The 115343-nt window shown below is 70.4% G+C and carries 56 protein-coding genes and 5 pseudogenes; 33 read left to right on the plus strand and 28 right to left on the minus strand.

The features are described 5' to 3' along the window. Positions 1-227 precede the first annotated feature (227 nt). Positions 228-698, minus strand: a complete 471-nt coding sequence (locus tag N4G70_RS12205; protein WP_261712608.1) for a hypothetical protein — start codon at positions 696-698, stop codon at positions 228-230. Between the two features lie 625 nt (positions 699-1323). Here N4G70_RS12205 and N4G70_RS12210 point away from each other — a divergent pair. The 3 genes from N4G70_RS12210 (at position 1324) to N4G70_RS12220 (ending at position 4083) form a co-directional block, all read left to right on the plus strand. After that, positions 1324-1452 carry a hypothetical protein gene (locus tag N4G70_RS12210; protein WP_261712609.1) on the plus strand — a complete coding sequence of 43 codons (129 nt, stop codon included), beginning with the start codon at positions 1324-1326 and terminating at the stop codon, positions 1450-1452. Positions 1453-1795: 343 nt separating this feature from the next. Further along, the gene (locus tag N4G70_RS12215) at positions 1796-2533 is read left to right on the plus strand and encodes a hypothetical protein (protein WP_261712610.1); all 738 of its coding nucleotides are present in this window, start codon (positions 1796-1798) and stop codon (positions 2531-2533) included. A gap of 857 nt (positions 2534-3390) precedes the next feature. Further along, complete coding sequence (locus tag N4G70_RS12220; protein ID WP_261712611.1) at positions 3391-4083, plus strand: hypothetical protein; 693 nt, start codon at positions 3391-3393, stop codon at positions 4081-4083. Positions 4084-4820: 737 nt separating this feature from the next. On the opposite strand, the gene N4G70_RS12225 is transcribed toward N4G70_RS12220, so the two are convergent. The 3 genes from N4G70_RS12225 to N4G70_RS12235 form a co-directional block, all read right to left on the minus strand. Continuing rightward, positions 4821-5150, minus strand: a complete 330-nt coding sequence (locus tag N4G70_RS12225) for a hypothetical protein (protein WP_261712612.1) — start codon at positions 5148-5150, stop codon at positions 4821-4823. A 744-nt stretch (positions 5151-5894) separates the two neighbouring features. Continuing rightward, positions 5895-6362, minus strand: a complete 468-nt coding sequence (locus N4G70_RS12230; RefSeq protein WP_261712918.1) for a DUF2199 domain-containing protein — start codon at positions 6360-6362, stop codon at positions 5895-5897. A gap of 252 nt (positions 6363-6614) precedes the next feature. Then, entirely contained in the window at positions 6615-7226 is a 612-nt protein-coding gene (locus tag N4G70_RS12235) for a helix-turn-helix domain-containing protein (protein WP_261712613.1), read from the minus strand. A gap of 153 nt (positions 7227-7379) precedes the next feature. Here N4G70_RS12235 and N4G70_RS12240 point away from each other — a divergent pair, with 153 nt between their 5' ends. After that, positions 7380-8366 (plus strand): alpha/beta fold hydrolase, encoded by a 987-nt coding sequence (locus tag N4G70_RS12240; RefSeq protein WP_261712614.1) that lies wholly within the window; start codon positions 7380-7382, stop codon positions 8364-8366. Positions 8367-8574: 208 nt separating this feature from the next. On the opposite strand, the gene N4G70_RS12245 is transcribed toward N4G70_RS12240, so the two are convergent. Beyond that, a complete protein-coding gene (locus N4G70_RS12245; RefSeq protein ID WP_261712615.1) occupies positions 8575-9441 on the minus strand; it encodes an alpha/beta fold hydrolase in 867 nt (288 codons plus the stop codon). A gap of 106 nt (positions 9442-9547) precedes the next feature. Between N4G70_RS12245 and N4G70_RS12250 the strand changes: the two genes are divergently transcribed. From N4G70_RS12250 to N4G70_RS12275, 6 genes are all read left to right on the plus strand, one after another. After that, positions 9548-10027, plus strand: a complete 480-nt coding sequence (locus tag N4G70_RS12250) for a CGNR zinc finger domain-containing protein (protein ID WP_261712616.1) — start codon at positions 9548-9550, stop codon at positions 10025-10027. Positions 10028-10908: 881 nt separating this feature from the next. Beyond that, positions 10909-12594 (plus strand): aspartate-alanine antiporter, encoded by a 1686-nt coding sequence (gene aspT / locus N4G70_RS12255; RefSeq protein ID WP_261712617.1) that lies wholly within the window; start codon positions 10909-10911, stop codon positions 12592-12594. A 2-nt stretch (positions 12595-12596) separates the two neighbouring features. Next, on the plus strand, positions 12597-12791 hold the full coding sequence (locus tag N4G70_RS12260) for a hypothetical protein (RefSeq protein WP_261712618.1): 195 nt from the start codon (positions 12597-12599) through the stop codon (positions 12789-12791). Beyond that, positions 12766-14415 carry a bifunctional aspartate transaminase/aspartate 4-decarboxylase gene (locus N4G70_RS12265; RefSeq protein ID WP_261712619.1) on the plus strand — a complete coding sequence of 550 codons (1650 nt, stop codon included), beginning with the start codon at positions 12766-12768 and terminating at the stop codon, positions 14413-14415. Before N4G70_RS12260 ends, N4G70_RS12265 begins: the two co-directional genes overlap by 26 nt. 323 nt (positions 14416-14738) lie before the next feature. Beyond that, positions 14739-15548 (plus strand): alpha/beta fold hydrolase, encoded by an 810-nt coding sequence (locus N4G70_RS12270; protein ID WP_261712620.1) that lies wholly within the window; start codon positions 14739-14741, stop codon positions 15546-15548. A 220-nt stretch (positions 15549-15768) separates the two neighbouring features. Continuing rightward, on the plus strand, positions 15769-16971 hold the full coding sequence (locus N4G70_RS12275; RefSeq protein WP_261712621.1) for a G1 family glutamic endopeptidase: 1203 nt from the start codon (positions 15769-15771) through the stop codon (positions 16969-16971). Positions 16972-17267: 296 nt separating this feature from the next. Here N4G70_RS12275 and N4G70_RS12280 read toward each other — a convergent pair. From N4G70_RS12280 to N4G70_RS12305, 6 genes and pseudogenes are all read right to left on the minus strand, one after another. Then, positions 17268-18547: pseudogene (locus N4G70_RS12280) on the minus strand (IS701 family transposase). A gap of 813 nt (positions 18548-19360) precedes the next feature. Further along, positions 19361-20002 carry a hypothetical protein gene (locus N4G70_RS12285; protein WP_261712622.1) on the minus strand — a complete coding sequence of 214 codons (642 nt, stop codon included), beginning with the start codon at positions 20000-20002 and terminating at the stop codon, positions 19361-19363. A gap of 378 nt (positions 20003-20380) precedes the next feature. Beyond that, on the minus strand, positions 20381-21598 hold the full coding sequence (locus tag N4G70_RS12290; protein WP_261712623.1) for a hypothetical protein: 1218 nt from the start codon (positions 21596-21598) through the stop codon (positions 20381-20383). A 173-nt stretch (positions 21599-21771) separates the two neighbouring features. Then, on the minus strand, positions 21772-21978 hold the full coding sequence (locus N4G70_RS12295; RefSeq protein ID WP_261712624.1) for a hypothetical protein: 207 nt from the start codon (positions 21976-21978) through the stop codon (positions 21772-21774). 208 nt (positions 21979-22186) lie between these two features. After that, positions 22187-22675 (minus strand): annotated as a pseudogene (locus N4G70_RS12300) (maleylpyruvate isomerase N-terminal domain-containing protein); the annotation flags it as partial. Between the two features lie 32 nt (positions 22676-22707). Beyond that, positions 22708-26661 (minus strand): AAA family ATPase, encoded by a 3954-nt coding sequence (locus N4G70_RS12305; protein WP_261712625.1) that lies wholly within the window; start codon positions 26659-26661, stop codon positions 22708-22710. A 354-nt stretch (positions 26662-27015) separates the two neighbouring features. Here N4G70_RS12305 and N4G70_RS12315 point away from each other — a divergent pair, with 354 nt between their 5' ends. After that, positions 27016-27495, plus strand: a complete 480-nt coding sequence (locus N4G70_RS12315; protein ID WP_261712939.1) for a hypothetical protein — start codon at positions 27016-27018, stop codon at positions 27493-27495. Between the two features lie 1499 nt (positions 27496-28994). On the opposite strand, the gene N4G70_RS12320 is transcribed toward N4G70_RS12315, so the two are convergent. From N4G70_RS12320 to N4G70_RS12330, 3 genes are all read right to left on the minus strand, one after another. Continuing rightward, the gene (locus N4G70_RS12320; RefSeq protein ID WP_261712626.1) at positions 28995-36617 is read right to left on the minus strand and encodes a non-ribosomal peptide synthetase; all 7623 of its coding nucleotides are present in this window, start codon (positions 36615-36617) and stop codon (positions 28995-28997) included. Continuing rightward, positions 36614-51073 (minus strand): non-ribosomal peptide synthetase, encoded by a 14460-nt coding sequence (locus N4G70_RS12325; RefSeq protein WP_261712627.1) that lies wholly within the window; start codon positions 51071-51073, stop codon positions 36614-36616. The genes N4G70_RS12320 and N4G70_RS12325 overlap by 4 nt, the downstream gene beginning before the upstream one ends. Before the next feature lie 402 nt (positions 51074-51475). Further along, positions 51476-51694 carry an MbtH family protein gene (locus N4G70_RS12330; RefSeq protein WP_261712628.1) on the minus strand — a complete coding sequence of 73 codons (219 nt, stop codon included), beginning with the start codon at positions 51692-51694 and terminating at the stop codon, positions 51476-51478. Between the two features lie 981 nt (positions 51695-52675). On the opposite strand from N4G70_RS12330, the gene N4G70_RS12335 reads away from it, so the two are divergent. Beyond that, complete coding sequence (locus N4G70_RS12335) at positions 52676-53029, plus strand: hypothetical protein (RefSeq protein ID WP_261712629.1); 354 nt, start codon at positions 52676-52678, stop codon at positions 53027-53029. Positions 53030-53254: 225 nt separating this feature from the next. On the opposite strand, the gene N4G70_RS12340 is transcribed toward N4G70_RS12335, so the two are convergent. The 3 genes from N4G70_RS12340 to N4G70_RS12350 all read right to left on the minus strand — a co-directional run bounded on the left by N4G70_RS12340 (position 53255) and on the right by N4G70_RS12350 (position 55939). Further along, on the minus strand, positions 53255-53986 hold the full coding sequence (locus N4G70_RS12340; protein WP_261712630.1) for a DUF2071 domain-containing protein: 732 nt from the start codon (positions 53984-53986) through the stop codon (positions 53255-53257). Beyond that, positions 53983-54315 carry a metalloregulator ArsR/SmtB family transcription factor gene (locus N4G70_RS12345; protein WP_261712631.1) on the minus strand — a complete coding sequence of 111 codons (333 nt, stop codon included), beginning with the start codon at positions 54313-54315 and terminating at the stop codon, positions 53983-53985. Before N4G70_RS12345 ends, N4G70_RS12340 begins: the two co-directional genes overlap by 4 nt. Positions 54316-54814: 499 nt before the next feature. Then, positions 54815-55939: an FAD-binding oxidoreductase gene (locus N4G70_RS12350; RefSeq protein ID WP_261712632.1), complete on the minus strand. Its 1125-nt coding sequence runs from the start codon at positions 55937-55939 to the stop codon at positions 54815-54817. A 1084-nt stretch (positions 55940-57023) separates the two neighbouring features. Here N4G70_RS12350 and N4G70_RS12355 point away from each other — a divergent pair. Genes N4G70_RS12355 through N4G70_RS12375 form a run of 5 tightly spaced genes read left to right on the plus strand, consistent with a single transcriptional unit; the run spans position 57024 to position 72956 of the window. Then, complete coding sequence (locus N4G70_RS12355; RefSeq protein WP_261712633.1) at positions 57024-61013, plus strand: amino acid adenylation domain-containing protein; 3990 nt, start codon at positions 57024-57026, stop codon at positions 61011-61013. Further along, the gene (locus tag N4G70_RS12360) at positions 61013-70288 is read left to right on the plus strand and encodes a hybrid non-ribosomal peptide synthetase/type I polyketide synthase (RefSeq protein ID WP_261712634.1); all 9276 of its coding nucleotides are present in this window, start codon (positions 61013-61015) and stop codon (positions 70286-70288) included. The genes N4G70_RS12355 and N4G70_RS12360 overlap by 1 nt, the downstream gene beginning before the upstream one ends. Positions 70289-70297: 9 nt before the next feature. Further along, positions 70298-71344, plus strand: a complete 1047-nt coding sequence (locus N4G70_RS12365) for a GSCFA domain-containing protein (protein WP_261712635.1) — start codon at positions 70298-70300, stop codon at positions 71342-71344. Then, positions 71310-72026, plus strand: a complete 717-nt coding sequence (locus N4G70_RS12370) for a hypothetical protein (RefSeq protein ID WP_261712636.1) — start codon at positions 71310-71312, stop codon at positions 72024-72026. Before N4G70_RS12365 ends, N4G70_RS12370 begins: the two co-directional genes overlap by 35 nt. 57 nt (positions 72027-72083) lie before the next feature. Continuing rightward, the gene (locus tag N4G70_RS12375; protein ID WP_261712637.1) at positions 72084-72956 is read left to right on the plus strand and encodes a TauD/TfdA family dioxygenase; all 873 of its coding nucleotides are present in this window, start codon (positions 72084-72086) and stop codon (positions 72954-72956) included. Between the two features lie 60 nt (positions 72957-73016). Here the strand turns inward: N4G70_RS12375 and N4G70_RS12380 are convergent, their stop codons facing one another. Both N4G70_RS12380 and N4G70_RS12385 read right to left on the minus strand, forming a co-directional pair. Beyond that, positions 73017-73811 (minus strand): SpcZ, encoded by a 795-nt coding sequence (locus tag N4G70_RS12380; RefSeq protein ID WP_261712638.1) that lies wholly within the window; start codon positions 73809-73811, stop codon positions 73017-73019. A gap of 451 nt (positions 73812-74262) precedes the next feature. After that, a complete protein-coding gene (locus N4G70_RS12385) occupies positions 74263-74625 on the minus strand; it encodes a DUF805 domain-containing protein (RefSeq protein ID WP_261712639.1) in 363 nt (120 codons plus the stop codon). 264 nt (positions 74626-74889) lie between these two features. Between N4G70_RS12385 and N4G70_RS12390 the strand changes: the two genes are divergently transcribed. Further along, positions 74890-75531 (plus strand): hypothetical protein, encoded by a 642-nt coding sequence (locus N4G70_RS12390; protein ID WP_261712919.1) that lies wholly within the window; start codon positions 74890-74892, stop codon positions 75529-75531. A 46-nt stretch (positions 75532-75577) separates the two neighbouring features. Here N4G70_RS12390 and N4G70_RS12395 read toward each other — a convergent pair. The 3 genes and pseudogenes from N4G70_RS12395 to N4G70_RS12405 form a co-directional block, all read right to left on the minus strand. After that, positions 75578-76319 (minus strand): annotated as a pseudogene (locus N4G70_RS12395) (transposase); the annotation flags it as partial. Positions 76320-76701: 382 nt separating this feature from the next. After that, positions 76702-76911: a hypothetical protein gene (locus tag N4G70_RS12400; protein ID WP_261712640.1), complete on the minus strand. Its 210-nt coding sequence runs from the start codon at positions 76909-76911 to the stop codon at positions 76702-76704. Positions 76912-76995: 84 nt separating this feature from the next. Further along, a complete protein-coding gene (locus N4G70_RS12405) occupies positions 76996-83463 on the minus strand; it encodes an RHS repeat domain-containing protein (RefSeq protein ID WP_261712641.1) in 6468 nt (2155 codons plus the stop codon). A 354-nt stretch (positions 83464-83817) separates the two neighbouring features. On the opposite strand from N4G70_RS12405, the gene N4G70_RS12410 reads away from it, so the two are divergent. Beyond that, entirely contained in the window at positions 83818-87831 is a 4014-nt protein-coding gene (locus N4G70_RS12410) for a LamG-like jellyroll fold domain-containing protein (protein WP_261712642.1), read from the plus strand. A gap of 206 nt (positions 87832-88037) precedes the next feature. On the opposite strand, the gene N4G70_RS12415 is transcribed toward N4G70_RS12410, so the two are convergent. Further along, on the minus strand, positions 88038-90341 hold the full coding sequence (locus N4G70_RS12415; RefSeq protein WP_261712643.1) for a DUF4157 domain-containing protein: 2304 nt from the start codon (positions 90339-90341) through the stop codon (positions 88038-88040). Positions 90342-90645: 304 nt separating this feature from the next. Between N4G70_RS12415 and N4G70_RS12420 the strand changes: the two genes are divergently transcribed. The 11 genes and pseudogenes from N4G70_RS12420 to N4G70_RS12470 all read left to right on the plus strand — a co-directional run bounded on the left by N4G70_RS12420 (position 90646) and on the right by N4G70_RS12470 (position 105075). Next, positions 90646-90993 (plus strand): VOC family protein, encoded by a 348-nt coding sequence (locus tag N4G70_RS12420; RefSeq protein WP_261712644.1) that lies wholly within the window; start codon positions 90646-90648, stop codon positions 90991-90993. A gap of 199 nt (positions 90994-91192) precedes the next feature. Continuing rightward, positions 91193-92170 (plus strand): hypothetical protein, encoded by a 978-nt coding sequence (locus tag N4G70_RS12425; protein WP_261712645.1) that lies wholly within the window; start codon positions 91193-91195, stop codon positions 92168-92170. 252 nt (positions 92171-92422) lie between these two features. Next, the gene (locus tag N4G70_RS12430) at positions 92423-94294 is read left to right on the plus strand and encodes an HSP90 family protein (RefSeq protein WP_399035174.1); all 1872 of its coding nucleotides are present in this window, start codon (positions 92423-92425) and stop codon (positions 94292-94294) included. Beyond that, positions 94295-97291, plus strand: coding sequence for a hypothetical protein (locus tag N4G70_RS12435; RefSeq protein ID WP_261712647.1), 2997 nt, complete (start codon positions 94295-94297; stop codon positions 97289-97291). It abuts the gene before it with no gap. A gap of 83 nt (positions 97292-97374) precedes the next feature. Further along, entirely contained in the window at positions 97375-97920 is a 546-nt protein-coding gene (locus N4G70_RS12440; protein WP_261712648.1) for a hypothetical protein, read from the plus strand. A gap of 462 nt (positions 97921-98382) precedes the next feature. Beyond that, positions 98383-98718 carry a lysine transporter LysE gene (locus N4G70_RS12445; RefSeq protein ID WP_261712649.1) on the plus strand — a complete coding sequence of 112 codons (336 nt, stop codon included), beginning with the start codon at positions 98383-98385 and terminating at the stop codon, positions 98716-98718. A gap of 261 nt (positions 98719-98979) precedes the next feature. Next, on the plus strand, positions 98980-100257 hold the full coding sequence (locus tag N4G70_RS12450) for an alpha/beta hydrolase (protein WP_261712650.1): 1278 nt from the start codon (positions 98980-98982) through the stop codon (positions 100255-100257). Between the two features lie 127 nt (positions 100258-100384). Next, positions 100385-102007, plus strand: coding sequence for an alpha/beta fold hydrolase (locus N4G70_RS12455; RefSeq protein ID WP_261712651.1), 1623 nt, complete (start codon positions 100385-100387; stop codon positions 102005-102007). Positions 102008-102053: 46 nt separating this feature from the next. After that, positions 102054-102324, plus strand: a pseudogene (locus N4G70_RS12460) (alpha/beta hydrolase); the annotation flags it as partial. A gap of 550 nt (positions 102325-102874) precedes the next feature. After that, complete coding sequence (locus tag N4G70_RS12465; protein ID WP_261712652.1) at positions 102875-104935, plus strand: alpha-L-fucosidase; 2061 nt, start codon at positions 102875-102877, stop codon at positions 104933-104935. Continuing rightward, the gene (locus N4G70_RS12470) at positions 104911-105075 is read left to right on the plus strand and encodes a hypothetical protein (RefSeq protein ID WP_261712653.1); all 165 of its coding nucleotides are present in this window, start codon (positions 104911-104913) and stop codon (positions 105073-105075) included. The genes N4G70_RS12465 and N4G70_RS12470 overlap by 25 nt, the downstream gene beginning before the upstream one ends. 47 nt (positions 105076-105122) lie before the next feature. Here N4G70_RS12470 and N4G70_RS12475 read toward each other — a convergent pair whose 3' ends face one another. The 4 genes from N4G70_RS12475 to N4G70_RS12490 are packed head-to-tail and all read right to left on the minus strand — an operon-like array spanning position 105123 to position 110519. Next, on the minus strand, positions 105123-107519 hold the full coding sequence (locus N4G70_RS12475) for a beta-glucosidase (RefSeq protein ID WP_261712654.1): 2397 nt from the start codon (positions 107517-107519) through the stop codon (positions 105123-105125). Further along, the gene (locus N4G70_RS12480; RefSeq protein WP_261712655.1) at positions 107516-108334 is read right to left on the minus strand and encodes a carbohydrate ABC transporter permease; all 819 of its coding nucleotides are present in this window, start codon (positions 108332-108334) and stop codon (positions 107516-107518) included. Before N4G70_RS12480 ends, N4G70_RS12475 begins: the two co-directional genes overlap by 4 nt. Beyond that, on the minus strand, positions 108334-109230 hold the full coding sequence (locus tag N4G70_RS12485; RefSeq protein ID WP_261712656.1) for a carbohydrate ABC transporter permease: 897 nt from the start codon (positions 109228-109230) through the stop codon (positions 108334-108336). The genes N4G70_RS12480 and N4G70_RS12485 overlap by 1 nt, the downstream gene beginning before the upstream one ends. Next, positions 109227-110519, minus strand: coding sequence for an ABC transporter substrate-binding protein (locus N4G70_RS12490; protein WP_261712657.1), 1293 nt, complete (start codon positions 110517-110519; stop codon positions 109227-109229). The genes N4G70_RS12485 and N4G70_RS12490 overlap by 4 nt, the downstream gene beginning before the upstream one ends. Positions 110520-110699: 180 nt before the next feature. Here N4G70_RS12490 and N4G70_RS12495 point away from each other — a divergent pair, with 180 nt between their 5' ends. Together N4G70_RS12495 and N4G70_RS12500 are read left to right on the plus strand one after the other, a co-directional pair. Next, positions 110700-111737, plus strand: coding sequence for a LacI family DNA-binding transcriptional regulator (locus N4G70_RS12495; RefSeq protein ID WP_261712658.1), 1038 nt, complete (start codon positions 110700-110702; stop codon positions 111735-111737). 115 nt (positions 111738-111852) lie between these two features. Continuing rightward, on the plus strand, positions 111853-113262 hold the full coding sequence (locus N4G70_RS12500; RefSeq protein ID WP_261712659.1) for an endo-1,4-beta-xylanase: 1410 nt from the start codon (positions 111853-111855) through the stop codon (positions 113260-113262). Positions 113263-113290: 28 nt separating this feature from the next. On the opposite strand, the pseudogene N4G70_RS12505 reads toward N4G70_RS12500, so the two are convergent. Then, positions 113291-113530, minus strand: a pseudogene (locus tag N4G70_RS12505) (RICIN domain-containing protein); the annotation flags it as partial. A gap of 193 nt (positions 113531-113723) precedes the next feature. On the opposite strand from N4G70_RS12505, the gene N4G70_RS12510 reads away from it, so the two are divergent. Next, complete coding sequence (locus tag N4G70_RS12510; protein WP_261712660.1) at positions 113724-115277, plus strand: sigma-70 family RNA polymerase sigma factor; 1554 nt, start codon at positions 113724-113726, stop codon at positions 115275-115277. The last annotated feature ends 66 nt before the right edge of the window (positions 115278-115343 follow it).

The following is a 115343-nucleotide window of genomic DNA, read 5'->3' on the forward strand; positions in this document are numbered from 1 at the left end:
CTAGACGAGTCATTGCGAAGTGATGGTGATCAGCTTCTAGATGGACCAAGGGGCCATTCGATGGCCTGCTGCTGGCCCGTGGACATACACGCCTCCTGCGCCAAGGCGGGCTTTGCGTCCCTCGAGAAGCCGGTGAACTAGATGATGCTCGCCGCACAATGGCGGCCGGAGCTGGTGCTGCTTGCCCCGGGCCGCTCACGGCAGCTACCGAATCCCTCCCCAGGGTTTCAACTCAACTGGTCGCGCACGAGATCAAGGAATACCTGCCGGCTCGGACGTATGTGCGCCCAGACCTTCTCATCCTGCGGCTCTCCCGGGTCTTCGGGGCCCTTCCCGATCACCTCCTGTACTGCCCACGCGAGGCTACGTGCCGCTTCGCTGACCTCAGACGTGCACAGCACGTGAATCGTCTTCTGCGTCACCCACACCCTGTCAAGGACCTGCCTTGCCCTGGCCTGCCATTGCTCGTCAGCCATGTTGTGGTGATGCCGATCCACCGCGACTCGTTCAGCTTCCTGCACCGCAGACAGAAATTCGATGAGGTGAGTAAGACGCTCGTTGCGGCGCGCCTCGGCAAGTTCACGAACACTGCGGCGCGCCTCGCCGCGTTCCAAGGCACGTCCTGCCGAGCGCTGGGCCAGCATCGACATGAAGCCGCCGAGCAGGACGCCGATGAGCGGCGCAAGCGTTGTCCACACAACGTCCGATTATGACACCAATGGCATGAGCATGGCGCGGGGTTCAGCCACGGACCGGGACACGCACACGGCCAGGTCGTCGCAGCCTTCGACAACCGGCACGTCCTCGCGCTGGCCGCAGCAATCTGGCACAACCACAAGACCGGACAGCCAATCACACGGTCCCTGATCGCCTACGACCACTGGTCACTTCGGAATGGCTCATCTAGTCCCACCGCCGCCGACGGGTGATCAAGGAGTCCGTCGCTACCGAGTTCCGGGCCACTGGCCACCAGTTTTGGATGCGGATGCCTGGTGGGCTGCGCGGTCCTGTTGGGATGGGCGCTCGCAGCACCTCCGCCGAGGCCACGGCAGGTGTCATCCCGCTACTCGCTACTGGGCCCGGCAGGCTGAGAAGTTAGCGCAGGGCGGCGAGGGTGGGGGCTGCGCTTGCGCATCGGCGCACTCCCGTCACCGCACTATTTCGAGCGAACCGGCAGCCTCCGTCGTGCCTGAGTAATCACCTGTTCAGCCGGTGCCGGTTCGCGCGCCGGATGCGGTTCCGCCGGGGCCGATACCAGGCCGAGCAGGCGCAACAGCCCGAGGACGACCGGCAGAAGCTGTTCGCTGAGGCATGCTGCACGGGTTGAAGGCGAAGCTTTGTGACGACGTCGACTCGCTGGACGGCTACCTGCCGTCGCAGTTGGCGCAGTTGGCGGAGTTGGCGCGCAGGGTGGCCGAAGCTCGCGAAGTGCCGGAGCCGGCGACGACGTAACGTCGGGGCCGCGGCCGTCGTTGGACCGCGCGACTTCATAACGCCGGGCCCGGGGGTGCCGTGGCTGATCCCCCGTGGTCCGTGGCGTGTGCGGCTCGGGTCAGCTTGATTCACTCAGCTCGGCAGGCGATCCAGCCGTTCTTTCGGATCATCGCGCTGACCGGATGAAGATGGCGGCGATGTGGAGTCCTGCCAGATAGATGGCGGCAGTCTTGTCGTAGCGGGGAGCGAAGCTCCTCCAGGAGGTACCGGCTCGCTGTGGTTTACCAACTCCTTCGGAGAGTGGACCTCGTGGGGCGGGGAATCCGCTGGTGACAGCCGCGCCGCGTATGGGAGACGTTTCATGGACTCAGGCAGAAAGACGCCCGACCACCGGGTGAAGGCACGCGAACGCCTCCCGCGCCACGAACGCCGCGGCGAGGCCCGGCTGCCCGCGGTACTCGCCACGCTGACCGCGATCCTGCTCTACCTCGCCCTGCCGGAACAGCTCCTGTTCGTCCCGCGCTTCATCCTGCCGGCGCTGGAGGTGCTGCTGCTGATCCCGCTGATCGCGGTCAACCCGCGCCGCATGACCCGGCAGAACCGCTTTTCCCGGCTCGTGTCGCTGATCCTGGTGGCCCTGATCGGCATCAGCAACCTCGTCTCGCTCGGCCTGCTGGTGCACGCCCTGGTCAGCGACAAGGCTCAAGAGGGCGGCCCCCTGCTGATCGCCGCCCTCCAGGTGTGGGCCACCGGCATCATCGTCTTCGGCCTGGCGTTCTGGGAGCTCGACCGCGGCGGCCCAGTGGTGCGCACCCAGGCGGAGCGCTCCGAACTGCCGCTGGCGGACTTCCGGTTCTCCCAGGACGAGAACGACGACGCTGTCGAGGAGGTCGCCGACGGCGCGTCCCGCAGCAGCGACTGGGTCCCCACCCTGATGGACTACCTGTACGTCTCGGTGACCAACTCCACCGCCTTCAGCCCCACCGACACCATGCCGCTCTCCACCCGGGCCAAGGCCCTGATGGCCGTTGAGAGCATCGCCGCCCTCATCACCTCTCTGCTCGTCATCGCCCACGCGGTGGGCGTCCTCGACAAGTAGCACGGCGACGGGTCCAAGCCGCGGTGAGAGGACGGTGTTGCTCGGAGTCGTGACCCCAAGCAGCTATGAACATCCCGTTCTCCCACGCCCGAGCCCCCGCGGACCGCAACCGACCCGGACGCCATGCCCGGTGATCAACAAGCGGACCCATATGGCGGCAGATCGTCATGGGGCGGCGAAAGCCACCTCTTGGCGCCTGTGTCGGCACCTGGCAGACGTGGTGCGTTCTGCGCCAAAAGTGCGCACCAAGCTGATGTACCCCGGATCCGCCTCGGCCACCGAAGAGGCATCGCCGGCCCTCTCGGCAGGTCGCGATCAGAACCGCCGGGAACCGGCCCCGTAGTTGATCAGGCGGGGGTGCCATCCGTCATCCAGCTCCGCAGCGACGAGGCGGCGGCCTCTTCTTTGGCCCCCAAATTGATGACACACAGGGCAGAGAGGCCATGCAGCCTGGCCCGGTGCAACCACACGGCATCAGGTGCAGCAGACCGATCCGCCAGCTCTCGACATCATCACCGCACCGCGCAGGTGGCTCGACCACGTCCTGGCGGACAAGGCCTACACCTCCCGGTGAAAGTCCCTGAGAAACCGCAACTACCTGCGGCGACACGGCATCCCGCACACGATCCCCGAGCGTCTTGCCCAGCTGAGGCACCGCACCCAGAGAACCGGGGCCGTCGACGCTGCACGGCACAGGCCCCGGCGATCGGCTTTCGGGGTAGCGCCCTCGGGTGGGTGCTTGCCTGCCAGACCGTGACGCGTTACTGGCAAACGTGTGTGCATCGTGCTTGGCCGGAGGGCCGAAGGGGGATCTTGTTGCCGGACCCCGACCGTGCCCAACCGTGAAGGAGCCCCACATGCGCCTGTTCCACACTGACGCCCTCAGCCGCTTAACCGACGCGGAGGCCGCGAGACGGCGTTTTGCCGCCGACGGTTACCTCCCGCTGCCATCCCTGCTCACCCCGCGCGGACTGGAGCACCTGCGCGGCGAGGCCCAGCGGCTGGAACAGCTGGCACGGCGGCGGGACTTCGCCATGGACTGCATGGATGGCTCGCCCCGCCACATGACCACCCTGGGCGGCCACCATATCGCCGAGGAGTCCAAGACGATCCCTCGACTCTATGAGGACCCAGGGCTTCTGGCGCTGATCGAGGCCGCCGTCGGGCAGACGCCGACCACCGTGCCCGACCCTCTCGAGCGGCACGTGCTGAACATCCTGCACCGCGAGGGCGACACCCACGGCGCCCACACCGACGACTATCCCTACGCCCTCGTAGTCTTCCTCGAAGCCCCACCCCACCCGGGCGACGGTGGTCTCGTCGCGTACACCCCTCACACCTCCTCCCTCACCGAGCTGGCCAATACCGGCCGGGCACGGACGGCACACCACGCGCCGGGGGATGCCTATCTCCTGCGCAGCGACACCACCGCCCACCGCGTCACGCCCCTGACCCGCTCCGGCCTGCGGCGCACCGTCCTCAACTTCGCCTACACCACGCCCGCCACCGAGACTCGCCTCACCTCCTCGGCACGCGAGCTGTACTTATAACCAGAGGCGCCCCAAACCGCCCGAAGCTCGCCCCAGTGCTCCGTGCTCCGTGCTCCGTACACGAGGGCACCGGGACCACGCCGCCGTCCAGGATGTGACGCGTAATGTTCATCCATACGTAGCCGGGCACGTTCACGTGTACGCCGACACCGGGCGTGGTCGGCCTGTTGGCGTCCAAGGTGAGCGGCCTTGTCGGGCAAGCCGCCGGGGATCCGATCAGCATTGACCAGGCGAATGAGTCGATCGCCCCGCTGTCGATGTGGAGCGTCCCGAACCAGAGCCTGCCGTCCCTCGCGGGTGCTCTCGCCCTCCGATAGCGTCCGATGCACTGCCGGGCGCCGGTGACCGCTCCCCGGGGAGGGCATGATCCCCTCTTCAGGGCGCGGCCGCGCGTCCTGCTGGCTGCCCCGGCACGGGTGGGGTTCTTCACCAGCGTTGAGCGTCGGGGAGCGGCAGGACGGCGGAGGCGGTGCTGCGGGCGCGCGGCGCTGGGCAGACGGCGGCCGAGAGCCGCAGGCGCGACCGGGGTCGGGCGGAGGAACGGTGTGGGCCGAGGGTACCGGCGGGCAGCTCAACCTGGGCCAGCCAAGGCAGCCCGGCGGCCACGCCGCCCACCCACCACACAGCACCAGGGCTCCTCATACGGCACACCGGCTCCCGGCTCCGTCGAAGGCTGCCGGCGCCTGTGCATCTACTTCACAGCGCCAGCTCCCGGCCGCCGCGGCGTGGTGACCCTCCTACAGGCCCAAAGCGAGCAAGACCGTGACCGCCGGGGGGATCAGCGCACCCCACCCCGCCCAGCGGCATGCCGCGGCCAGGGCGGGGTGCCGCAGGGGCAGCCGGGAGAACACGACGAGCAAGGGGGTGAGGGTCCAAGACGCCCACCAGCACGGCGTGAGGACGGCGACGGTCTGAGGGTGGACGTCCGCAGCCATCCCTGCCAAGGCCCCGAAGGTGAAGGCCAACGGGATCAGAGCCAACGCCGCAGCCGTCACCCACATCGGAATCGTGCCGGTGCTTCGGGTGATGGGGGTGCTGTCGGCCAGGGTGGGGATCGTCTCGTGCATCGATACAGCCAAGCGGCTCTGCTTGTGGCTGGCCTGCGCTGACGTACTCAGTTCCAGGCGTTCCTCGTACTCAAAACACCTAAGCGCGGCTGATCCGCCAACGTCCGTTCGCAGGGCGGCGGCCGCGTGGCTGTTCCGTGCGGCCCTGACCGGGGTCCTGGCGCGGGGCATCTCCGCGATCGGAGCATCTCAGCGTGTGCGTGAGTGGGGAGTGCCGGGTCAGGTCGGATTGTTCCTACGACGCAGGCGTGAGGCCTTGGGAAACGATGTTCTCGGCGATGCTGTACTCGATCCCGTAGCTGCTGATCCCGCCGAGAATCACGGACTGGATGTCCCCGAAGGTCAACGGCCCACTGCTGACGGCACCCAGGACGCCGTTGTCCGGGGCAGGCGTCGATGCCGAACGCCCCGTCGGAACCGATCACGAGCCCATAGGCCATGGAGACCCGGGCATCCCCAGCCTCGAACGATCAGCCCTGGTCGGGCATTTACTCGGGGCGATTGGCGTCCAGGATGCGGGAACAACCCTCGTAGAACGGGGCTGGCGGCAGGCCAGGCCGACCCAGCGGTCCTTGAAGGCCGTAGCCCGGTCTGTTTCCGCAGCAGGGATCCCGCGCCCGATCCGCGCCTCGCGGTGTCGCCGGATGTTCTGCCCCGGAACGCGTGTGCCGCCACCTCGACAAACCTCCGGGCCCTGGAGCTCGGGCCGGTCGGCCCGAACCGGGAGGGGCACCGGGCTGCCGGTCACCGCTGCGCGTCTTCGCCTGCGTGGAGCACAGCCGCTGCGATCTCCCGCACGCGGTCCAGGCTGATTCCTGTGCGCTGCTCGACGGCGAGAGGGTGGTCGGTGGGCTCAAGCTCGACGAAGGGGCGCTCACCGACCGGGCGGGTGTGTACGTAGGTCTTCAGGTTGAGGGTTGTGGCCGGATAGACAGGCAAGTCGGTGGTGAGCCAACCAAAGGACGGCTTCTCGGACTCTCGGCCGGGGGTGTCCCACAGATCCGCAGCCCTGGAGAAGCTGTCACGGCTGATGGAGACCCAGACGCCCCAGGAAAACGTCTCGTCACCGCCGATGACCGGTATCTCGATCATGCCCTTGACGAAGTAGTGCTGGGCGCGAACCACGCACTGGTCCGCACACAGCAGACAGTCTTCGGCGTCGGTGAAGGCCTCCGGATCCCATACGGCCGGAGCTTCAGCCGTGTAGTTCAAAGGCAGCTCCGGGTGGTGGGCTCCGCAGCACGAGCAGGTGAAACCGAGATCGCTGGTCACGATGCTGGAGCCTAGTGAAGACATCCGAAATCGTCGCAGGCCGCTCCCCGCCTGGCCGCCCCCTTGAGCCGAAGCTCAGCAGTGGTCGCCGGTAGGGCCAGATGACGCGGCGAATGAGGCCGAACGATGCAGCGCGGTTGTCACAGACGGAGCACACATCTTGTCACACCTGCTCATTCAGCAGCGTTCCTGTCACCAGTCCCCCGCCCCAGCGCCTGGAAGGGTGCGCAGGCGTAGACGTTCCCCTTGAGGCCCGAACATGATCAGATACTCGACCGGCCCGGTGTATCCGGCGTTCGCGACTCCGTGGGGCACGCGGGTGTCGAACTCGACGACGTCCCCGGCAGTCAGGACGAGGTCCTGGCTGCCGAGTGCGAGCCACAACCTCCCGTACAGGACGCACAGCCATTCGTAGCCCTCATGGGACACCTGCCGGGGCCGCCCAGACAACTTGGCGACGGCGGGCAGCACATGCTTGTGGGCGTGCAGGCCGCCGACGTACCGGGTCAGCGGCAACACCGCCTTGTCGTCGCCGAAGCTGTGCGGCACCGTCCTGCGGGGCTCGGCCGCAGGGGCGGGTGCGGTGCCGGCCAGCTCGTCCAGGCCGACTCCGTACTCCTTCGCCAGCTGAAGCACCACCTCCAGGGTGGGCTTGCGTCGGCCGGTCTCGATCCGCGACAGCGTACTGGGCGAGATGCCGGTCGCACGGCTGACAGCGGCGAGGGTGACGCCACGGCGTTCGCGCACGACTCGCAACCGCGGTCCCATGGCCGCCAGCGTCTGGTCCACGTCGTCACCTGCCACCGGTCCCCGTTTCCTACGCCGTGCCGCCCTCACCGCTCACCGCTCTGCCCTGCAACCTTGCCAGAATGGCAACGCCGATCGCGCCGAGTGGCCGCCTCATCGCATGATCGTCGGGTTCCCGCCGACCGCCCCCGAACCGAGGAGAAGTCCCTCATGCGATCCGAGCCGACCGCCGCACTGCGCCACCGCACCGTCGAAGGCCCTGCCGGGCGCCTGCACCTGGTCGAGCAGGGCACCGGCCCGTTGGTCCTGCTCGTGCACGGCTTCCCCGAGTCCTGGTACTCCTGGCGCCGCCAGCTCCCCGCCCTCGCCGCGGCCGGGTACCGGGCAGTGGCGATCGACGTGCGCGGCTACGGCCGCTCCTCCAAGCCCGCCGCAACCGACGCCTACCGAATGCTCGACCTGGCGGAGGACAACGTCGCCGTCGTGCACGCCCTCGGCGAGGAGAGCGCGGTGATCGTCGGCCACGACTGGGGCTCCAACATCGCCGCCGTCTCCGCCCTGCTGCACCCCGAAATCTTCCGCGCGGTCGGCTTGCTGAGCGTCCCGTACGCGCCGCCCGGCGGCCCCCGCCCCACCGACATCTTCGGCCGGATGGGCGGCCCCGAGCAGGAGTTCTACGTCTCCTACTTCCAGGAGCCGGGCCGCGCCGAGGCGGAGATCGAGCCCGACGTCCGGAGCTGGCTCGCAGGCTTCTACGCGGCCCTGTCCGGCGACACCATGCCCGCCGAGGGCGAGCCCGACCCGCACTTCGTCGCCCACGGCGGCCGACTGCGCGACCGTTTCCCCGCCGGCCCGCTCCCGGCCTGGTTGAGCGAGGGGGACCTTGACGTCTACGCCGGGGAGTTCGAGCGCACCGGTCTGACCGGCGCCCTCAACCGCTACCGCAACATGGACCGCGACTGGGAAGACCTCGCCCCGCACCGCGGAGCTCCAATCAAGCAGCCATCCCTGTTCATCGGCGGCGCCCTGGACGCCTCCACCACCTGGATGTCCGACGCCATCGACGCCTACCCCACCACCCTCCCCCGCCTGTCGGCTTCCCACGTTCTCGAAGGCTGCGGCCACTGGATCCAGCAGGAACGCCCCGACGAGGTCAACAACCTGCTGACCGACTGGCTCGCCACGCTTCAGAGCTGAATCGGCCGACTACCAGGGCAGCTTGGCGGTGCGTTTCGGGTGGGCCGCGCCGAAGCAGCGCATGCCGGTCTGCCCGGCGATGCCGAACAGTCGCACCGCGCGTACTCCCCTACACCCGTGACAACAAGCGTACGGGTGCGGCTCAACAGCTCGGTGACTGCTTGGCGCGGCGGCCTGCGAAGGTTCCGTCTCCAGCCCCCGACCCTCCTTACCCCTGCACCCTCCCGAGGAAGCCGCGCAAGTAACCCGCGACGACGTCCAAGTGACTCTCCAGCAGGAAATGACCGCCATTGATCAGGTGCACCTCCGCGTCCTTGGCGTCGCGGGCGAAGGCGCGTGCGCCCGCCGGGCCGAAGATTTCGTCGTTGCGGCCCCACACGGCGAGCACTGGGACTTCGCTGGTGCGTAGGAATTCGTGCAGCAGCGGGTAGAGCGGGCGGTTGTTCTGATAGTCGCGGAACAGCGCCAGCTGAACCTCGTCGTTGCCCTCGCGGGAGACGAGAGCGAAGTCGTGCTCCCAGGTGTCCGGGCTGACCCGGCTCGGATCGGGCACGCCGTGCACGTACTGCCAACGGATGGCGTCGAGGCTCAGCGCGGCGCGGACGGCGGATTCGGTCTCGGGACCGGGGTTCGCCCCATAGGCCCAGACGTCGGTCCAGAACGACTCGACGAAACCGTCCTCATAGCCGTTGCCGTTCTGGGTGATGAGGGCGGAGATCCGTTCGGGGTGCTGGAGCGCGAGGCGCCACCCAATGGGGGCGCCGTAGTCCTGGACATAGAGGGCGTAGCGGTCCAGGCCCAGTTGGTCGAGCAGTGCGGAGGTGAGTTCGGCGAGCGCGTCGAAGGTGTACGTGAACTCTCCGACGAGGGGGGCGTCCGAGTGGCCGAAGCCGAGGTGGTCCGGCGCGATGACGTGATAGTCATCGGCCAGCAGTGGGATGAGTTCGCGGAACATGAACGAGCTGGTGGGGAAGCCGTGCAGCAGGACGATCACGGGGGCGTCGGCGGAGCCGGCTTCCCGATAGAAGATCTCATGGCCGTCAACAGTGGCGGTCCGGTGATGCACCGAGCTCATTTCTAACCCCTATACATCCTCTATGCGGTTAGTTCCCTCGTCATGCAAGCACGGGGTAAGCTAACCTGTCAAATGACTCGATCCGGTTAGATGGGAGTGGCGCCCGATGGACACGCTGCTGGACCTGCTCAACAGCAGGCCACTCGTCAACGGCGAGGAACAGGACGTGCTCGGCGACCCGGCCGGAGGCAGACGCTGGGCGCGGGAGCACGGCGGCGAAGGCAGCATCGAGGAACTGGCGCTGCTGCGCGAGACGCGGGACATCCTGCGGGACGTCGTGCGCGGAGAACGCCCGCCCACCGCATTGGGCCCGCTACTCGAAGGGGTCCACCAGGTCCCGGAGATCACTTCGGAGGGTCTTCGATGGACGGTCACAACTCCCCCGCACGTCCGGCTGGCCGTCGAGGCGGTGCTCGCCTGGGCCGCCACCGAGCAGGACATGCCCGGTCGGCTACGCCCCTGCGCCAACGACAAGTGCCAGTTGTTCCTGCTCGACCGCAGCCGCGCCAACCGCGCCCGCTGGTGCTCGATGGCCCTCTGCGGCAACCGCGAAAAAGCACGCCGCCACTACGAACGCTCCCGCTGACACGTCCCCCACGCGCCGTACGCGGCCAGCGTTCGCACACACAGTGGGACGTGGCAGAGGTGGCCGCCCTCGCGGACCATCTGACCGCACAGGGTGTGGGCGAGGCCTGGAGACTTGGGCGCACTACAGCAACATCCGCGGCAGAGGGCGTCGGTAGGCCTTGTGGCACCTGAGGCGGGCGGGTGCCACACGGTGAGAGCGCCTGCTCATGCCCCGTCCTCGGTGAGGTCAGGCGGCCTACCGACCTCGGCGGCCAGATGCCGAGCGGCGCGTTATCGTCGCGGCCAGCAGGACGAGGACCTCCGGCGCCAAGCCCGCCGATGGAGATCGCCGTCGTTGTCGCCCGCAGTTCCGCAGGCCGATACGGCGGCCGGACCCCTCCTCGTGACCGGCCCGAACCGGCAGAGACAGTGCGGCCCTCATCGCGTACATGTACGGCCAACCTCCCGGCCCCGACGCCGAATTCGCGGGGCTCGCCCTGGAAGCGGTGAACGCGCATCGGCGCGTTGGTTTACAACGCCGCTTGCGTACCACGTCCCAACCACGGCTCGCCGCTCACCGCCACGCACTCCCCACACAGGGCTGCACAGCCGTCAAGTTGACCGGACAAAGCGGCCGAGGTTCCAGGGCCTGACGCCGGAATGGCCGGGACGCGGGGCGGGGCCGGGACGCGGCAGCGGCCGATGGCAGGTGCCCGGCTGCCGATGGCCCGTGACCGGTGCCGACTAACGGGCCATCCAGGGGCGGTGGTCCGGATGCCGCCGCCCCCGGCCGCTGTTAATTTCGCCCTCATGCGCCGAATGACCATAAAAGCCCCCCACGCCCAGCGGGAGCCGGCCGCCCCGCGCCTCCTGCACACACCCCGGCTCGGTTGAGCCGCGATGGGCATCCTCAAGGACCATCCGGAGCTCGCCCTCTTCCTCTGCCTCGCACTCGGCTACCTCGTGGGCAAGCTGAGGGCCGGGCCCATCACGCTCGGCGGGATCTGCGGCACCCTCATCGTCTCGCTCCTGATGGGCGCCTGGGCGAAGGTCCAGGTCTCCGGCGACGTCAAGACGGTCTTCTTCGCCCTGTTCATCTTCCCGCTCGGCTACCTCGCGGGGCCGCAGTTCTTCGCCAACCTCAACCGTGGCAGCCTGCGCTTCTTCACCCTCTGTCTGATCGAGCTGGGCTGTGTGCTCGGCATCGCCTTCGGCCTCGCGAAAGCCTTCGGGCTCGACGTCGGCACCGCGTCCGGCATCCTGGCCGGCGCCGCCACCGAATCGGCGGTCGTCGGGACCGCAACCGAGGCAATCGGCAAGCTGGGCGGCCTCAGCGCGGCCCAGATCACCGAGTACCAGGGGCATGTGGCCACGGCGTACACCGTCTGCTATCTCTTCGGCCTCATCACCATCGTCATCTACACCAGCCAGATCATGCCGATGCTGCTGCGCATCAACCTGCGGGACGCGTCCCGGCAGCTGTGGACGAAGATGCGTGGCGGCAGTGGCGAGCGCGGCCTGGAGGCCGACGAGCGCGAGGCGCTGCCGGGTCTGGTGGGCCGCACCTATCTGGTGACGACGGCCGACGGCCGCACCATCGGTGACCTGGAGTCCTCGCTCGGCGGCCGCATCACCATCGAGGCGCTGCGGCGCGGCAGCCGCACCCTCACCCCGGTGGCGGGGACCGAGCTGACCCTCTCCGACCTCGTGCTCGTGGTCGGTCGGCGGGCCAACACCATCGAGGCGGGCCGCGAGATCGGCCCCGAGACGCCCGGCATCCCGGGCCTCGACTCGCCGCTCGCCACCACCCAGGTCGCGATGACCGAGAAGTCCGCCGACGGCAAGAGCCTCGATCAGCTCCAGCACGAACACCCGGAGTTCATCCGGCAGGGCGTGTACGTCACCGACGTCCTGCGCAACGACCAGCATCTGCCGGCGACCCCGGACACCGTGGTGCGGCGGGGCGACGTGCTCACCCTCGCCGGGGCCCGCTCCGGGCTCGACAAACTCGTGGCGAAGATCGGCGCGGTGGTCAAGAACGACTCCACCGATTTCATCTATCTGGGCCTCGGCATCGTCTGCGGCTCTCTGCTCGGGCAGCTCGTAGTGCGCGCCGGTGACATCCCGCTCTCCCTCGGCACTGGCGGCGGCTGTCTGATCTCCGGTCTCGTCTTCGGCTGGTTCCGCTCCCGCAAACAGACCTTCGGCGCGTTCCCGCCGCAGGCCGCCACCACCCTGAAGGACATGGGTCTGGCCGTCTTCATCGCCTGCACCGGCCTGGTTTCGGGGCCGCAGGCCTGGCCGCTGCTCAAGCAGTACGGCGCGCTGCTCCCGTTCGCCGGGATCGCGATGGTACTGATCCCGGCCACGCTGTCGCTGCTGGTCGGGCGCGCCCTGCTGAAGATCGAGAAGCCGCTCCTGATCGGCGCCATCGCGGGGCAGCAGTGCTCGACGCCCGCCATCACCTCCATCACCCAGGTGGCCCAGAGCTCCGTACCGATGCTGGGCTACACGATCACGTACACGCTCTCCAACTTCCTGCTGCCACTGACCGGCCCGGTCCTCGTCGGCGTCCTCGGAGCCTGAACGTGATCGATTTCATCGACCGGAACATCTTCCATCCACACCCCGAGCTCCTGATCTTCGACACCATCGCGCTCGGCTTCCTGCTCGGCAAATGTCCTGCTCACCATCTGGGGCGCCGTGATCGTCCTCCGCCACCACTGATGCCACCGCCCACGTACGTAAGGAAGCTCCGTGCCGAAGACGACCTTCACCCGTGAGGAAATCCAGTCCTTCGCCCAGCTCTCGCCGTTCGAGCTGAAGGACAAGTTCATCCAGATCGCCCAGGCGGTACAGGCGGACGAGCCGGGCCAGAAGGAGAAGTCGGCGCGCCAGATGCTCAACGCCGGCCGCGGCAACCCGAACTGGGTGGCCACCGGCCCCCGCGAGGCGTTTCTCGCGCTCGGCTACTTCGCCCTGTCGGAGTCCCGCCGGGTGTGGACCGCCGACAACCTGGGCGGCATGCCCGAGAAGCATGGTTCGGCCGCTCGCTTCGACGCGTATGTGCGCCAGCACCCGGACCTGCCCGGCATCGAGCTCCTGGAGCGGTGCGTCGCGTACGCTGTGGAACGGTTCGGCTTTGACCGGGACGAGTTCATGCACGAGCTGACCGACAGCTCGATCGGCGACAACTACCCTGTGCCGGACCGGATGCTGGTCCACGCCGAGAAGATCGTGCGCGGCTATCTCGCCGACGAGATGTTCGACAAGCGGCCCCCGCAGGACAACCTGTCGCTGTTCGCGACCGAGGGCGGCACGGCGGCCATGTGCTACATCTTCGACTCCCTGACGAAGAACGGCGTCCTGAGGAAGGGCGACCGGATCGCTCTGATGGTGCCGGTGTTCACGCCGTACGTGGAGATCCCCGAGCTCGACACGTACGAGTTCGACGTGGTGCGCGTCGAGGCGAGCCTGTTCACCGAGACCGGGGTGCGCGAATGGCGCTATCCGCCTGAGGAGATCGCCAAGCTCGCGGACCCGAGCGTGAGGCTGGTGTGCCTGGTGAACCCGTCCAACCCGCCCTCGTTCGCGCTGAGCGACCGGGTGACCCTGCAGATCAAGGAGATCATCGCCGGGCCCAACCCGAACCTGCTGATCGTCACGGACGACGTGTACGGCACGTTCGTGGAGGGATTCCGCTCGATCGCCGCCGAGGCGCCCCGCAACACCCTGCTGGTCTACTCGTACTCCAAGCACTACGGCTGCACCGGCCACCGGCTCGGCGTGATCGGGCTGCACGAAGACAACGTCGTCGACGAGCTGATCGCCACACTGCCGCGGGAGGAGAAGGAGCGCCTGGCCAAGCGGTACGGGACGCTGACCCTGGAGCCGGCGAAGATCCGGTTCATCGACCGGCTCGTCGCCGACTCACGCCAGGTCGCGCTCAACCACACCGCCGGCCTCTCGCTGCCGCAGCAGGTCATGATGACCTTGTTCTCGCTCTTCGACCTTCTGGAGGAAGGCCAGGCGTACAAACACCGCATCCGCGCGATCGTCAGCCAGCGGCTCGAACTCCTCCTGGAAGGCGCCCAGATGAAGATCGCGGACGATCCGAAGCGGGCCGGGTACTACATCGAGCTCGATCTGCTCGCCGAGGCCGAGCGCGTCCACGGCAAGGACTTCGCGGACTTCCTGGAGAAGAACTACGAGCCCGTCGACCCGCTGTTCCGGCTCGCCGAGCAGACCAGTGTGGTGCTGATCAACGGCGGCGGCTTCGAGGGACCGCAGTGGTCGGTGCGGGTCTCGCTCGCCAACCTCGACGACCTGGACTACCTGAAGATCGGCCACCATCTGCGGGCCATCTTCAACGACTACGCGCAGGAGTGGCAGGCGTCCCGGGTCTGACGACGTGTGCGGAGACCAAAGGCGGCCCGGGGCCTGAATCTCACATGCCGTGAGGACGCACAGGGGCCGCAGCCGCCTCCACCTGGAGGGCGGGCCCCCTGGCCGAGACCGCCGGGCTCACCGCGCCGCGTCGCGGGCCCTCCCCCGGGCCCGAACTGCAGCGGCCTCAGGCGTCGTTCGTGACTACCGATAGCTGCGGTCTCAACTTCCCTGCCTTTCGGGGACGTTCGCCTCGGAATGGAGGGCGGAGGCCTCGGCGATCATCGACCCGAGATGCCATTTGTACAAGACCTAGGGTCGACAGCCCCGGCATCCTCCCTCCTATGGGTATCCATGACGTTCAGCATGTGCACGGGATGCACGTGGTCCACGACGGCCCCCAGGAGGCACCGCCGCTCGTGCTCATACACGGATCCGGGGTCTCGGGCAGCTCGTGGGGCCCGGTGGTGCCGGCATTGGCCAGTCGGAACCATGTCATCCGGCTCGACCTCCCAGGCCACGGTCAGCCCCCGCCCGCGCCGTCGTACGACGTGCGTGAGCAAGCAGCTCGTGTGGCTGCGGCGCTCGATGAGTTCGCCCTTGGGCCGGTCGTCGTAGCCGGGCATTCCAGTGGCGGATACATCGCGACCGCCCTCGCCGAACAGCGCCCGGGCCTGGTGAGTTCGCTCGTATTGATCAGCAGTGGCCCGAGTCCCCACGCGCTCCTTGCGCAGCCCGTCTTCCTTCGGGTTCTCATGGGCCCAGCGCTCGGCCCGCTTCTCTGGAGGATCCGTTCCGACGCGATGCTCCGCCGGAGGGTGACCGCGTTGTGCAGCGGCCCGGCGGAAGTCCCGGAAGACCTGATTGCCGAGATGCGGGGCATCGGCTACCACACGTTCAGGACGGTGCTACGGCAGAACGGCGCCTACATCGCTGAGAGGAGCGTCCCCGACCGCCTGTCCGCACTCGACGTCCCGGTTCTGGTCATCTTCGGCTCTGCCGACCCCCGTTGGGATCCCTCTTCGGCTCACGATTACGACGCTGCGCCGAACGCACGAATCGCCCAGCTCCCCGGGGTCGGACACTTCCCCATGCTCGAAGCGCCGGAGACCACGGGCGAGTTGCTGCTGGGCTTCGCGGCGACGGGACGCTGAGCGTGGGAGGGCGTCGACTGCGTACGCGTAAGGATGCATACGCGTAAGGACGAGTACGCCCCCCGAACACCCCGGTGCGCCGCGCTCGGACCATAGTCGCCGGGTATCGACACCGCTATGGTCCCGACGACCGGGGCGCAGTGTGCCCGGGCCACACACTTCACGAGGGGGGCTCGTGTATTCAAGGACGCGGCGAAGCGGAACGATCACTAGACGGTACATGTGTGCGCTGACCGTGGTCATGGGGCTTGTCGCCGCGTTGCTCACCGGGTTGGCGGGCAGCGCGTCGGCAGCTCCGATCGGTACGGTGGGCGATTCGGATTTCGAAGGACAGACCAGCCGCACCATCTCCGCTCCATGGTCCGGCGAGGGGCCGGACTTCAAGGGCATCGATATCGGTCTCGGCTATCAGAAGACCGGGCGGAACAACGCGTTCATCCGCACCTCCAGCCGTAACTGGAATGCCGTCACCCAGAAGGTGCCGGTCAAGTCCCAGACCGTGTACTACCTCGACGGCTGGGTGCGGACCTCCGGCAACTTCACCACCGGATACCTCGGAGCGCGCGGGACCAACGGCGCCACGATGGTGCAGAAGAACTACGGAAAGGTCATCAGCAACGGGGCCTACCAGCTCCTGCACATGGCCTTCAACTCCGGCACCAACACCTTCGTCACGCTCTATGCGGGCTACACCGCGCCCGGCACCGACTCCTGGGTCCAGATCGACGACATCACCCTGTCCGACACGCCGTATGCGAATTGGGCGGGGTACGAGGTAGTCAGCAGCCCGGTCAACGCCGCGCCGCACGCGGTGACCGCCGTTTGGAGCGAACCGCTCTTCGGCTGCCGCGAGCAGCATCCCGACAACCAACTCGGCATCTGGGTAGGTCTCGACGGGGTGGCCAACAGTGCCACGGAAAGCCTCGTACAGATCGGTGTCGTGGCCAACTGCCGAGGCCAGGTGGGCGACCTGTACCCGCAGTACCAGGCCTTCTGGGAGGTGATCAACGCGGGTGTCGACACCAACGCGCAACCCGTGCCCATCGAGGCGCAGCCGGGCGACCGTATGTCGGCGTCGGTGGTCCGCAGCGCAGCCGACCCCGCCAACTTCACCCTGACCCTCGACAACCTCTCCCGGTCCGGACAGCACCAGAGCCTGTCCAAGAGGGTTCCCGCGGCGCGGTCCGAGAGCGCCGAGGTCATCGTCGAGCGGGGCTACAGTTCGCCCTTCGACGTGACGTGGCCCGCGACCGTCAACGTCGCCTTCTCCTACGTCACCGTCGACGGTGCGCCCCTGTCGTCGTACGACGTGCTCCCGGCCCAGGCCCGCCAGGCCGACTCGGGCACGGTGTACGGTCCTACGTCGGCCACGACCGACAGCGGCGGCTACAGCAACTTCTCCGTCACCTCGCGCCCGGGCTAGCATCCGTCGGCGTCAGGACGACGTGTGCACCGGGCGAACTCCTCGGAGCCGACCCGACCGGGACCTGTGCCGTTAGAGCTGCCCATTCCTGCTGTCGCGGAGGGTGCTGGCCTGATCATCGAGCAGTACGGGGCCTTACAGGTGGCCCCGCAATTGACGCCCGAGGAGGACCCCATTCCTCCCTTCGACCAGGCCTGGCAAGGTCTTAGTAGGACTCCGTTAGGTCTCAGGTGATCTTGTTTTCCGTGGGCGGGGTAGTGGGCGGTGGCAGGTGGTGCAGATGCCGGTCCAGCACCTCAGCACGTCCTGGAGGAGGTCGAGGAGGTGGTAGAGGGTGAGGCCGGCGTGGGGCTTTTGAGGAGAGCCGCTGTTCGGTGAGGAAGGCCTGGGCAGCGGTCACGAGGGTGACGTGGTGGTGCCAGCCGGGCCAGGAGCGTCCCTCGAAGTGGTCCAGTCCCAGGCCGTGTTTGAGTTCCCGGTAGTCGTGCTCGACGCGCCAGCGCAGCTTCGCCCGGCCGACCAGGTCTTTCAGTCGGGTGTCGGCGGGCAGGTTGGAGAACCAGTACTCGGTGGGCTCTTCGGCATCGGGCGGCCATTCGGCCAGCAGCCACAGGTCGGGCAGGACGCCGTCCCACCAGCCCCGCTCTGCCGAGGCGAGGGCCCGCAGCGGGCGGACGATGGCATTGCCCGCCGGGCGAACGCGCAGGGCCGCGAAACGCGAGCGCATCTGTCCCTTGGGTGCCCTCGCGCCAGGTGATGTCGGTGAAGCCGTGGTATCCCAGACCGGCGGCGTGCGCGGACACGGCCAGGGGTGCCTGTCGGTAGCGTGGCTGGGGCCAGCACCCGTTGGTCCCTTTGCGGGCGGGTGCCTCGGGCACCGCTTCGAAGAGGTGGGCGGTGACGTCGCTGCGGACGGACAGCACGTAGCCCAGGCCGCGCTCGGTGAGCGCGGCGCGGAAGGCCGCGTTGGTTCCGTAGGCCGCATCAGCGAGCACGACACGCGGTGACAGACCCCAGCCGGCGAGTTCGTCGAGGATGTCCAGGGCGAGCCGCCACTTCTCGCGGTGCCCGACGCCGCACGGCACTCTGCACGCCGTGCGGCGCTCGGCGTCGTCGGCCCATTCCTTGGGAATGAACAGCCTCCACTGCAACGGGGACGAGGCCGAGGCGGTGACAGCGTGCACGCTCACGGCGACCTGGAGTTGGCTCGCTTCCCCAATGCACCGCAGTACTGCGGTGCGACGCCGACCGACCTTCGGCCGTCCTTGGGAAACGACACATCGTCAACCACCCACGCCTCGGGACTGATTACCGCGGCCATCCGCTCGGCGATCCGCCGCCGCACCGGCATCGGGTCCCAGGTGGACTGGTTCACGAACTGCTGCAGGTTCTGCTCGTTGCCGTCCGGAAGCCGCGCGGCCATCGCCTGGATGGACTTGCGGCGCCCGTCCAGCATCAGGCCCCGCAGATAGCAGTCACCCTTGGCCCGCTGGTCCTTGCGCGGCACCGAGGCAAACACATCCGCCACGAACAACGCCAACTTCGCCCGAACACGCATCACTTCATGTGCGTCCACATACCCAACATGCTCCGGAACAGGCTCTACCGGAAGACCTAACGGAGTCCTACTAAGCTCTTCATCGCCTTTGAGGGTCGGCTCGCCACAGCCAAGAACTGAACCTCAACAACCAAGATCAGGCATTAAATTGAGACATCCGCCGTCCTTGCTTGGGGTGAGGGTCGCGGCGAGAGCCGGTAATGAGGCCCGACATTCAGCCGACGCCGGTGCGACGAGTGTGCCGCACCGGCGTGTACGCGCTGATCGGCGGCCTCACCAGGGGATTGCGCCCGAGTGCTGGAAGGAGATCATGATCCAGATGATCAAGGGGATGAGGATCACGAGTACGAAGCAGCCCAGCGCCTTAGCCCAGGTTGCGGTCTGACCTCTTGGTTCTGGTGGCACTCTGCATCACAGTTTCGTTATGGCGCGGGTGAATGCTTGAGCGTAGGCGGTAGTGCCGACGCCGTTGGGGTGGTAGCTCTCACGGCTGACACACCACGTTCCTCCGATCGTGCAACGGAAGTCTCCGTCACCGTGGGGTGCTGTGACGACCTTGTTGACCCCTTCCGGGTCGTTGCAGGCGCGCTTGTAGGCGAAGTCATCATCGGGCGATTTGTAGGTGACGGGAAGACCTTGTGCCTGAAGGGACGTGGCTCGCCAGGTTCGGGGCCGAGTGGAGGTTGCTGGTCACATCCATCGTGTACCGGTCGGGCGGCGCCACGGCGTGGGCGCCGCCGGCCGCGACGCCCGTCGTCAGGGTCGCGGCGACGGCCACGCAGGCCAGTGCCGCCCTGTGGCGGAGACGGATTGGCATGGGTTCCCCCTCGGTCAGGAGACGAACAGTTTGATCGGCTTGGGGAGGTTGGCCCGGTAGCCCATGAGCTGACGGATGTCGGCCGGCTTGAGCTTGATGCAGCCGTTGGACTTGTAGTCGCCGTTGCCGTCCCAGCGGTACGGGCTGTCGCCGCCGGTGCTCGGGCCCTGCGTACCATTGGGCCGCATCTCGCTGTGGATGAAGAGGTCCGTGCGCCAGGTGCCGTTGTGACACTTGTGGTCACTCAGCAACCAGGAGACGCCGTTCACACCGTGCGCACCGCCGTTGTGGTTGCTGTAGAAGGCCCTGATGCCGTACTCGCCGTTGGGCAGCCAACCCTGGTTCCGCGCACAGGTGTTGGTGCTCCCACTGCCCGAACCGGCGCGCCAGCTGTCGACCGTGGAGCTGTGCGGGTGGTCGGGGTTGACCATGTTCACGTAGACCAGGCTCAGCCGGGAATTCGACGGGTTTCCGGCGTTCTTCTTGAACGTCAGATATGTGTAACTCCTGGCGGCGGCCGAGGTATCGGCGGTTGCAGTCTTCGCGGCGGGGACTGCCGGGGACGAGGCCGCCATGGCGCTCACAGCCGTGCCCGACAGGGCCAGTGCGGCCGCGCCCAGGGTGACGGCGTACCGGAAGCCCTTGATCTTGCGCATAGTTCTCTCCCGTTCTCGCGGTGCGGGGGAACAGCCCAGCTCACCGGCTCGTGACCGCCTTGAAAGCGCGGCCGCTCCAACTCGGTGCCCGACCGCCGCCCCGTTCTCGGCTGCCGGTGACCCCAACCTAGGGACCGCACCCAGCACGCACATCGGGGCTAACCCTGAGCCGCCTCACCGCCGTACGGCCGCGCCGCTGCCGACGCGGCCTGGCAGTTCGGCCGCCGCGGTGGAAAGGCTGTGACACATGGATGCCATGCCGACCCGACTCCCCGACGCAAGGCCGGCGTCTCCCCCAACCCCTCGGGACATGCCCGTCTCAACCCCACCGGCAAGCGCGTCCGGTGCGAGCTGGGCGCTGCGCGGCGGCCGGCCCCCTCACCCCGAGAGGTTCGCCGAGATGATCGCGCCGATGAAGCCGTCCGTCGCGACCTGGCGCGAGTGCCAGGAGTCGGTGCCCGGCGCGGCGATGTACATCCGGAAGAAGAAGAGCGGATCACCGCTGGAACCGGTGCGCAGACCCACGTCAGGGTCTCGACGGGCGTAGTTCTCCATGGTGATGTAGTCCCTGCCGCTCGATGCGATCGCCGTCCCGAAGTGGTACTCGAAGGTGTTGTCGGTGCCGGCCGCCCGGTTCTGCTTGCGCTGCTCCTCCTGGGCCGCATCCCCGTAGCCGACCGTGACCAGGATGTCCCCCGGGTTCGGCGTGGGCATGAATTCGCTCATGCCCAGGGCGCCCAGGGCCCGGTCCACCGCTGCCGGGTTCTCCTGCACCAGGGCCTGGAAGCGGGCGCTGAGGTTGGATCCGTACGCGAGATACGCATCTCGGCCCGCAGCCGCGGCCGCCGCATAGCCGGCCGCCAGGGAGCTGCCGTCGATGCTGTCAATGAGCCGGGCGAGCCCCTCGTGCCATTTCTCGATGCCGGGCGTGGCCGGGTTGAAGGCGCCGCTCACGAACGCCGCCATCTCGTTGCACCGTTGCGGCGTCCGGACAGCGAGACCCTGCCGGCTCTCCTGGCCCTTCTTCTGGACCTTCGGCTCCACCAGGTACAGCTTGCGCTCGCCCTGCTCGCCGGTCAGGTGAAGGTACTTGGAGGTCCTGACCAGCCTGATCGCCCCCTTCAGCTTCGCATTGGCCTCCGCGATGCGCGTACTCGTCGCGAAGAACACCTTGGGCTCGTTAACGCCGTCCTCGATCGCCAGATCGCGCGCGCTGGAGATGCGCAGCGGCACGCTGCCCGCCCGTACCAGGTTCGGCGTGAGCTCTGCCGGGTTCTCGAAGTAGCTTCCGTCGCGCTCGCCCTGGCTCACGAAGAACTCGTCGTCGGCGCTCAGATCCTGGTCCTTGCCCAGGATCGTCCGCTTCCGCTTCTGCGGGTAGCCGGGATCGCCGGGCGCCACTGTCTCCGTCCGCTGTACGGTCGCGGTCCGCTGGATCGCGCGCACCACCGCTGCGTTGCCCGCCACCCGCTGCAGGACTGCGGCCTCGGCGGGGCGCAGCGCGGCACGGTGCTGGAGTGGGTGGGCGGGTGCCGTGCCGTGGAGCGGCCGTGGATGCTCCGCGCCGGGCCCGGACGGTCTGTCGTGTGCCCGCATCTCGTGATTCCCATCTTCCCAGGTAGCGGAGCGTGTCCCGCGTTCCCTCCAACCGCGAACTCCGCCCACCCTTACCTCTCCCCGCCCCCACAGTCAGAGCTGCACGGGCGCCGTCGCGGGCAAAAAGGCTTGCCCGAGCAGACAGCCAGAGCCAGACCGATCGCCTGGTCGTTTCAGAATGTGGCGCGTCGTCGTCCCTCTCCCCCCGTCGGAGCCAGCAGCGAGACCGGACGGCCCCAAAGGACGGACACCCGCTGCTCCTCGCAGTCCTGCTGGCCACATGCGAACTCGCCGGCTCCGCCGATGAGCGTCCCCACCTTCATCACCATGTCACTGGTGAAGCTCTGGTTGTAGGGGGCCCGCACATACGTGACCATCATTGCGTCGAACCCGGTAACGGAGGGGTCCGCCTTGGCAGGAAAGACACGGACCGGATCCGCGAGACACTTCTGATCCAGCGAGACGAGGAGAACCTGCCGTCCGGACTCCTCGGCGAGGCTGTAGCGGACCCCGGTCGAGATCTCTCCCTGACTCGTGTTCTCGGCGACGTTGGCGCCTGGAGGCGCGGCCGGCCGCCCCCGTTACGTTCTACTTCTCCTCCGGCTCCCAGGCGCGGAGCAGGTCGAGCAGCCCTGCGTCTCCGTCAACGTGCAAGGAGTCGGCCTTGATCCGGTCGTACAGGTAGAGGACCAGTTCACTGGCCGTGCCGTGGACGGAGGCGCCGACTGCGTCCGAGTCCTCACCTGTCGCCGTGGTGGGCGCGGGGATACGGGTGGTGCGTGCGCCATCGCCATCGACGGCGAGGCGCCAGGAGCGGCCCTCGGCAGCGTGGAAGTCGAAGGCCGTGGGCTTGTGCGGCCAGGCACTCGGCGTTGCGCAGACGGTGAACAGGAACTCCTCCACACCATCGAGTGTCACCTCGACCGGCAGCGGCTGCGGGGCGCCCCCGGCGAGCTGAGCGTCGTAGGTGTGCACCGCGGTCTCCTGGACCCGGTGCCGGGCAACACCACCGGAGGTTGGCGGTGACTGCGACGCGGGCCACCACGTCCAGCAACCACTCTCCGGTCCCGCCGACCGTCCCAGCCCCACGCTTCGAAGGTAGGACGAGCTCACCGGCAGGGGTGTCCCACAGGCGGGTTGGGGACGAGTTCCGGCCAGCGTTGTGTGCGGCTGAGGTCGCAGATCAAGGTTGCGGTCCGCGCGCTGTCGGTGGGCCACAGCCGTACCGTGCCGTCGGCGCCTCCCGTGACGAGTGTGCCGCTGTCGGGCGCGTACCCAGAAGCGAATGTCCGGCCCTTGCCGTGGCCGATGAGTACGGCTGTCGTACGCCGGGTCGCGGTGTCCCAGATCCGGATGCCCCCGTCGGCGTCGGCGCTCGCCAGGGAGTCCCCGTGCACCCCGAACGCCACTGCCGTCACCGTGGTGGTGTGGCCGTTCAGTACCGCTCGCGATTGGCCGTCCGCCGCGTCCCAGAGTCGCACCGCCGGCTGTGCGTCGCCGGTGGCCAGGGTCCGTCCGTCCGGCGAGAAGACCACGGACGTGGGTGTGTGCGGCAGTATGACGGTCACGCCGGGCGCTGGGGCGCTGGTGCCGGGGGCGGGCGAATTCCACAGGCGCAGGGAGCGATCGGCCCCGATGGAGGCCAGGGTCCGGCCGTCGGGGGCGAAGGCCAGGCCGGTCACGGCCCCGGTGTGGGCCCGAAGGACCACGGGTCGGGAGGCGGGCGCTGCGAGGTCCCACAGGCACACGGTACGGTCCTGGCCCGCCGTGGCCAGGGTCCGTCCATCCGGGCTGAAAGCGACGGCGGACACAGCGCCGAAGTGCCCGTCGAGCACAGTCCGGGCGCGGCCGGTGTCCGTGTCCCAGATCCGCACCTTGCCGTCAGTCCCGCCGCCCGCGAGCGTCCGGCCGTCCGGCGAGTAGCCAAGTGCCTTGATACCGGCGGCCGTTGAGTCCACCAGGGCGACCCCGGGCCTGGCCGGAGCGGTATTCCAGGTGGTGACGCCGCGGTCGCCCCGGGACACCGCCAGGGTCCGGCCGTCAGGGGCGAGCGCCAGCGCCTCGACGGCGCCCGACGCGCTGTCGAGGGCGGCCGTCGCGCGCCGGGCCCGAGTGTCCCACAGCCGGGCGGTGCGGTCGGTGCCGCTCACGAGCAGGGTGTTTCCGTCGGGCGAAAGCGCGAGGGCGGGAGGCGCGTCGCTGTCGGAGGGAAGCACCGTGTCGGTGCGCACCGCCTCCACCAGCCCACCGCCGGTGCCGGCCGGTCCGGGAGTGGAGAGCGACAGGTCCCAGGAGCGCAGGGTGTGATCCTCGGACGTGCTCCACAGGGTGTGCCCGTCGCGGCTGAAAGCCACCGCGGTGACCGCGTCGGTGTGCCCGGTGAGCGCCGGGAGCGCCGGCTGGGTCGCGAGTGCGGAAGCAGGGGCACCGCCGGCGCCCGTGAAGATCCACAGGCGTACGGTCCGGTCGGACAGGGCGGCCGCCAGGGTGTGCCCGTCGGGGCTGACGGTGAGCGCGTTGACGGCGCCGGCGGCTTCGGTGGTGGCCGGGGACGGGTTTCCGGTCGTGGTGTCCCACAGAGTGAGGGAGCCTTCCGCGCCACCGGCGACGAGGGTCTGACCGTCCGGGGTGTAGGCCACGGCGCGTACTGCGTCGCGACTGGTGAAGGTCGCGGTGGCCGCCCGGGCCTTGACGTCCCACAGCCGGATGCTGCGGTCGGCACTCCCGGTGGCCAGGGTGCGTCCGTCGGGCGAGAAGGCCGCCGCCCACACCGTGTCGCTGTGCCCGGTGAGCAGGGCGAGAGGGTGGCCGGAGGCCGTCTCCCACAGCCGTACGGTGTGGTCGGCGCCGGTACTGGCCAGGGTGCGGCCGTCGGGGCTGAAGGCCAGCGCCTCGACTGCTCCGGCGTGTCCGGTCAGGGTGGCCAGCGGGCGTCGGGTCGCGGCGTCCCACAGTTTGACCGTACGGTCGGCTCCTCCGGTCGCGAGCGTCCGGCCGTCCGGAGCGTATGCCACGGCCGTCACGGGGGCGGTGTGGCCGCCGAATTGGCTGGCGTAGTAGGCGGCATAGGCGCTGAGCAGGCTGCCCCGGGCCTCTACTGTCGGGGCACTGCGGTAGCCGTCCAGGGCTGCCAGCGCAGCGGCCTCGGGCTGAACACCCAGCAGCTCCCGTGCCCGGGAGGCCAGTTCGCGGGAGACCGCGACGCGGCGCTGCTGCTCGGAGCGGCTGCTCTGGTGGAGCGCGACGGCGGTGGCGAGGAGCGCGAGGGCGGTGACGACGGAAAGGACGGCGAGCGCGCCGCGCAGTTGGCGACCGCGCCGCCGGTCCGCCACGACGGCGGCGGCCAGGAAGTCGGCCTCGAGCCGGTTGAGCGTATCGGGGTGGTCGCTCAACCACTCGCGTGCGCCCGCGAGTTGGGCTCCGCGCAGCAGCGCTCCGGGGTCTCGCCCCAGGGCCTGCCAGATGTGGGCGGCAGCCCCGATCTGGCGGTGGGTGCACAGCGCCGCCCGGTCTTGTTCGATCCAGTGCCGTAGCCGTGGCCAGGCCCGGATCAGCGCCTCGTGGGCAACTTCGACGGTGCCGTCGGCCAGGACCAGAAGCCGCGCATCGGCCAGCAGGCGCAGCAGTCCATCGATGACCTCCGGTGCGGCCAGGCCATCGAGTTCGGCCCGCCTCAGCCGGCGCCGGACGTCCTCGGCACCGTCGCCGGGCACGGTCAGGCGCAGGAACATCTTGCGCATGACGCCGCGTTGCGCCGGATCCACCGTCGTGTACATCCGTTCGGCGGTCTGCGTGATGGCGCCCCGCATGCCGCCGGTGGCACGGTAGTCGGCCAGCCGCAGCGGCTGGTCGGGCGCGTCGCGGCGGTGCCAGGCCTCGCGCATGGCGTGCGCGACGAGGGGGAGCGCCCCTGGCTGCCCGGCGGCCTCGGCCAGCACCGCTTCCAGCAGATCGGGCTCCACCCGGATACCGGACCAGGCGGCCGGTTCCACGATGATGTCGCGCAGTTCTGCCCGGGAAGGCTGGCCGACCGGCACCTGGGCACCGCCACGCAGGGCATCGACCAATGCGTGGTGGGACAAGCAGTGGGCGTAGAAGTCGGCCCGCACCACCAGGACGATGCCGGTCCGGGGCCCCAGCGCGCCCTGCTCCGCGTTCTGGGAGGCATGAACCAGTGCGTCCAGGAACGCGGCGCGCTCCGAGCCGTCCGTGCAGACGGTGAAAACCTCTTCGAACTGGTCGACCACGAGCAGCGCCCGATGCTCGTCGGGCTGCCCAGCCAGCCAAGTACGCAGCGCCAAGGCGGGTGCTTCGGGTGCCAGGGCGGGCTCTTCGAGCGGCCCGGCGGACTCGCGGCGCGGGGGCGGGGCCCACTCGTCGTACGGCTCTAGAGCGGGCTCAAGGGTGGGCACCGAACCGGGTTCCTCACCAGGGGTCGGCCCGGACTCCGCGCGCGAGGTCGAGGCGTCGCCCGTCAGCTGCCGTACCACCAGGGAGAGCGCCCGCAGGGGCCGGGCGCCCGGGGTCAGTACCGCCGCCCGCCATCGCTGGTCGAGCGCGGGCAGCAGGCCCGCGCGCACCAGGGAGGACTTCCCGCTGCCCGAAGCCCCGCACACGAGCACCAGGCCGTGCCGTTCGACGGCACCGAGCACATCCTTCACCTGCTCCGAACGCCCGAAGAACACGGGCGCGTCGGCGGGCCCGAACGCGGTGAGGCCCGGATAGGGACACCGCGGCCCGCTTTCCCTGGTGTCGTCACCCGCCAGCGCGCGAGCCGTAGAGCGCCAGCGCGCCTCCCAGTCCGCCCGGTCGCCCCCGCAGGCTTGCGCGTAAGCCAGCACCACGGGTAAGGACGGCAGCCGCTCGCCCTTGGCGGCCTCGGCGAGCGTGCTGGCCGAGTAGTGGGCCCTGCCCGCCAGGGCGCGGAAGCTCGGTGACCCGCAGTCCTCCCGCAGCCGGCGCAGCTCCCAGGCCAGCTTCTGCACGGGCCCCGTCTCCGGATCCACGGCACTCTGCGGGCGCCCCCGCCGCGCCCTGCGCTCCGCCGCGTTTCCCTCACCCACGCCTACCCCCCTGTCACGCGCATCCCGTCGCCTTGCATCTTTGTCCGAGTTGAATGTCCTGACCAGGCAGCCCTTTCGGACAACTCGCAGGGCCCGCAGAGTCGTTGGTGTCGCAAGGCGTGGACACCCGACGGGGAGACGGGCCGGCTGTTCAGGCACGGGGGGAACAGCCGGCCGGGGCCCGCGCGAAGACGACGGACGGTGGGCGCTAGCCGCACGGCTGCGCGCCCACCGTCCTTGTACGGGGCGCCCTACAAGGCCCAGCCGCAGAACACCTCGATCCGAGCCTTCCGCGACGACGTCGTGAACGCGATCGGCAACCAGACCGCACTCCACATCCCAGAGGAGATCAGCATGAAACCCCTGCGTCACCTGGCCCATTCAGATCAGGTGCATCCCTTACGGAGGTTCACCACGGCGGTGCGCGCCGGATCCGTGGCTGCTGCCGCGCTCGCCTCCTTCGCGCTCGCCGCCTCTCCGGCCGCCGCCTCCGGAGTCATCGTGGAGATCGGTCCCGTCGCGTCGACCTACACCGCCTTCGCGGGCTGCACCGCGCAAGTGATCGCCGGAACGGACCGGGAAGCCCGGGAACACTTCGGCCGAGCCTCCTTCCAACTCGGTACGAGCTCTCGCGGCAAGCCCTGCCTGGGCTGGCTGGAGCGCCGCTACCGCGGCCAAGACTGGGGACAGGTCGGCGACAAACACAGGTGGCCCGACACCACGACGGCCTGGTACTACGCCGGCAGTTTCGACGACCCGCAGTCGGCCAACGTCCGCGCGTGCGTGGGTGACTTCCTCTACTCCAACTCCTTCTCCTGCGAGGGCCAGTACTAGGCCGTCCCAAGGGGCCTGGTGGGCGGTCGGCGACCGCCCGCCAGGGTCCGGACTCGCACAGCGGGCCCGTAGAAGAAATGTCCGCCGAGCACCGGGTATTCGGCGAAGCGGCCACGTCGCCTGAACCACGCTCCTCCCCCGGAGCCTGAGGCAGTTCGCGAGTACAGCGATCCGGCACCCATCTTCATGGCACCCCATGAAGCGAAAAAGGCGCACCAGAGTTCTTCATCGTCAGGCACCCGTGACCGGCCGCCGACTTGCGCGGCGTACTTCTCCCTGCTGCTTCAATGGCAGTTGCTGCAACCTACCTGCTCCTGGTATCCCTCTCCGCCTTGGCATTCTGATGACGGTCTGTCCAGTAGCCATTCGTGAGCCACTCTGCGGGCATGAAGAAACCCCGCCCGGATCTGCCCGGGCGGGGCTGGTATTGGTGTGTGCTGGTCTAGGCATAGCGGCCCGAACTCAGCGCGCCGGGGACCATCACCGTTTCGGCGGAGAGACCCAGCCCTTCTTCACCAACTGGTCACAGTGCCAACGGGCATGGGCGCGGGCCTCCCCCTTCTTCTGGGTGGCGGCGAGACAGTCCGCATAGGGGAAGGGCGGGCCACCATGGGATGCCGGGGCAGCGCTCGCCATCGCGGTCCCCAGCGTTGACACCGCAATGGCTGCGGCCAGCGCAACGCTCGTTCGACGCAGAGACACCAATCTCTCCTTCAAGGTGGTAACAATTCGTGATCACTAACGAACCCGGACGTCATAAGACACTCCTCCGAGCGGCGAGGTCACCTGCGGGCCTGGAGTACTGGGCGCCTCAGCGTGCCGCGTCGGTTACGTAGCTGCTCGGCTCCAGCCGGCGACGCGAGCCACGGGCAGTCCCGCACCAACCACAGTTACCACGGCGGTAACCAGAGCGACGGGCAGAACGAAGCGCCTTCGCCCACGCTCAAATACTCCAGCCGTACATCCTGATCCTGCTGGTCGGATTTCCAGGTCTCGGACCGAACTGAACCCCGTCCCGATTGGCCCGACCCGATGCGCTTGCCATCTCAGCCGGACTGGCCAGTGGAGGCGCTGGTGGCGCTGGCCGTGCCGTACCAGCGGCGGTCCTGCTCACACAACACCTCGCTCTCGACGGTGCCTTTCTCGCCCAGTTGCGCATCCAGCGCGACGCTGATGACGTGTCAGGCACGGGCCAGTCGGCAATGAATTTGCTGACGGTGCACTCGTCGGGCGGTTCCGGATGCCTGGCGGGCTCCGGGCTCCCGAGTCGGTCGAGGGAAACGACGAACTCGTTCAGGTCTTGCACGGGTGGGCGAGGGGGCGAGGCGGGTGCGGTGCTGGTGGTCGCGGCGGGCGCACTGGACGTCGTTCACAACGATCCAGTACGACGCGGCCACCCACCACCAGACACCGCCCACCCGTCACAGCGAACGCCATTGCAGTACCGGGAATTGAAGGGTACTGACCTTCTTAGCCCCCTCCTTGCGGCTTGACCGGGGTCAGCGCACCGGCCGGCTCAACGGCGAGCTCGCCGCCTCGCCCGACCCCGACCCCGGGCCGGGCAGGAAGCCCGTCTCGTGGAAGTAGGTCAGGTAGCGGATCAGGATCTCGTCGGTCAACACGGGTCGGTGGATGCCCAGGTCGGCCAGGATCTTGTCCGTCCTGGTCGAGTCGAAGCTCCTGTGCGCGGTCGCCTCGCGCCGCGCCCCCGGCTCGTCGCCAAGGAACAGCTGCGCCGCGTTGTGCTCCTGGGCCGCGACGCAGTCCCGCCACTGTGTCACCGACACCGGGCGCAGCTCGTGGCCCATGGCGGCGGCCGTTTCGAAGACCCGGGCCAGGGTCGGGGCGTCCGGGTTGGTTAGGTGATAGGTGTCCGCAGCTGTCGGGCCGGTCGAGGAGAGGGCCGCTATCGCCTTGCTGACGTGGTCCACCGGCACCCAGTCCGTGGAACCGGACTCCAGGTCCGGCACCATTCCTGCCTGGAGACATCCCTTGATCATCTGCCAGAGCAGGTCCCGGTCCTGGCAGGCACCGGTGGCGGTGTCGCCACTGATACGGCCCGGCCGGTGGATGGTCACCGGCAGTCCGCGTTCGCGGGCCGTCTCGACAAGCCCCTCCGCGACCCACTTGCTCTGCGCGTATCCGTCGGGCAGCGCGTCGGCCGGTCCTGTCGGGGTCGATTCCGTTATGGGGGCGGGGCGGTCCACGGGTGCGTAGACGCTGGTGGTCGAGACGTAGTGCATCCCTGGCGAGGCGGAGTCGGCGAGCAGGCGCAGCAGTTCCTCGGTGCCGGCCACGTTGGGGGCACGCAACTCGGCATACCCGGCCGCGAAGTTGACCCGTGCTCCGTTGTGCACGATCGGCCCGAGGCGGCGGGCCAGCGCGGTGCGGTCCTCGGCCGCCAGGCCGAGGCCGGGGGCCGCGAGGTCGCCGGGGACGGGGCGGATCAGGTCCGCGTAGCGGGGGTCCCAGAGACGGTAGTGCTCCAGGTTGGCCCGCAGGCGCTCCGCCGCCCGCTGCTCGTCCTCGGCGCGCACCAGGCAGTCGACCGGGCCGTCGGTGATCTCGATGAGGTCGCGCAGGAGGAAGGCTCCGAGGAACCCGGAGGCGCCGGTGAGCAGGGGCCGGGGGGAAGGTCGTGACGGGCGGCGGGCGGGAGTCGGATCGGGGGTCGCCCGGCGCCGGGAGCTGGTGATGTCCGGGGCCAGGTGGACCTCGGCGGCGAGGTCGGATGCTCCGTCGCCGTCCTGTCCCTCGTCTCCCGGCGCGAGTCCCAGGAGGCGGTCCACGCCCTCGACGGTGGGGGCGGAGAACAGGGCGCGCAGGGAGAGGCGTCGGCCGCATCGCTCGCCGATCCGCCGGGCCAGACTCACGGCGAGCAGCGAGTGTCCGCCGAGGGCGAAGAAGTCGTCGGTGACGCCGACTTCGGGGATGCCGAGCGTCTCCGCGAACACCTCGCACAGGAGGCGTTCGCGGGCGTTGCGCGGTGCGCGGCCCCCGGCGGGCCCGACCCGGTCGGGTGCGGGCAGGGCACGCCGGTCGATTTTGCCGTTGGGGGTGACGGGCAGGGCCTCGAGGCGTACGCAGGCGGCGGGGATCATATGGTCGGGGAGCGTGCGGGCCAGGCCCGCTCGTACCTCGGCCTGGTCCGGGCCCCGCGTGCCGTCCGCGGGCACGGTGTAGGCGACCAGGCGCCGGTCGCCCGGCCGGTCCTCGCGGACCACCGCGCAGGCCGCGGCGACTCCGGGCAGCGCGGTCAGCGCGGCTTCGATCTCGCCGAGCTCGATGCGGAATCCGCGGAGCTTGACCTGGTCGTCGGCGCGGGAGACGTAGACGAGTTCTCCGTCGTTCGTGTACCGCACCAGGTCTCCGGTGCGGTACATGCGGCCTCCCGCCCGGTCGAAGGGGTCGGCCACGAAGCGGGACGCGGTCAGGCCGGGCCGACCGTGGTAGCCGCGGGCCACTCCCTCGCCGGAGACGTACAGTTCCCCGGTGACGCCGGGCGGCACCGGGGCCAGCCGATCGTCCAGGACGTGGACGCGGGTGCCGTTGACGGGGGTTCCGATGGGCACGGTGCGGTCCGGGGCGAGGGGGCCGTCCGCGTGCTGGAAGCCGCTCATGGTGGCGCAGACGGTGGTTTCCGTGGGGCCGTAGGCGTTGACGAGGAAGCGGTCCTTCGCCCAGGCCCGTACGAGGGCGGGTGAGCAGGCCTCGCCCGCGAGGACCAGGGTCGTGCCCGCGGGCAGGGAGCCGGGCGGCATGACCGCGAGGGCGGCGGGCGGCAGGGTGAGGTGGGTGACGCCCCGGTCCTGGATCAGCGCGCCGAGGGCGGGGCCGGGCATCAGCGCGTCGCGTTCGTCGATCTCCAGGCAGGCCCCGGAGAGCAGTGCCATGCACAGCTCCCAGAACGCGGCGTCGAAGCTGACGGACGCCATGTGCAGCACCCGGGACGCGGGGGTCACACGCAGCCGTTCGATCTGGGTCCTGGCCATGGCGCCCGCACCGCGGTGGGTGACCACGACGCCCTTGGGACGGCCGGTGGAACCCGAGGTGTAGATGACGTACGCGGGGTGCTCGGGGCACAGGTCCCTTGCGGGCCGGGCGGGAGAGCCCCCGGCTGCCGGGGCGGTGCTCGGGAGGTCCGTGAGGTGCAGATGCGGCACCGCCGACTCCGGGAGGCGCCGGTGGACTTCGGGTGTGGTCAGAAGGAGGCGCGGCCGGGCGTCGTCGAGCATGTACGTCAGTCGCTGGGCCGGGTAGTCCGGGTCCAGGGGTACGTAGGCGGCGCCGGCCTTGAGGACGCCGAGGAGGGCCACGACGAGCTCGCGGGTGCGGGGCAGCGCGATGGCCACCCGGTCCTCGGGGCCGACGCCCAGCGCGGCGAGGTGGCGGGCGACGGCGTCGGCGCGGGCGTCGAGCTCCGCGTAAGTGAGCGTGGTGTGCGCGTCGCGGACCGCGGGGGCGTGCGGCGTGTCCCGGACCCTCTGTTCGAAGAGAGCCGGGACGGTGGCGGCGGGCACGTCCTCGAGGGGGCCGCTCCCCCAGGCGGCGACGCGGTCGCGCTCGCCGGGCAGGAGGATGTCGTAGGTGTGCAGGGGGCGGTCGGGATCGGTGGTGATGGCCTTCAGGAGCAGGGTGAACCGGTCGGCGAGGTCGCGGATGGTGGCGGCGTCGAAGAGTTCCGTGGCGTAGTCGACGGCCGCCGGCATGCCGCCCGTGCCTGCGGCGTCGGTCCCTCCGCCGTCGCCGGGTGTCTCGGTGAAGGTGAAGGAGAGGTCGAACTTGCTCACCGCGGACCGGGTCGGCACGGCGCCCACCGTGAGGCCGGGCAGATCGAGGGGGGCGGCGTGGGTGTGGTTCTGGAGGACGAGCATGGTCTGGAAGAGCGGGTGGTGGTTCTGCGAGCGGGCGGGGTTGAGGAGTTCCACAAGGCGTTCGAAGGGGACGTCCTGGTGGGCGTGGGCGGAGAGGTTGACCTCCTTGACCCGGTCCAGGAGCTCTCGGAAGGTGGGATCGCCGCTGAGGTCGGTGCGCAGCACGAGAGTGTTGACGAAGAAGCCGACGAGGTCGGAGGTCGCCGCGTCGGTGCGTCCGGCCACGGCCGTGCCCAGCGGGATGTCCTCGCCCGCGCCGTGCCGGGACAGGACGACCGCGAGGGCTGCCTGGAGCACCATGAAGACGCTGCATCCGCTGGTGCGGGCGACATCCCTGATCCCTTGGGCGGTGGCCGGGTCGAGGCCGAAGTCATGGGTGGCGCCCGCGTGGCTGGGCGCCGCGGGACGCGGGCGGTCCCACGGCAGGTCGATCATCTCCGGCAGTCCCCGCAACGCCGTTTCCCAGTGGTCGAGTTGACGGGACACCAGGCTCTCGGGGTCGTGCTCGTCCCCGAGCAGGTCGCGCTGCCAGAGGGTGTAGTCGGCGTAGTCGACGGGGAGTTCGGGCCAGGACGGGGCGGTACGGGCCTCGGCGCGGGCACGGTAGGCGGTGGCGAGGTCCCGGCCCAGGGGTGCAAGGGACGTCCCGTCGGCGGCGATGTGATGGATCACCAGGACCAGGACGTGCGCGTCCTCGGCCAGGCGCAGCAGGGTCGCCCGGAGCGGGAGGCAGTGTTCGATGTCGATCGGTTCGGTCGCGGCCGCGCCGATCCGGTCGGGGAGTTGTGACGCGCCGATCGTTTCCTCCGTGAACGGCAGGCTCACGTCGTCCGGGGCGGTGATGTGCTGGCGCGGCCCGTTCTCGTCCTCGGGGAAGACGGTGCGCAGAGCCGCGTGCCGGCCGACGACGTCGTGCAGGGCGTGGCGCAGGGCTTGGGTGTCGAGCGGCCCGTCGAGGCGTACCGCGAAGGGGATGTTGTACGTGGCGGAGGGGCCTTCGAGCCGGTGGAGGAACCACAGGCGGTGCTGGGCGTAGGACAGCGGGAGCGCACCGGTGCGTGCCTGGGGTACGAGGGCGGGGCGGGCGGGGCGCTTCCCCCGTTCCAGGGCGCGGGCAAGGCTTGCGACGGTGGGGTGGTCGAAGACGGTACGGATCTCGGTCTCGGTGTCCAGGGCGCCGCGCAGGCGCCCGACGAGTCGGGTGGCGAGCAGGGAGTGGCCGCCGAGGGCGAAGAAGTCGTCGTCGACGCCGACGCTGGGCAGCCCGAGGACTTCCGCGAAGAGCCCGGCGAGGATCTCCTCGCGGGCGGTGCCCGGTGCCCGGCCCGGCGTACCGGCCGGGACGGCGGGCACGGGCAGGGCCGCCCGGTCGATCTTGCCGTTGAGGGTCAGCGGGAACTCGTCGAGGGTGTGGAAGGCGGTCGGCACCATGTAGGCGGGGAGGTGGCGGCCGATGTGTGCGCGCAGCCGCCCCGGGTCCGGCAGGTGGCCGGGGGCGGGAACGACGTACGCGGTCAGGGTGCGGTCGCCGGGCAGATCCTCGCGGACCAGGACACAGGCGGACCGTACGGACGGCTCCGCGCAGAGCACCATCTCGATCTCGCCGGGTTCGATGCGGTGGCCGCGGAGTTTGATCTGCTGGTCGGCCCGGGCCACGTAGTGCAGGACGCCGTCGGCGTCCCGGCGCACGAGGTCGCCGGTGCGGTACATCCGCTCGCCGGTGGTGGCGAACGGGTCGGCGACGAACCGGGTGGCGGTGAGGTCCGGGCGTCCGAGGTAGCCGCGGGCGACGCCGGGGCCCGCGATGTACAGCTCGCCCTCGGCCCCGGCCGGCACGGGGCGCAGCGCGCGGTCCAGGACGTAGGCGCGCATGCCGTCGAGGGGCCGCCCGATGGCGGGGGCCTGTCCGGGGGCGTCGTCGGCGCGTATGTGCTGCAGGGTGGCGAAGGTGGTGGTCTCGGTGGGCCCGTAGGCGTTGAGGAAGACGGTGCCGGGGTGCGCTGCGGCGAGGCGTTGGTGGACGCCGGGCGCGGCGGCTTCCCCGCCCGAGGCCACCAGGCGCAGCAGGCCCAGGGCTCCGGGGTCGGCCTCGGCGATGACGTTGAACAGGGCGGTCGTCAGGAAGGCCGCGGTCACGCCATGCCGGGTGACCAGGTCGCGCAGGACGGCGGGCTGGAGGCTGCCCTCGGGGGCCACCACGACGCGCCCGCCCGTCAGGAGCGGGGCCCATAACTCGAACGTGGAGGCGTCGAAGACGTACGCGGAGTGCAGCAGGACCGCGTCGGCCACTCCGTTTGCCCAGGTGCGGTCGTGGGCGAGGGCCGTGATGTCGGCGTGGGTGACGCCGACGCCCTTGGGCAGGCCGGTGGAGCCGGAGGTGAACATCACGTACGCCAGCCGGTCGCCGCCGGGCACGGCGGGAAGGGGGCCGGGGGCGGGCGGGCACCCTTCTTCGGCGCGGCCGGCGGCGTCGACGGTGAGGACGGCGATGTCGGGGCCGAGCGCGCGCACCCAGGGGTGCGTGCGGGTGGAGGCGTCGACCACCAGGGCGCGCAGGGAGGCGACCTCGGCGACGCGGGCGAGGCGCTCGGCGGGCCACCGCGGGTCGAGGGGCACATAGGCGCCACCTGCGCGCAAGGCGGCCAGGGAGGCGGTGACCTGGGCCGTGGAGCGTCCGGTGAGGATGCCGACGCCGTCCTCGGCGCGGACGCCGAGCCCGGTGAGTGCCCGCGCCGTCTCGTCGCAGGCGTCGAGGAGCTGGCGGTAGGTGAGCTGTTCGCCCGCGCCGGACACCGCGATCGCGTGCGGGTGGCGGGCGGCGTGCCGGGCGACGGCGTCGGGGACGCTCATGGCGGTCGGGTCCTGGCGGAGCGGGGCGCCGCGACCCTGGCGCAGGAGTTCGTCCCGCTCGCCGTCCAGGAGGAGGGGGACGGTGTCGGCGCGGCGCTCGAGTCCGTCCGCCATGGTCGTCAGGAGGCGGCGCATGCGGGCGGCGATGCGGGCCACTTCGTCGCGGTCGAGTGCGGCCTCGCGGTAGCCGAAGGTGATGCGCAGGGCGTCGCCGGGAGCGATGGTGAGGGTGAGGGGGTAGTGGGCCGCGTCGGTGCCGCTGAACCCGGTGACGGCGAGGTCGGGCAGGGCCTGTTGCGCGGTGCGCAGCGCCTGGGCGTCCATCGGGTAGTTCTCGAACACGGCGAGCGTGTCGAAGAGTTCGTCCAGGCCGGTGGTCCCGCGTATCTCGGTGAGGCCCAGGTGCTGGCTGTCGAGCAGCCGACCCTGTTCCTCCTGGAGGCGGCTCAGGAGCGCGGCCAGGGTCTCGCCGGGCTCGGGGCGTAACCGGACGGGCACGGTGTTGATGAACAGCCCGACCATCGTCTCGATGCCGGGGATCTCCGGCGGGCGCCCGGAGACGGTGGTGCCGAACAGCACGTCGGGGCGGCCGGTGAGGTGTCCGAGAAGCAGCCCCCAGGCGCCCTGGACAAGGGTGTTGAGGGTCAGCCGATGGGCGCGGGCCGTCTCGCGCAGGCGGCTCGTGGTGGCCGGGTCCAGGTCGAGGACGATGGTGCGGGGGAGGTCGCCGGAGCCCGGGGCGTCTGCGCCCGTACGTCCGGCGAGCAGGGTCGGCGCCTCGATCCCGGCCAGCGCGGCGCGCCAGGCGTCCAGGGCGGCCGGGCGGTCCTGGCCGGCCAGCCAGGCGAGATAGGTGCGGTAGGGGGCGACGCGCGGCAGGGCGCTGTCGTCGCCGTGGGCGGCGTACAGCTCGAACAGTTCGCGGACGAGCAGGGGCATCGACCAGCCGTCGAGGAGGATGTGGTGGCTCGTCATCACCAGTCGGGAGCGCCGAGGAGCTGTGCGCACCAGGGTGAAGCGCAGCAGCGGCGGGGTGGTGAGGTCGAAGCGGCGGGTCCGGTCGGCGGCGAGGAACGCGGCGAGACGTTCCTGCGCGGTGCCCGTGGCGTCCGCGGCGGTCAGGTCGAGCTCCTCCAGCGGCGCCGGCACCTCGGCGGCGACAGCCTGCACGGGTTGGTCCAGGTCCTCGTGGAGGAACCCGACCCGCAGGTTGGCGTGGCGCCGCAGCAGGCCGGCGACGGCGGCCCGCAGCGCGGTGACGCTGACGGGTCCTTCGAGGTCGAAGACGAACTGTGCGGTGTAGACGTCGACCGCGTCGGAGTCGTACAACGCGTGGAAGAGCATGCCCGCCTGCAACGGCGTCAGCGGCAGTACGTCCTCCAGTTGGAACCCGGTCACTTGCGTCCACCCCACTTGTTCTGAAGTCGGTCGATCTGGGCCTGGTCGAGGGAGACCAGGGGAAGGTCGGACGGTGTGTAGCCGCCCGCGTCAGGCCGCCCCGCGTGTTCGGCGATCGCGTGCAGGGCCCGGGTGAAGGCCTCGGAGAGCGCTTCGACGTCCTCCTCCTTGAGGAGGTCGCCGGGCCACGTCCAGCGGGTCACCAGGTGCGGTCCGTCCGGCCGGTCCTCGGTGTGCGCGTTGATGTCGATCACGTGGTGGACGGGCATGTCCGGGTCCTGGCTGCGCGGCCCGCCGCCGTCGAGCAGCACCTCCCAGTCGGCGTCCGCGCCCGTACCGTCGCCCGCCTTGCCGGGGGCGGTGTAGCGGCCGAGGTAGTTGAAGCCGATCTGGGGCTCGGGTGCGGCGGCCAGGCGGGAGCGGGTGGCGGGGTTGCAGTGGCGCAGCATGCCGAAGCCGACGCCGTGATCGGGGACGCCCCGCAACTGTTCCTTGACGCGTTTGAGGGCGCGCTCGACCAGAGCGGCGTCGAAGCGGGCCGGGCTGCGGGGATCGAGAGGCCCGGGGTCGAGGAGGACCGGGTAGAGGCTGGTGAACCAGCCCACCGTGCGGGACAGATCGACGTCGTCGGTGATCTGTTCGCGGCCGTGGCTCTCCAGGTGGAGCAGGACGCCGCTGGGGGTCTGCTCGGTGCCGTCGCCCGGCTCCTGTTCCGCGCGCCAGGACCGTACGGCGAGCGCCAGGCCCGTGAGCAGGACGTCGTCCACCCCTGCGTGGAAGGCGGCGGGGACCCTGGTGAGCAGGGACTTCGTGGCGTCGGTGGGCAGGTGGGTGACGAGGGTGCTGGTGCGGTCGGCGGTGTCGAGGCCCGGGTCGAGCGGCCGCCGTCCCAGGGGCGGGTCGGGGGTGTTCGTCACCGTCTCCCACAGGGCGAGTTCCGCCTCGCGTGCGGGGCTGTGCGCATGGGTGGCCAGGAGCCGCGCCCAGTGCCGGTAGGGGGTGGTGACGGCGGGCAGTGCCGCTGCCGTGGGCCGCTCGCCGTCGGGGCTCGCTCCGGTGACGATCTGCCAGGCGAGGGCCAGGTCCGAGGCGAGGATGCGCCAGGACACCGCGTCGACGGCGAGGTGGTGCACGACGAGCAGCAGCCGGCCGCGCGTGTGCGGCCCGGCGTCGGCCCAGACGGCTTCGAACACGTTCCCCTCCCCCGGCCGGAGTCGCTCGCGGGCTCCCTCGCCCGCCTCGGTGAGGGCGGCGCGGACGGCGTCGGCGTCAAGACCGGAGACGTCGATACGGGTGAGGCGGCGTCGTGCCGTGACGCTGCCGGGCGGCAGGGCTTCGAGGATGACGTCGCCGTCGGTCGTGTGTCCGGTGCGCAGGCGGAGCATGTCGTGGTGGTCGAGGACGTGTTGGAGGGCGGCGGCGAGGCTGTCCTCGTCCGCGCCGGCGGGGGTGCGGAGGACCCCGGACTGGTTGTAGCCGTCGGTGGCTCCGGTCCGCTCCAGGAACCAGGCGGCGATGGGGGTCGGCGGCATCGTGCCGACGCCGTCCTCGACGGGACTCGTGACGTGCCCGCCGAGCGCCTCGGCGACGGCGGCGATGGCTTCGGGTGTGCGGTGGACGAAGACGTCTCGCGGGGTGATGCCGAGGCCGGCCTCGCGCACCCTGCTGACGAGCTGGATCGACAGGATGCTGTCGCCGCCGAGGGCGAAGAAGTCGTCGTCGGTGCGGACGGCGGAGGTGTGGAGCACGGAGGCGAACACCTCGCACAGGACGCGTTCTTGCGCGGTGCGGGGCTCCCCTCCGTGCCGCGTTGCCCGGGGCCGCTCGGGTGCGGGCAGCGCCCGCCGGTCGGCCTTGCCGTTGGGCAGAAGCGGCAGGGAGTCGAGGGCGACGAAGAGGGCGGGGACCATGTGCGGGGGCAGGGAGGAGCCGAGCCGGGCGCGCAGTTCGGCGTCGCAGGGGGTCGTATCCGGACCGCCGTCGGCCACGGTGTAGGCGACCAGGCGGCGTTCGCCGGGCCGGTCCTCACGCACGAGTACGCAGGCGGCGGCGATGCCGTCGAGGCCGGACAGGGCGGTCTCGATCTCACCCAGCTCGATGCGGAAGCCGTTCAGCTTGACCTGGTCGTCGGCGCGGGAGACGAAGGTGAGCAGGCCCTCGGCGTCCCGCCGTACGAGGTCGCCCGTGCGGTACATGCGGCTGCCAGGGGGACCGTAGGGATCGGCGACGAACCGGGCGGCGGTCAGTCCGGGGCGGCGCAGGTAGCCGCGGGCCAGGCCGTCACCCGCGATGTACAGCTCGCCGGTGACGCCCGGCGGCACCGGTCGCAGAGCGGCGTCCAGGACATGGGCGCGCGTGTTGTCCACGGGGCGGCCCAGCGGCACGCTGCCCTCCCCCACCGCAGGCGGTGTCCCCACGTCCCTGTGATGGTGGGCGGTGGCGTCGATGGTGGTCTCGGTGGGGCCGTACAGGTTGTGGACCTCGACGTCCCAGGCGCTCCGGACCCGTTGGACCAGGGACGGCGGCAGGGGTTCGCCGCCGCACAGGACGGCCCGCAGGGCGAGGGGGGCCGGGTCGCGGGCGGTCTCGGTGAGGATGAGCGAGAGGTGGGAGGGTACGAACTGCGCGATCGTCGCGCCCGTGGTGCGCACGCGGTCCAGCAGCGCGGCGGGATCGTGGTTGAGGGCCGGCGGCACGGGGCAGGTCGACCCGCCGTGCAGGAGCGGCAGCCAGGTCTCCCAGACTGAGGCGTCGAAGCTCGGCGAGGTGCGGGCGAGCACCCGGTCGTCACCGGTCAGGCCGAGGTGGCCGGCCATCCACGCCATGTGGTTGACCAGTGAGGCGTGGGTGACGACGACGCCCTTGGGGCGGCCGGTGGACCCCGAGGTGTAGATGACGTATGCGGCGTCGCCGGGGTGCGGTGGCGCCCAGGGCTCCGCGGGATCGCTCGACCAGGCGGCCCGGTCGTCGAGTGCCAGGCAGGGCACGGAGAGACCGTGCTTCTCGGGTCGGGCACCGCTGTGGGTGAGGAGCAGGACCGGGCGTGCGTCGTCGAAGATGTACGCGACGCGCGCCTGGGGGTAGTCCAGATCGACGGGCAGATACGCGGCGCCGGCCTTGGTCACCGCCAGCATCGCCACGACGTGGTCGGCGGTGCCTTCCAGGGCGAGGGCCACCAGGTCGCCCCGCCCGACCCCCCGGTCCCGCAGGTGGTGCGCCAATCGGTCGGAGAGCGCGTCGAGTTCACCGAAGGTGAGGTCGCTGCCGCCGTCGCGTACGGCGACCGCCCCGGGCGTCCGCTCGCACTGCGCGCGGAACGCCTCGGGCGCCGTGCGCGCCGCGACGGTGGTGACCGGGCCGTGCGCGGCTCGTTCCAGGCGCCGCAGTTCGGCGGGGTCCAGGACGTCGACGGTGTGGACGCGCCGGGACGGATCGGCGGCGAGGGTGCTCAGCAGGCGGGTCAGCCTGGCGGCGAAGGCGTGCGCGGTGGAGGGGGCGAAGAGTTCGGTGGAGAACTCCAGGACGCCTTCGAGGCCGGCGGGCCGACCTGCGTCGTCGCGCGTCTCGGAGAAGGTGAAGGTGAGGTCGAACTTGCTGATGCCGGTGTGGACGGGCTGCTCTGTCACCGCGAGGCCGGGCAGGTCCACCGTGGCGCTGGACTGGTTCTGCAGCACCAGCATGGTCTGGAACAGGGGGTGGCGGTTCTGGACCCGATCCGGGCTGAGGGCGTCCACCAGCCGCTCGAACGGAACGTCCTGGTGGGCGTAGGCGGCCAGGTCGAACTCCCGCACCCGGTCGATCACTTCGCCGAAGGTCGGATCGCCGCTCAGGTCGGTCCGCACCACGAGGGTGTTGACGAAGAAGCCCACCAGATCGTCCAGGGCCTCATCCGTGCGCCCGGCCACCGCGGTGCCAAGGGGGATGTCCTCACCGGCGCCGTGCCGGGAAAGCAGCACCGAGAGGGCTCCTTGGAGCACCATGAAGAGGCTGGCTCCGCGGGTCCGGGCGAGGTCGGTGAGGGCCCGGTGGATCTCCGCGTCCACGTGGAAGGTGAAGGCGTCACCGCGGTGCTCCGTGACCGGAGGACGCGGCCGGTCGCAGGGCAGTTCGAGCAGGTCGGGCGCCCCGGCCAGCGCGGTGCGCCAGAACTCCAACTGCCGGGCGGCCGGGCTGGACGGGTCGTCCTCGTCGCCGAGCAGCGCACGCTGCCACAGGGTGTAGTCGGCGTACTGGACGCCGAGTTCCGTCCAGGCGGGTTCGCCGCCCCCGGCGCGGGCACGGTAGGCCTCGGCCAGGTCGCGGGCGAGCGGGGACAGGGACCAGCCGTCGCCCGCGATGTGGTGGACGAGCAGGACCAGGACGTGATCCCGGTCCCCCAGCCGCAGCAGCCGGGCCCGTACGGGAAGGTCGGTGGCGACGTCGAAGGCGTGGGCCACCTCGGCGGCCAGCACCGCGTCGAGTCGGGCCGGGTCGGTGTCGCGGGGCGTCAGGTCGAGGTCGGCGTCACCGGCGTCGCGGACCACCTGGCGCGGCACCCCGTCGGTGTCGGGGAAGACAGTGCGCAGGCTCTCGTGCCGTCCGACGACGTCTTCGAGGGCGCGCTCCAACGCCCCGCGCTCCAGCGGACCGTTCAGGCGCAGCACGAGCGGCACGTTGTAGGTGGCGCTGGGCCCCTCGAAACGGTTGAGGAACCACAGGCGCCGCTGAGCGAAGGACAACGGCAGCGGATCGGGCCGGTCCACGATGCGCTCCAGTGGCGTCCTGGCCACTTCGGCGTCGTCCAGCACGGCGGCGAGCGCGGCCGGGGTGGGGTGCTCGAAGAGGGCCTTGACCTGGAGTTCCACCCCGAGCACGGTCCGGATGCGGGCGGTCAGGCGGGTCGCCAGCAGGGAGTGGCCGCCCAGGGCGAAGAAGTCGTCGTCGACGCCCGTCCCGGTGAGACCCAGGATGTCGGCGAAGAGTCCGCACAGGATCTCCTCGCGAGCGGTGCGGGCGGCGCGCCCGGGGGCCGACACATGATGTTCGGGCTCGGGCAGGGCGCGCCGGTCCACCTTGCCGTTGACGGTCAGCGGGAGCGCGTCGAGCAGGACGAACGCCGAAGGCACCATGTAGGCGGGCAGGGACCGGCCGACCGCCTTCGCCAGCTCGCCGGGGTCGGGGCGGGCGTCGGCGGCGGGCACCACGTACGCGACGAGGCGCCGGTCGCCGGAGGTTTCCTCGCGGATGACGGCGAACGCGTCGGCGACGCCTTCCTGGCAGGCCAGCACACCCTCGATCTCACCGAGTTCGATGCGGTAGCCGCGCAGCTTCACCTGCCCGTCGGCGCGCGCGACGTACTCGATCCGCCCGTCGCGGGTCCACCGCACGAGGTCGCCGGTGCGGTACATGCGGCCGCCGGCCCCGTCGAACGGGTCGGCCACGAAGCGCGTGGCGGTCAGGGACGGAAGCCCGGTGTAGCCGCGTGCCACGCCGCGCCCCGCGAGGTACAGCTCGCCCACCACCCCTGGCGGGACCGGCCCGAGGGAGCTGTCGAGTACGTACAGGCGCATGCCGTCCAGAGCGCGCCCGATGGGCGGCGGCCCGGGCGGCAGATCTGCCTCGACATGGTGGCGGGTGGCGAAGGTCGTCGTCTCGGTGGGGCCGTACACGTGCAGGACGCGCGGGCCGGGTGCGAGGCCCGCGACACGCTGCATGGCGTCGGGGGACGCCAGTTCGCCGCCGGCGCACACGAGCCGCAGACCGGCGAAGGCACCCGGGTCGGTCTCGGCGATGACGTTGAACAGGGCGGTGGTCAGGAAGACCGCGGTCACCCCGTGCGTGTGGACGGCGTCGTCGAGGACCCTGGCCTCCAGCACGCCGTCCGGCGCGACGACGACCCGGCCGCCGTTGAGCAGGGGGGCCCACATCTCGAAGGTGGAGGCGTCGAAGACATAGGCCGAGTGCATCAGGACCGCGTCGGCGGCGCCGCCCTGCCAGGCGGAATCGGCCGCGAGCGCGATCACGTCGGCGTGGGTGACACCGACACCCTTGGGCACACCGGTCGAGCCGGACGTGAACATCACGTAGGCGAGGCTCTCCGGACGCGGCACGGCGGCCGGGAGGCGGCCCAGGTGGCCGGGCGCGCCCCGCAGGACGCGGCCAGCCCGGTCGACGACGATGACGGGCAGGCGGCGGGCCGCCGCGGTCACCCACGGGGAGGTGAGCGCGTCCTGGTCGACGACGAGGACGCGCACGTCCGCGGTTCCGGCGACCTGGTCGAGCCGTTCCTCGGGCCAGCGTGCGTCCAGCGGCACGTATGCGCCGGCCGCCCGGACGGCGCCGAGGGACACCGCCACGACACCGGGTGACCGTGAGAGCAGTACGCCGACACCTGACTCGGGGCCGACGCCGTGGCCGGTCATCGCGCAGGCCAACTCGGCGGAGATCCGGTCGAGTTCGGCATAGCTGAGGGCGGTGGTGCCGTCGGTGACGGCCACGGCATCGGGGGTGCGGCGTACCTGGGCCGCGAAGCGCGCGGGCAGGGTGTCGTCCGCGGTGTCCGCGGGCAGCGCGCGGCCGGCTCCCCAGTGCGCGATACGGGCGTGCTCCTCCCGGGACATCAGGTCGTAGGCCGCCAGCGGCCGGCCGGGGGCGGCGACGGCCTGCTCCAGCAGACGCACCAGACGGGCCGCGAAGGTCTCCGCCGTGGCCCGGTCGAACAGGGCGGTGGCGTACTCGATCCCGGCGGCCAGGCCGCCGACGTCCGGCTCCTCGGTGAACGCGAAGGTCAGGTCGAACTTGCTCAGGCCGTTGTGGACGAGGCGGTCCTCGACGGCGACGCCCGGGAAGTCGGGGCGGGCGGTCTCCTGGTTCTGCAGGACGATCATCGTCTGGAACAGGGGGTGGTGGTTGCGGGCGCGGACCGGGTTGACGCTCTCGACCAGTCGCTCGAACGGTACGTCCTGGTTCGCGTAGGCCGCCAGGTCGAACTCCCTTACCCGCTCCAGGAGTTCACGGAAGGTCGGGGCGCCGGAGAGGTCGGTGCGCAGCACGAGCGTGTTGACGAAGAATCCGACCATGTCCTCCAGAGCCTCGTCCGTGCGCCCGGCGACGGGCGAGCCGAGCGGGATGTCGTCGCCCGCGCCATGCCGGTGCAGCAGGGTGGCGATCGCCGCCTGGAGGACCATGAACAGGCTGCTGCCCGACTCCCTCGCCAGCCGGACGAGCCCGTCGTGCAGGGCAGGGGGCACCTCGAAGGTGTGAACGGCGCCCCGCGGGTCGGTGGTGGCCGGGCGCGGCCGGTCCAGCGGCAGGTCGATCAGGCCGGGCAGACCGGCCAGGGCGGCGCGCCAGTGGTCGAGTTGCCGCCGCAGGACGCTGTGCTCCTCGATGCCGTCCCCGAGGGCGGCGTGCTGCCACAGGGTGTAGTCGGCGTACTGGAGCGCGGCGGCGGTGACGGGCTCGGGTGCGCGGCCGTCGAGCCGGGCCCGGTAGGCGTCGCCGAGGTGACGGGCGAGCGGGGCCAGGGACCAGCCGTCGCCCGCGATGTGGTGCAGGACGAGCACCAGGACGTGGCGGTCGGGTGCGCTGCGCAGGAGCAGCGCGCGCAGCGGCAGGTCCGTGACGACGTCGAACGGCTCCCGTACGGCGGCCAGAACGGCGGCCTCCAGGTCCGTGGGCGCGATGCTCACCACGGGCAGGCCGGGAGTGGCGTCGCCGGCGGCGAGGACGTGCTGGCAGGGGACGCCGTCACGTTCGGGGAAGACGGTGCGCAGCGTCTCGTGCCGCGCCACGACGTCACCCAGTGCGGCGCGCAGGGCATCGGTGTCCAGCGGGCCCGCGAGTTGGAGGACCAGCGGGATGTTGTAGGTGGAGCTGGGCCCTTCGAACCGGTTGAGGAACCACAGCCGTTGCTGCGCGGGAGACAGCGGCATCGGGTCGGGCCGCTCCGTCGCGGGCACGACGGCCGGACGGGCCCGGCCCGGCGCGTCGAGGGCGCGGGCCAGGCCGGCCGCGGTCGGATGCTCGAACAGGTCCCGCACCTGCGTCTCTGCGCCCAGGACGGTGCGGACCCGGCTGACGACGCGCATGGCCAGGAGCGAGTGCCCGCCGAGGTCGAAGAAGTTGTCGTGCGGTCCGACGGCGGAGCGGCCCAGCACGTCGGCGAGGATCCCGGCCAGCAGGTCCTCCCGGAGGTCGCGCTGTGCGGGCCTCGTGGTGAGCTCGGTGTCCGGCTCGGGTTCCGGCAGGGCACGCCGGTCGACCTTCCCGTTGGGCAGGAGCGGCAGGTCGTCCAGGAGGACGACGGCGCCGGGCACCATGTAGTGCGGGAGCGTCCGGGACAGGTCGTCGATCAGGTCGGAGGGGCGCAGGCCCGGGTCACCGGTGACGACGTAGGCGACGAGACGGCGCAGCCCGGGTACGTCCTCGCGGATCAGGGCGCGGGCGGCCGTGACACCGGGGTGCGCCAGGAGCGCGGCCTCGATCTCACCGAGCTCGATGCGGAACCCCCGCAGCTTGACCTGGTCGTCGCCGCGAGCCACGTAGTCGAGCAGGCCCTGCCGGTTCCACCGCACGAGGTCGCCCGTGCGGTACATGCGGGCACCGGCGGCGCCGAACGGGTCGGCGACGAAGCGGGCGGCGGTCAGCCCCGGGCGGCGCAGATAGCCCCGGGCGAGGTTGGGACCGGACAGGTAGAGCTCGCCCGTGACGCCGGGCGGTACGGGTCGCAGGCTGTCGTCGAGGACGTAGGCCCGCATGGTGTCGACGGGGCGGCCGATCGGCACGGTGTCGGACGCGCCGGAGACCGCCGAAGTGCGGGCTTCGTCCCCCGGCCCGCCGTCCGCCCGGTGGGCGGTCGCGTCGATGGTCGCTTCGGTGGGGCCGTAGAGGTTGTGCACCTCGGCCCCCCACACCCCGGCGACGTGGTCGGCGATCGCGCGGGGCAGGGGTTCGCCACCGCACAGCACGGCGCGCAGGCCGGGCAGCGGCGCGGCGTGTGCCGCCTCGGCGAGGACGAGGCTCAGGTGCGAGGGCACGAACTGGGCGATGGTGACCCGGAATTGGCTCATCCAGGAGACGAGGGCCCTGGGATCCCGGTTGGCGTCGTGCGGCAGCACGCAGACCTCGGCGCCGTTCGTGAGCGGCAGCCACAGTTCCCACCCGGAGGCGTCGAAGCTGGTGGAGGTGCGGGCCAGGACGCGGTCGTCCGGGGTGAGCGCCAGGTGTCGAGCCATCCATTCCATGTGGTTGGCCACGGCCACGTGGGGCACGACCACCCCCTTGGGGCGGCCGGTTGACCCGGAGGTGTAGATGACGTACGCGGGGTCCGACGGGTGCGGTACGTCCGGCGGGAGCATGCCTGGGCGGACGGCGGAGTTGCCCGGGGCGTCGAGGGCGAGCCACGGCCGGTCACCGGCCGGCAGTCCTTCGAGGAGCTCCGTCGTCGTGAGGAGCAGGGCGGGCCGGGCGTCTTCCAGCATGTGCCGGATGCGGGCGGCGGGGTACTCCGGGTCGATCGGCAGATAGGCGGCGCCGGCCCGCAGAACACCCAGCATGGCGACGACACAGTCCACGGACGCGGGCATGGCGAGCGCCACCTGGTCCTCGCGCCCCGCGCCTCTCTCGCGCACCAACTGGGCGACGGCATCGGCGCGGGCGTCGAGTTCGGCGTACGTGAGGCTCGTGTGGGCGTCGCGCACCGCGACCGCGAGCGGGGAGCGCTCGGCCCACTCCCGGACCGCTTCGGGTACGGTCCGGGCCGGCACGGGGCGCTCCGTTCCGCGCCCCTGGGCGAAGAGGCGGTGCCGCTCGCCGGGGGCGAGCGGGTCGAGGTCACCGACCGGCCGGTCGGGGTCGGTCACGGCCTGGGTGAGGATGCGGGCGAAGCGCTCGCACAGGGCGCGGGCCGTGGCGGCGTCGAAGAGGTCGGTGGCGTACTCCAGGTATCCGCCGATGCCGGCCGGGGAGCCGGCCGGCCCGCGCTCGCCGGGTCCTGCGGTCTCGACTGCTTCTACGGGCTCTACGGTCTCTACGGTCTCGACGAGCGAGAACGTCAGGTCGAACTTGCTGATGCCGGTGTGGCGGGACCGGTCCTGGACGCGCACGCCGGGCAGGTCGAGGGCCACCCGTTCCTGGTTCTGGAGGACCAGCATGGTCTGGAACAGCGGGTGGTGGTCGCCGGACCGCTCGGGGTTGATCTCCTCCACGAGCCGTTCGAAGGGGATGTCACTGCGACTGAGGGCGGCGATGTCGAACTGCTTCACCCGGTCGAGCAGCGCGCGAAAGGTGGGTGCGCCGGACAGGTCGGTGCGCAGGACGACGGTGTTCACGAAGAATCCGACCAGATCGTGGAGCGCCTCGTCGGTGCGCCCGGCCACCGCGGTGCCCAGCGGGATGTCCGTACCGGCGCCATGGGCGTGCAGGGTGACGGCGAGAGCGGCCTGGAGCACCATGAACGGGGTGCAGCCGGTGTCACGAGCGAGCCGGACGAGGGCGCTGTGCGCGGCTGCGGGCAGTTCGAACGGGACGGCGTCTCCCCGGTGGCTCGGCACAGCGGGCCGCAGCCGGTCGAGGGGCAGTTCGAGCAGGTTCGGGGCCCCTCGCAGTGCTTCGCGCCAGAAGGCGAGCTGCCGGGCGGCCAGGCTTTCGGGGTCGTCGATGTCGCCCAGCAGCGCGCGCTGCCATAACGCGTAGTCGGCGTACTGCACCGTCAGCGCGGGCTGGTCGGGCGTGCCCGTGCCCGCACTCCTGGCCCGGTAGGCGGCGCCGAGATCGCGGCTGAGCGGGGCGAGGGACCAGCCGTCGGCGACGACGTGGTGCAGGACGAGGACCAGGATGTGCCGGTCGGCGGACGGCCGGAGCAGGTGGGCGCGGACGGGGACATCGCCGTCGAGGTCGAAGGGCGCGGCGGTCAGGCGGCGCACCGTCTCCTCCACCCAGGTGTCGGCGGCCTGTCCGGCGGCCGGCAGCTCGATGGTCAGTGGGGCGAGCCTGGCGGCCGCGCTCACGTCGAGGATCTGCTGGTGGGGGACGCCATCCCGTTCGGCGAAGACGGTGCGCAGGCTTTCGTGCCGGGCGATCACGTCGGCCAGCGCGCCGCACAGGGCGTCCGTGTCGAGCAGGCCGTCGAGCTCCAGGACGAGGGGCACGTTGTAGGTGTCATTGGGCCCCTCGACGCGGTTGAGGAACCACAGGCGCTGCTGTGCGAAGGACAGCGGGACCACTTCGGGCCGCGGCTGCGGCACGAGGGCGGGGCGGGCGGCCGCGCCGGTGTCGAGGGCGACGGCCAACTGGGCGACCGTGGGGTGCTCGAAGAGGGTCCGCAGCTCGACCTCCGCGCCCAGAGCCGTCCGCACCCGGCCGGCGAGGCGGGCCGCGAGCAGCGAATGGCCGCCCAGGGAGAAGAAGTTGTCGTCCACCCCGACGGCCGGTACGCCCAGAACGTCGGCGAACAGGCCGGCCAGCACCTCCTCGTGGGCCGTCCGCGGGGCGCGGCCCGCGGACGCGGTCACCCTGGGGACGGGGAGGGCGTTCCGGTCCACCTTGCCGTTGGCGTTCAGGGGCAGCGCGTCCAGGAGGACGAAGACGGAGGGCACCATGTAGGAGGGCAGCGCGCGTCCCACGCGGCGGGCCAGGGCGCTGTCGTCCGGACGGCAGCCGGGGCCCGGTACGACATAGGCGACGAGCCGCCGGTCGCCGGGCACGTCCTCGCGGACCAGAACGCGGGCGGCACGCACGTCCGGGTCTGCGAGCAGGATGTTCTCGATCTCGGCGGGCTCGATGCGGTACCCGCGCAGCTTGACCTGTCCGTCGGCGCGGCCGACGTACTCGATGTCGCCGTGCGCCGTCCAGCGTACGAGGTCGCCGGTGCGGTACATCCGGCGCCCGTGCGCGTCGTAGGGGTCGGCGACGAACCGGGTGGCGGTCAGCGCGGGCCGGCCCTGGTAGCCGCGGGCGACGCCGAGACCGCTCACGTACAACTCCCCCACGACACCGGGCGGAACCATCGCGAGCGTGTCGTCGAGCACGTACAGGCGCATCCCGTCGAGGGCACGGCCGATGGGCGGCACACCCGTCGTGTCGGGAGCGACCGGGTGGCGGGTGGCGAAGGTCGTGGTCTCGGTGGGGCCGTACACGTGCAGGACGCGGGTGCCCGGCGCGGCGGCGGCCACCCGCTGCATGAGCTCGGCGGAGGCCGCCTCACCTCCCGCGGCGACCAGGCGGAGTCCCGTGAACGCCGAGGGGCACGCCTCGGCGATCACGTTGAACAGAGCCGTGGTCAGGAACGCCGCGGTCACCCCGTGCCGGGTCACCATGTCCTTGGGCCCGCTCGCTTCGAGGACGCCGCCGGGCGCGACGACGACTCTCCCGCCGTTCAGGAGGGGGACCCAGATCTCGAAGGTGGAGGCGTCGAAGACGTAGGCGGAATGGAGCAGCACAGCATCCGACACGCCGTCCGTCCAGGCGGTGTCGGCCGCCAGGGCGAGGACGTCGGCGTGTGTGATGCCGACGCCCTTGGGCAGACCGGTGGAGCCGGAGGTGAACATCACGTACGCGAGCTGGTCACCGCGGGTCGCTGAGGGCAGGATGCCCTGGCTCATGGGGGCGCCGCGCACGACGACGCCGAGGTCGTCGACGACAACGACCGGCAGGGCGGCGGACTGCTGCCGCACCCAGGGGTGGTCGGCGGTGGCCTCGTCGACCACCAGGGCGCTCAAACCGGCGACCTGAGTGACGTCGTCCAGTCGTTCGGCCGGCCACGTGGCGTCCAGCGGGACGTATGCCGCGCCGGCGCCGACCGCGCCGAGCGTCGCGGCGACCACGGCCGGCGTGCGGCCCACGAGCACTCCGACGCCGTCCTCGACACCCACTCCCCAGCCGGCCAGGGCCCCGGCGAGGTCGTGCGCCGTGCGGGCCAGCTCCCGATAGGTGAGGGTGACGGCGCCGTCGACGACGGCCGGGGCATCGGGGGCCCGGCGCGCCTGGGCTTCGAACGCTTCCGACAGGTTCCGTGCCGCAACGTTCGCCGGCAGATCGTCGCCGCGCCCCTGCGTGAGCATCGTGGTGGCGGTGGCCTCGTCGACGAGGGGCAGGTCGCGCAGCGGGGTGTTCGCGTCCGCCGCGGCGAGAGCCGACAGGTAGGAGACGACGGCGTCCTGGTGCAGTCGGACGTCCTCGGGATGGTAGAGAGCCGGGTTGGTGTCGAAGCCGATCAACGGGCCTGTGCCCTCGGACCGTTCGGAGACGAAGAGGGACACGTCGTCGACCGGGCCGATGGACAACAGGCGCGAGGAGGCGGGGCAGCCGCCGAAGTCGAGGTCGTAGGCGTAGCCCATGATGTTGACGACGACATCGGTTAGGCGCGCCGCGCTGTCGGTCATGTTCAGTTCACGGGCGAGCTGTTCGCGCGAGAAGCGGCGGTGGCGCAGCGCGTCCCGCATCTCGGCGGCCACCGTGCGTACAAGGTCGCCGACCGTGAGATCCGGGGTGACGGTCAGGCGCAGCGGGAGGATGTTGGACGTCATACCGATGATGTGGCGCAGTCCGCCGTGGCGGCCGTTGGAGGCGAGGCCGATGGTGACGTCCCGTGATCCCGTGACCCGGCCGACGTAGGCGGCGACGGCGCTGACGAGTACGGCGGTCCAGCTGGTGCGGTGGCCCGCCGCGAGCCGGCGGAGGTCTTCGAGGACGGTGACGGGTAAGGTCTCGCCACTGTGCAGGCGTACGTCGGCCTTGACCGGGGCGGGCACGTCGGCGCGGCGGCGCATCAGCGTCCCGCCGCGCGCGGCCCGTCCATCCCCCGGGTCTGCCGTACCGGCACGGCCGGTGGCCAGGTCGCCGAACTTGCCGGTCCAGTAGGCACGGTCGGTGGTGTACCGGTCGGAGTCCCGGTAGGCCGCCTCGTCCGCCAGGAGCGCGTGCAGGGGTGCGGACGGCAGCTCGACCTCGGTGAGGTTCTCACCGCGCACGGCACGCGAGTAGAGGTCGGCCACCGTGCGGGCGAACTCCGCACCGCCGAGACCGTCGACAGCGATGTGGTGGTAGCGGACGTACCAGTAGTGCCGCCGGGGGCCCAGGCGTAACAGCGCGAAGTGGTGGCGCGGGGCGTCGATGCGGTCCACCGTGGCCATGTCGTCGGCCATGTAGCGCTCGGCCTCGGCCAGCGGATCGGCGGTCTCGGACAGATCGACCACGCGGAGCCGGCCCGCTTCCGCCACCGGGTGGCGGGCGATGCGCTGGCGGACTTCCACGTCCTCGACGACGAACTCGACGTTGAGGCTGTCACACAGCGCCGCAGCGCGACTTACGGCGCCGCCGAATAACTCCTCGTCGAGCATGCCGTGGATGTCGAAGCACTCGCCGATGTTGTATTTGGGGCTGTCCGGGTCGACCAACTGGCCGTACCAAACGCCTTGTTGAGCGGCGGTCAGTTCGAAGGACTCCTGCCGAACCGTGCGTGAGCGGTTTCCATGCATACCGGCAACACCTTTGGGGAGAATTTTGGGGACGGCAAAGAAAGCACGGGTGAATGCGCCCCGCAGCCGAGCCGACCTTGGCGACGGCTTCGGGATGGAAGCGGGACAGAACACCCTCACACCCGGGCATCGGCCGGGACCCGTACCGGTTGGGTGATCCGGCACGAGAAGGGTCCGCCGCACACCGCGGTTCCGCGCGCGGCAGTGCACCGGTGGTCCGGACACGTCACGGTGAAGGACAGACGAGCAGTCGCGCGCATGCCTCATGACCAGCCCGTGCGCACACTCAGAACGATTTCGCTCGAGCCAGGCCGCGCCCGGCACCGTGCCGGAGGCGAAATCGGTACGCGGGGACGGGGGGCGCCGTTCGGCTCGGGAAGCGTCGGGGCCCCGCAGCGAGCGCTACCCTGCGTCGGCCTCCATGGCCCGGACCAGACTGGCGGGCCTCATGTCAGTCCAGGATCCCTCGATCGCGTCCAGACATTCCTGGCGCGACCCCTCCGGGCCGTCGGCCCGCCACCCACCCGGAATATCGAGGTGTGCCGGCCAGAGCGAGTGCTGGCCTTCCTCGTTCACCAACGTCACGAACCGCCCCGACTCATCGTCGAAAGGATTAGTCATGACCTACTCCCCCACCTTTTCTCGACTACCTTCGGAAAGTGCATGCCGTTCTCGTCAACGCGGCTCGGCGTGATACCACACAGTCAGCCCCACCTCGAAGCCCCCAGCCCCAGAGCCGCGAACCGACGGCACACCGTTGGCCGATCCACCAGTACCCCCCTTCGACGCGTTCACGCCAATCACCCTAGAGGAATTCGGCGACCGAGAAGCGCTCAACGTCCAATCAGCCAGGGGTACTTGGGGCGGCGTCTCACATAGTGAGTGTGGAGAGCGCCTTCCAGCAGGTCAGAGCTCTGGCGAGGCCGAGGCGGGCGGCGACGGGAGCCTCTCGCCGCTCGGTGGACACGCCGATACGGGATCTGACCGATCCGGAGGAAGCGAGCGGAGCACCGATGGCGATAAGGACAACTCGGCCGAGTTCCCGACCGATGCCGTGACCCTGTACGGGTCCACACCCGGAGGGACCTACCGGAACATCACCGCTGATCTGTGCATCAACCGGGCGAACCCGCGGGATCAGCTGCCGCGGGACGGTGAACGTCGTCGCATCGCGCGCACCCCGGCAGGAAGAAGCGCTCTCCCATCCGAACAGCTACCTCCCACAACCAGGCCACCACGTCCGCCTGGCCCAGCAGGGGACGGCCCAGGGCGGCCGCGGCACGGTCTCTCCGCGCCGTGAGATCCGGCATGCCCTCCAGGTACTTGGCCGCGCGCACTGACTCTTTCCGCCACCGCAGAAGAAGAACGTGCCCCGGCGCCCAGCGAAACCATCGAGCGCGGCACGCGGGGCCAGGTGCACTTCTCCCACATGCTCGCCTCGGTCCAGGTCGAAGTCACCCGCCCAAGCGAGAAAGAGCAGCTTCTTCCTGGTCAGGGAGCTGGACAGGTGCGGAAACTGCGTAGCTGGCGAGTTCACGAGGCCGGTATCGTCCGGTCTCCCGACCCGCTGTACCAGCGGCTTACGTTCAGAAAGCGATACGCATGACCAGCCAAGAAGCCACGACGACCCTGTGGCGCCCCACCGGCCCGAAGGAGCTGGAGCTGGTCCGGGAGCTCAACTGGCGTGCCTGGCCGCCCCGGCTGCCCGAGCAGCCGATCTTCTACCCGGTCCTCAATGAGGACTACGCGATCAGGATCGCGCGGGACTGGAACGTGAAGCACGATGGTGCTGGATTCGTCACTCGGTTCGAGGTCGAGTCGGCGTACCTGAGCCGGTATCCCATCCGGCAGGCCGGCGGGCAGACCATCCTCGAACTCTGGGTTCCGGCCGAGGAGCTGAACGACTTCAACGCCCACATCGTCGGCGAGATCCAGGTGACCCACGAATTCCGCTGAGGCGGGAGAGTTTGCTGAGGGACACGGCGCCCGATGCGATCGCCTGGGACGCAAACGGTGTGCTCACGGCGCCGGAGCCCTCCTGAGCCGAGCCCCGACACGCCACCGGCGCCGGGAGACCCGTGGGAACAGAGCCTGGCGCGCCCAGCCTTGTCCTGTGCCATCGACCATTCGACCATTCGTCCTTTGCGCTTCGGAGCGACTTCATGTCGCACGTTGAGCGATTCAGTGGGCGGCCAGGGCCATGGAGGGCAATGGTTCCCATCGGGCGGGGAGGTCTCGCATGACCAGGGCGGAGTCCAGAGTCGCGGTCCCGGGCGGGAAGAGGTTGGGGTCGTCGAAGAAGGAGGATGTGGCAGAGCGCACCCGGCAAGCCTCCATGCGCCAGGTGTCGGCGTGAAGCGCCATGCCGTCGAGGTGGCCGCCAGGTCGGGTGGTGGAGAATCCGCCGGCTTCGCCCTGGAAGAAGGTCGATGCTTCGTCCAGGTCGGTGAACAGTTCGCTGCCACTCAGCTCGTCGGCCAGGGAGACAGTAACTTCCAAGTGGGCAGCGCCATCCCTGGCATCGAAGGCGATGTGCAGCTCGTCCGGCGTCTCGTGGACCCGGAAGTCCGCCAACCGGTAGTCGCCGGGGAAGAGGCGGCCGCCCGCCGCCGCGTTGACGCGGGAGGCGGTGTCTCGACGCGGGATGTAGACGCCGGTTTCGATGCCATTCGGTCCGTCCCATTCGACGGCGAAGCGGTGGGCCGCGTTCTCGCTGCGCAGTCCGACTCCTTTGGGGGCCCAGGTGGGGCGGACCTTGCTGAGCCGAAGCATGCAGATGCTGGCGAGGGCGTGGCCGCGGATCAGGCGCGGACGCATCCGCGCGGGGAGCAGTCGCGCAACAGCCTCCGGATCAACTCTGTAGTTCACCAGGAGCCGGCGTTCGATGGTGCTGGAGAGCTGGGGCTGCATCATGCCTCATCGCTTTCTGTGGCGTGCCGCCACTTGGTGTGGCGGAGCACGATCTGCTCGGGACAGACGGCACTGAGAAACCGGCCTACGCCGATGGCGAGCCGGTCCTCCACGAGCGCGTAGATGATCCGGTTGCCATCTCGGCGCTCGGTGACCAGTCCCGCCTCCTTGAGCACCCTGAGGTGGCGCGAGATGGACGGCGTACTGATCGCGAACCGGCTCGCGATCCGTCCCGCCGGGAGCTCACCGCCTCGGAGGTGCTCCAGGATCTGTCGCCTCGTCGGATCGGCGAGGGCGCGGAACACCCCTGCCTCGTCATCTTCCTGAGTCATGTTAGATATTTAGCACAGTAGCTAAGTATCTAACAGGGGGTGGTCTCGAAGGATGTGTCGGCGTGACTTGACGAGTCACGGGATCCTCGTGGCTTCTCGACCGAAGAAGCGGTCAGCGCGAGGCGAGCACAAGGCCACTGAGGCTCGCGCTCACTCGCAACCGATTCCTCCTGACCTCTTCGGGGTGTTGCCGGAGGGTGTCGCGGGTGGTGATCCTCGCGGCAGGCCGGTGGTATGCGGTACGCGCAGGGTGGCGGATTGACCGCCGAGCGGCAGCAAGCGCGTGTGCGGATCCGTTTCGCGGCCGGGAACAGTGCCGACAGACAGTGCGAAGCGGATGGCTGGTCCGGAGTCCAGCGTCCATAGGCCTCCGGGTAGCGCCAACACAAGCGAGGGGCGCGGGCGTTTCGAGCCGTGTGGCGTCGCAATGGCAACGTGGCCGACGATCGTGATCAGGGGTTCGTATGAGAGGGGGCCGACCAGCGCCGGGCTCGAGTCGTCATGGGGAGAAGCGCTCCGGGCGGAAGTCCGCAAGGATCCCATCTCTTTTCCCGCTCAGGATCTCCGCAGCGAGCAGCTCGCCGATGACCGGCCCAAGCGTGATTCCGCTGTGGGCAACGGCCTCGTAGTAGCCCGGCACAGAGGGTAGGGCTCCCACCGAGGGGAATCCGTCAGCTGGGATGGGCCGGTTGGATACCCGTGTCTGGGTGATGCGGGAGTTGCTGAGGTCGGGGACGACGCGTCGCGCCGATTCGTGGAGCAGCCGTGCGAGTTCCGCTGAGTCTTCGCCGGTGTCGATGAGTGCGTCGATCTCCCGGCTGTGGAGAACCACCGAAGCATCTCCGTCAGGACGGATCTCGATGTGAGGCGCGTGCATGGGGCGGTGAACCGGGACCTGAGCACACTCGATGCGCGTGACAGCGCCGGGTTCCCAGCGCATCGGCAGGTGCCGTCCGACGAGCCCGGCGACGTGGGAGGCGCTGGGGCCCGCTGCGTTCACGACGACGTCGACGTCCAGGTGGCTCCCATCGGACAGAACGACTGTCCGAATGGCCCCGTCGGTATGGGTGCTGATGTCACGGACCGCAGTGCCGAATCGATGCTCGGCGCCGGCTGCGACGGCCAGGCGGACCAGGCAGCCGACGAGATGACGTCCGTGCACCCAGGCTTCGTCGGGATAGAACACGACCGGAACCTCGTCGGGAACGGCGAGAGCAGGTTCGAGGCGGCGGCGTACCTCGGTCCCCGTGCGCACCTCGACCCGGTAGTCCCAGCTGGTCAGCAGCGCGGCTGTTTCCAGGAGCTTCGCCTCCGCCACCGGATCATCTGCCCAACGCAGGTGGCCGCGGGGATACCACCACGATTTTGGCCCGATGGTTCTGGCGAGCTCTTGGTAGGCCGCCATGCTCGCGACGTTCAGGTCGAAGTAAGACCTGCGCACAGTCTTGTTGCTGGCGTTGACCCACGAGAAAGACCAGTTGGTGACGCCTTCACCCGGCTGACCCGCGTCGATGAAGACCACCTTGACGCCGTGCCGAGTCAGGTTCCAGCCCACACTGGATCCGAGGATGCCCACTCCGATGACAGCAACACGTTCAGGCCGCTTCATGGATCCGATCCGCACGAACGCCCCCTCCCCAGAGCACGGGCATTGCAAACTCCCACCACCAGCACGCGGCGCCCGACGGAACCCCTATGTGAGGCTTCAAAGAGCAGCTCCAGGGCATGGCCGCGTCGTCACTCTCAGCGGCACCCCGTCGGATCCCGGCCGCGTTCCGATAGCGGTCCGTCTGGTCCAGAGACGTTCCCGGTGTCGTGGGCATCGAGTCATCACCGCACGGTCCACGCGACATGGCAGTGTCATGAGCACCGAGTCGACACCATCCGACCCGCGCGACGCGACGACGAGCGCATGCCACGGGACGGCCCCCTGAGCAACAAAGCACCGTAAGCACGCCATCAGCAGCTGCAGGGGGCGTGCCGGCGCGGCAGTGAGCCCCGTGCGCGTCGGCCGGTGAGTCGTCCGGAGCGGTTGCGGAAGGTACCGGTCCGTGCCGCTGCCGACCCGCACCTAACAAGCCATCGAGTGGTACGCCCACGCGGTGGCTAGGGCGACGACCGGCCCTTCAGTAGGAATTCCCGACGGCACCTCCGAGGTCGAGCAAGGACTTCGTCCGGCGTATCGGGCATCGCAATAACAGCCCCCGCCACCTGAGGTCGGAGATTGCCTCAACCTGCCTCAGGAATCAGGCGAGATGCAATATTACGGCGGCCATCTTGCCCTTCCGTACCTTTCCCCTGGGCCGTTCGGGCAGAACGCCCGGTCGGCGGCGTGTCAGGGTGACACCCCCGGTCGAACGGCCATTGACAGACTCAGAAGCACTGATCAATCATCTCAACCACCGCTCGGGAGATCGAATCCAGCCACCAGCGCGGCCGTGCGATCGCTCGCGTACGGCACATCGGACCACGCGCCGGAATTCCCCCTGGAATCCCCCAACTCCCGCAGCACTTGCCGTGTTTATTTCCGTCCATTCAGTGCACTGCGGAGACGCATCGGCACGTGACAGACCCCGCGAGACATAAATCCAGTCCCGGCTGTGAAAAGGCATCCCGCAGAGGAAGAGCTGGCCTTGCCCGCGAACCAAGAATTGCGTCGTTCCATCCCCGAACCGCCCGGCACGACACCCCGGCGACGACCCGCGCCCATGCCCTCCGTGGACCGGACCGCTCCCCTGGCGCTGTCCTATGCGCAGCAGCGGCTGTGGGTTCTGTCGCAGATGCGGGGCGCGAGCGAGGCGTACCACATGCCCATGGCGGTGGAGCTGCGGGGCGCATTGGACCGCCCGGCGCTGGGCAGGGCGCTGGACGCGCTCGTCGCCCGCCACGAGGTGCTGCGTACCCGCTTGGTCGCCGTTGCAGGCGTGCCCTTCCAGCGGGTCGGCCCCGCCGACGCGGGCTTCCCCCTTGCGGTCACAGACCTCACCGGCGCATCCGATCCACAGGATCAACTCGCCGCGCTCCAGCGGGAGGAGGTCACCGCACCGTTTGACCTGGAGGGCGGACCGCTGGTCCGGGGGCGCCTGGTGGCGCTGGAGGCCGAGCGCCATGTCCTGCTGCTGACGCTCCATCACACCGTGTGCGACGGATGGTCGAAGTCCGTCGTGAACAAAGAACTCGGCGCGCTGTACGCCGCGTTCACAGCGGGCATCGATGACCCGCTGCCCGCGTTGCCCGTCCAGTACGCCGACTACGCGGCCTGGCAGCGGCAATGGCTCTCCGAGGGCGACGCGGAGCAGCAGAGGGCCCACTGGCAGAAGGCCCTCGCGGACGCGCCCGCACTCCTCGAACTGCCTACGGACCGGCCGCGCCCCGCCGAGCAGGACTACCGGGGCGCGCAGGTGCCGGTCACGATCGACGAGGAACTGACCGCCGCACTACGGGCGTTGGCCAAGCGAACCGGCAGCACCCTGTTCAAGACCGTGCTGACGGGCTGGGCGCTGACCCTTTCCCGCCTGGCGGGCACGGAGGACGTGGTGATCGGGGCACCGGCGGCCAACCGGACCCGTCCCGAACTCGAGGGTCTCATTGGTTTCTTCGTGAACACCGTCGCGCTGCGCGTCGACCTGTCGGGCGAACCGACGGTGGCGGACCTGGTGCGCAGGACGGATGCGGCCACGCTCTCGGCGCTCCACCACCAGGACCTGCCCTTCGAGCAGGTCGTCGAGGCGGTGAACCCGCCCAGGAACCTCGGCCACACCCCGCTGTTCCAGGCGATGCTGGCCTGGCAGAAAGCCACCGAGGAAACGCTGGAGCTGCCCGGCGTCGAGAGCGTGCCGCTGGAGTTCCCGCGCTACACCGCCGCGTTCGACCTGACGCTCTGCCTCACGGCGCGGGACGGCCGCGTCACGGGGGAGCTCGACTACGCGACCGCGCTCTTCGACGCGGCGACCGCCGAGCGGCACGTACGCCAACTGCTGCATGTACTGCGGCAGATGGCCGACGACCCGCGGCGGCCCGTCGCCGCCCTGACCCTCCTGGACGAGCGGGAACTCCACCAGATCCTGGTGGAGTTCAACGACACCGAGCTGGCGCCGAACCCCACCGGTCTCGTGGAGCGGTTCGAGGCGCGTGTGCGGGAGCGGCCCGACCAGGTCGCCGTGGTCCACGAGGGGGAGCGGCTCGACTACGCGACGCTCGACCGGCGTGCCAACCGCGTCGCGCAGGCCCTGATCGCCCGGGGCGTGCGCACCGATGGGGTCGTGGGGCTGCACATGGGCCTCTCGGTCGACCTGGTGGTCGCCATGCTCGGCGTGCTCAAGGCGAGCGGCGCCTACCTGCCGCTCGACCCGGCGCTCCCCCACGAACGCCTCGCCACCATGGTGGCCGACTCGGACGCCGTGCTGGTTCTGAGCGACACGGACGGCGCCGCCGCGCCGCGTGCGACGCCCCAGGACGGCACCGCCCCGGGTCCCGGTGACCGCGCGCCGGTGACTCCCTGGCTGCGGCTGGCCTCCGTCGAGGCCGACGCCCCGCGCGACGACGCACCCGGGACGCCCTACCGGCCGGACGACCTCGCGTACGTCATCTACACGTCGGGGTCGACCGGTCGCCCCAAGGGCGTCGCGGCCACTCACCGGGGCATCCTCAACCTGCTGGACTACTGGAGCGAGGAGTTCGGCGCGACGCCGGGGCTACCGTCCGCGATGTGGCCGAGCTTCGCGTTCGACGCCTCGGTGCAGGAGTTCCTGCTGCCGCTCACCACGGGCGGCGTGCTCCGGCTCGTACCGCAGGACGTGCGCGAGGACCCCGAGACGCTGACCGCCTGGATGCGAGAGCACCGCATCGTGGACATCCTGCTGCCGCCCTCCTTCGTGCGGTGGATCTGCGAGGCTCCCGAGGAGCGGCTGGAGGGCCTCGCGCTGCGCTGCGTCCGCACCGGTCTGGAGCCGCTGCCCGAGGACGCGCTGCACCGCATGGAGCGGGCCCTGCCGGGGTTGCGCGTGCTCAACGGTTACGGGCCCACCGAGACCGCGCTGTACTGCACCGCCCAGCTCGACCCGCAGCCGCTGCCGCGCCAGGCGCCGATCGGCCGCCCGGTCGCCAACACCCGGGCGTACGTGCTGGACGAGCGGCTGCGGCCGGTGCCGATCGGCGTCGCGGGCGAGCTGTACATCGCGGGTTCCGGCCTGGCCCGCGGCTATCTGAACCGGCCGGCCCTGACCGCCGAGCGGTTCGTGCCCGACCCCTTCGTGCCCGGCGCGCGCATGTACCGCAGCGGTGACATCGTCCGCTGGCTGCCCGACGGCCAGTTGCTCTACGTCGGCCGCCGCGACCACCAGGTCAAACTGCGCGGCTTCCGGATCGAGCTCGGCGAGATCGAGGCGACGCTCCTCGAACAGGAGGGCGTGAGCGAGGCCGCGGTCCTCGCCGACCGTGACGCCGCCGGTGAACCGCGGCTGGTGGCCGCCGTCGGGGTGGGCGGCGCGCGGCCCCGGCCGGTGGCCGAGTGGCGCGCCGCGCTCGCCCTTCGCCTGCCAGGGCACATGATCCCCGCGGTCTTCGTCGAGCTGCCGAGGCTGCCGGTCACCGACAACGGCAAGCTGGACCGCGCGGCACTTCTGGCTCTGGCGCACACCGGCGTCCCCGCCCAGGTGAACCAGGCGACTCCGCGCGACCACATCGAGCTGACGCTCTATCAGATATGGCAACGGGTCCTGCTGCGACGCGAGATCGGCATCCGCGACGATTTCTTCGACATCGGCGGCACCTCCATCTCGGCCATCAAACTGGCCCATGCGGTCCGGGAGGCGTTCGGCGAGGCCCTGTCGGTCCGCGACGTCCTGCTGCACCCGACCATCGAGGACCTGGGCAGACGGCTGCGCCGGGGCGCGTCCGGCCCGCCGCCGGGCAACCTCCTGGACTTCCGCGCGGGCGACGGGGGCGCCAGGGTCGTCTGCGTCCATCCGGCGGGCGGCACCGCCTTCTGCTATCTGTCGCTGGCCAAGGCGCTGCCGGACTCCCTGGGCGTCCACGGCATCCAGTCGCCCGGCGTCAACCCCGGCGAGCCGTTCCTGCCCACGGTCGAGGCCATGGCCGCTTCGTACCTGGAGCTCATCACCCCACTGCTCGACGCGCCGCTCGTCCTCACGGGTCTCTCGTACGGCGGTCTGGTCGCACACGAGATGGGGCGCCGCCTCGCCGCGGCAGGACACGACGGAGTGAGCGTGGTGCTGCTCGACACCCAGGGCACCGACGATCCGGGGCGCCGCGCCGCCGTCACACCGGTGGACATGGCGGAGTTCCGCGACAAGCTGGTCAAGTTCAACGGGATGTACCCGGGCATCGACGACCGGCAGATCGAGCAGTACTTCCACATCTACAACCACAACCGGCTCACGGCCGCCTCCCACATACCGGCGCCGACATCCGCGCGCACGGTCCTGATGCAGGCCGTCGAGGGCGCGCCGGGACCCCTGCTGGAGGAGGTGCGGGGCTTCTGGCGCCGTCGCGCCGAAGGCGACTACCGGGTGGAGCCGGTGCGGTGCGACCACTGGGAGATGCTGGAGTCCGAAGCGGTCCTCCAGGTGGCCGCGACGATCGAGGCGGAGCTGACGGACCTGGTGGCCGGGCCGCCGCGCCTGTCCGCGACCACCCCACGGACCGCCGGTGCCGGCTCCGCACGGGAGAACTACTGATGGGCGCCGCACCGCTCTCCCCCGCCCCCTCCCTCGCCGGCGCCGTACTGGAGCGGGCTCGCCGCCACCCGTCGGCCCCCGCGCTCATCGACGGCGACCACACCCTGGACTACGCGCACCTCGACACCGCGAGCGCGGCCGTCGCCGACGCCCTGTACCGGCACGGTGTACGGCCGGGACAGGCGGTCGCGGTCTGCCTGCCGCGTTCCTGGCGGCTGGTCTGCGCCATGCTCGGCATCCTGCGACTGGGCGCGGTGGTCGTTCCCCTGGACGCGCAGAGCCCGCCCGAGCGGCAACGCCACATCCTGACCGACTCGGCGAGCGTGGCGGTGCTCCACGGCGCTCCGGCGCCCGAGGGACTCCCCGAGGGCGTACGGCCCCTGCCGGTCGACGAGCTCCTCTCCGGCGGCGCGGGCTCCTCCGCGCCGGATCCGCGCACCGTGCCGCAGGGCGCCGCACCGGTCTCCTTCGTCTTCTACACCTCGGGCAGCACAGGAGTACCCAAGGGCGTCGAGGTGCGGGACGCGGGGATCATGCGCCTCGCCCACCCCGGGTACATCGCTCTGCGCGAGGGCGCCCGCTACGCGTGCCTGTCCAACCCCGCCTTCGACGCGCTCAGTTTCGAGGTCTGGGTGCCGCTGCTGACCGGCAGCTGCTGTGTGATCGTCGACGACGAAACGGCGCAGACCCCCGACGTACTGGCGGCCGAACTGGAGCGGCTGCGCATCGACACCCTCTTCGTCACCGTCGCGCTGTTCAACGCGGTGGTCGACCAGGTGCCGCACTGCTTCGCCGGCGTCGGCCAGGTGCTGGTGGGCGGGGAGCAGCTGAACGCCCGGCTGATCCGCCGCTGGTACCGGTCCAACGTCACCAGTGCCACCCAGCTCTACAACGTCTACGGCCCCACGGAAGCCACCACGTTCGCGCTGTGTCACCCCATCCCCCGGGACTTCGCGGGCGATGTGGTGCCCATCGGTCGTGCGCTGCCGGGCACCGAGGCCCTCGTGCCGGCCGAAGGCAACCGCCCTGCCGAGCCCGGTGAAACCGCCGAACTGTGCCTGGCGGGCGAGGCGTTGGCCGTCGGCTACCGCAATCTCCCCGAGGAGACCGCGCGCCGCTTCGTCACCCTGGAGCGGCCCGACGGCACGCCGGTGCGCCACTACCGGACCGGCGACCTGGTCCGGATCGACGCCGCAGGGAACGTCGAGTACGTCGGGCGCGCCGACCGCCAGGTCAAGGTGCGCGGCTTCCGCATCGAACCGGGCGAGCTGGAGCGCCGGATCGTGGCGCACCCCGCGGTCCGCCAGGCGTACGTCTGCACCCGCCGCGACGCGAACGGCGTCAACGAACTGCTCGCGTACCTGACCCTTGGCTCCGCGTTGTCCTTCGACGACTTCCACCGGCACCTGGACGCCGCACTGCCCACGTACATGCGCCCCCACCGGACCTACCTGGTCGACGAGTTGCCGCTCAACGCCAACGGCAAGGTCGACCGGGAGGCCCTGCTGCGGCAGGACGCCCCACCGTGGCGGCGCACCGAAGCCGCCCGGACCGGTGACGTACGCACCACCCGGCAGCGGGAGGTTCTCGCCCTCGCGGAACGGACCCTCGGGATCGAGGGCCTGTGCCTCACCGACCGCTGGATCGCCTGCGGCGGAGACTCGCTCAAGGCGCTGCGGCTGCGCTTCGAGGCACGCCGTCTCTGGGGCTGCGACCTGCCCCCGTCCCTGGTCCTGCGGGGCGACTTCGCCGAGCTGGCGGCAGCGACGGAGGCAACCGCCTCCCCCTACCCCGATGTACCCCCGCCGGCGCCGACCGGCCCGGCGGGTCCGCGCACCGCGCCCGCCACCTCCGAGCAGCAGCGGCTCTGGCTCCTGCAACAGCGCGATCCGGCGTCCCTCGCGTACAGCGTGCCGATGGTCTTCCGCGTCGACGGCGCTGCCGACGTCACCGCGCTGCGCGACGCGCTGCGACGCCTCGTGGCCCGCCACCCCGCGCTGCGCACCTCCTTCACCGCCACGCCCGAGGGCCTGGTGCAGACGGTGAACGAGCCGTACGACCCGTGGACCGAGCCTCCGGCGGAGGCCCTGTGCGACGCGGCGGGCCGAAGGGCCTTCACCGACCGGCTGTTCGCCACGCCCTTCGACCTGGCACGGCCCCAGTTGTTCCAGGCGTGCTGGCTGCCCCGTCCGGACGGCGGCGAACTATATGTGCGCATGCACCACATCGCGGTCGACGGCTGGTCGCTCAACGTGCTGTTCGGCGAGCTGTCGGCCGACTACGCGGCAGCCGCCGGCCGCGCGCCCCAGGCAGCCCCGCGATCGGCCACCACACGGCCGGCCCCGACACCGCTCGACCACGCCCGCTGGCAGTCCGAGTGGTTCAGCCGCGACGCCTACCGCACCCAGCGGTCTGAACTGGCCACCCTCTACGGCGAGTTGACGCACGACGGGCCCGGTGCGGCTGACACGGCGCCTCTGGAGCCAATCCACCCGCCGGCCGGCCCCATGGGGCGACTGCTGCACACCTCCCTCGACTCGGGCCGTCGCACCGCGCTCGACCGGCTCTGTACCGACCTCGGCCTCACCCGCTTCCACCTCCTCCTGGGCGTCTACGCCTGGAGCCTGTACGGAGCCACGGGCCGCACCCGGCCACGGATAGCCGCGCCGGTGGCCAACCGGCCCGTGCAGGACTTCGAGTCCAGCGTCGGCATGTTCGCGAACACCGTGCTGCTCCCCCTGGATGTGGCCCCGCGCGAGCACCTGCGCTCCCAGCTGCTGCGGTACGGCGCCGCGGCGCAGGCGGTCCTGGACCGCCAGGACGTGGCCCTCGCCGACGTCGTCACCGACCTGCCGGGCCCTGGGGGCAGCACGCCGTTCGACTTCATGTTCGTCCTGGAGAACACCGACTTCGACACGCTGGCGCTGCCTGGCTGCGACGTCCGACCGCAGTGGCGGGCACCGGTCGACGCGAAGTGTCCCCTGACCCTGTCGGTGGTCGAGCGGGCGACGGGCTTCGACTGCCTGTGGGAGTACGACGCCCGCCACTTCGACGCGGCCGAAATGGCGGCGCTGGCCGAGCTGTTCGAGCACGGCATCGAGGCGCTCACGGCCGGCGCCGACCGTCCGCTGGCCGAGCTGGTGGCACCGTTGCGCCGTCGGCTGCCCGAGCCGGGGCGCGCCAACCCGGCGCCGCTCGCCCACGCCACCGTCGCCGAGGGCTTCGCCCTTCAGGTGCTGCGCACACCCGAGGCGCCCGCACTGGTGCACGCGGGCGGCACCCTCACGTATGCCCAACTGGATGCGAGAGCCGGCGCGTTCGCCGCCGAGCTCCAGCGGCTGTACCCACTGGCTCCGGGAGACACCGGCCCCCGCAGTGTCGCGCTGTACCTCCAGCCCTCGCCCGAACACGTGGTGGGGCTGCTGGCACTGGCCCGGCTGAACCTGACCATCGTGCCGCTCGACCCCGCCTATCCGAAGGAGCTGCTGCGGCAGATCCTGGCCCAGGTCGAGCCGCTGTGCGTGCTGGTGCCACCTCAGGACGCGGACACCCTCGACGCCATCGCTCCGAGTGGTCTGCCGCGGCACCGGGTCCCCTCGGTGGACCGCGTTCCGGCGGTCGCCCCCGCACTGCCGCCGCATGACGGCCGACGGCCGCTGTACACCCTGTTCACCTCGGGCTCCACCGGCACTCCCAAGGGCGTCCAGGTGTCCGACCGGACGCTGTGCAACCTGCTGCAATGGCAGCGCGACTCCGGGGGCCTGCGAGCCCCCGCGGTCACCCAGCAGTTCTCCATGCTGTCCTTCGACGTCTCCTTCCAGGAGATCTTCACCACGCTGTGTGGCGGCGGCGCGCTGCATCTGGTGCACCCCTCGTGGCGCCATGACGCGCCCGCCCTGCTCGACCAGCTCGAAGCGGCCGGTACCGAGCGCCTGTTCCTGCCGTACGTGGCCTTGAACCTGCTCGCCGAGCACGGTGTGCGGCTCGGCCGCTACCCCTCCCGGTTGCGCGAAGTGATCACCGCGGGCGAGCAATTGCTGTGCACCGACGCCATCCGCCGCTGGTTCGCCAAACTGCCCGGCGCCCGCCTGTTCAACCATTACGGGCCGACCGAGACCCATGTCGTCAGCGGCCTCTGCCTGGACGGCGATCCCGCCCACTGGCCGGAGCGCCCGGCCATCGGCAGGCCGGTGACGGCTGCCTGGCTGCGGGTGGTCGACGAGGCGGACGAGCCCGTACCACCGGGTCGCACCGGCCGCCTGCTCATCGGCGGGCCGATGGCCGCGCCCTGCTATCTGGGCGACCCGCGGCTCAACGCGGAGCGCTTCGTCGAACTGCCGGGCCTGGGAACCTTCTACCGCAGCGGCGACCTGGCCCACTTCGACCGGGACGGCCTGCTGCACTACGAGGGCCGCGACGACCAGCAGATCAAGCTCAGCGGCCACCGCCTGGAGCTGGGCCAGGTCGAGGCGGCACTGCTGCGCCACCCCGACGTCGTCAACGCGGTGGTGGTACGGGACGGTGAACGGCTCGTGGCCTGCCTGGAGTTCCGCGCGGGGACCACGGCCCAGGACCCGGCTCCGGGCCCTACGGGCGCGGAGCTGACACGCCATCTGGCGCCCCTGCTACCGCCGTACGTACGGATCGACCGCTTCCGGCGCCTGGCGAGGCTGCCGCTCACACCGAGCGGCAAACTGGACCGCCGCGCCGCCCTGACCGCGCCCGGTGACGAACTGCGGTCGCCGGGCGCCGGCTCCCAGGACCCGTCGGTCCTGTCGCCGCGCGAGGCCCGGCTGACCGAACTGCTCACCGAACTGCTCGGCCGGACCGTCGCACCCGATGAGCGCTTCTTCGACGCGGGCGCCTCCAGCCTCGATCTGATGCGCTTCCAACTGCGCTGCACCGCCGAGCCCGGTCTCAGCTTCACCGTCCCCGACCTGTTCGAGCACGTCACCATCCGCCGTCTCGCCGCTTTCCTGGACGGTGCGCGATGTACGAGCGACACGGTCCGCCCCGCGCCCGCCACGGCGGACGATCCGATCGCCGTCATCGGCATGGCCGTACGGCTGCCGGGCGCCGACGACCTCGCCTCCTTCTGGGAGATGGTGCGGACCGGAGCACGCGGCGTGGAGCACTTCGAAGCGGCCGACGGACTGGTGGGCGCCCGTAGTCAGATGTCGGGCCTTCTCTCCTTCGATCCCGAGCACTTCGGCATCAGCCGCCAGGAGGCGCGGCTGATGGATCCGCAGCAGCGCCATCTGCTCATGAGTTCCGTACAGGCGCTGGCCCATGCCGGGATCGCGGACCCGTCCGGGCAGCGCATCGGGCTCGTCGCCGGCTGCGGCGAGAACACCTACTTCCAGTCCCTGCTGCGCGAGGCCGACCCGGAGCAACTGCCGGACGGCTTCCAGTTGGCGCTCCACCACGACAAGGACTTCCTCACCACCAAGGTCGCCTACCACCTCGATCTGACGGGCCCCGCGTTCACCGTGCAGGCGGCGTGCGCCAGTTCACTGGTCGCCGTGCACGTCGCGGCGGGGCTGCTGCGCCAGGGCGAGGCCGAGATCATGCTCGCGGGCGGGGTACTCGTCGACACGCTCCTGACCGGTGGCTACACGTACCGCCCTCAGCACATCTTCTCTCAAGACGGTCACTGCCGGCCCTTCAGCGACGACGCCGACGGCACGATCGGCGCCAGCGGTGTCGGTGTGGTCGTACTCAAGCCGCTGCGCCTCGCACGGCGCGACGGCGACACCGTGTACGCGGTGGTCACGGGGTCGGCCCTGAACAACGACGGTGCGGGCAAGCTCAGTTACAGCGCACCCTCGCTTCCGGGCCAGCGCGAGGTGATCCGCGCAGCCCTGCGCCGCAGCGGCCGCGACAGCGCCGACCTGGGATACGTCGAGGCGCACGGCACGGGCACCCGCCTCGGCGACCCGGTCGAGGTCGGCGCGCTGCGCCAGGCGTTCGACCTCGCCGAAGCCGACCGATGCGCGCTGACCTCGGTGAAGAGCCAGATCGGCCATCTGGGCGCCGCGGCGGGAGTGGTGGGTCTCGTACGGGCCTCGCTCGCCGTCCACCACGGGCTGATCCCGCCCAACGTCGGCTTCCGCACCCTCAATCCCCAGATCGGCCCCGACACGGCGCCGTTCTACGTCCCGGCCGAGGCCGCGGCCTGGCCCGCTGGGCGGCCCCGGGTGGCCGCGGTGAGCAGCTTCGGCATCGGCGGCACCAATGCCCATCTGGTGCTCGAAGCAGGCGGAACGCCGGAGCGGCAGGACTTCGAACTGCCTTTGATTCCCTGCCTGTTGCTCTCCAGCACCAGTGCTGCCGGGCTGCGTACCGACGCCGCCCGCATCGCCGACTACCTTCAGGCACGGCCCGAGGCGTACGCCCTGGTGCTCCGCCATCTGCAAGCGGGGCGGCCCGCGCGCCGCCTGCGGGCCGCGGCGGTCTGCGCCGACGCGTCCGCGGCGGTGGCCTGGCTGCGTACGGTGTCCGGTGTCGAGGTGACGGCGCGCGGGGAGGAGTGCCGCGCCGTGGAGCACACGGCCGGTGACGTGGTGACCGCATGGCTGTCCGGCCGGGCGGTCCGCTGGCCCGCCGGACCCGCGGGAGCGCCCTGGGACTTCCCGCCGCCGAGCTTCGCGCTGGCCGAGTACGACTTCGAGCGTGCCACCGCCCCGGTCGGGGACGGCGGAAGCCCGCAGCGCCTGCCCGAGGCCGACTGGCTGCACCAGCCGCACTGGGTCCGGCTGAGCCGTGCCGTCTCCGCGGCCGGGCCACGGATGGCGGGAGTGCTGGTGGCGATGACCGCCACCCCCCTGCCGTCCGACGCTCTGGCCCCCTTCGACGCGGCCTACGACCGGGTGGTGCGCGTCAGCGCCGCCGACGCCTTCGCCCACCTCGCGGACGATGTCTACGAGGTGGACCCGGCCGACCCCGATTCACTGCGACAGCTGCTTGACGCCCTCGCTCCGGCGTCGGCCGATGCGCACGAGGTCGGAGTCGACTGGCTGCACGCCCTGCCGCTGGCGGTCGGTGGGCCGGTCGGCGAGGAGTCGCTGGAGCACGCCCGCTGGGCCTGCCTGGACACCCCGGCCGCCCTGCTGCGGGCGGTCGGCGAGCTGTCGCGGCCGGTACGGCTGCGGACCTGGTGGCTCTCGTACGGGGCCCAGCCGGCCGAAGGCGGCGTGCGGCGGCCGGAGTTGGGGCTGCTCGCGGGCGCGGGAGAAGTGGCACCACAGGAGTGTGCCCTCCCAGGACACTGGGTGGACCTTCCCGTCGCGGACCCGGCCGACTGGAGCGGGGCGCTGGCGGCGCTGCTCGCCGGGGCGGACGCCGCGTCGGAACTGCCCCGGCGCCTCGCGCTGCGGCAGGGCTACTGGTGGCGCCAGGCGCTGCTGCCGGTGTCCGCCCCCGACACGGCGACGCCGTCCGTGCTGCCCGCCGCCCCGGCCACGTACCTCGTCATCGGCGGCACGGGAGGCATCGGCCGCTCCCTGGCCGCGTGGCTCCTCGCGCACTCCGAGTGCCGGGTCGTCCTGCTCTCCCGCGGTGCGCGGCTGCCCGCGGATCTCGCCCAGTGGGCGGACCGTGTCGAGCTGGTCCAGGCCGATCTGGCCGAGGACGCGCTCGATGCGATCCTCGCCCGGATCGCCTCGCACACAAGGAGGTCCGGCGGGATCGACGGTGTGGTGCACGCCGCGGGCTCGGCGGGCGGCGGTCTGATCTCCGGGCGCGACAGCGCGGCGATGCGGCGGGCCACGGCCGCCAAGCTGCGCGGCACTCTGCTGGTCGAGCGGCTGATCGAGGACTACCGGCCGGGCTTCGCGGCGTACTGCTCGTCGATGTCAGCGCAGTACGGCGGGATCGGCCAGTTCGACTACGCGGCCGCCAACGGTCTTCTGGACGGCTTCGCCCGGTACCGCTCAGAGGCCACCGCCACCACGCTGCGGATCGGCATCGGCTGGGACGTCTGGAGCGAGGTCGGCATGGCCCGGGACGCCCTGCGGTCGGACGCCCGCCACCAGGAACACCTGGCGGTCGGTCTCGCGGTCAAGGAGGGTCAGCGGCTGTTCGCGCGAGCGCTGCACCTTCAGCTTCCGCACCTTCTGGTGTCCACGACCGACATCGAGCGGACCAAGCACTTCTACGCCCCGCCGGCCGCGCCGGACGCGGTGCCGCGCGCACGGCGCACACCCGCCACGCGGGATGCGGATCGACGGGGAGAGACCGCCGCCCGGCTCAGCGGCTGGCTGCGCGGCTGGCTGGGGCTCGACGAGATCGACCCGGAGGTCTCGCTGTACGACCACGGCGTCGATTCGCTGACCATGCTCGACCTCGTCGCCAAGGTCGAGCAGCACTACGGCGTCGTCCTCGAACTCTCCCAACTGGGCCATCGCATCAGCCTCAACGGTGTGCTGACCCTCATCGGGGAAGCCGGGGCCGCCGGTGCCGGTGCGGCTCCCCCTGCGGACCAGGTGCCCATCGAGGTGTGGCAGGAGGGCACCGGGAATGATGTGGTGTGCCTGATCCATCCGGTCGGCGGGGACGTTCAGGCCTACCGTCCGCTCGTGTCGGTCCTCGACCCGCACCTGACGGTCTGCCTGATCGCCGACCCCGCGCTGCGCAACCCCGACCGGCCTGCCTGGTCGCTGGCCGAACGGGCCCGCCACTACCACGCCGCGCTGCGTGCCCGCTTCCCGCACGGTCGGTGGCGCTGGCACCTCGCGGGCTGGTCGTTCGGCGCCTGGGTGGCACACGCCGTGGCGGCCGAGGCGGAGGCGGCCGGCCACCCGGCTGCCGGGCTCCACCTGCTCGACCCACCGCCGCCCGACGCCGGGCCGCACTTCCTGGCGTACGACGAAGCACGGTACGCGGCGGTCTTCGCGCACGAGCTGAGCCAGGGCGGCACGGGACAGGACGGCACGGACAGGGACCTCACCGGAACCGGACCGAGCCCCGAGGCGCTGGCGTACGCCGAGCGTCTCGCGCGCTGCTGCCGGGGCAACGTCGCCGCGATGGCACACCACCACCCGCCCCGGCTCACCCGCACGCCCAGCCGCCTGTGGCTCGCGACCCGCCCGGTGGACGGCCTGCCGGTGCTGGGCCCCCCGGAGGAGCAACGGCGGCTGTGGGAGGAGCGGTTGTCACCGCTCGACGGCTTTCACGAGCTCGACACCACCCACTACGGGGTCGTCAGGGACCCATGGGTACGGGCGGTGGCCGACGCCGTCAACACCGCGACCGCGACGGTTGCCGAGCCCCGCTGAGAGGACGTCATGAACCCCTATCAATCGCTGCCACCGCGCTCGTTCTGGCGCACCGCCGTCGCCGAGCCCGAACTGCGGGCCATCGGCGGTCTGTGGACCCCGAAGTTCGCCCTGGGGCAGGACGACGTGATCCTCACCGCCGGGTCCTGTTTCGCCCGCCACATCGGCCGCGCGCTGCTGGAGCGCGGCATGAACTGGCGCGACGCCGAACCCGCCCCGCCGGGCCTCATCCGCGCCGAGCGCGAGGCACGCCACTACGGCGTGTTCTCGTTCCGCACCGGAAACGTCTATACCGCCGCCGTGTTGCGGCAGTGGCTGTCCTGGGCGTTCCACGAGGCGGCCCCTCCCCGGGAGGCGTGGAGCCAGAACGGCCGCTTCTACGATCCCTGCCGCCCCTCGGTCGAGCCCGGGGGCCACGCCTCGGCCCACGCGGTCGCACAGGCACGGCTGACCACCCTGGCGGCGATCCGTGGCGCCGTGACGGAGGCGAGCTGCCTCGTCTTCACGCTCGGGCTGACCGAGGCATGGCGCGACCGCGCCGATGGCACGGTCCACCCGGTCTGTCCGGGCACCGTGCGCGGGACGTACGACCCCGGCCGGCACGAGTTCCACAACTTCACCTTCGACGAGGTGTACGCCGACCTGTCCGCCGCCATCGCGCTCGCCCGCACCGCCAACCCCGGACTGCGCGTCCTGCTGACCGTGTCTCCGGTACCGCTCACAGCGACGGCGACCGGCGATCACGCCCTCACCGCGACCACCTACTCCAAGTCCGTACTGCGCGCGGTAGCAGGGCAGTTGACCCAGGAGCTCGACCACGTCGACTACTTCCCCGCCTACGAGATCGTCACCGGCTTCCCTTTCAAGGCGGTGTTCTTCGAGCCGAACCTGCGCACGGTCACGCCGGCGGGTGTCGACTTCGTCATGGGCCAGTTCTTCGACGCGCTCACCCGCGGCCCGGCCGTCACGACGGCCCCCACCACCCCAGCCGCTCCCGCCCCCGGACAGGACATCTGGTGCGATGACGCCGTACTCGACTACTACAACCCCCACTGACACCGACGGCGCCACCGCCGCAAGGTTCCTGCTGCTCGGCGACTCGCACGCGGGCCCGATCGGCCGGGCGGCGAAGGCTGCCGGCATCCCCTTCTCGGGCGGCCCTGTCGGCGCCGGACGGGAGTTCAACGCCAACTTCTTCGACCTGCGCGGAAAGGACGTCGTCTTCCGGGGCGCCGAGACGGACGGCCTCTACCGCGCCTTTCTGGACGAGCTGGGTGTCACGGGGCTCGACGAACTCGACGTCCCGCTGGTGTGCACCTTCGGCTTCAGCACCCATTTCGTGGCCACCACCGCGAACTGGGACATCTACCGCGTCCACGGCGGAGGCTTCGCGCCGGGCTTCCTCCAGAGCCGCCTCTTCGACGACCTGGTACGCGCCACGGTGCGCGGCGCCCTCGCCTTCTACGCCCATGCCCGTGCCCTGGGCCTGCGGGTGGTGTCGGTGATGCCGCCGCAGCGGGTGCCCGTCATGTCGGACCCGGTGGTCTTCCGGGCGGCGCAGGAAACGACGCGCCGCGCACTCGGCGAACTGGGAGTAGAGGTCGTGGACCTGCGGGACCGCGTCACCGACGAAGCAGGCCACCAGCGGCCGGAGTTCAGCGAGGCGACCGACGGGATCCACGGCAGCCTCGCCTTCGGCCGGCTGATCCTGGCCGATCTGCTGGACCGAGGGCTGTGAACGACCCACCCCCCGCATCCATACCGCCCGAGACCGACGTCCAGGAGGACGCACCCAATGGAACAGTTCGCGCTGGACGCCCTCGCACGCGTCACCACCGAGCCCCCGGAGTCCTACGGCACCATCGCCGTCACACCGCTGACACCCGTGATCGGCGCCGAGGTGTCCGGCCTCGACCTGGCCAAGGAGCTCACCGACGACCAGTACGCCGAGGTCAAGCACGCTTTCCTGCGCCACCATGTCCTGGTGTTCCGGGGCCAGGAGCTGACAGACGAGGACCACAAACGGTTCGCCGGGCGCTTCGGCGAACTGCATCCCGTGTCGCTGCCTGTCGAGGGCTCCGATCCGCACGTCCTGGAGATCAGCGCCGACCACGAGTCGCGCGCCGTGGCGGGTCACGGCTGGCACGCCGACGGCACGGCCGACCTCAGGCCGTCGCTCGGTTCGATGCTGTACATCACCCGCACCCCCGAGGTCGGCAGCGGCGGCGACACCATGTTCGCCGACATGCACCTCGCGTACGAGATGCTGTCGCCCGCCATGAAGGGGCTGCTCGACGGGATGACCGCGGTCCACGACGGGCTGCTCGCGTGGCAGGGACAGACCCCGCCGCCCGAGTACGACGTACCCAAGAACGTGCACCCGGTGGTGGCGCGGCACCCCGAGACCGGTCGCAGACTGCTGTTCGTCAACAATGTCTACGTCTCGCACATCGAGCAGCTCTCGCGCCGCGAGAGCAGAGCGGTCATCGACATGCTGTGCGACCACATCGCCGGCACCCCGCTCCTGCACTGCCGCGTCCGCTGGACGCCGGGCACCCTGGTGTTCTGGGACAACCGCTGCGTGCAACACCACGCGATCTGGGACTACTTCCCGCACACGCGTTACGGCAGGCGCGTCGCCATCCAGGGCCATCGCCCCACTGCCTGACGCACCGCACGGCCGGACCTGCGGCGGGGTTCAGTTCCCGCCGCAGGTCCGCCCCCGTACTCAGCTCGCGACCCGGCCCACACTGTCGGCAAGCCCGTAGGCCAACCGCTCGCACGCCGCCCGGTAGCGCCCCGTCCACTCCTCCCCCGCACCCTCCGCACCGGCAACGGCAAGGGCACAGGCACGCACATACGCGAACGGGTACGCATCAGCGAGGGCGTGCTCATCGGCGGCGGCGAAGGCGGCCGCCAGGGCACGGGCGTTCGCCAGGGCGTTGGCATCGGCGAAGGAGCGTGCGTTGGCATCGGTGTTCAGCTCCGCGTAGACCGAGGCGAACTCGGCGGCCCTCTCCTCACCGTAGTCGTTGTCCATGGCGTAGGCGTGCGCGCCGGCGGAGGCGGCGGCATGGGCGTCGGCGTACGGATAGGCACGGCGGTACACCTCGCCCAGCGCGGGCCCCAGGGCCCCGGCCCACTCCGCCTCCGTGACCCGTTCCCCAGCCAAGGCCCTGCTGTGCAACCGCCGTACGCCTTCCTGGTCCTCGCCATCGGCACCACACCGCACACTCGCCTGCGCCAGTAGGGGCACAACGGTGCGCACGTGCCAGTCGTGCACGACCCGGAACGGCACCTGCCCGCCCAGTCTGCCCAGCCCGGCATGCAACCGCCGCGCCCACGCATCGGCCGAACCGGAGTCCTGTCCCGCGAACAGCGAGGCCGCCATCTGCACGAGCCACGCGGTCGGTTGGTCCCCCACCCCCAGCGGCCGACTGCCACCCACCGGCCCGATCGCCCCGTCCTCAAGCCGAGCGACAAACTCCTCAACCGCCCCTGCGGCAGCGGGTGTCCGCGTCATACGCCAGTCTCCTGTCCCCGATGTCGTCCCTGTTGATCAGTCTGCGGCCGATTGATCAACAGGTCCATACCGACGCCTGACAGCGCGGGTCCGCCACCAAGCCAGAGAGCACGACGCGAGTGGGCGTCGAGTCGTCCGGCATTGCAATCGAGGCACCGCCTCCGCCTGTGCTGAGATCCGCGCCATGAGCCTCGCCCCTGGTAACGCGGCACGAACGCTGCCGCGGGTAACCTAGCCGCCAGCTACTTCACTGTGGGCGACCAGATACCGGCGGCAGGTGTTGACCGCGTCACGCCCGGCTGCCGACAGCCCGGCCCCAAGTGGGCGGCTCCGGTCGCACACCCCCTCAGCGTTCCACTGACTCAACGCTCCCTCGACATGATCCGCGCCCAACGCCATAAGCCCCGGCGACAACCTGAACAGCGTCACTGGGGCCCGTGTGGGCGGACAGTCAGAGAGCGGGCAGCGGGTTCGCGGTGCCGGGGTAGGGGCCGTACGACTCGTCCGTCGAGCTCGCCGACGCGCAGAGAAGGAGCAACGCGATGCCGCCAATGCCGGGTATCAGGCCGACCAGGATCGTCCAGCCCGAGCGGCCGCTGTCGTGGAGACGGCGCACCGTGACGGCCCAAGTGGGCAGCACTGTGGCGAAGACGTAGATGTAGCAGGGAATGTAGCTGATCCCAAGGAACTGCTCTGCGGCGATGAACGCGATCACGATGGCGGAGTCGATCAGCCAGAACATCCAGTACTCGGCGCGCGTGGCCCGCCCGCGGAACACGGCGTACCTCTTCAGGGCATCGGTGTAGTAATGCATGGTTGATCCCCCCATGGGACAGATTGCTGCACTTGTCCCGAGCGGGCAAGCCAAGAGGAGGAACGTAAGCTACAGATAAAGCCTGGTCAAACGGGTATCCGTGGGTCGGGCAGCCCGATGTCGATGCGGGTCCGCCGCTCGTCTTCCTGAAAAGGTCTCACTGGCGGCCCTCTAGGGCTCTGACCGCGTACCTTCGCCGGGTTGGGCGGGTGCGGGTCCATGAATTCCAGCTACCTGGCCGAGGCATCCGCATATGCTCGGCTCGTGCAGCCGCTTTCCGACCGCAGCAATCCGTTGATCACGGCGTTCCCAGCCGAGCTTGCAAGCGATGCCGAGGCGGCCCTGGCAGTGATGCCTGCTTCTCGGCTCCAGCCGCGTGCCTCGTTCTCGGTCGCTGTCGAGGGCCAGCAGGTTTTGATCCCCGGGCGCCTCTACAACGACGAGCCGCCAACTGACAGGGTGGCGTCGCTTTCGTCACGCCAACAACAGCTTCTGCACTGCCTGTACTCAAGGCACTGCGACGGCATTATCAGGCAGCGCCACCTGGAGAAGGTCGTTGGTTCCACGGATCCATGGGTCGTCCCCTTCGTCGTGCAGCTGGTTGGCGAGTACGTCTTGGAGATCCTGGTTGTCATCTGCGATGAGCTCCGTGATCTCGCCACGCCCGGCACCCGCGGTCACCTCGCTTACGGGCAGTTCCTCGTGGACAACCCTGCTTTCTTCGCGTGCACTCAACGACGGGTCGTGAGCTACTGGAGCTGCTACTACCGGAGCACCTACGCGAGTTTTCGGGGCTACCCGGGGTGCACGATTCTTGACCTCCTACGGTCCGCAGCCTCCGACAGAGCAGGACATCCCTGGCCCAACCTCGCTCCAGCCGGCGCCAGGGTGGATGGCTACTGCTAGGACCAGGCCGGGCAAGGTCGCCGGGCTGGTCAAGCGGCATCGGCGAGGGCCGTCCGCCCCGACGGATGCCCTTCTCGCTGCGGATGCGAGCGCGCTCGCGGCGCTGGGTTGACAGCACGTCGGGGTGACGGGCATTCGCGTTGCGCCAGCGCAGATAGGCGTGCAGGGCCCGGGTCTGCACGGTGTGGTTGCGGTGGTTGGAGTTGGCGATGGTGAACTGCCGCAGCGGGCCGAAGTGCGCCTCGATTGGGTTGGCCCAGGACGCGTATGTCGGCGTGAAGCACAGCTCGACGCGGTGCTTCTTCGCCCAGCGCCGGAACGTCTCGCTCTTGTGGGCGGACAGGTTGTCCAGGATGACGTAGATGGGGCGCCGTCCGGTCGGGCAGCCCCGACCGATCTGAGCGCGGCCAGAGTGTTCGCGGCGTCCTTCTTCCGGCGGTTGACGTCCCAAAGCGTGTCGTCACCGACCGAATAGCAGCCATGGAAGTACCTGACGCCATGCGTGCGGTGGTAGGTCGCCGGGTTCCGCTCAGGGTGACTGGCCGGGGCCCAGCCCTCCCCGCCGGCGGGGCGAATGCCGAGCGGGCCGAACTCGTCGAACGCGAAGACCCGGACCGGGAAGCGGTCGAGGACCTCCTCCCCGGATCCCGCCGGCAGACGCCGGCCGACCCCAGCAGCATCATCGCGCGCCGGAAGCGGACCGAACTGGTGCTGCCCCGACGCACGATCTGCTGCACCTTCTGCCCCTCCTGGTCGTTCAACCTGCGCACGCGGACAGGCTCAGCCACCACACCCACAGCACTCGGATCGGACGTCACGCAACATCCAACCGCCCCGACCACCAACCCGGCGCACCAATGTGGTCAGAGCACAAGAGGGGCGAGGGTGTACCGGGTTCCGTTCACCGTCGGAGGCAGCTGCACAGTCACGGCGTCTGAGACGTGGATGATCGTTTCGTTTGACGGATCCTCGTCGTGTTCCGCCGTGCACCAAAGGAGGCAGTGCTCTCCAGCGACCTGCCCCTCCCAACCATTCGCGCCCAGAGGCGCGACTTTGCCATACGCCGCGCAACGCACCCGCGCCAACTTCGCCCGAACACCCATCACTTCACGTGCGTCCGCGTCCCCAACCTGCTCCGGGACAGAACCTCCGAGAGGACCTCACACAGTCCTAATGCGTGAGCAGGAAATGCGCCTCTGCCGCGAAGGCCAACAGGGACAGCACCACCGCGAGGATCCCGGTCGCAAGGGTCGTCGCATTGACCTGGCGGGCCTTCTTCGAGGTGCGTCCGTTTCGGGCGTACGACGTGCGGATGCCACGGAAGTCGGCGATGACGGCGAGGCCGAGACAGAGCGGGATCAGGAAGACGAACACCGCCATGGTTCCTCCTTGGGTGAGCCGGCGCGGCCCCGGGAGCGCGGACGCTCCCTGGGCCGGCCTCATGCGGTCCCGTTGTGCGGAACCCTACTTCGGCCCCGCCCACGAGCATCCGGCCTGGAAGCTGCACTGACCTCCGAAGGTGGTCGGGCCCTGGGGTGCCCAGCCGGCGCCACCGGCCCAGCCTCCGAAGTAGTAATAGCCGCCCGAGCTGCGCTGGCCCACGCCGCCGCTGGCGCCCCACGGGCCGTCCGCCACAGTGACGCCGCCCAGTTGGATCTTCTGGTCACTCGGTTTGGCGGTGTTCCAGCCGACGGAGACCCCCATGTAGGCACCGGCCTTTCCGGAGAAGAGCTGTTTGGCGCCCTTGATGGTGTCGAAGGTCATGCCCCCGGACACCGTTGCTGAGAGGTTGCCGTTCTGGAATCCGACGCTCGCGCAGAGCATCAGGCAGAACGAGCCGCTCACATAGACGTGTTCCCACAGTTGTTGCTGGAGGGTCGTACCGGACTTCACGTACGGGTCGTCGGTGCTCTCCGTGCCCTTGCCGGTGCTCATGACCGCGATCATGTCGAGGGTCTGGTCGGCCTTGGAGCCCTTCTTGGGGCTTCCGAGGAGACCCGAGTCACCCGCGTCGCTACAGAAGTGCGCCATCTTGTCGCTCGCGGCGGACATGGAGCACTCCTGCCTGATCCAGTCCGCGATGAGTCGCTTGTAGGTGGGCAGTTTCTTGCCGCCACCGGGATTGCGGGAGAGCAGTTCACGGTAGGTGGGGACCCGCACCCCGTCGAGGGTGGGCCGGCCGTCGTCGCTCTTGCCGTTGTCCATCGTGCCGGTGTGCGACTTGCCTTGGGGGCCGCAGGGCACACCCTGGACTCCCGCACACTCCTCCTTGGTGCAGTTGCGCAGGTCGTAGCTACAGGAGTTCTGGGTGCCGGGCGGGTCGGTGCCGGCGGGGTCGGACTGGTTGACCGGGTTGTCGTTGCTGTAGGAGTAACCGTTCCACTGCTGGGGCTGGTTCTCGTCGAGCACGGGGTCGGGGTTGATGAAGCGGCCCGAGGCGGGCTGGTACTCGCGGGCGCCGAGGTTGGTGAGGCCGGTGGCCGGGTCCTGGGTGCCGCCGACGAAGCCGTGTTCGCCGGCCCAATGGGAGGGCTGGGTCCCGCGTGCCGCCCCGAACGGGTCGACGGGCCGCCTCGTTTCGCCCAGCGAGGTGGAGTCGAGGGCGAGCACCGCGGTGCCGTGGTGGTCGGTGGTCTGCCAGGTGAGCCCGCTCCCCTGCCGTACGGCGGTGAGGCCATTGGGCAGGGCGTAGGTGCGGGCGGCCGTGAGGGCGCCGGTCGCGGTGTCCAGGGTCAGGTCGTCGGGGCCCAGGTGGAGGGTGCTCTTGCCGGGGTCGTGCCGGATGAGCTGGTTGCCGTCGGCGTCGTAGACGTAACTCGTCCCGGCCGAGCCCCCGTTGGGGGTGAGCGAGGTCAGTTCGGACTGGGCGTCCCAGGTGAGGCTGGTGGTCCCGGCTGAGGTGGTGATCGCGGTGGTGTTGCCGGTGGCGTCGTACTGGTAGGAGCTGGCTCCGGGGTTCCCCGGACCGCTGGCGCTGGTGGACAGCAGGGCGTGGGCGCCTCCCGTGCCACCGCCGGTGTTGGGGGCGGTGGTGGGCTGGTTGTCCTGTCCCGCGGGAGCGAAGATCTGGGTGGTGGTGATGTCCTTGCCGGTGTCGCCGGTGATGTCGTGCTGGGTGAGCCCGGTGCGGTTGCCCGTGCGGTCGTAGGCGTACGACGTCCAATACGCGGCCGGTCCGCCCACGGTGGTTCTGCCTGCCGGGGCGCCGCTGGTGGGTGTGGTGTTCTTGCAGCCGCCGGTGCCGGGCACGGACGGTTGCGGCTTGGCGGTGACGCCGCCGGTGTCGGTCCAGGCGCTGGTCAGCCGGCCGAGGTAGTCGTAGCCGAAGCACTGGAGGTCGGTCTGGGCCGGGGTGTTGTCGGGGACGTTCTGGATCGCGGTGATCTGCCCGGCCGGGTTGCGGCTGTAGGAGGTCTGCTGGACGGCTCCGGTCGCGGCGGTCTGCTTGTCGACCCAGGAGGACAGCAGATTGCCGGTGGCCTGGTCATAGGTGTCGGTGACGACGACCTCGGTGCCCCACGGGTTGACGGTGGTGCGCACCGCCCGGCCGAAGGCGTCGTAGTCGCTGGACAGGTCGTAGGTGGTGGTCGGTGAACCGAAGCTGAGCAGGGGCCCGTTGACGTCGTAGCTGTAGGTGAGGGACTCGGCGGGCAGATCGCCGCGGGCGTCCGTCGTCGAGGCGGTCAGGTCTCCGGTGAACTGGTTGAACGTCGACGTCGACTTGTAGGCGCGGGCGAGGACGCCTTCCTGCCCGGGGATGGTGACGGTGGTCGCGGTCGCCCGGTATCCGTTGTCGTAGGCGGTGACCTCGCTGGTGTACGCCTGGTCCGTCCTGCCGTCCACGAACCGGCTCGACTTCACGGCCTGGCCCTTGGCACCGCTGACGCCGTCGTACGTCCACGCCGCTACGGGCACCCGGTCGGTGGACGGGGGTGTGGTGCTGTAGGAGGCGGTCTTGCGGCCGAGCAGGTCGTAGTCGTAGCTCAGGATTTGTTTGCGGGCGTCGGTGGCCGTCGTGAGGCGCCCGTCGGCGTCATAGGTGCGGCCGGCGGCTCCGGTGTCCGGGTCGCTCGCCGCGATCTGGTGGCCGCGCAGGTCGTAGCCGTAGGACCAGTGATTCTTGGTGGTGCCGTCGGTGCGGCCGGCCGTTTTGCCGTCGGGCGTGTAGGTCAGCCTGGTGATGTCGGCGTCGAGCGGGCTTCCGGTCGCCGTCGGGGTGGTGTACTGCCACACCTCGTGGGTGCGGCCCAAGGTGTCGGTGACGGTCGTGGTGGCGGTGCCGCCCTGGGGTGGTGTGGTGTCGGTGCGGTCAGCGCCCGGGTAGGCCTTGGTGGTGCGCCACTGCTCGACGGCGTACGAGGAGAAGACGGTCGCGGTGGGGCGGCCCCGGCCGTCGAAGACGGTGCCGGTCTGTCCGGGCACCTGCTTGTCGTCGACGATGACGAGGCCGGTGCCGGGGGCGTCGGTGTCGTCGTAGTAGGGGGAACGGGTCTCGACGGTCCAGCCGTGCGAGTCGTACAGCGTGTCGGTGATCACGCGACCCGTGTAGGCGGAGATGCCGGGCGTGGCCTGGGTCTGGCGGCTGCGGCCCAACCCGTCATAGATCGCTACGGACTTGGCGTAGTGCGCGCCGTCGTTTTCGAGGCTGGAGGTGGTGACCGCGGAGGGTGCGGTGCTGCCGTTCACCGCATAGGCGAAGGTGGTGTTCGCCTTCTGCGGGGCGGTACGGCCCGGTTGCCAGACCGCGGTGAGCCGACCGAGCGCGTCGTATGTCTTGGTCGTGGTCTTGCCGTTCATGTCGGAGCTGGTGAGCTCCTGGTCGCGGCCCACGTCGAGGGTGGTGGTGGCGGTCCAGTCGGTGGTGGAGCCGGGTGCGGGGCTGGTGACGGTGATGGTGGCGGGCACCTCGCCGGGCTTGGCCGGGAGGTAACTCGTGGTGGTGGTGGCCCCGTTGGGGTGCTGGGTGTCGGTGGCGTTGGGGTCGGTGACCGACGTCGCGCGGCCGTAGGCGTCGTAGGCGCTGGTCTTGGTGGTGACGTACACGGGGTTGCCCGAGGCGTCGTAGTGGTCCAGCTCCTGGGTGGCCGTGGCATCGCCCTGGGTGCCCGCCTTGCCGAAGGGCTGGCTGTCATACAGGGTGCGGTTGGCCTTGACCGTGTTGTCCTTGGCCGGTGTCGCGGTGCAGGCGCCGGCGCCGTAGAGGGTTTTCACCTCGTCGGCGAGTCCGGTGATGAGCGGATCACCGCTGGTGGCGTACGAGGTGAGGGTGCACTGGTCGGGCTCGCCGTCGGCGGCGGTCAGGACACTCGTGGTGCGGTTGGCGTGGTCGGCGTCGCTCTTGGTCGTGGTGACCTTGGCCCGCCAACTCCCGTCCGCCTTCTTCTCCTTGGAGGTCTCGGTGACAGTGGTGGCACGGTAGCGGGCCACGAGGTCCGGCAGACCGGAGCCCCGGACATGGGTCGCGGTGGCGGAGGCCCCGGTGGCGTTGGTGACCGTGTACGCGGTGGGCGTGCCGCCCGCCTTGTCGTAGGTGTCGCTCTCCAGGGCCGAGCCGGACAGCCAGTCGGCGTCGGTGACCTGCTCACCGAGCGAGTCGGCGACCTTGACGGAGCGGGTGGCGCCGCCCGGCAGGGTGTCTCCGTCCATGCCTTGCAGGTACTTGGTCACGGACTGGGTGACCGGGCCGTCCTGGCCGTCACCGGTCGTGGTGGTGACGGTGGCGAAGCCCCGGAACTGGTCCCAGGTGCGGGTCTTGGGGTCGACGACCTCGCTGGTGCCGTAGTGCCAGGCGGCGGGCCCGTACTGGTACTTGGTGATCTGCGCGGGGCTGTGCGCCACCGGGTCGTTCGCGCTGACGCTCGCCACGGTGTAGTGGTTGAACCAGTCGGAGACGGGGTCGCCGCCGTAGACGCTGCCCGGCGGGTACCACTTCACGTTGTAGCAGGTCATCGTGTCGGTGTCGGCCGATGCCGGCATGACCTTCTTGACCCGGGAGCAGGCCGGAAGGTTGTAGTCGACCTGGATCTGCTCGCCGGTCTCGGTGGTGACGGTCTGGATGCGCGGCCGGTTGAAGGCAGTCGGTGCCGGGACCAGATTGGTGCCGTCGACCCGGTTGGGCAGTTCGACCGGGGTGAAGGAGACCTTGGGGAGCGCGATGGCCGAGGCGCCGTTCTGGCCGGTGCGCTGGATGCTCGCGAGCCACATGGTGGGTTTGTTGCTGTCGGCCGGGTCCGGGTAGCCGTGGGTCAGGGTGTAGGTGTCGATGTTCTTGTACGCGCCGTTGGAGAGCACCTGCGTGGTGATCGAGGCGAGCCGGATGTTGGTCCAGAAGGTCGGCCCGTACTGGGTGCAGGTGCCGGTGGCGGTGCAGTTCTGGTCGTAGGGCACGTCCGGCCAGTGCGCGGCGTTGGCCGAACCGAGCGTCGCGCCCGCGCAGGTGAAGGAGCCCGCGGTGGAGCAGCGGCCCTCGGGCGCCGGGGTGAAGGCCACCTTGGCGGCGGGCTTGAGGGCGCCCTTGGCGGTGACCTGGTCGGCGAGGCGCTGGCCGTACCCGATCGAGGTGAGGGCGCCGCCGCGGACGTAGGAGGTCTGGGTGCCCTTGCCCTGGTTCTGGGCGCCGCCGCGCGCGTAGTAGTTGGACTGGGTGGCGTAGGTGTACGTCGTCAGGTTGCCGTGCGGGTCGACGGCGTAGTCGAGGTTCCAGCGCCAGGCCATCTGGCACCAGGAGGCGAGCCCCTTGGCCGAGTCGTAGCAGGGGTCGCCGCTCTTGGGCGAGTAAACCGGCTCCGTCCAGGCCGAGTTGGCGGCGGGGTCGCTCTTGTCGCCGCCGGGCAGGTGGTTGAGGCCGAAGTAGTAGACGCTGCCGGAGATGGTGGACACCTTGATGTATTCGCCGTCGTGGGCTCCGTTGGCGGCGCCGGTCAGGAACTCAACCTTGGAGCCGTCGTCGTTCTTGAGCCGCCAGGTGCCCGACGTGTCGTCGCGCACCAGCTCGCTGGAGTGCCCCTCCAGGGAGAGGCTGGCGTTGAAGCCGCCCCAGCAGGAGTCGGCGGAGTACTTGATGCCGTCCTTGTCGCAGTTCTTGTACGAGCGCTCCACGAAGCCCGGCGCGTAGTCCCAGCCGTCGCCGATCCAGGAGGACTGGGCGTTGGTGGAGGAGGTGCGTCCGTCGACGGCGGACGAGCTGTACGACAGGGCGATCTGCGGGGCGTCCTGGCCGATCGACGCGGGCACCTGGACCGGGTAGCTGTAGTCGAAGCCCCCGCTGCTGGTGCCGCCGGACCAGGCGGCGCTGGGGTTGAGGCCGCTGGCGGTGTAGTCGCCGCCACCGCCACCGGAGGCAGTCTCGGCGGCGAACACCATGGGCTGGGCGCTGTCGTGGGAAGCAGCGGGCGCGGCCACCTCGGCGACGAGCCGGCCGGTACCCGCGTCGTAGTGGGACGGCACCGCCGTCCGCTGACGGCAGCCGTCCGCGTCCGGCGTGGTCAGGGCGCAGCCGGGCAGCGCCACCAGGTGGGCGCGGGCCGACGCGTCGGCTCCGTAGGTGGCGTCGAGGCGGCGGACGTCGATGGCGACCCGGATGTGCGCCGCGGGCGCGGTCGCGCCGCGTTCCACGGTGACGACGGGGCCCCGCTCGCCGAGCGCCTGAGCCTTCGCGCTGTCGACGATGCCGGTCTTCAGCGGGACACCTGCGGTGTCAACTGCCGTGGGAGCGGTGGGTGTTGAGGTGGTGCCCGGTCCCGACCACTCCCCCGGCACCCGGTAGTGCGGCTTGGCTCCGGCGGGCCCGGGGGTGGCTTTGCCGTGGACGGGCGTGGTGTGCGGGAGGGCCGTGTGGGGCGGGGACCAGCGCTGGTTCGGGTCGACGGGCCTGGCCGCGGCCATGGCCTCGGCCGATGCCGGTGCGATCAGGGCGGCGGTACTGGCCAGCACGCTCAGCACGCCGAGCCATCGGCGGCCTCTTCGACGCCCCGGTCTCCAGCCGTTCCCCGGTCTTCCCCAAGCCCCCACGACGTTCCCCCTCGCACCCGAAGCACGCAAAATTGGCCGCCGTGTCCGAAACAGACGACGTCGATCCGGGTGAACCTAACCCCGGATCCGAACACCAGACCCACACGTGCCTCACACTTGACGCACTCATTAACTTCGGCCTGACAGACATCAATTGACGCATCGTCATAACTGGGTGCACATCCGGCATCCCTGCTTGACCTGGGTCCGTCGAGCCCCGCTACTGTGCCCCCTCCATCGGCGCGCAGCAGCGCGCCAGACCCGGGAGGGACCCTCATGGGGGGTATCAGCGCCTACTCGCGCGACCTACGACGACGCAGACCGCGCCAGCGCGCGGCGGTCGGGTTCATCACCGCCGCACTGGCCGCCGCGGTGGTCGGACTGCCGACACCGGCCGTGGCGGGCGGCACGCCGGAGCCGACGGGTGGCGACGCCCAGCACGTCCAGCAGTTGCCGCCCGACGAACGGGCCACCCTCGACGCCAAGGCGCAGGCCGCCGCGAGCGGGCATCCGGTCCTCATCGACACCCTGACCACGCCGTACGCGCAGACCGTCGCCAACCCGGACGGCACCCTCACCGAGACCTCGACGCCCGTTCCCACCCGGGCGAAGGCCGACGGCGGGTGGGCCGCCGTGGACGCGACGCTCGGGGTACGACCCGACGGCACCCTCGCACCGAAGACCGCCGTCAACCGGCTCACCCTGTCCGGCGGCGGCAGCGGTCCCCTCGCCACCCTCACCAGCGCGGCCGGCAAGACCCTCGCCGTCACGATGCCGTTCGCCCTGCCCAGGCCGACGGTGGCCGGCGACACCGCCACGTATGCGAATGTGCTACCGGATGTCGACTTGGCTGTGACCGCCACCGAACTCGGTGGCATCCGCGAGGTGCTGGTGGTCAAGACACCCGCCGCGGCCGCCAACCCGGCGCTCGCCACGCTCCATCTGGGCACGTCCGGCCCCGGCCTCACCCTCGGTTCCGACGCGCAGGGCGCGCTGCAAGCCGTGGACACCGCGACGGGCCGGACGCAGTTCACCGCACCGGCACCGCAGATGTGGGACTCCAGCACCGCGTCCCAGACCACCGCGTCCGCAGCCTCCGTTGCGCCCGCCGCACCCACCGCATCTGCAAAGACGGCGAAGACCACGAAGAGTGCCGCGGGCGTAACGAGAGCGGCAGCGCCCCAGGACTCTCCCGCGGACGCCAGCACCGCCGACGGGCCCGGTCCGGGCGCCCGTTCGGCGACCATGGCGACCACCGTGTCGTCGGGCAGTGTGGACATCACCCCGGTCGCGGACATCCTCCACGGGAGCACCACCCACTACCCCGTGTACATCGACCCGTCGTACATCCCGTGGAGCCCGGGCGACCCCGCATGGACGTGGATCCAGTCCGCCCACACCGGCAGCAGCAACTACGGGGTCTTCGGGTCCTCGCACTCCCAGCAGCCCGGTGTCGGCGTGTGCGGCACCTACCCCGGCGGCGGCAGCTGCAGCCCGGCCGACAAGGAGCGCACCTACTACCAGTTCAACATCGCGGCCCTGGGCGACAACAACGACGTCGTCGGCAGCGCGGAGCTGCATGTCACCCAGACGTACTCGGCGGACTGGAGCTGCACCAACAAGTACGGCATCCGGCTGTACTACTCCCACGACACCATCGGTTCCGGCACCGACTGGGGCAGCCACCCGTCGGACACCTCGACCGGCCTGACCGACCAGGTGGGCGGCACCGGCTCGTCGGGCTGCGGCGGTGACGTCGCGTTCGCGTACAACGTGAAGTCCCAGGTGCAGGGCGCGGCCGACGGCAACTGGAAGACGATCACCTTCGGCCTGTACGGGGACGAGGGCGACGCCAACGGGCTCAAGCGCCTGTCCAACAAGGCGAGCCTCGCGGTCACCTACGACCACACGCCCAACATGCCGTCAGGGATGACGAGTTCACCCGTTCCTGGGTACGCCTCGACCGGTTCCACCCAGCCGTGCGAGTCGACGACCAACCCCACCGACAGGGCGTTCGTCGGCACTCCCGGGCTCACCTCGGGTCTTCAGCTCAAGGCGACCGTCTCCAGTCCGACCACCCCGCGCCAGCCGGTCCGCGGCTACTTCGACACCTGGGACGATTCGGTCAGCGGGATCCCCGACACCCCCCATGGCACCGGGTACAGCAACGGCGGCGGTTATGTCGCCTCGGGCAGCCAGGTCTCCTTCACCGTGCCCAAGGCCGACTTCACGGACGGGCACGCCTACGCGTGGGACGTGTCGGCCGGCGACGGACTGCTGTCCTCCGCCGAGACCGCGCCCTGTCACTTCCGGGTCGATCTGACCGCGCCGACGGTCAGTGCCCCCTCCGCACCGGACTACCAGGTGGGCAACCTCAACACCGTCTTCCCTCCGGCGGGCAACGGGCAGACGGCCAACATCTACGCGGGCAAGGGCGGCTGGGTACCCTTCACGGCCGCCGACCCCGCCCCGGCCGTGGGAGTCGCCTCCCAACTCGCCTGTATGCGCTGGGGATTCGACCCCACCCTGGCGACCGCGGCCTGGCAGTGCGGCAGCGCGCTGCCCAAGGACTACCTGGCCGCGTTCCCCCAGCACTGGGGCACCAACATCCTCTACATCCAGGCCGAGGACAACGCGGGCAACCTCTCACAGCTCGAGACGTACGCCTTCTATGTGCCGTGGAACCCCAACGGCCCGGCGCCCGTGTTCGGCGACACCACGGGTGACGGCTCCGCCGACATCGTCACGCCGGGCGGCGACGGCAATTTGTACGCCCACACCGTGCCCGGCAACTCCCAGGCCACCAGCCCCGCCGCCTCGTTGGCCGCACGGGTCGCGAACACTCCGGACGGCGATGGCTGGGCGAACTACCAGATCGCCCACCGCGGCAGTCTGCGTGGCGGTCTCAACGTCGACGACCTGATCGTCCACAAGAACGGTGCGGGCCAGCTCTACTTCTACTACAACCCCGGGAACACCGGCACCGACGGCCGCTTCGACAAGCGGGCCGCGCTCACCAAACCGGCCTGCAAGGACGACGGCTCGGGCGGCTACTGCACCGGGTACGCCGCCGACTGGTCGACCACCACCCGGATCGCCGCGCTCGGCGACGTGTCCACCACCGCTTTGGACGCGGGCACCTTCCGCGACCGTACGGGGCTGCTCACCGAGGAGAGCACCGCATCGGGGGATGCGGCGCTGTGGTTCTACCCGACGGTCTCCGACGGCCAGTTGGGCTCCCCGGTACGGCTCGCCGCGACCGGCTGGAAGAACCTTGAGCTGATGGCGCCGGGCGACTGGAACCACTCGGGCCACCCCGGCCTGTGGGTCCGCAATGTCACCACCGGCGACATCGTCGCGTACACCCTGACCACCGGCACCACCCCGGTCCCCGGCAGCACGGCCACGCCGCCGGAGACCGTGCCCACCCTGACCGGCATCACGGCCGGCCCCAAACTGGGCGGCCTCTCCGCGACCGACGACCCGGTGATCGGCTCGGACGGCGATCTCACCGGCGACGGCATCGCCGACCTGTGGTGCGTCACCAAGGGAGGCGTACTGAACACCTGGATCGGCCACACCCCGGACGGCACCTCGGGCACGGCCGTGGACTACTTCCTCTCCCCCATCAACAGCGGGACCACGGCAGGCGCCCCCGACCAGTGGCGGCTCAACGGCAACGGCTCGGACGCGGCGGGCCTGAACGCGGCCACCGCCGTCGGTTCGGTCGGCTGGACCGCCGACCACGCCGGGGCCTCACCGGGCGCGGCCACCTTCACCGGGAACGGCACCTATCTCAAAGCTGCCGCGCACGCTCTGGACACCAGCAAGAGCTACACCGTCTCGGCGTGGGTCAAGCTCGACTCGCTGGCCACCACCCAGGTCGCGGTGAGCCAGGGCACCGCCACCCACCAGGCCTTCTACCTGGGGTACAACAACCCCAAGAAATCATGGCAGTTCATGACCACGACCACCGAGGCGGCCACCACCACCTATCCGGTGGCCTACGGCGGCCCCGCCCCGACGCTCGGCACGTGGACCCATCTGACCGGCGTGTACGACGCCGACACCGAGGTGATGTCCCTGTACGTCAACGGCGCCCTCACCGGCACCGCCGACCGCAACTCCACCCCCGCCTACAACGCGTCGGGCCCCCTGACCATCGGCGCCAACATCACCGTGGGCAGCACCAGCCCCTACGACCAACTGACCGGCGCGGTCTCCAACGTCCGCACCTACCCGGCCGCCCTCACGGCGGCCCAGGTGGAGACGGCCTACACCAACTCCTAGACAAACTGCGGTGATTGAGGAACCGAACGGCTGATTGCGGGCCGGCCCCGTGCACGTTCCGCACGAAACGTTCCGCACGGAAAGGCGCGGCTGGCACGAAACCACTGGTGCCCTCCCCTATACGCCAGGGGGAGGGCACCAGTGCGGGTGGCCGCGAACTACCTTGACCACGGCCACGAACGAGGCCGCCAGCACCAACTACGCGGTCAGACCACACAGTTGGCCGTGAACCGGGCCTCCAGTTCCTGGATCCGGGTGGGCACGGCCGCGATGGCGCTCTGAAGGTCCTGGACGAGCAGGGTCTTGTCCCGGCCTTGCGGGTTACTGGCCACGCGCGTGAGCAGACCGGCGATGTCGGTGGCGAGATTCGCCATGTCGTTCTGGATGCCGGCGGCGGCGTTCAACGCGTTGGCGTACTTGAGCTCCAGCTCGTCCGTCAGCATCTGGGTATCGTCGTTCTGGAGGTTCCTGAGGCCCTGCACGCTGAGTTCGAGCTGGTGGCGATGCCGGCCCACCACGGCGCCAAGGGCACCGAGGGAGTCGGTGAGCGCGGTCATCGTGACCTCCGCCTGGCCCGCGTACTGGTTCTTGATGTCGTAGGGGACGCCGAAGTTCTGGGCGATGTCCATGACTTCGTGCAGCGTGTGGTACGCGAGCGCTGTGGTGTGGTCGAAGTCCAGCCGCCAGAACGCGAAGATCCCCCAGGCCGCCGCCGCGATCTCCCGCTTGGTTCCTCCGGCGGCCTGGGCGAGCTTGAACATGCGTGCCGCCGTGAAGGACTGACCGGCCCACACCGGTACCCGGTGAGCCCGGGCGAACTTGGTGGTGTCGGAGTGTTCGTTGCGGGTGGAGGGGTGCTCCTTCATCTGCCCCGGATTGCGCGGGTCGGGCACCGGGTTCTGGCCACGATCGGTCACCTCGATGCGCGCGCCGGTCACGGGATTGATGCCGGCCGTGCTCTGGATGTCCTGTCCCTCGATCTCCGCCAGCTTGCCGGTTCCCATGGTGGGCGGGAAGTGGCGGGCCGGGCCGAAGTACTCCATCACGTCGTGGAGCACCATGATCTTGTCCCGGAACGGGTAGTTCTCCGGGTTGCGCAGGACCGCCTGGATGCCGCCGCCGGCACCGGGCAGATGAGTCGCCAGTCTCTCCAGCGGCTGACCGGGCCGGAACTTGGGATCGCCGTGCGTCTGGCTGAAATAGGTCAGGTACGCGCCGAAGGGCTTGCCCGCCTTCTTGGGGTCGTTGACCTGGTTGCCCGTCGCGGGGTCGATCACCAGCGGCTGGGACCTCAGATGGGCCACGCCGGTGGTGAGCTCCTCTTCCATCACCGCCTGCTGCTCAGCCGTGAGCGTCTTCTTGAGGGTGTCGGTGGTGGAGTTGACGCGCAGCAGCAGGGAGTTGAGGAAGACCTCGACGTCCGGGCTGGCCTTCACTCCCTGCGCCTGCTGCTTCTCCTCCCTGCGCTTGTCCTTCGCGTAGACCCAGCCCATCAGCCCGCGAGCCAGCTCTTCCACGTTGTTGACCTTGATGTCCCGGTTCTTGGCGCCGAAATCGGGGTGTTTGCCGACCTCCACCTTCAGGACCGGGTGCATCCCCTGCATCGTGCGCGGTTCCACGATGGCCTTGCGCAACTGGGCCGTGATCCGCTTCCGCTCCGCCTGGAAGCTCACCTGCTCGTCCGGCTGGAACTTCGTTCCGATCTCGGAGTCCATCTCGGCCAGGATCTGGTTCACCTTGGCGTCCAGCATGGTCGACTTCTGGTTGTCGTCGGCGGTGGTCGTCGCGGCCTTGAACTCCTGCGAGACGTCATGCCCGTTGATGACGAGCGCACGCTGGACCACGCCCGCACCGGGGCTCGCAGGCCCCGCGCCGGGACCCGCCACCCGCTGGACGGGGGCTCCGCTCAACGCACGCGTCGCGTTGGCTTCCGCCTCGCGCTCGAAACGGTCCGAGGGGTCGGAGACCTTGAGACCGGAGCCGTTGTCCGTCCCCGCTACGGCTCCTTGGCGCTGCTGGATGACGTGGGTCAGCTCGTGGGCCAAGGTGTGCTCGTCCGCTCCGCCGTCGCCTATGACGACATGGCTGCCGGAGGTGTAGGCGCGGGCGCCGACCTCGGCAGCGGAAGCCTTGGCCGCGCTGTCGTTGTGGATGCGTACGTCGGAGAAGTCCGCGCCGAGCCGGGCCTCCATGTCCGTACGCACCGAGGTGTCGAGCGGGCTGCCCGAGGTGCGCAGCACATCGTGCACCGCCGAACGCTGGACGGGCGCGGGCTGCCCGGGCTGCTGGTGTCCGCAGCCCGCGCCGTGCTGGTGCTGATCCTGAGCCCAACCGTGCCCGGCCTGGCGCAGCATCTGGACGACGGCGGCATTGCCGGCACTGGCCTGCAACGCCATCATCCCCATGGGCGCCATCGCGGCCGGCTCCTGTACGGCGTCCTGTCGATGGGACTGCCGAACCTGGTCGTCGGCCGTCCGCGCCGGCCCGTCCTGGGACTGCCTGGTGGTCACACGAGTACCTTTCGATGGACCGGGCAGCCAGCATCCGGTGCCTTACGGCGGCCCTGGCCGTCCCTGTGAGGTGCCCTCCACAGCCTGCCACGCGCAGCAGCCGGGTACCCAGTGTCACTCTTCCCGCTAACGGAAGACTGCCGGGCCGCTAACGTCACCGCCCCGGCCGCCGAATTCTGCAAGCGGCTATGACGGGCCCACTGCCAGGGCAGGCTGTGAGGTTTCAAGGACCGATGAATTCCGGCTCCGGGTGCGGTCTGCAATTCAAGAAGCACCACGCACGCACCCAGGAAAGGTGATCCCCATGAACGTGACCCGCGTACTGATGGTCTCTCCGGTACGGAACATCGACACCGCGGTGGCCTGGTACGAACGGCTGCTGGGCCGCCCGGCGGACCGCCGGCCCATGCCGTCGCTGGCGGACTGGCACCTCACCGCAAGCGGTTGGCTCCAGGTCTTCGAGGACCCGGCACACGCTGGCACGACGCTGCTCAACCTCGAAGTACCCGTGCTGGACAAGGCGCTGTCCGAGCTGGCGGAGCGCGGTCTTACGGCAGGACCGGTACAAACCGGCGGTGAACGCACCCGATTCGCCGCCCTGGAAGACCCGGACGGCAACCGCGTAACCCTCCTGGAAAACCCGGTGACGTGACCGCCCGGTGACGTAACCCACCCCGCGAGCGCGGGGACCACCCGAACCACACCAGCGGCGACCCAGCCACAGTCACCCCGCACCCCGCACCCCGCCGGGAAACGGCTGTGCGATTGTCGGTCCCCCGTGATAGTCACTACCTCACGAGGGAGTCGCCACTGGTCTGAACTCCCCGTTGCACACAACAAGGGGTGGGGACATGGCGATGCTCCGTGACTGGGGGCTCGCGCTGGGGAGACGGGCCGGGCGGCCTGTTGCCCGCGTGCAGAAGGACTCCGGCGACCCGGAGGTGGGGCGCATCCGGACTGCCGCCGCGTCAGGTGACTGGAACACCGTGCGGGACATCCTCCAGGCGCGGCCCGAGAGCGACGACTGGACGGAACTGGTGCGAGCCGTCGGCGACACGGCGGGGGTGGAGCGCTGGATCTCCGGGGTTCTCGAAGCGGAGCCGGACGCGCCGCTCCCGAGGCTGGTGGCGGGGTTCCGCTACATCGGCTGGGCCTGGGAAGCCCGGACGGGTGCGAGAGCGTCACACGTCTCCCGTGAGCAGTTCGAGGTGTTCCACTCCCGGCTGCGCAGTGCCGAGGAGTGGTTGTACGAGGCGGCCGAGCGCGAACCGGGGTGGACCACGCCCTGGCTCGGCCTGATGACGACCGGCCGCGGCCTCCAGGTCGGCCAGGACGCGGCGCGCCGCCGGTTCGAAGCGGCGGTGCGGCGCGACCCGCACCATCTGGCCGTGCATCAGCAGCGATTGCAGCAGGTGTGCGCGAAGTGGAGCGGGTCGCACGAGCAGATGCACTCGTTCGCCCGCGAGGCCGCCCTCGGCGCTCCGGGCGGCACTCTGCTCGGGCAGCTCGTCGCCATGGCTCACATCGAGCACTGGCTCGACCTCGATTCGGGTCCGGACAGCGCGTACATCAGGAGTTCCGAGACCGTCGCCTCGCTGCGGGAAGCGGCCGAGCACTCCTACCGTCATCCGGATTTCGTCCGCTCGGGCGAGTGGCTCCAGGTGTACAACACCTTCGCCATGGCGTTCTCGCTCGCGGGCGATCACGCCGCCGCACGGGAGTGCTTCGCGGCCAGCGAGGGCCGGGTCACCGAGTCGCCCTGGCAGTACCTCAACGGGGCCGATCCCGCGGCGGCCTACAAGGAGCACCGCGCCGCGGCTCGCCACTGATCCCGGCCCCGGCACGCGCCCCGACGACGCGTGGGGTGAAGTGCGCCGGGCCGGCCACGAGGCGACGCGAACGCCCCGGCCTCACCGACCCGTGCCACCCCACAACTGACGTACACCGCCGACCGGTTGCTCGCGCCGTTCCTCGGCGGCTCGGGCGATCGGCTCGCGCGGGCCGTCGTATCCCAGATCCCGCGTCCCCCGGCGCCGCCGGCACCACGTGCCCGGCGCAGGAGGACGCATCCGACGAAAGAAATGCCTCAGGTGCCCAACTCCGAGACCGCCCATACCTTCCAGGTGGATCTGCGCGGCCTGGTCGACCTGCTCTCCCACCACCTCTACTCGAGCCCCCGCGTCTACCTGCGCGAACTGCTCCAGAACGCGGTGGACGCCATCACCGCCCGGCAGGCGCTGGACCCCGGCGCGGCCGGCACCATCACGGTGCGCACCGGTGACACCCTCACCGTCACCGACACCGGCATCGGCCTGACCGAGGCCGATGTGCACCGCTTCCTCGCGACCATCGGACGCAGCTCCAAGCGCACATCCGACGGCTCACTGGACGGCGCCGGACTGGACTCCGCACGCGGGGAGTTCATCGGCCAGTTCGGCATCGGGCTGCTGGCGTGCTTCGTCGTGGCGGACGAGATCACGGTGGTCAGCCGGACCGCCGCCGATCCGTCGGCGCCCGCCGTCGAATGGCGCGGCCACTCCGACGGCCGGTACACGATCCGTACGCTGCCGACCTCGGCCGTGCCGGAGCCGGGCACCACCGTCCGGCTCGTGCCGCGCGCCGACGCCGCCGAGTGGACCACGCCCTCACGGGTGGTCTCCCTGGCCCGGCATTACGGAGGGCTGCTGCGGCACGAGGTGACCGTCGTCGGACCGCGCGGCGAGCGCGACAAGGTCAACGAAACGCCTCCCTGGGAGCAGGTCCACCGCTCGCCGCTGGCCCGTCGCGAGGCGATGACCGCGTACTGCCGTACGTTGTTCGACTTCACCCCGCTCGACGTCATCGAACTCGACCTCCCCGCCGCAGGACTGCGCGGTGTCGCCTATGTGCTGCCGACGGCGATGAGCCCGGCGCAGCGCGCGGGGCACCGGGTGCACCTCAAGGGCATGCTGCTCACCGACCAGGCGCCCGAACTGCTGCCGGAGTGGGCGTTCTTCGTGCGCTGCGTGGTCGACACCACGAGCCTGCGCCCCACGGCCTCCCGGGAGGCGCTGTATGAGGACGGCACGCTGTCCGCGGTGCGCGACGCCCTGGGCGAGCGGATCCGGGACTGGCTGACGGGACTCGCCGCGAGCGATCCGTCCCTGCTGCACCGCTTCATCGACACGCATCACCTCGCGGTGAAGGCCCTCGCCCGCTACGACGACGAGCTGCTGCGTCTGGTGCTGCCCTGGCTGCCCTTCGAGACCACCGACGGGAATGTCACCCTCGAAGAGTTCGCGCGGACGCATCCGACCGTCCTGGTGACCCGCAGTGTGGAGGAGTTCCGCCAGGTCGCTCCGATCGCGGCGGCCGCGGGTCTGGGGGTCGTCAACGGCGGCTACACCTACGACCGTGACCTCGTGCACCGGTTGCCGGAGATCCGCCCGGGCACGGCCGTCACCGACCTCGACCCGGCCACGGTGACCGCTCACCTCGACGCCGTGGACCCCGCCGCCGAACTGCGTGCCGCGTCCTTCCTGGCCGTAGCCCGCGACACGATCGGCGCCCACGACTGCGACGTGGTCCTGCGTGACTTCCAGCCCGTCACCGCGCCGGCGCTGCTCCTGGACAACCGGGAAGCACGCCACGAGCGGACCCGCTCCAGCCTCGCGGCCGACAGCGACGGTCTGTGGGCCGACATCCTGGGCTCGCTGCGTCAGGAGTCCCCGCGCGCCCAGCTGGTCCTCAACCATCTGAACCCACTGGTCCGCCAAGCCATCACGATCACCGAACGCGGGCTCGCCGTCACGACCGCCGAGGCGCTGTACGGCCAGGCTCTGCTGCTCAGCCGGCGCCCGCTGCGAGCGAGCGAGAGCGCCCTGCTGAACCGGGCCTTCATTGGCCTGCTCACCCACGCCATGCACACCCCCGGCACGGCGGCCCCCGGCTCCGAGCCCCGGAAGGAACTGTAGATGCTGGACACCCCCGAGGCCGTCGTCGATGCGCTGCGCGAGAACAACGGCCGCCCCCATGGCATGCAGCGCACGGTCACCGCCGAAGAACTCGCCGAAGCAGCCGCGGTGTTCGAGGACCCGGCGGTCCTCGTCACGGCCCTTCTGGAGCTGATGCTGGCGTACGAGTTCACCGGCGAGCACCGCAAGTCGCCCGTCGTGTTCGCGCGGTTGCTCAAGTTGTGGGACACCGCTCCGGAGTCCTTCAGCCAGTGGGAGGCGCATCAGATCTTCTGGCGCTTCAAGTGGGTGACGACGTCCCTGCTCCAGGTGCCTGAGGTGCCGCTGGTCACGATCCACGGCTGGATCGACCAGATGCGTACGCGCTACGCGGCGGCCGAGCACGGCATGCAGCCGGTGGCGGCCATGCGCTACCACGTCGCGGCCCACACCGGTGTCGGCATCCCGGACGCCTTCGATCTGTGGGCGACCCGGCCCCGCACCGAGCTGAGCGACTGCGAGGCGTGCGAGATTCGGCACTTCGCCGTCCACCAGGTACTCGCCGGGAACGACACGGGGGCTCTCGACACGTGGGCGCCGGTCCTCGGCGGAGGTGCGAGCTGCACCGAGGAACCGCAGATGAGCCAGGCGCGCGCCCTGCTCCCGCTGCTGCGCGCCGGTCGCGTGGACGAGGCACGGTCGCACCACCTCGCGGGCTACCGGAAGGTCCGCGGCAGCACGGGCATGCAGGACGAGGTCGGCCTGCACCTGGAATTCTGCGCGCTCTCGCGCAACGAGGGACGCGGGCTCGAAATCCTCGCGGAGAACCGTCCGCTGTTCGAGGCGAGCGGCGCCCCGCTGTCCCACCTCGGTTTCCTGACCGGCACCGAGGTGCTGCTCGCCCGTCTCGTGGCGGACGGCCACGCGGACACCGCGGTGGCAGGTCCGCCCGGCCGCAACTGGACCGCGGGCGACCTCCTCACCCGGGTCCGGTCCGACGCGGACCGGATCGCCGCCGCGTTCGACGCACGCAACGGCACCGCGGTCGTCGGAGAACGACGACGAGCGCGACTCTCCCAACTCCCGCTGATCGACGAGGCGTTGCCGCTCGGACTCCGTTCGTCGCTGCCCCGCCCGCCGGTCCCGGAGGCCGCGGTCACCGCGGCCGCTGCCACCGCGGCGGCGGAGGTTCCCGAGGATTTCGTGGCGCTGGTGCGCGAGGCCCGGCGCCTTGCGGCCGAGGGGCACCCGGGCGCCGCGCGGCTGTGGAAGCGCGTGGACGAACGGCTCGCGGACGGTTCGGCCGTGCACGACGACCGGCTCGGACCCGCCGATCTGCTCCGTGCGGAGCTCGCCGAACAGCGCGCCTACCTGCTCACGCGCGAGGATCGCCATGAGGCGAGCAGGACCGAACTCGCTCGCGCAGCCGACCTGTTCACGCAGGTCGGCATGGAGTGGCACGCGCTCTCCGCACGGACGCGCCTGTTCGCCTGGAAGACGGTCTTCGACGACGCGCCCGACGGTGACGAGGTCGCAGGGCCGGACGAGGAAGCGGTACGGGCCGGTATCGACGAGGCTCTGGCGGAGGCGGAACGCCTCAAGTCCGAGGCCCCCCTCACGGATGGCGCCGACGCCGTGAGCGAGGGAGAGGCCGCGGCTGAGGGCGACCCGGGCGCTGAGCGCGTCCTGGAGTACCTCTCGGTGCTGTACTCGTGTGCGTTCGCCGCCTACCAGGATCTCCGTCGGCAGCTGCCCGAGCCGCCCGTCTCCGCCATCGAGCGGTTCGAGTCCGTGACCGGCATGCTGCACACCGAGGCCGAGCGGTTGTCCGTTCCTCACCAGGTCGCCGCCGCACGGCAGTTCGTGGCGGACGTGGCAGGGCGCCGGGGCGACCTCGAACGCGCCCAGGAGGAACTGCGTGCTGCGCTCAAGGACATCGAAGCGTCCGGGCGGCCTTGGCGCGCGATACGTCCGCGCGCCCTGCTCGCCCAGTTCCTCGTGGTCGCGGACCAGGCGGCCGAGGCGACGCAACTGATGCACCAGTCCATGGCGGACGCGGTCCGGTACGGCGACACGGAGTTCGCGACCGGTCCCGCGCACGCGCTGCTCGGCCACGCCGCCTCGCACCTGGGCGACCGATCGGGTGCCGTACGCCACCTGTCGGAGGCCGCGGCCCGGTTCGACCAGGACGGGGAGCACAACGAGGCCGCCGAGCTCCGGCTCCAGCTCGCCGATGTTCTGGCCGATTCAGGGCAGCAGGCCGACGCCGTCGCAGTGCTCGAATCCGTACTGGCCGGTGAAACGGCCTCGCAGCTCGAGGAAAGGCTGGCCGCCCAGGCCCGCTTGACACTCGCGCGCGGGCTGCGTGAGCTGGAGGAGTTCCTGGCTTCGGCCGAGGAGTTCCTGCGGCTGGCCGACACCATCGCCGGGTGGAAGGTGGGGCCGCTCCACACGATGGTGGCCGCGGAGACCGCCACCGCGCTGGCGATGGCGCAGCGTGCGGAGGCGGCGGACGCGGCATACGAGCGCGCCGTGGCCTCGCACGCCGACGCGCCGCGGCCGTCTCAGATCGTGCGCATGATGTGCGAGTTCGCGCGACTCACGATGCTCTTCCAAGGGGCGGACGGCTTGGAGGCGGCCCTCGGCCACCTCGCACGGGCCGACGGGGTTCTGGCCGCGGTACCGGACGACGCCGAGGACTTCACGCCGTGGGCGGAGGCGGGCGGCGTCCACTACCGCCGGGCCCGGGTACTGGCCGATGCCGATAAGTTCCCGGAGGCGCTGACGCAGGCGGAGGCCGCGATCGCCGCCTACGACCAGGGCGGCGAACACGCCGAGGCACCGCGCGCGGAGGCCGTACGCATGGCCGCCCTGATCGAGGGTGAGGGCCTCGACCATCCCAAGGAGGCCATCGCCCGTCTGAGGACCGCGGCGACCCGCGCCCGCAATGCGAATCTGCCCGAGGCCGCCGAAATCCTCGACGCCCTCCGGCACCGCTTCGAGAACCGGCGGGGCTGAGCGCGGGCGCCCCGGCCCCCGCGTGTGGAGCGCGGGGGCCGGGGGTGCGCAGGTGCGGAACGCGGGGGCCAGGAGCGGAAACCTTGAGTAGCGACGACGACGCACATCGAGAAAAACCAGGCGACGATCCGAGCACGTGGACGCTCGACCAACTGCAGAAAGTTGTCCGGGACGCCCGCGGCCGGCACCTTGAAACGGCACGCGTCGTCGCACAGGGACATGCCTACAACTCGAGCCACCCGCAGGAAGCCCGTCGCCAGTGGGCGAAGCTGTCGCTGCTTGCGAACCGGCACACGCTCGATCACGCCGAGGGACGCTCTGCGCGCGAGGTGCAGCAGGAGTTCATGCTCCGGATGTGGGTGATCGACCGGCTGGGCCCCGACGACACGGACACTGACTGGAGTCCCGAGGCGCTGGCGTCCGACACACTCGACGCACTGACCTTCACGCCCTCACAGGCTGCTGGACTGACCAAGGTCTGGCGCGAACTCCCCACCGAGCAGATACTCAAGCTGCGACACCACAAAAACCTCACGACCCATCTGGAAAGGCTGATTGGCTACCTGGAGCCCGGTCCACTCCGCGAGCATCTCCTCGCCTGGACGGCAACCCGACTGCTCCTGCCTTGACCAGCCGTTCAGCAATCAGATCACCTTCTCACTTGAGGTCGTCCAGGCGAGCCTCAGCAGAGGCGGACGAAAAGCAGCGGCTCGAAGTCGGACCGCACAGGCTCGCATCCATGCGCCCACTGTTCGTGTCCCGCCCCCGGCAGGCGAGCGAGCTGAGATCCTCGCCGCACTCAACCGACACCGGAACCGGCAACGACACCCTTGCACCCGGCAACCTGAACATCAGGTCAACACAGCGCAGGACGGCTGCCTTTTCTCCAACTCGCAGCCCCCGATCACGGGTCCTCGGCACGGGCGGGCGCATTCCAAGGCGTGGTAATCGATAACCGCTCCGTCCACCCGTGGAGGGTGCAGCAAACCCAGCGGGGAGCCAAGCACCTCGGCAACCATTCAGGCTCGGCAGGGGTCCTCCGTACCAAGCCTCTGTTCGGGGCCGCCGGAGACGAGGATGGAGGATCGGGCATGGGGGTCCGCGGGGCAGCAAAAGGTGTCGGGGAGTTCATAGTCGAGGCGGTAGGAGAAGCCGTCGCCGAGGTGATCCTCAACCTGCTCGCCTGCGCCCTGCTCGGCGTCTTGGTTCTGACCGCCTGCTTGAGCTGGTCTTTCAGCCCGCGCATGACCATCGCAGGGGCCGGACTGATCAGTCTCTTTCTCGCCCACGGCGCCTGGAAGAGCTTCCGCACTCCCACGACGGGCCACCGTCGCGGCCTCGCCGCCCTGACCACTGCCGGCTTCACCCTGACAGCCGTGACCGCCCTCTTCCTCTTGCTCTACGCAACACGCTGCGACTGCCTGTGATGCCGTTTGGCCGCGGCCACGGCCCGCGCTTCCTCGGGGCCCGTGTCGACCGGAGCGTCGGCGAGGCGCCCGCAGTGCACCGACCTCGCGACGGTGGCCAGTAGCCGGTTTGCGGCAGGGGGTAGGCCCCCTGCCGACATGGGGTCTGGGGCCCCGTCGCGGGCGGGGGGTTGCCGGATGTCCGTAGGAGCCGCGGGCCCCTACGTTCGAGGCATGAAGACAGCGAGTGTCCAGATTTTGGCAGTAACTACCCTGCTGGCCATGGGGGTTGGGGAATACGGGGCTGCCGCCCAGGCCCGCCCCGCCACCCAGGCCCACCCCGCCACCCAGCGGGGCGACCTCGTCTCCGTCGAGGCCGTATCCACCCACACCCCCTCCCAGGTCTCCGACTTCCTCAAGTCGGCTGGCATCGACAGCACCGAAGTCCGCTACGGCGTGCGCGGTTACCGGATCACGTACCGCACCATCACCCCGCAAGGAGCCCGCACCACCGCCACCGGCCTGCTCGTGCTGCCCGACGACGGGCGCCACACCCGGCTGGATCTCGTCGCGGACACCCACGGCACCATGGTCGATCGCGACTACGCCCCCTCGGTCGGCGAGGACGACGGACGGCTCTCGCCGTATCTGCACGCCTCGGCCGGCCGGGCCGTCGCCGCGCCCGACTATCTGGGGCTCGGCAAGGGCCCCGGGCGGCACCCGTACATGGACACCGCTTCCGCCGTGTCCGCCTCACTCGACATGCTGCGGGCCACCCGCACCGCCGCCCGCGAGCTGGGGCGCCCGCTGACCGGGGACGTGTACGGCACCGGCTTCTCGCAGGGCGGGCAGGTCGCCATGGCGCTCGGCCGGGCGCTGAGCCAAGGCGCCGACGCGCACTTCCGGCTGAAGGCGCTCGCCCCGGTGTCGGGGCCGTACGACATCGCGAAACAGGAGATGCCCGCGCTCTTCGACGGGCGGGTGAACGACACCAGCGGGGTGCTGTACATGGCGTACTGGCTCACCGCGCAAAATCGGCTGCACCCCCTGTACGGGGACACAAGGAACGCTTTTCGGGAGCCGTACGCCCGGGTCGTCGAGGAGCTCCTCGACACCCACCACACCACGGAAGAGGTACTCGCAGCGCTGCCCGCCACGGTGAAGGAGATGCTCACTCCGGAGTTCTACGCGCGGCTCCAGCACCCCCGCGGCGCCCTGCTCGACGCCATGCGGGACAATGACCACAGCTGCGACTGGAAACCCGACGTGCCGGTCCGGCTCTACACCGCGACCGGCGACACCGATGTGCCGATCGGCAACACGCTCAGCTGCGCCAGGCAACTGGCCGCGCACGGGAAGACAGCTCCGGTGACCGACCAGGGAGAAGTCGATCACAACGGGGCCTTCAAGAAGTCGGTCCCGCAGATCGTGCGGCTCTTCAACTCCCTTGCCGGCCCGGCTCAGTCCGCCTCCTACCCCACCAACCGGCCAGAGGGCTCCCACCACCGTGTCCTGGACGCCGTCGAAGTCGGCGCCGCGAAGGCGGTTGCCTCGCAGTAGCCGCGCGCCGGTCGTCCACGAACGCCTCTGACAGCCCTGGCGGCCAGCGACCGCGGAGCAGGGAGGGACGGCTGCTTGCTACGGCACTCTCACAGAACGCAGACCACGGTGTGAGTGAATAGGGGGCATGCTCTTCGACTTCACGCACAACCACGACGGTGAGCAGCTCAGCGGTGTGTACGGCGGTGATCCTTCTGGGGCCACCGCCGTCGTGCTGCATGGTGCGGGCACCAGCAGCAAGGAGCGATCGCTTCCGCTGGTGCGGGAGTTCGTGGCCCGCGGCTGTCGAGGGGTTGCCTTCGACTTTTCCGGACACGGCGAAAGCACCGGAAAGATCGCCGAGTTGAGCCTGCGACGACGGTTCGAGCAGGCCGTGTCGGTGATCGACGCCTATGCGGCACCGGACCGACCGCTGGTCCTGGTGGGGTTCAGCATGAGCGGCCAGACCGTGGCCGATCTCGTCCGGCACTATGGAGATCGGGTGGCGGCGCTCGGGCTGTGCGCTCCCGCCGTGTACACCGCCGAGGCGTGGGACGTGGCCTTCGGGGATGCGAACGGTCGGTTCAGCGGGATCATCCGGCAGCCGGACAGCTGGTGTGGGGCGCCCGCCCTTGAGGTGTTGGAGGCGTACGACGGTCGGGCGGTGCTCGCCGTTCCAGGCACAGACACGGTGATCCCGCCCTCGGTGACCGAGGCCGTGGAGGCTGCGCTGACCAAACGCGCTCAGTACACACGATTCGACCTGCCCGATGCACAGCACCAGCTGGGATTGTGGTTCCGTGATCGCGCCGAGGACCGGCACGAGTTCGTCGAGGCACTCCTTACCGGCCTCGAAGACCGCGGCTGGGCGGCAACGCGTACATGGGTAGCCCAGCAACTCGCCAACGGCCGGTCGGTCACCAACTCTCGCCCACTGTCCGGCGGTTGGAGCTCCCAGATGCGCCGGCTCACCCTCGATGACGGCACGGACCTGGTGCAACGGACCCTCGTGAAACCGTTCTTCCGCCACCACGGACCGGGGCTGCTGGCCCGCGAGGCGTCCGTCCTGGCCCTGCTCACCGGACAGGAAGGCATTCCCGCGCCCGGTCTCGTCGCCGTGGACGCCGCGGCCGAACACTGCGACCACCCGACCCTGTTGATGTCCGCGCTACCGGGCCGCGTCCGCATCGACGAGGACGACCTCGACCGGCGCCTGGACCTGCTCGCGGCCCAGCTCGTCCGCATCCACGGCGTCGTACCGGCCGAAAAACCTCGCGCCTACCAAGCCTGGACGTCCCCGGAACGCGCCCGGACCCCGGACGGTGCGTTGTGGGAGCGGGCCGTGGAAGTGATCCGCCGCGACCCGCCGCCGTACGAAGGCTGCTTCCTGCACCGCGATTTCCACCCCGGGAACGTGCTGTTCACGGGAGCCGGATCCGAGCTGCGGATCACAGGTGTCGTGGACTGGGTCGAGACCTCGTGGGGACCCGCCGACCTGGACGTGGCACACTGCTCGACCGCGCTCGCGCTGCTGCACGGGCCGGCGTACGGGCTGGACTTCCGCGAGCGGTACGAGGCCCAGGGCGGCCGTGGCCTCGCCGACGACGCCGACCACCTGTACTGGTGCCTGCTCGACGCCCTGCATTACTGCCCCGACGCCGCGAAGCTGGCCGGCCCGTGGCGTGACCTGGGGCGGGACGATCTGACGTCCCCGGTGATGGGAGAACGGCTCGAGGCGTACGTGGACGGACTGCTGCGACGATACGGCTGACCAGCCCTGGACTCCGTGTCGGACACCGACCCGAGGAGACATGCGCTTGGCCGCCGTGGTGCTCGTTCATGGCCCGTATCACCGTCCCGAGCACTGTGCCCTGGTGGCCGAACGTCTGCGGGCCGCAGGAACCGAAGTCGTCGTTTCCGAGCTCCACAGGGGCTCCTTGCCCGCTGACGCAGCCGCGGGTCCAGGCTGCCATCGACGCGTTGCCGGAACCTGCGACCGTGCTCGGTCACTCCTACGGCGAGTCAGTGATCAGCGGGGTGCGCGGGGCAGGACACCTCGTCCAGCTGATACCCCGCGCCGGCCGGACGAGGGAATCACAACCGGTCGTTGAGGTCGCGGGGCAAGGTAACTGCGTTCCCCCGCACGCCACTTGGCCGCGACCTTGGTAGGCGGTCACTGCTCTCCACCAGGAGCATCAACTACGTCCTGACCGCCCGGCAGTACGACCAGTTCGTCAAGTACACCGCTGCCCTGTGCCCGAGCACCGCCGAGCCTGCCGGCGGGGTGGACCCAGCACGCAGTGCGCCGCAGGCACGGTGTCACCCCTCGCCCCACTCCGTCTCCCAGGGCGCCATAGATCCGAGCTATTTCGGAAGTTCGAGTCGACCACCGGTGGCAAGTAATTCCGATCTTGGCTGGATATCAGGCTGACCAGTTGAATCCACGAAGTTCTGCTTGCCCCCTGGACGCCACAGCAGGCAGCGCCTATAAATTCATCCGATGTACGTGACCGGGTCTGAAGACCGGAACGCGGGCCGACCGCAGGCCCACCGCACGCCGACCGAGGTGCTGGCTGACCTGACGTCTCTTCAGGCGCCCCTGCCACGACCAGCACCCCCACGATCCAGGAGCCGCATCATGTCCTCTGCCCCCATGAGCAGACGTTCCCTGATCAAGGCTGCCGCGCTTGCCGGAGGCGTGGTGGCCTTCGGGCTGCCGCAGGGCCTGTTACCCGCCACCGCCGAGGCGTATCCCGTCCCCTCGAAGATGGGCTGGTGGTACCAGGCACGCTTCGGGATGTTCATCCACTTCGGGTCCTACTCCCACCTCGGTCATGGTGAATGGGCGTTCAACAACGAGAACTGGTCCAAGGCCGCCTATCAGGCCCAGGTGTCCGCGCACTTCAACCCCACCGCCTTCAACGCCGCCGCCATCGCCCAACTCGCCTTGGACGCCGGCATGAAGTATCTGGTGATCACCGCCAAGCACCATGAGGGCTTCGCCATGTGGGACTCAAACGTCCCCGGCTTCACCGACACCACCGGTACCAAGCTGTACAACCTGCACGATTACGCGGGCGTCCAGGGCGATCTGCTCGCGGCACTCAAAACCGAGTGCGAGGCGAGGGGAGTCAAGTTCGGGCTCTACTACTCGATCCTGGACTGGAACCACCCCTCCCAGACCGACCGGGGCGGCCTCACCACCATGGCCTCGCAGTCCGCCAGAACCGCGTATATCGCGGACATGAAGGCCCAGCTGCAGGAGCTGCTGGACCGGTACGACCCGGCACTCCTGTGGTTCGACGGCGACTGGTTCGCCGAACCCGCCCAGCCCACTCTCCAGGACTGGTGGCTCCGGTCGGACGGCGTCGACCTGTACAACTGGCTGATCTCCCGCAAGCCCGGCCTCGTCGTCAACGAACGGGTCAAACGGGACTTCGGACTGGGCGACTACAGCGTCGCGGAGTTCGGAATACCCGATGCGCCACCGCAACGGCAGTGGGAGCGATGCGACACCATGAACGGTGCCTGGGGCTACAACGCGGGGGCCGAGAACTCCTACCGTCCCCTCGGCGATTTCGTCCAGGAACTCGTCACATGCGTCTCCCGGGACGGCAACTTCCTGCTGAACATCGGCCCCAAGGGCGACGGCTCGGTCACCGCCGGATCCGTGACCATTCTGCGCGGCCTGGCCTCCTGGATGTCGACGTACGGCGACAGCGTCCACGGAGCCACGGCAAGCCCCTTCGCCGGCGATCCGGCCTGGGGCAGGGCCACCAAGAAGGACGGCAAGCTGTTCGCCCACGTCTTCACCTGGACCGCCGACGGCGTACTGAAGATCCCGGCGATCACCAACACGATCAACCGCGTCCACCTGATGAGCGACCCCTCGGCTTCGCTCACCTACACCGTCGACGGCGGCCAGATCAGTGTCACCGTGCCGACCACTCCCCCCGACCCCTATGACTCCGTGGTCTGTGTCGAGGTCAGCGGTGTCCCCACGTCCGTCGGCGGGGCCAGGGTGACGGTGTACCAGGATGTCGGTTACTCCTCGGCGAGCGCCGTCCTGCCGCGGGGCGACTACACCTCCTCCCAGCTGTCGGCCGCGGGGGTGGGGCCCTTGGCCATCTCCTCGCTGAGGGTCCCGCAGGGGTATGCGGTGACCGGCTACTCCGGCGACAACTTCACCGGTACGGCCTGGACGTTCACCGCGGACACTCCGGACCTGCGGGTGACCGGCAACAACGACGCCATCGCCTCCCTGAAGGTCACCTTCGACTCGGCCTCCCACTTCCGGCTCATCAACGTCACGGACGGTCTGGCCCTGGACAGCGGCGGCACCGTCACCAGCGGTTCGAACCTCAAGCAGTGGACGCCGGTCGACAGCCCCAACCTCCAGTGGCAGGTTGTCGACCTCGACAACGGCTACTACAGGCTGATCAACCGCGCCAACGGCATGGTCGTCGACGGCTGGGGCTCCACCAGCGACGGCGCGCCCGCCCGGCAAGCGGCCTGGAACGGCGGTCCTCACCAGCAGTGGCAGATCACCGACCGCGGCAACGGTCTGTACTCAATTGCCAACCGCAGCACCGGACTTGTCCTCGACGGCGGCGGACAGGTCCCCTCCGGGTCCGCGACCAAGCAGTGGACCTGGGTGGCCAGCACCAACCTGCTGTGGGCAATCCAGCCCACCTCCTGACCACCATCGGCGAGCGCCGCCACCGTGGCGGCGCCACCGGTGCCGCCGGCGCCGCCGGGTCCCTGGGTTCTGCAGTCCGCCATGGTGTCCAGGAAGCGGTCGGCTCGCTCCGGACGTTGGTCACCGGCATGACGTCCTGACCCAGACCGTCATCGCCCCGGCCGCCGCTTCCGGCCGCCGGGGCCTTTCATCGGCCCACCCCGGGACCGGTCGTGTGCAGAGCCCGCACGGTGACGGTGGCGTGGAGGCGGCGGGTGTGGTCGAGCGGGCGGACCGGGCCGCTCAGGCGCAGCGGCACGGTGAAGCGGGCATCGGTGCTGGAGGCTGCGATGCGCAGTTCCAGGGTGCCCGGTTCGACGATCCGGTGGCCGCCGCGACCGGTGAAGGAGGCCAGGTCGGCGGGGACCGTCAGTTCCATCCGGCACCCGGCGCCGGCGGCCAGCTTGATCCGCCGGTAGCCGATCAGCCGCTGCACCGGCTGCACCACGCTCGCCACCGGGTCGTGCAGGTAGAGCTGGACCACCTCGCTGCCCGCCCGCTCGCCGATGTTGCGCAGTTCGAAGGCGAGCCGGAACTCGCCGTCGGTGCCGGTCTCGTCGGTCTCCACCACCAGTCCCGACCAGGCGAAATCGCTGTACCCCAGCCCGTGCCCGAATCCGTACGCGGGTGTCGGGTCGCTGCTGGAGACACCGCTCGCCCCGGCCAGCCGCGCGGCGAGGTACGTCGAGGGCTGCACGCCGGGGTGTGCCGGGATACTGACCGGCAGCCGCCCGGACGGATTGACCCGTCCGCTCAGCACCCCCGCCACGGCCTGCGTGCCCGCCTCGCCGGGGAAGAAGCACTGGACGATCGCCGCGGCCTCGCGCACCGCTCGGCCCAGCGCGTACGGACGCCCGGCCAGCAGGGTGACCACGACCGGAGTACCGCAGTCCAGCAACGCGTCGAGCAACTGGTGCTGGATGCCCGGCAGTTGGAGTGATTCGGCGTCGCATCCCTCGCCGCTGGTGCCCCGGCCGAACAGGCCCGCCCGGTCACCGAGGGCCAGCACCACGACATCGGCCTGCCGTGCGGCACACACCGCTTCCGGGATTCCGTCGGCGTCGTCGGTGTCGATGCCCACCCCGCGCACGGTCCGTACCTCGCTCCGGGCGAACTCGGACTTCAACGCCTCGCTCAGCGTGGGGAGTTCGATGCCGAGTGGCACGTCCGGGTTCCGGCTGCCCACGTGCACGGGGAAGGCGTAGCAGCCCAGGACGGCGGTGGGCTCCTCGGCGTTGGGGCCGATCAGCGCGATCCGGGCGGGATCGCGCAGCGGCAGCAGACCGTCGTTGCGCAGCAGCACCACGGCCTGTTCGGCGAGTTCGGCGGCGACGGCCCGGCCGGCGGCCCGGTCGAGGTCGACCGTGCCGCGCAGCGACTCCGGTTCGCTCGGGTCGGCGCCGGCGAGGACCTCGGGCACGGGGTCCCAGTCCGGGTCCAGCAGGCCGAGTTGGACCTTCTGGACGAGCACCCGGCGCAGCGCCCGGTCGATGAGCCGCTCCGGGACGAGCCCGGAGGCGACGGCGTCGAGCAGGGGCTGCCCGTAGGTCTTCACGGTCGGCAGTTCGGTGTCGACGCCGCTGGTGAGGGCCAGGGCGGCGGCCTCCGGCCAGTCCTCGGCGACGCCGTGCAGGGTTTTGAGGAAGGCGATGCCGAAGTAGTCGGCGACCACCGTTCCGGTGAAGCCCCAGGTGTCCCGGAGCAGGCCGGTGAGCAGATCCTCGTCCGCGGCGCCGGGGATGCCGTCCGTGTCGGTGTAGGCGTGCATGACCGAGCGGGGGCGGCCTTCACGGACGGCCATCTCGAACGGCGCCAGGATGATGTCGGCGCGTTCACGCGGGCCCATGGAGACGGGCGCGAGGTTGCGCCCGGCGCGGGAGGCGGAATACCCGGCGAAGTGCTTGAGGGTGGCGACGACCCCGGCCGACTCCAGGCCCTGGACATAGGCCGTGGCGATGGTGGCGACCAGGTACGGGTCCTCTCCGATGGTCTCCTCGACCCGTCCCCAGCGGGCGTCGCGCACCACGTCGAGGACCGGCGCGAGGCCCTGGTGCACCCCGACGGACCTCAGGTCGCGTCCTATCTCGGCGGCCATCCGACGCACCAGCGCCGGGTTGAAGGCGGCGCCCCAGGACAGGGGCACGGGGTAGGCGGTGGCGCCCCAGGCGGCGAAGCCGGCCAGACACTCCTCGTGGGCCAGGGCTGGGATGCCGAAGCGGTTGGCGGCGGCGATCCGGCGCTGGGTGCGCGTCAGCGAGAGGGCGCCGAGCGCCGGGTCTACCGGGGCGGTGCCGAAGGGGCGGGTCAGCTGGCCGAGCCCGTACGGCAGCAGGGTGTCCAGGTCGGGCGGATCCTCCATCTCGTGCTGGTGCGGGGCGACTTCACCGCCCTCGTCGCTCGCACCGACCCAGACGCCGACCAGCTGGGCGGCCTTCTCCCTCAGGGTCATGGCCGCGATCAGGGCGTCGGCCCGGGCTTGCGGGGTGAGCGAGGTGTCCCGCCAGGCGGGAACACCGTCCGCGGCGGGGGGCCGGGTGTCACTCATTTTCCTCCCACACCCATCAGGCCCTGGACGAGGGCGCGGCGGGCGAACAGGTAGACGACAAGGATGGGAAGCATGGACAGCACCACGGCGCTGAGCAGTCCGGGTACGTCGACGCCGTGTTCGGTCTGGAACTCGTACAGGCCCAGGGTGATGACCTTGGTCGAGTCGGACTGGGTGAGGACGAGCGGGAACAGGAAGCCGTTCCACGCCTGGAGGGCGGCGAAGACCACGATGGAGGACAGGCCGCCCTTGGACAGGGGCAGCACCAGTTGCCGGAAGACCCGGGCCGGGGAGGCGCCGTCCATCGCCATCGCCTCGTACAGCTCGGGGTTGATGTCGCGCATGGCGCCGGTGAGGACCAGGGTGCAGACCGGGAGGCAGAAGGCCGCGGTCGGCAGGATGACACCGATCAGGTGGTCGTACAGCCCGGCCTTGCTGATCAGGTAGAACATCGGCACGATCACCGCCTGGGCGGGTATCGCCAGGCCGAGGAGGAAGAGCCGGAACACCCACCCGGTGGCGCGGCCCCGGGCCCGTACGATGGCGTACGCGAGCGGCGGAACGACCAGCAGGACGAGGGCGACCACGCCGGCGGTGACGGTCAGGGTGTTGAAAAAGTCCCGGCCGAAGCCGTTGGACAGGTCGGTGAGGTAGTTCCGCAGGGTCCACTGTGCGGGCCAGCTGATCGGGCCCTGGGTGGAGTAGTCGGTGCGGGTGCGCAAGGTGGCGAGCAGCAGCACGTACAGCGGCAGGCCGACGATCAGCAGCCAGATCAACGAGCCGAGTCCAGCCAAGTAGTTGGGGCGCCGGCGCATCACAGTCCCTCCGTCGTGCCGCGCATCCGGTCGTAGCCGGAGAGTTTGACCACGGCCAGGGAGATCAGGGTGGCGACGACCACCAGCACCAGGGCGATGGCCGACCCGGTTCCGAAGTCGTAGCTCTTGAACGCCTTTTGGTACATGTAGAAGGCGCTGACGGTGGTGTCGGTGCCGGGGCCGCCCTGGGTGAGGATCAGTACGGTGTCGAAGGTGGTGAGTCCGCCGGCCACCATCAGCACCAGCGAGGTGATGGCGGTGTTGCGCAGCTGCGGCAGGGTGACGTGGAAGAACTGCCGGACCATGCCCGCGCCGTCGACCGCGGCGGCCTGGTAGAGCACCTGCGGGATGGCTCGCGCGCCACCCTGGTAGATCAGGGCGTGGAGCGGGGTGAACTGCCACACCCCCACGAAGGTGAGGACCCCGAGCGCGCCACCGCGGCTGCCGAGCAGATTGCCGTCGCCGAAGAGCCAGGTCAGCTGGGAGGGCACGCCGAAGTTGGGGTCCAGGACGGCTCGCCACACCACCGACACGGCGGTGGCCGACAGGAGCAGCGGTACGAAGTAGACCGCCGACAGCACGGCCCGGTTGCGCTGGTGTCCCGCGGCCCACACCCCGAGGAGGAGGCTGACCGGCGTCTGGGTGAGCACGCCGAGGGCGGTGAGCAGCAGCGTGGTCCAGACCGACTGGCTCATCACCGGGTCGTGGATCAGCGCGTCCCAGTTGTCCAGGCCGTTGAAGCGCGGCTCGCTGATGCCGTCCCAGCTGGTGAAGGAGAGCACGGCGACCAGGGCCAGCGGCGCGATCGCGAACAGCACGAAGAACACCACGGCGGGCGCCGCCCAGGCGAAGCCGGGCCGCGCCACGCCCGCGCCGGACTTCGGGACGCGCTTCATGACAGGGGCAAGGCCTGCATGGCCTTGATGAAGGCGTCGGCATCGATCTTGCCGTCGAAGTACTGCTGGATGGCGGTGTGCATCGGGGTGGACGCGCTCTGCGGGTACGCCTGGTCCCAGGAGAGCTGGAACGAGGGGGCGGACTTGACCAGTCCGTACTGGTACGTGGAGTACGCGGGGCTGGCCGCCGTGTCGAGGAAGTCGACCGTGTTGACGGTGGTGGGCAGGTTGCCCACGGCGAGCTGCGCCTTGACGAACTCCTGCGAGTACATCAGCTTCAGGAAGGCGGCGGCGGTCTCCGGGTGCTTCGTCTTCTTCAGCACCGAGTAGAAGTTGTTGGTGTTGCCGACGATGTCGGCCGGGTCGCCCTTGCCGCCGCTGAGCGTGGGGAAGCCCGTGTATCCGAGGCCCGACTCGGCGAAGTCCGGGTTGGCGTCCTGCTGGGTGGAGTAGTACCAGGACCCCATGAGTTCGAAGGCGGCCCTGCCCCGGGCCACCAGGGCCGGTGAGCCGCCGTCGGTGAACTTCACGGAGTCGAAGTTGCCGCCGAACGCGCCGGATTCGGACAGCTCTTTGACGACGGCCAGCGCCTTGCGGCTGTCCTCGCTCGCCCAGGCGGCCCGGTCGCCGCCCACCGCCCGTTGCAGCAGGCCGGGCCCGGCGATCCGGTCGTAGAGGTACTCGAACCACATCAGCGTGGGCCACTGGTCGCCGCCGCCGAGCGCGATCGGCGTGATGCCCCTGGCTTTCAGCACCTTGGTGTCGGCGACCAGCTCCTCCCAGGTCCGCGGCGGGGTCAGTCCGGCGTCCGCCAGCACCTTCTTGTTGTGGAACAGCAGCACCGGCTGCGTACCGCGCATCGGCACTCCGTACGGCTTGCCGTCCACGACCGCCGAGTTGAACACCGACGGCAGGAAGTTGGCCTTCAGTCCCGGGTCCTTGGCGATGAAGCCGTCCAGCGGAAGCAGCAGGCCCGCCTTGACGAAGGGTTTGATGGAGCCGCCGCCCCAGTTGAAGAAGATGTCCGGGGCCTGGGGGGTGTTGATGACGGTCTGCAGCTTCTGCTGGTAGTCCGCGCCGGGGACGGTGTCGAGCACCACCTTGACTTTGGAGGTCTTGTTGAAGGTCTCGGCGATCTGCTTCTCGACCTTGTTGGTGGCGTCGCCGTAGACCATCACATGGATCGTCCCGGAGCCCGCGCCGGAGGAGGCCCCGCCCGATCCGCACGCCGCGGTCATGCCCAGGACGAGTGCGCTGGCCGCGGCGATCGCGGCGAATCTCGATGCCATACCCTGCCCATCATTCGAATGTTTCGGAGATTTTGACGAATGTTGTGGGCAAACTAGGACCGCTCTCGACACCCGTCAAGAGTTCTGGCGGGATCCGGTCCCACCGGCCGACCGGCTACCATCCGTGCCGTCGGCCGCCCGCAACTACGCTGGCCCAGCAGGGCAGTTCAGGAGAGTCCCGTGACCAGAGCCGCGACGCTCGCCGAGATCGCGCGGGAAGCAGGGGTCTCGGCCCCGACTGTTTCGAAAGTCCTCAACGGCCGAGCCGACGTGGCCCGGGCCACCCGGGAGCGGGTCGAGGAGCTGCTGCGCCGACACGGCTACCGGCGGCGGCGCGGCACCCAGAGCAACCCCCTGCTTGAGCTCGTCTTCCACGAGTTGGAGAGCGTCTGGGCGATGGAGGTGATCCGCGGCGTCGAGAACGTGGCACGCGAGGAGGGGCTGAGCATCGTGCTTTCGGAGTCGTCCGGGCGGCTCACCCCGGGCCAGTCCTGGGTGGACGGAGTGCTCGCCCGTCGCCCCACCGGCGTCCTCCTGGTCCTGTCCGGCCTGGCCCCCTCCCAGCAGGAGCAACTGGCCGGCCGTGACATCCCGTTCGTGGTGATGGACCCGGCGGGCGACCCGGGCCAGGGGGTGCCCGCCGTCGGCACCACCAACTGGGACGGCGGCCTGGCCGCCACCCGTCACCTGCTCGAACTCGGCCACCGCCGGATCGGCCTGCTCGGCGGGCCGGCCCGGATGATGTGCAGCCGGGCCCGGGCCGACGGATACCGGGCGGCCCTCGACATGGCGGGCATCGCCCATGACCCGGAGCTGCTCCGCGAGGGCGACTTCCACCATGAGGCCGGCCGCCGGATCGGGCTGGAGCTGCTGAGCCTGCCCGACCGGCCGACCGCCGTGTTCGCGGGGAACGACCTGCAAGCGCTCGGGCTCTACGAGGCAGCCCGTGAGCTGGGGTTGCGCATCCCCGAGGACCTCAGCGTGGTGGGCTTCGACGATCTGCCTCTGGCCCGATGGGTCGGCCCCCCGCTCACCACCGTCCGCCAGCCGCTGACCGAGATGGCCGAGGTCGCCACCCGCATGGTGATCGACCTGGCCCGGGGCAACCGGCCCGGAGCGCAGCGGGTGGATCTGGCGACCAGCCTCGTCGAGCGGAGCAGCACCGCCCCGCCACCGATGTCGTCCCGCGCGGTTGACGGACCATCACGGCGGCCCTAGGGTCACCGACTGAATCGGCGGCAGGACCGAAACTTTCGACCGGCCTGCCGCACGGTCCGCGTTCCACGCCCCACCGCACGTCCGTCTCTTCCCTCACAGAGAAAGGACCACGCCGGTGTCAGTCCGGACGCTCCGCATCCCCCTCCCCCCATACGCCCGGCGCGCCTTCGGCGCCGCCTCGGTCACCGCGGTCGCAGCCCTGGCCGCCGCCCTGCTCCCCACCGGCCAGGCCGGCGCGGCGGACAGCACCCTGCGTTCGCTCGCCGAGTCGAAGGGCCTCTACTTCGGTACCGCCATGACGCAGGGCGACCTGAACAACTCCGCACTCACCGCCGTCGCAGGCAGCCAGTTCGGCATGCTCACCCCCGGCAACGAAATGAAGTGGGACACCACCGAGCCCGCACGGGACAGCTTCAACTTCGCCCCCGCCGACAGGCTCGTCTCCTTCGCCCAGGCCAACTCGATGAGGCTGCGCGGCCACACCCTGGTCTGGCACAGTCAGCTCCCGTCGTGGGTGAGCAGTCTGCCCACCACCCAGGTGAGGGCCGCGATGGAGAACCACATCACCAAGGAGGTGGCGCACTACAAAGGCAGGCTCTACTCCTGGGACGTGGTGAACGAGCCGTTCAACGAGGACGGCACCTTCCGCTCCGACGCCTTCTACAACGCCATGGGCAGCGGCTTCGTCGCCGACGCGCTGCGCACCGCCCGCGCCGCCGACCCGACCGCCAGGCTGTACCTGAACGACTACAACATCGAGGGCCAGAACCCGAAGAGCGACGCCATGTACAACCTGGTGAAGTCGCTCAGGAGTCAGGGCGTCCCGCTGGACGGGGTCGGCTTCCAGGCCCACTTCGTCCTCGGCCAGATCCCCTCCACCTTCAAGGCCAACCTCCAGCGGTTCGCCGCCCTCGGCGTCAATGTCGCGATCACCGAGCTCGACGACCGCATCCAGCTCCCCGCGACCGCGTCCGCTCTCGCCCAGCAGGCGAGCGACTACGCCGCGGTGGTCCGTACCTGTCTGGCCGTCACCGGCTGCGTGGGCATCACCCAGTGGGGCGTCGGGGACTCGGACTCCTGGATCCCGGGCACCTTCCCCGGCTACGGCGCCGCCACCATGTACGACGCCAACTACCGGCCGAAGCCCGCGTACACCGCCTCCGCCACCGCCCTCGGCGGCGGATCCGGCCCCTCCCCCACTCCCGGTGCCTCGTGCAAGGTGAGCGGCGTGGTCAATGCCTGGAACAGCGGCCTGACCGAGGACATCACCCTCACCAACACCGGTTCGACCACGCTCAACGGCTGGTCGCTGGCCTTCACGCTGCCCGCCGGACAGACCGTGACGAGTTCCTGGAACGCCTCCCTCACCCCGGCCACCGGCGAGGTCACCGCCGGAAACCTCGGCTACAACAGCACGCTGGCCCCCGGCGCCTCCACCTCCTTCGGTTTCCAGGCCAACCACACCGGCGACACTTCCCTCCCCGCCTCGTTCAGCCTCAACGGCTCGCCCTGCACCACCGCCTGACGCACCTTCCCCCCACCCGCAAACCCGCTCAGCTCTTGCCCTGCGACCGCCAGATATGGTTCCTCTTGGTGCCGAGGGCGCCGGCCGGGTCACAGCTCCACTGGTGGACCAGCGCGCCGGGCGTGGTCGAGACGTTGCTGACGTCAACGCACTTGCCACTGTGGACGGCGACGAGTTGGAATTCCTTGCCGTTCCCGAGGGCTGTCACCGGGTTGAGGGTCAACTGCTGGTTGGCGGCACCGTTGCAGGTGTACTGGATGACGGCCGCGCCGTCGGCTCGTCGCGGTCCCGGCCTTCAACGAGCCCTGCCGTCGCGAGCTCGGAGCGGGACCACGTGCCGTACGCCCGCCCAGCACGTGTGACAAACCATGCATGGAAAGGCGCTGGGCTGGTCGGGTGTGCGGGACGGACGTTACGGTATGGCGCCGCAGTCGGCGGATCACTCCCTGAGGGAGGTGAGGATGGGGGAGTTCATGGACGCGGATCACGCGGGGCTGGTTGTCGCGGCGCAGGCCGGTGACGACCGGGCGCGCGAGGAACTGATCGCCGCGTACCTGCCGTTGCTCTACAACATCGTCGGGCGAGCGCTGAGCGGACATGCTGACGTCGACGACGTCGTCCAGGAAACCCTGCTGCGTGTGGTGCGCGACCTGCCTGCCCTGCGTGCCCCGGAGAGCTTCCGGTCCTGGCTGGTGTCGATCACGCTTCGCCAGATCAGTACCCACCGGCACCGCCGCCGCGCCTTCGCCGACCGGACCGCGGTCATCGACGAGGCACACCAGATACCGGACCCCGGCGCCGCGCCTGAGGACATGACGATCCTGCGCCTGCGGGTGTCCGACGAGCGCCGCCAGATCGTCGAAGCCGGCCGGTGGCTCGACCCGGACCACCGGACGCTGCTGTCGCTGTGGTGGCAGGAGAACGCCGGCCTGCTGAGCCGCGACGACATCGCCGCCGCGACGGGGCTCACGGTCGCCCATGTCGGAGTGCGCCTCCAACGCATGCGCGAGCAGCTGGAACTGACCCGGACGATCGTCGCCGCCATGGAGGCCGACCCGCGCTGTCCGCGGCTGGAGGAGACCGTCGTCGGCTGGGACGGTCTCCACACATCGGTGTGGCGCAAGCGGATCGCTCGCCACATCCGCGGCTGCCCGGTCTGCGCGGCGACGACGTCGACACGTGTGCCGACCGAGCTGCTCCTCCTCGGCATCGCGCCGCTGGCGGTCCCGGCCGGGCTCGTCGCCGCGCTGGCCGCCAAGGGCCTGCTCTCGGGTACGGCTGCGAGCGCCGCCGGCCTGGCCACGGCACACATCGCCGTCAACTCGGCGTCGGCGGGAGGCAGTCTGCACACCGCGCTGATCGGCAAGCTCTCCGCGGTGACCGCTCATCCGCTGGTGGCCCTCGCCACCAGCGCTGTGCTGGTCACCGGGGCCGCCACCTACGCTGCCTGGCCCGAGCCGGCGCATCGGGTGCCCGGCGTCGTCGCGGCTCCCCCTGTCGGCAGTCCCACGCCGATCCCCTCGCGCGTGGCCACGCCGGCCGGCCCGCCCCCCGTGAGTCCGTCCGCCACCGCAGGCACTGTTCCGCTGGGCGCACGGTCGCTGGAGTCCGTGGCCCACCCTGCCCTGTACTTCACCTATGGCGACGACTTCGCGACGCTCGGCCGGGTCTCCGCCGCCAGCGACGCGCGGACACGGCAGCGGGTCACCTTCACGGTCGTCGGGGGTCTGGCCGATACACGGTGCGTCACCTTCCGCGCGGCCGACGGCCGTTATCTGCGCCATCGCGACCTGCGGCTACGGCTGAGCACCAACGACGGCAGCCAACTGTTCCGTGAAGACGCCACCTTCTGTCCGCGCCCCGGGACGGTCGCCGGGTCAGTGACCCTGCACGCACACAACTATCCGGGGTCGGTGATCCGCTGCCGCGACGGTGGCATATGGCTCGATGGCTCCGACGGCACCCGGGCCTTCGCCGACCAGGCCTCCTTCCTCCTGCGCAAAGCCTGGATTTGAACGACCTCCTCGTGAGGCTTGAGACGGCTGGGCCGGACGCATGAGTCAACTGGGCCTGCCCGAAAC

Origin of the sequence: Streptomyces sp. ASQP_92, assembly GCF_025399895.1 — a bacterium.
In the GTDB taxonomy this organism is placed as follows: Bacteria; Actinomycetota; Actinomycetes; order Streptomycetales; family Streptomycetaceae; genus Streptomyces.

Coding starts and splice junctions, on each gene's coding strand:
- N4G70_RS12365 (WP_261712635.1), top strand. CDS start 70,298: ATGAACCCCTATCAATCGCTGCCACCGCGCTCGTTCTGGCGCACCGCC.
- N4G70_RS12480 (WP_261712655.1), bottom strand. CDS start 108,334: ATGCGCCGGCGCCCCAACTACTTGGCTGGACTCGGCTCGTTGATCTGG.
- N4G70_RS12345 (WP_261712631.1), bottom strand. CDS start 54,315: ATGACTCAGGAAGATGACGAGGCAGGGGTGTTCCGCGCCCTCGCCGAT.
- N4G70_RS12245 (WP_261712615.1), bottom strand. CDS start 9,441: ATGAGCTCGGTGCATCACCGGACCGCCACTGTTGACGGCCATGAGATC.
- N4G70_RS12215 (WP_261712610.1), top strand. CDS start 1,796: ATGGACTCAGGCAGAAAGACGCCCGACCACCGGGTGAAGGCACGCGAA.
- N4G70_RS12315 (WP_261712939.1), top strand. CDS start 27,016: ATGAAACCCCTGCGTCACCTGGCCCATTCAGATCAGGTGCATCCCTTA.
- N4G70_RS12420 (WP_261712644.1), top strand. CDS start 90,646: ATGAACGTGACCCGCGTACTGATGGTCTCTCCGGTACGGAACATCGAC.
- N4G70_RS12445 (WP_261712649.1), top strand. CDS start 98,383: ATGGGGGTCCGCGGGGCAGCAAAAGGTGTCGGGGAGTTCATAGTCGAG.
- N4G70_RS12410 (WP_261712642.1), top strand. CDS start 83,818: ATGGGGGGTATCAGCGCCTACTCGCGCGACCTACGACGACGCAGACCG.
- N4G70_RS12465 (WP_261712652.1), top strand. CDS start 102,875: ATGTCCTCTGCCCCCATGAGCAGACGTTCCCTGATCAAGGCTGCCGCG.
- N4G70_RS12400 (WP_261712640.1), bottom strand. CDS start 76,911: ATGGCGGTGTTCGTCTTCCTGATCCCGCTCTGTCTCGGCCTCGCCGTC.
- aspT (WP_261712617.1), top strand. CDS start 10,909: ATGGGCATCCTCAAGGACCATCCGGAGCTCGCCCTCTTCCTCTGCCTC.
- N4G70_RS12225 (WP_261712612.1), bottom strand. CDS start 5,150: ATGCACGAGACGATCCCCACCCTGGCCGACAGCACCCCCATCACCCGA.
- N4G70_RS12340 (WP_261712630.1), bottom strand. CDS start 53,986: ATGATGCAGCCCCAGCTCTCCAGCACCATCGAACGCCGGCTCCTGGTG.
- N4G70_RS12450 (WP_261712650.1), top strand. CDS start 98,980: ATGGGGGTTGGGGAATACGGGGCTGCCGCCCAGGCCCGCCCCGCCACC.
- N4G70_RS12430 (WP_399035174.1), top strand. CDS start 92,423: ATGCCTCAGGTGCCCAACTCCGAGACCGCCCATACCTTCCAGGTGGAT.
- N4G70_RS12510 (WP_261712660.1), top strand. CDS start 113,724: ATGGGGGAGTTCATGGACGCGGATCACGCGGGGCTGGTTGTCGCGGCG.
- N4G70_RS12240 (WP_261712614.1), top strand. CDS start 7,380: ATGCGATCCGAGCCGACCGCCGCACTGCGCCACCGCACCGTCGAAGGC.
- N4G70_RS12325 (WP_261712627.1), bottom strand. CDS start 51,073: ATGCATGGAAACCGCTCACGCACGGTTCGGCAGGAGTCCTTCGAACTG.
- N4G70_RS12290 (WP_261712623.1), bottom strand. CDS start 21,598: ATGCGGGCACACGACAGACCGTCCGGGCCCGGCGCGGAGCATCCACGG.
- N4G70_RS12285 (WP_261712622.1), bottom strand. CDS start 20,002: ATGCGCAAGATCAAGGGCTTCCGGTACGCCGTCACCCTGGGCGCGGCC.
- N4G70_RS12435 (WP_261712647.1), top strand. CDS start 94,295: ATGCTGGACACCCCCGAGGCCGTCGTCGATGCGCTGCGCGAGAACAAC.
- N4G70_RS12455 (WP_261712651.1), top strand. CDS start 100,385: ATGCTCTTCGACTTCACGCACAACCACGACGGTGAGCAGCTCAGCGGT.
- N4G70_RS12295 (WP_261712624.1), bottom strand. CDS start 21,978: ATGATGGTCACGTATGTGCGGGCCCCCTACAACCAGAGCTTCACCAGT.
- N4G70_RS12335 (WP_261712629.1), top strand. CDS start 52,676: ATGACCAGCCAAGAAGCCACGACGACCCTGTGGCGCCCCACCGGCCCG.
- N4G70_RS12485 (WP_261712656.1), bottom strand. CDS start 109,230: ATGAAGCGCGTCCCGAAGTCCGGCGCGGGCGTGGCGCGGCCCGGCTTC.
- N4G70_RS12275 (WP_261712621.1), top strand. CDS start 15,769: ATGTGTGCGCTGACCGTGGTCATGGGGCTTGTCGCCGCGTTGCTCACC.
- N4G70_RS12375 (WP_261712637.1), top strand. CDS start 72,084: ATGGAACAGTTCGCGCTGGACGCCCTCGCACGCGTCACCACCGAGCCC.
- N4G70_RS12425 (WP_261712645.1), top strand. CDS start 91,193: ATGGCGATGCTCCGTGACTGGGGGCTCGCGCTGGGGAGACGGGCCGGG.
- N4G70_RS12220 (WP_261712611.1), top strand. CDS start 3,391: ATGCGCCTGTTCCACACTGACGCCCTCAGCCGCTTAACCGACGCGGAG.
- N4G70_RS12380 (WP_261712638.1), bottom strand. CDS start 73,811: ATGACGCGGACACCCGCTGCCGCAGGGGCGGTTGAGGAGTTTGTCGCT.
- N4G70_RS12385 (WP_261712639.1), bottom strand. CDS start 74,625: ATGCATTACTACACCGATGCCCTGAAGAGGTACGCCGTGTTCCGCGGG.
- N4G70_RS12475 (WP_261712654.1), bottom strand. CDS start 107,519: ATGAGTGACACCCGGCCCCCCGCCGCGGACGGTGTTCCCGCCTGGCGG.
- N4G70_RS12490 (WP_261712657.1), bottom strand. CDS start 110,519: ATGGCATCGAGATTCGCCGCGATCGCCGCGGCCAGCGCACTCGTCCTG.
- N4G70_RS12355 (WP_261712633.1), top strand. CDS start 57,024: ATGCCCTCCGTGGACCGGACCGCTCCCCTGGCGCTGTCCTATGCGCAG.
- N4G70_RS12330 (WP_261712628.1), bottom strand. CDS start 51,694: ATGACTAATCCTTTCGACGATGAGTCGGGGCGGTTCGTGACGTTGGTG.
- N4G70_RS12370 (WP_261712636.1), top strand. CDS start 71,310: ATGACGCCGTACTCGACTACTACAACCCCCACTGACACCGACGGCGCC.
- N4G70_RS12360 (WP_261712634.1), top strand. CDS start 61,013: ATGGGCGCCGCACCGCTCTCCCCCGCCCCCTCCCTCGCCGGCGCCGTA.
- N4G70_RS12250 (WP_261712616.1), top strand. CDS start 9,548: ATGGACACGCTGCTGGACCTGCTCAACAGCAGGCCACTCGTCAACGGC.
- N4G70_RS12270 (WP_261712620.1), top strand. CDS start 14,739: ATGGGTATCCATGACGTTCAGCATGTGCACGGGATGCACGTGGTCCAC.